The organism is Sulfitobacter litoralis (genome assembly GCF_900103185.1).
Classification (GTDB): Bacteria; Pseudomonadota; Alphaproteobacteria; order Rhodobacterales; family Rhodobacteraceae; genus Sulfitobacter; species Sulfitobacter litoralis.
Window position 1 is genome coordinate 1 of sequence record NZ_FNJD01000012.1, and the last position, 113,317, is coordinate 113,317.

Annotated in this window: 106 protein-coding genes, 1 tRNA gene and 1 pseudogene; 46 read left to right on the forward strand and 62 right to left on the reverse strand. The window is 59.4% G+C overall.

Annotated elements, in window-relative coordinates; all coding sequences use genetic code 11:
• Positions 1-274 (forward strand): integrase core domain-containing protein (locus BLQ98_RS10775; RefSeq protein WP_141135319.1); only part of this gene is annotated, 274 nt, incomplete at its 5' end.
• A gap of 314 nt (positions 275-588) precedes the next feature.
• On the opposite strand, the gene BLQ98_RS18085 is transcribed toward BLQ98_RS10775, so the two are convergent.
• The 9 genes and pseudogenes from BLQ98_RS18085 to BLQ98_RS10815 all read right to left on the reverse strand — a co-directional run bounded on the left by BLQ98_RS18085 (position 589) and on the right by BLQ98_RS10815 (position 5,021).
• Positions 589-822 carry a hypothetical protein gene (locus BLQ98_RS18085; RefSeq protein WP_141135320.1) on the reverse strand — a complete coding sequence of 78 codons (234 nt, stop codon included), beginning with the start codon at positions 820-822 and terminating at the stop codon, positions 589-591.
• Between the two features lie 162 nt (positions 823-984).
• On the reverse strand, positions 985-1,206 hold the full coding sequence (locus BLQ98_RS10780; RefSeq protein ID WP_093733328.1) for a hypothetical protein: 222 nt from the start codon (positions 1,204-1,206) through the stop codon (positions 985-987).
• Between the two features lie 2 nt (positions 1,207-1,208).
• Positions 1,209-1,685 (reverse strand): annotated as a pseudogene (locus BLQ98_RS10785) (IS66 family transposase); the annotation flags it as partial.
• Between the two features lie 137 nt (positions 1,686-1,822).
• A tRNA-Phe gene (locus tag BLQ98_RS10790) sits at positions 1,823-1,897 on the reverse strand.
• A 102-nt stretch (positions 1,898-1,999) separates the two neighbouring features.
• Positions 2,000-2,191, reverse strand: a complete 192-nt coding sequence (locus BLQ98_RS10795; protein WP_093733329.1) for a DNA gyrase inhibitor YacG — start codon at positions 2,189-2,191, stop codon at positions 2,000-2,002.
• A complete protein-coding gene (locus BLQ98_RS10800; protein WP_093733330.1) occupies positions 2,188-3,210 on the reverse strand; it encodes a ribonuclease E/G in 1,023 nt (340 codons plus the stop codon). Before BLQ98_RS10800 ends, BLQ98_RS10795 begins: the two co-directional genes overlap by 4 nt.
• Positions 3,207-3,785 carry a Maf family protein gene (locus BLQ98_RS10805; RefSeq protein WP_093733331.1) on the reverse strand — a complete coding sequence of 193 codons (579 nt, stop codon included), beginning with the start codon at positions 3,783-3,785 and terminating at the stop codon, positions 3,207-3,209. The genes BLQ98_RS10800 and BLQ98_RS10805 overlap by 4 nt, the downstream gene beginning before the upstream one ends.
• A gap of 54 nt (positions 3,786-3,839) precedes the next feature.
• Positions 3,840-4,058 (reverse strand): translation initiation factor IF-1, encoded by a 219-nt coding sequence (infA, locus tag BLQ98_RS10810; RefSeq protein ID WP_005851736.1) that lies wholly within the window; start codon positions 4,056-4,058, stop codon positions 3,840-3,842.
• Positions 4,059-4,139: 81 nt separating this feature from the next.
• The gene (locus tag BLQ98_RS10815) at positions 4,140-5,021 is read right to left on the reverse strand and encodes a carbon-nitrogen hydrolase family protein (protein WP_093733332.1); all 882 of its coding nucleotides are present in this window, start codon (positions 5,019-5,021) and stop codon (positions 4,140-4,142) included.
• 180 nt (positions 5,022-5,201) lie between these two features.
• Here BLQ98_RS10815 and BLQ98_RS10820 point away from each other — a divergent pair, with 180 nt between their 5' ends.
• Positions 5,202-6,167 carry a LysR family transcriptional regulator gene (locus BLQ98_RS10820; protein ID WP_093733333.1) on the forward strand — a complete coding sequence of 322 codons (966 nt, stop codon included), beginning with the start codon at positions 5,202-5,204 and terminating at the stop codon, positions 6,165-6,167.
• Positions 6,168-6,224: 57 nt separating this feature from the next.
• Positions 6,225-6,938: an NAD-dependent deacylase gene (locus BLQ98_RS10825; protein WP_093733334.1), complete on the forward strand. Its 714-nt coding sequence runs from the start codon at positions 6,225-6,227 to the stop codon at positions 6,936-6,938.
• 39 nt (positions 6,939-6,977) lie between these two features.
• On the opposite strand, the gene BLQ98_RS10830 is transcribed toward BLQ98_RS10825, so the two are convergent.
• From BLQ98_RS10830 to rpmB, 3 genes are all read right to left on the reverse strand, one after another.
• Positions 6,978-7,487, reverse strand: a complete 510-nt coding sequence (locus BLQ98_RS10830; protein WP_093733335.1) for a copper chaperone PCu(A)C — start codon at positions 7,485-7,487, stop codon at positions 6,978-6,980.
• Between the two features lie 46 nt (positions 7,488-7,533).
• A complete protein-coding gene (locus BLQ98_RS10835; RefSeq protein WP_093733336.1) occupies positions 7,534-7,878 on the reverse strand; it encodes a hypothetical protein in 345 nt (114 codons plus the stop codon).
• Between the two features lie 99 nt (positions 7,879-7,977).
• A complete protein-coding gene (gene rpmB, locus BLQ98_RS10840) occupies positions 7,978-8,277 on the reverse strand; it encodes a 50S ribosomal protein L28 (protein ID WP_093733337.1) in 300 nt (99 codons plus the stop codon).
• 189 nt (positions 8,278-8,466) lie between these two features.
• Here rpmB and BLQ98_RS10845 point away from each other — a divergent pair, with 189 nt between their 5' ends.
• On the forward strand, positions 8,467-9,162 hold the full coding sequence (locus BLQ98_RS10845; RefSeq protein ID WP_093733338.1) for a CDP-alcohol phosphatidyltransferase family protein: 696 nt from the start codon (positions 8,467-8,469) through the stop codon (positions 9,160-9,162).
• Positions 9,163-9,205: 43 nt separating this feature from the next.
• Here BLQ98_RS10845 and BLQ98_RS10850 read toward each other — a convergent pair whose 3' ends face one another.
• The 5 genes from BLQ98_RS10850 to BLQ98_RS10870 all read right to left on the reverse strand — a co-directional run bounded on the left by BLQ98_RS10850 (position 9,206) and on the right by BLQ98_RS10870 (position 15,774).
• Positions 9,206-9,664 (reverse strand): methylated-DNA--[protein]-cysteine S-methyltransferase, encoded by a 459-nt coding sequence (locus BLQ98_RS10850; protein ID WP_093733339.1) that lies wholly within the window; start codon positions 9,662-9,664, stop codon positions 9,206-9,208.
• A gap of 33 nt (positions 9,665-9,697) precedes the next feature.
• On the reverse strand, positions 9,698-12,712 hold the full coding sequence (ileS, locus tag BLQ98_RS10855) for an isoleucine--tRNA ligase (RefSeq protein ID WP_093733340.1): 3,015 nt from the start codon (positions 12,710-12,712) through the stop codon (positions 9,698-9,700).
• 196 nt (positions 12,713-12,908) lie between these two features.
• Positions 12,909-13,910 carry a YcjF family protein gene (locus BLQ98_RS10860; RefSeq protein WP_093733341.1) on the reverse strand — a complete coding sequence of 334 codons (1,002 nt, stop codon included), beginning with the start codon at positions 13,908-13,910 and terminating at the stop codon, positions 12,909-12,911.
• Positions 13,910-14,365 (reverse strand): GNAT family N-acetyltransferase, encoded by a 456-nt coding sequence (locus BLQ98_RS10865; RefSeq protein WP_093733342.1) that lies wholly within the window; start codon positions 14,363-14,365, stop codon positions 13,910-13,912. Before BLQ98_RS10865 ends, BLQ98_RS10860 begins: the two co-directional genes overlap by 1 nt.
• The gene (locus BLQ98_RS10870; protein WP_093733343.1) at positions 14,362-15,774 is read right to left on the reverse strand and encodes a YcjX family GTP-binding protein; all 1,413 of its coding nucleotides are present in this window, start codon (positions 15,772-15,774) and stop codon (positions 14,362-14,364) included. Before BLQ98_RS10870 ends, BLQ98_RS10865 begins: the two co-directional genes overlap by 4 nt.
• Positions 15,775-15,866: 92 nt before the next feature.
• On the opposite strand from BLQ98_RS10870, the gene truA reads away from it, so the two are divergent.
• Complete coding sequence (truA, locus tag BLQ98_RS10875; RefSeq protein WP_093733419.1) at positions 15,867-16,655, forward strand: tRNA pseudouridine(38-40) synthase TruA; 789 nt, start codon at positions 15,867-15,869, stop codon at positions 16,653-16,655.
• 10 nt (positions 16,656-16,665) lie between these two features.
• Here truA and gndA read toward each other — a convergent pair whose 3' ends face one another.
• Entirely contained in the window at positions 16,666-18,093 is a 1,428-nt protein-coding gene (gene gndA / locus BLQ98_RS10880) for an NADP-dependent phosphogluconate dehydrogenase (protein ID WP_093733344.1), read from the reverse strand.
• Between the two features lie 157 nt (positions 18,094-18,250).
• Between gndA and BLQ98_RS10885 the strand changes: the two genes are divergently transcribed.
• On the forward strand, positions 18,251-18,709 hold the full coding sequence (locus BLQ98_RS10885; RefSeq protein ID WP_093733345.1) for an NUDIX hydrolase: 459 nt from the start codon (positions 18,251-18,253) through the stop codon (positions 18,707-18,709).
• 69 nt (positions 18,710-18,778) lie between these two features.
• Complete coding sequence (locus BLQ98_RS10890; RefSeq protein ID WP_093733346.1) at positions 18,779-20,260, forward strand: inorganic phosphate transporter; 1,482 nt, start codon at positions 18,779-18,781, stop codon at positions 20,258-20,260.
• Between the two features lie 26 nt (positions 20,261-20,286).
• Here the strand turns inward: BLQ98_RS10890 and BLQ98_RS10895 are convergent, their stop codons facing one another.
• The 3 genes from BLQ98_RS10895 to BLQ98_RS10905 form a co-directional block, all read right to left on the reverse strand.
• Positions 20,287-21,285: a 2-dehydropantoate 2-reductase gene (locus BLQ98_RS10895; RefSeq protein WP_093733347.1), complete on the reverse strand. Its 999-nt coding sequence runs from the start codon at positions 21,283-21,285 to the stop codon at positions 20,287-20,289.
• Positions 21,282-22,187 carry an ornithine carbamoyltransferase gene (gene argF, locus BLQ98_RS10900; protein ID WP_093733348.1) on the reverse strand — a complete coding sequence of 302 codons (906 nt, stop codon included), beginning with the start codon at positions 22,185-22,187 and terminating at the stop codon, positions 21,282-21,284. The genes BLQ98_RS10895 and argF overlap by 4 nt, the downstream gene beginning before the upstream one ends.
• A 77-nt stretch (positions 22,188-22,264) precedes the next feature.
• Positions 22,265-23,440, reverse strand: a complete 1,176-nt coding sequence (locus BLQ98_RS10905; RefSeq protein WP_093733349.1) for an aspartate aminotransferase family protein — start codon at positions 23,438-23,440, stop codon at positions 22,265-22,267.
• A 430-nt stretch (positions 23,441-23,870) separates the two neighbouring features.
• Between BLQ98_RS10905 and BLQ98_RS10910 the strand changes: the two genes are divergently transcribed.
• Entirely contained in the window at positions 23,871-24,467 is a 597-nt protein-coding gene (locus BLQ98_RS10910) for a GcrA family cell cycle regulator (RefSeq protein ID WP_093733350.1), read from the forward strand.
• 70 nt (positions 24,468-24,537) lie between these two features.
• On the opposite strand, the gene BLQ98_RS10915 is transcribed toward BLQ98_RS10910, so the two are convergent.
• The 10 genes from BLQ98_RS10915 to coxB form a co-directional block, all read right to left on the reverse strand.
• On the reverse strand, positions 24,538-24,975 hold the full coding sequence (locus BLQ98_RS10915) for a VOC family protein (RefSeq protein ID WP_093733351.1): 438 nt from the start codon (positions 24,973-24,975) through the stop codon (positions 24,538-24,540).
• Positions 24,976-24,981: 6 nt separating this feature from the next.
• Positions 24,982-25,566, reverse strand: coding sequence for a GNAT family N-acetyltransferase (locus tag BLQ98_RS10920; protein WP_093733352.1), 585 nt, complete (start codon positions 25,564-25,566; stop codon positions 24,982-24,984).
• The gene (locus BLQ98_RS10925; RefSeq protein ID WP_093733353.1) at positions 25,566-26,828 is read right to left on the reverse strand and encodes a M16 family metallopeptidase; all 1,263 of its coding nucleotides are present in this window, start codon (positions 26,826-26,828) and stop codon (positions 25,566-25,568) included. The genes BLQ98_RS10920 and BLQ98_RS10925 overlap by 1 nt, the downstream gene beginning before the upstream one ends.
• A complete protein-coding gene (gene thrC, locus BLQ98_RS10930) occupies positions 26,825-28,213 on the reverse strand; it encodes a threonine synthase (protein WP_093733354.1) in 1,389 nt (462 codons plus the stop codon). Before thrC ends, BLQ98_RS10925 begins: the two co-directional genes overlap by 4 nt.
• An 8-nt stretch (positions 28,214-28,221) precedes the next feature.
• A complete protein-coding gene (locus BLQ98_RS10935; protein WP_093733355.1) occupies positions 28,222-28,902 on the reverse strand; it encodes an SURF1 family protein in 681 nt (226 codons plus the stop codon).
• 120 nt (positions 28,903-29,022) lie between these two features.
• A complete protein-coding gene (locus tag BLQ98_RS10940; protein WP_093733356.1) occupies positions 29,023-29,826 on the reverse strand; it encodes a cytochrome c oxidase subunit 3 in 804 nt (267 codons plus the stop codon).
• Positions 29,827-29,849: 23 nt separating this feature from the next.
• Positions 29,850-30,425 (reverse strand): cytochrome c oxidase assembly protein, encoded by a 576-nt coding sequence (locus BLQ98_RS10945; RefSeq protein ID WP_093733357.1) that lies wholly within the window; start codon positions 30,423-30,425, stop codon positions 29,850-29,852.
• The gene (locus tag BLQ98_RS10950; RefSeq protein WP_093733358.1) at positions 30,425-30,601 is read right to left on the reverse strand and encodes a cytochrome c oxidase system small membrane protein; all 177 of its coding nucleotides are present in this window, start codon (positions 30,599-30,601) and stop codon (positions 30,425-30,427) included. Before BLQ98_RS10950 ends, BLQ98_RS10945 begins: the two co-directional genes overlap by 1 nt.
• Positions 30,601-31,536: a heme o synthase gene (cyoE, locus tag BLQ98_RS10955; protein WP_093733359.1), complete on the reverse strand. Its 936-nt coding sequence runs from the start codon at positions 31,534-31,536 to the stop codon at positions 30,601-30,603. Before cyoE ends, BLQ98_RS10950 begins: the two co-directional genes overlap by 1 nt.
• Positions 31,537-31,601: 65 nt before the next feature.
• A complete protein-coding gene (coxB, locus tag BLQ98_RS10960) occupies positions 31,602-32,498 on the reverse strand; it encodes a cytochrome c oxidase subunit II (protein WP_093733360.1) in 897 nt (298 codons plus the stop codon).
• 179 nt (positions 32,499-32,677) lie between these two features.
• On the opposite strand from coxB, the gene tldD reads away from it, so the two are divergent.
• The 6 genes from tldD (at position 32,678) to BLQ98_RS10990 (ending at position 40,564) form a co-directional block, all read left to right on the forward strand.
• The gene (gene tldD, locus BLQ98_RS10965) at positions 32,678-34,102 is read left to right on the forward strand and encodes a metalloprotease TldD (RefSeq protein ID WP_093733361.1); all 1,425 of its coding nucleotides are present in this window, start codon (positions 32,678-32,680) and stop codon (positions 34,100-34,102) included.
• A 195-nt stretch (positions 34,103-34,297) separates the two neighbouring features.
• Complete coding sequence (dprA, locus tag BLQ98_RS10970; protein WP_167354536.1) at positions 34,298-35,437, forward strand: DNA-processing protein DprA; 1,140 nt, start codon at positions 34,298-34,300, stop codon at positions 35,435-35,437.
• Positions 35,438-35,686: 249 nt separating this feature from the next.
• The gene (topA, locus tag BLQ98_RS10975) at positions 35,687-38,368 is read left to right on the forward strand and encodes a type I DNA topoisomerase (protein WP_093733363.1); all 2,682 of its coding nucleotides are present in this window, start codon (positions 35,687-35,689) and stop codon (positions 38,366-38,368) included.
• A 102-nt stretch (positions 38,369-38,470) separates the two neighbouring features.
• Positions 38,471-39,043 carry a L,D-transpeptidase gene (locus tag BLQ98_RS10980; RefSeq protein WP_093733364.1) on the forward strand — a complete coding sequence of 191 codons (573 nt, stop codon included), beginning with the start codon at positions 38,471-38,473 and terminating at the stop codon, positions 39,041-39,043.
• 199 nt (positions 39,044-39,242) lie between these two features.
• Positions 39,243-39,938, forward strand: a complete 696-nt coding sequence (locus tag BLQ98_RS10985) for a CoA transferase subunit A (RefSeq protein WP_005851680.1) — start codon at positions 39,243-39,245, stop codon at positions 39,936-39,938.
• Positions 39,938-40,564, forward strand: a complete 627-nt coding sequence (locus tag BLQ98_RS10990; RefSeq protein ID WP_093733365.1) for a 3-oxoacid CoA-transferase subunit B — start codon at positions 39,938-39,940, stop codon at positions 40,562-40,564. The genes BLQ98_RS10985 and BLQ98_RS10990 overlap by 1 nt, the downstream gene beginning before the upstream one ends.
• Before the next feature lie 79 nt (positions 40,565-40,643).
• Here the strand turns inward: BLQ98_RS10990 and BLQ98_RS10995 are convergent, their stop codons facing one another.
• Positions 40,644-41,435 (reverse strand): lytic transglycosylase domain-containing protein, encoded by a 792-nt coding sequence (locus tag BLQ98_RS10995; protein ID WP_093733420.1) that lies wholly within the window; start codon positions 41,433-41,435, stop codon positions 40,644-40,646.
• Positions 41,436-41,811: 376 nt separating this feature from the next.
• On the opposite strand from BLQ98_RS10995, the gene BLQ98_RS11000 reads away from it, so the two are divergent.
• The 16 genes from BLQ98_RS11000 to BLQ98_RS11070 all read left to right on the forward strand — a co-directional run bounded on the left by BLQ98_RS11000 (position 41,812) and on the right by BLQ98_RS11070 (position 57,851).
• Complete coding sequence (locus tag BLQ98_RS11000; protein ID WP_093733366.1) at positions 41,812-42,009, forward strand: hypothetical protein; 198 nt, start codon at positions 41,812-41,814, stop codon at positions 42,007-42,009.
• 86 nt (positions 42,010-42,095) lie between these two features.
• Positions 42,096-42,269 (forward strand): hypothetical protein, encoded by a 174-nt coding sequence (locus BLQ98_RS18280; protein WP_167354537.1) that lies wholly within the window; start codon positions 42,096-42,098, stop codon positions 42,267-42,269.
• Between the two features lie 128 nt (positions 42,270-42,397).
• Positions 42,398-43,261, forward strand: a complete 864-nt coding sequence (gene cpaB / locus BLQ98_RS11005; protein WP_093733367.1) for a Flp pilus assembly protein CpaB — start codon at positions 42,398-42,400, stop codon at positions 43,259-43,261.
• A gap of 211 nt (positions 43,262-43,472) precedes the next feature.
• The gene (locus BLQ98_RS11010; protein ID WP_093733368.1) at positions 43,473-44,912 is read left to right on the forward strand and encodes a type II and III secretion system protein family protein; all 1,440 of its coding nucleotides are present in this window, start codon (positions 43,473-43,475) and stop codon (positions 44,910-44,912) included.
• A complete protein-coding gene (locus tag BLQ98_RS11015) occupies positions 44,899-45,603 on the forward strand; it encodes an OmpA family protein (RefSeq protein ID WP_093733369.1) in 705 nt (234 codons plus the stop codon). The genes BLQ98_RS11010 and BLQ98_RS11015 overlap by 14 nt, the downstream gene beginning before the upstream one ends.
• A 270-nt stretch (positions 45,604-45,873) precedes the next feature.
• Complete coding sequence (locus tag BLQ98_RS11020) at positions 45,874-47,112, forward strand: CpaE/TadZ family protein (RefSeq protein WP_093733370.1); 1,239 nt, start codon at positions 45,874-45,876, stop codon at positions 47,110-47,112.
• 39 nt (positions 47,113-47,151) lie between these two features.
• Positions 47,152-48,597 carry a TadA family conjugal transfer-associated ATPase gene (locus BLQ98_RS11025; RefSeq protein WP_093733371.1) on the forward strand — a complete coding sequence of 482 codons (1,446 nt, stop codon included), beginning with the start codon at positions 47,152-47,154 and terminating at the stop codon, positions 48,595-48,597.
• A 12-nt stretch (positions 48,598-48,609) separates the two neighbouring features.
• The gene (locus tag BLQ98_RS11030) at positions 48,610-49,572 is read left to right on the forward strand and encodes a type II secretion system F family protein (protein WP_093733372.1); all 963 of its coding nucleotides are present in this window, start codon (positions 48,610-48,612) and stop codon (positions 49,570-49,572) included.
• Between the two features lie 12 nt (positions 49,573-49,584).
• Positions 49,585-50,541 carry a type II secretion system F family protein gene (locus tag BLQ98_RS11035; protein WP_237272263.1) on the forward strand — a complete coding sequence of 319 codons (957 nt, stop codon included), beginning with the start codon at positions 49,585-49,587 and terminating at the stop codon, positions 50,539-50,541.
• A 56-nt stretch (positions 50,542-50,597) separates the two neighbouring features.
• Positions 50,598-51,152, forward strand: coding sequence for a tetratricopeptide repeat protein (locus BLQ98_RS11040; protein WP_093733422.1), 555 nt, complete (start codon positions 50,598-50,600; stop codon positions 51,150-51,152).
• A 28-nt stretch (positions 51,153-51,180) separates the two neighbouring features.
• On the forward strand, positions 51,181-52,035 hold the full coding sequence (locus BLQ98_RS11045) for a tetratricopeptide repeat protein (protein ID WP_093733373.1): 855 nt from the start codon (positions 51,181-51,183) through the stop codon (positions 52,033-52,035).
• A gap of 5 nt (positions 52,036-52,040) precedes the next feature.
• Positions 52,041-52,535: a prepilin peptidase gene (locus BLQ98_RS11050; protein WP_093733374.1), complete on the forward strand. Its 495-nt coding sequence runs from the start codon at positions 52,041-52,043 to the stop codon at positions 52,533-52,535.
• A gap of 62 nt (positions 52,536-52,597) precedes the next feature.
• Entirely contained in the window at positions 52,598-53,905 is a 1,308-nt protein-coding gene (locus BLQ98_RS11055; protein WP_093733375.1) for a DUF8689 domain-containing protein, read from the forward strand.
• Between the two features lie 102 nt (positions 53,906-54,007).
• Positions 54,008-56,452: a ligase-associated DNA damage response DEXH box helicase gene (locus BLQ98_RS11060; protein WP_093733423.1), complete on the forward strand. Its 2,445-nt coding sequence runs from the start codon at positions 54,008-54,010 to the stop codon at positions 56,450-56,452.
• A gap of 263 nt (positions 56,453-56,715) precedes the next feature.
• Positions 56,716-57,381, forward strand: a complete 666-nt coding sequence (gene pdeM, locus BLQ98_RS11065; protein WP_093733376.1) for a ligase-associated DNA damage response endonuclease PdeM — start codon at positions 56,716-56,718, stop codon at positions 57,379-57,381.
• Between the two features lie 41 nt (positions 57,382-57,422).
• On the forward strand, positions 57,423-57,851 hold the full coding sequence (locus tag BLQ98_RS11070) for a PaaI family thioesterase (protein ID WP_093733377.1): 429 nt from the start codon (positions 57,423-57,425) through the stop codon (positions 57,849-57,851).
• On the opposite strand, the gene folD is transcribed toward BLQ98_RS11070, so the two are convergent.
• From folD to ruvC, 16 genes are all read right to left on the reverse strand, one after another.
• Positions 57,848-58,750, reverse strand: a complete 903-nt coding sequence (folD, locus tag BLQ98_RS11075) for a bifunctional methylenetetrahydrofolate dehydrogenase/methenyltetrahydrofolate cyclohydrolase FolD (RefSeq protein ID WP_093733378.1) — start codon at positions 58,748-58,750, stop codon at positions 57,848-57,850. The genes BLQ98_RS11070 and folD overlap by 4 nt on opposite strands.
• Before the next feature lie 94 nt (positions 58,751-58,844).
• Positions 58,845-60,521, reverse strand: a complete 1,677-nt coding sequence (locus BLQ98_RS11080; protein ID WP_093733379.1) for a formate--tetrahydrofolate ligase — start codon at positions 60,519-60,521, stop codon at positions 58,845-58,847.
• A gap of 171 nt (positions 60,522-60,692) precedes the next feature.
• A complete protein-coding gene (locus BLQ98_RS11085) occupies positions 60,693-61,274 on the reverse strand; it encodes an MOSC domain-containing protein (RefSeq protein ID WP_093733380.1) in 582 nt (193 codons plus the stop codon).
• Between the two features lie 114 nt (positions 61,275-61,388).
• Positions 61,389-63,305: an ATP-dependent zinc metalloprotease FtsH gene (ftsH, locus tag BLQ98_RS11090; protein ID WP_093733381.1), complete on the reverse strand. Its 1,917-nt coding sequence runs from the start codon at positions 63,303-63,305 to the stop codon at positions 61,389-61,391.
• Positions 63,306-63,383: 78 nt separating this feature from the next.
• Positions 63,384-64,643, reverse strand: coding sequence for a tRNA lysidine(34) synthetase TilS (gene tilS / locus BLQ98_RS11095; protein ID WP_093733424.1), 1,260 nt, complete (start codon positions 64,641-64,643; stop codon positions 63,384-63,386).
• A gap of 4 nt (positions 64,644-64,647) precedes the next feature.
• Positions 64,648-65,499, reverse strand: a complete 852-nt coding sequence (gene ybgF, locus BLQ98_RS11100) for a tol-pal system protein YbgF (protein WP_093733382.1) — start codon at positions 65,497-65,499, stop codon at positions 64,648-64,650.
• 28 nt (positions 65,500-65,527) lie between these two features.
• Positions 65,528-66,052, reverse strand: a complete 525-nt coding sequence (pal, locus tag BLQ98_RS11105) for a peptidoglycan-associated lipoprotein Pal (RefSeq protein ID WP_093733383.1) — start codon at positions 66,050-66,052, stop codon at positions 65,528-65,530.
• A 99-nt stretch (positions 66,053-66,151) separates the two neighbouring features.
• The gene (gene tolB, locus BLQ98_RS11110) at positions 66,152-67,474 is read right to left on the reverse strand and encodes a Tol-Pal system beta propeller repeat protein TolB (RefSeq protein ID WP_093733384.1); all 1,323 of its coding nucleotides are present in this window, start codon (positions 67,472-67,474) and stop codon (positions 66,152-66,154) included.
• The gene (locus tag BLQ98_RS11115) at positions 67,471-68,616 is read right to left on the reverse strand and encodes an energy transducer TonB (RefSeq protein ID WP_093733385.1); all 1,146 of its coding nucleotides are present in this window, start codon (positions 68,614-68,616) and stop codon (positions 67,471-67,473) included. Before BLQ98_RS11115 ends, tolB begins: the two co-directional genes overlap by 4 nt.
• 2 nt (positions 68,617-68,618) lie before the next feature.
• Positions 68,619-69,098: a protein TolR gene (gene tolR / locus BLQ98_RS11120; protein ID WP_093733386.1), complete on the reverse strand. Its 480-nt coding sequence runs from the start codon at positions 69,096-69,098 to the stop codon at positions 68,619-68,621.
• A 3-nt stretch (positions 69,099-69,101) separates the two neighbouring features.
• The gene (gene tolQ, locus BLQ98_RS11125; protein WP_093733387.1) at positions 69,102-69,797 is read right to left on the reverse strand and encodes a protein TolQ; all 696 of its coding nucleotides are present in this window, start codon (positions 69,795-69,797) and stop codon (positions 69,102-69,104) included.
• A gap of 132 nt (positions 69,798-69,929) precedes the next feature.
• Complete coding sequence (ybgC, locus tag BLQ98_RS11130) at positions 69,930-70,316, reverse strand: tol-pal system-associated acyl-CoA thioesterase (protein WP_093733388.1); 387 nt, start codon at positions 70,314-70,316, stop codon at positions 69,930-69,932.
• Positions 70,313-70,936, reverse strand: a complete 624-nt coding sequence (locus BLQ98_RS11135; protein ID WP_093733389.1) for a hypothetical protein — start codon at positions 70,934-70,936, stop codon at positions 70,313-70,315. The genes ybgC and BLQ98_RS11135 overlap by 4 nt, the downstream gene beginning before the upstream one ends.
• A gap of 47 nt (positions 70,937-70,983) precedes the next feature.
• Positions 70,984-72,003 carry a Holliday junction branch migration DNA helicase RuvB gene (gene ruvB, locus BLQ98_RS11140; RefSeq protein WP_093733425.1) on the reverse strand — a complete coding sequence of 340 codons (1,020 nt, stop codon included), beginning with the start codon at positions 72,001-72,003 and terminating at the stop codon, positions 70,984-70,986.
• Positions 72,004-72,052: 49 nt separating this feature from the next.
• Complete coding sequence (gene ruvA / locus BLQ98_RS11145) at positions 72,053-72,718, reverse strand: Holliday junction branch migration protein RuvA (RefSeq protein ID WP_093733390.1); 666 nt, start codon at positions 72,716-72,718, stop codon at positions 72,053-72,055.
• The gene (gene ruvC / locus BLQ98_RS11150; RefSeq protein ID WP_093733391.1) at positions 72,715-73,221 is read right to left on the reverse strand and encodes a crossover junction endodeoxyribonuclease RuvC; all 507 of its coding nucleotides are present in this window, start codon (positions 73,219-73,221) and stop codon (positions 72,715-72,717) included. The genes ruvA and ruvC overlap by 4 nt, the downstream gene beginning before the upstream one ends.
• A gap of 329 nt (positions 73,222-73,550) precedes the next feature.
• On the opposite strand from ruvC, the gene BLQ98_RS11155 reads away from it, so the two are divergent.
• Entirely contained in the window at positions 73,551-73,769 is a 219-nt protein-coding gene (locus BLQ98_RS11155) for a DUF1127 domain-containing protein (RefSeq protein WP_093733392.1), read from the forward strand.
• A gap of 133 nt (positions 73,770-73,902) precedes the next feature.
• Here the strand turns inward: BLQ98_RS11155 and BLQ98_RS11160 are convergent, their stop codons facing one another.
• The 4 genes from BLQ98_RS11160 to BLQ98_RS11175 form a co-directional block, all read right to left on the reverse strand.
• On the reverse strand, positions 73,903-74,250 hold the full coding sequence (locus BLQ98_RS11160; RefSeq protein WP_093733393.1) for a hypothetical protein: 348 nt from the start codon (positions 74,248-74,250) through the stop codon (positions 73,903-73,905).
• Between the two features lie 109 nt (positions 74,251-74,359).
• Positions 74,360-75,232 (reverse strand): 50S ribosomal protein L11 methyltransferase, encoded by an 873-nt coding sequence (locus BLQ98_RS11165; protein WP_093733394.1) that lies wholly within the window; start codon positions 75,230-75,232, stop codon positions 74,360-74,362.
• Positions 75,233-75,291: 59 nt separating this feature from the next.
• Complete coding sequence (locus tag BLQ98_RS11170) at positions 75,292-76,524, reverse strand: MFS transporter (RefSeq protein WP_093733395.1); 1,233 nt, start codon at positions 76,522-76,524, stop codon at positions 75,292-75,294.
• A gap of 143 nt (positions 76,525-76,667) precedes the next feature.
• Positions 76,668-78,863 carry a primosomal protein N' gene (locus BLQ98_RS11175; protein WP_093733396.1) on the reverse strand — a complete coding sequence of 732 codons (2,196 nt, stop codon included), beginning with the start codon at positions 78,861-78,863 and terminating at the stop codon, positions 76,668-76,670.
• A gap of 118 nt (positions 78,864-78,981) precedes the next feature.
• Here BLQ98_RS11175 and fsa point away from each other — a divergent pair, with 118 nt between their 5' ends.
• From fsa to BLQ98_RS11190, 3 genes are all read left to right on the forward strand, one after another.
• Complete coding sequence (gene fsa, locus BLQ98_RS11180) at positions 78,982-79,635, forward strand: fructose-6-phosphate aldolase (protein ID WP_037943306.1); 654 nt, start codon at positions 78,982-78,984, stop codon at positions 79,633-79,635.
• A 250-nt stretch (positions 79,636-79,885) separates the two neighbouring features.
• A complete protein-coding gene (locus tag BLQ98_RS11185) occupies positions 79,886-80,593 on the forward strand; it encodes a DUF484 family protein (protein WP_093733397.1) in 708 nt (235 codons plus the stop codon).
• Positions 80,590-81,537, forward strand: coding sequence for a tyrosine recombinase XerC (locus BLQ98_RS11190; protein ID WP_093733398.1), 948 nt, complete (start codon positions 80,590-80,592; stop codon positions 81,535-81,537). The genes BLQ98_RS11185 and BLQ98_RS11190 overlap by 4 nt, the downstream gene beginning before the upstream one ends.
• Here the strand turns inward: BLQ98_RS11190 and meaB are convergent.
• Positions 81,534-82,505 carry a methylmalonyl Co-A mutase-associated GTPase MeaB gene (meaB, locus tag BLQ98_RS11195; RefSeq protein WP_093733426.1) on the reverse strand — a complete coding sequence of 324 codons (972 nt, stop codon included), beginning with the start codon at positions 82,503-82,505 and terminating at the stop codon, positions 81,534-81,536. The two genes, BLQ98_RS11190 and meaB, sit on opposite strands and share 4 nt — an antisense overlap.
• A gap of 112 nt (positions 82,506-82,617) precedes the next feature.
• Here meaB and hrpB point away from each other — a divergent pair, with 112 nt between their 5' ends.
• Positions 82,618-85,032 carry an ATP-dependent helicase HrpB gene (gene hrpB, locus BLQ98_RS11200; RefSeq protein ID WP_093733399.1) on the forward strand — a complete coding sequence of 805 codons (2,415 nt, stop codon included), beginning with the start codon at positions 82,618-82,620 and terminating at the stop codon, positions 85,030-85,032.
• On the opposite strand, the gene BLQ98_RS11205 is transcribed toward hrpB, so the two are convergent.
• The 4 genes from BLQ98_RS11205 to BLQ98_RS11220 form a co-directional block, all read right to left on the reverse strand.
• Complete coding sequence (locus BLQ98_RS11205; protein ID WP_093733400.1) at positions 85,029-85,394, reverse strand: DoxX family protein; 366 nt, start codon at positions 85,392-85,394, stop codon at positions 85,029-85,031. The two genes, hrpB and BLQ98_RS11205, sit on opposite strands and share 4 nt — an antisense overlap.
• The gene (msrB, locus tag BLQ98_RS11210) at positions 85,394-85,888 is read right to left on the reverse strand and encodes a peptide-methionine (R)-S-oxide reductase MsrB (protein WP_093733401.1); all 495 of its coding nucleotides are present in this window, start codon (positions 85,886-85,888) and stop codon (positions 85,394-85,396) included. Before msrB ends, BLQ98_RS11205 begins: the two co-directional genes overlap by 1 nt.
• 403 nt (positions 85,889-86,291) lie before the next feature.
• Positions 86,292-86,981, reverse strand: a complete 690-nt coding sequence (locus BLQ98_RS11215) for an anti-sigma factor (RefSeq protein ID WP_093733402.1) — start codon at positions 86,979-86,981, stop codon at positions 86,292-86,294.
• The gene (locus BLQ98_RS11220) at positions 86,978-87,520 is read right to left on the reverse strand and encodes a sigma-70 family RNA polymerase sigma factor (protein WP_093733403.1); all 543 of its coding nucleotides are present in this window, start codon (positions 87,518-87,520) and stop codon (positions 86,978-86,980) included. The genes BLQ98_RS11215 and BLQ98_RS11220 overlap by 4 nt, the downstream gene beginning before the upstream one ends.
• A 284-nt stretch (positions 87,521-87,804) precedes the next feature.
• On the opposite strand from BLQ98_RS11220, the gene BLQ98_RS11225 reads away from it, so the two are divergent.
• From BLQ98_RS11225 to BLQ98_RS11245, 5 genes are all read left to right on the forward strand, one after another.
• The gene (locus BLQ98_RS11225; RefSeq protein ID WP_093733404.1) at positions 87,805-89,007 is read left to right on the forward strand and encodes an NAD(P)/FAD-dependent oxidoreductase; all 1,203 of its coding nucleotides are present in this window, start codon (positions 87,805-87,807) and stop codon (positions 89,005-89,007) included.
• 102 nt (positions 89,008-89,109) lie between these two features.
• A complete protein-coding gene (locus BLQ98_RS11230) occupies positions 89,110-89,946 on the forward strand; it encodes an NAD-dependent epimerase/dehydratase family protein (protein WP_208596054.1) in 837 nt (278 codons plus the stop codon).
• A 185-nt stretch (positions 89,947-90,131) separates the two neighbouring features.
• Complete coding sequence (locus BLQ98_RS11235) at positions 90,132-90,866, forward strand: TetR/AcrR family transcriptional regulator (RefSeq protein WP_093733406.1); 735 nt, start codon at positions 90,132-90,134, stop codon at positions 90,864-90,866.
• A 93-nt stretch (positions 90,867-90,959) separates the two neighbouring features.
• Positions 90,960-92,219, forward strand: a complete 1,260-nt coding sequence (locus tag BLQ98_RS11240; protein WP_093733407.1) for an efflux RND transporter periplasmic adaptor subunit — start codon at positions 90,960-90,962, stop codon at positions 92,217-92,219.
• Positions 92,216-95,332 carry an efflux RND transporter permease subunit gene (locus tag BLQ98_RS11245; RefSeq protein ID WP_093733408.1) on the forward strand — a complete coding sequence of 1,039 codons (3,117 nt, stop codon included), beginning with the start codon at positions 92,216-92,218 and terminating at the stop codon, positions 95,330-95,332. The genes BLQ98_RS11240 and BLQ98_RS11245 overlap by 4 nt, the downstream gene beginning before the upstream one ends.
• Here the strand turns inward: BLQ98_RS11245 and BLQ98_RS11250 are convergent.
• On the reverse strand, positions 95,329-96,921 hold the full coding sequence (locus BLQ98_RS11250; RefSeq protein WP_093733409.1) for an FAD/NAD(P)-binding protein: 1,593 nt from the start codon (positions 96,919-96,921) through the stop codon (positions 95,329-95,331). The genes BLQ98_RS11245 and BLQ98_RS11250 overlap by 4 nt on opposite strands.
• A 202-nt stretch (positions 96,922-97,123) precedes the next feature.
• Between BLQ98_RS11250 and BLQ98_RS11255 the strand changes: the two genes are divergently transcribed.
• On the forward strand, positions 97,124-98,455 hold the full coding sequence (locus BLQ98_RS11255; protein WP_093733427.1) for an aspartate aminotransferase family protein: 1,332 nt from the start codon (positions 97,124-97,126) through the stop codon (positions 98,453-98,455).
• Between the two features lie 87 nt (positions 98,456-98,542).
• Here the strand turns inward: BLQ98_RS11255 and BLQ98_RS11260 are convergent, their stop codons facing one another.
• Positions 98,543-99,451, reverse strand: coding sequence for a LysR substrate-binding domain-containing protein (locus tag BLQ98_RS11260; protein ID WP_093733410.1), 909 nt, complete (start codon positions 99,449-99,451; stop codon positions 98,543-98,545).
• Positions 99,452-99,596: 145 nt separating this feature from the next.
• Here BLQ98_RS11260 and BLQ98_RS11265 point away from each other — a divergent pair, with 145 nt between their 5' ends.
• The 4 genes from BLQ98_RS11265 (at position 99,597) to BLQ98_RS11280 (ending at position 104,499) form a co-directional block, all read left to right on the forward strand.
• The gene (locus BLQ98_RS11265; protein ID WP_093733411.1) at positions 99,597-100,865 is read left to right on the forward strand and encodes an aromatic ring-hydroxylating oxygenase subunit alpha; all 1,269 of its coding nucleotides are present in this window, start codon (positions 99,597-99,599) and stop codon (positions 100,863-100,865) included.
• Complete coding sequence (locus BLQ98_RS11270; protein ID WP_093733412.1) at positions 100,862-101,914, forward strand: flavin reductase family protein; 1,053 nt, start codon at positions 100,862-100,864, stop codon at positions 101,912-101,914. Before BLQ98_RS11265 ends, BLQ98_RS11270 begins: the two co-directional genes overlap by 4 nt.
• A 13-nt stretch (positions 101,915-101,927) precedes the next feature.
• Positions 101,928-103,982: an NADH:flavin oxidoreductase gene (locus BLQ98_RS11275; protein WP_093733413.1), complete on the forward strand. Its 2,055-nt coding sequence runs from the start codon at positions 101,928-101,930 to the stop codon at positions 103,980-103,982.
• Positions 103,983-104,184: 202 nt separating this feature from the next.
• The gene (locus BLQ98_RS11280; protein WP_244148422.1) at positions 104,185-104,499 is read left to right on the forward strand and encodes a hypothetical protein; all 315 of its coding nucleotides are present in this window, start codon (positions 104,185-104,187) and stop codon (positions 104,497-104,499) included.
• A gap of 454 nt (positions 104,500-104,953) precedes the next feature.
• Here the strand turns inward: BLQ98_RS11280 and BLQ98_RS11285 are convergent, their stop codons facing one another.
• The 3 genes from BLQ98_RS11285 to BLQ98_RS11295 are packed head-to-tail and all read right to left on the reverse strand — an operon-like array spanning position 104,954 to position 112,283.
• Complete coding sequence (locus BLQ98_RS11285) at positions 104,954-105,835, reverse strand: HNH endonuclease (RefSeq protein ID WP_093733415.1); 882 nt, start codon at positions 105,833-105,835, stop codon at positions 104,954-104,956.
• Positions 105,832-107,391 carry an AAA family ATPase gene (locus BLQ98_RS11290; protein WP_093733416.1) on the reverse strand — a complete coding sequence of 520 codons (1,560 nt, stop codon included), beginning with the start codon at positions 107,389-107,391 and terminating at the stop codon, positions 105,832-105,834. Before BLQ98_RS11290 ends, BLQ98_RS11285 begins: the two co-directional genes overlap by 4 nt.
• Complete coding sequence (locus tag BLQ98_RS11295) at positions 107,391-112,283, reverse strand: DEAD/DEAH box helicase (protein ID WP_093733417.1); 4,893 nt, start codon at positions 112,281-112,283, stop codon at positions 107,391-107,393. Before BLQ98_RS11295 ends, BLQ98_RS11290 begins: the two co-directional genes overlap by 1 nt.
• Before the next feature lie 421 nt (positions 112,284-112,704).
• On the opposite strand from BLQ98_RS11295, the gene BLQ98_RS11300 reads away from it, so the two are divergent.
• Positions 112,705-113,247: a recombinase family protein gene (locus tag BLQ98_RS11300; protein WP_093733418.1), complete on the forward strand. Its 543-nt coding sequence runs from the start codon at positions 112,705-112,707 to the stop codon at positions 113,245-113,247.
• Positions 113,248-113,317 lie beyond the last annotated feature (70 nt).

Sequence of the window (113,317 nt, forward strand, 5' to 3'; positions counted from 1 at the left end):
CCACCCACAAACCCAAGGCAAAATCGAACGCTGGCACCAGACCATGAAGAACCGGGTTCTGCTGGAAAACTACTACCTGCCAGGCGATCTTGAGCGTCAGATCGGGGCCTTCGTCGAATACTACAACAACCAGCGCTACCACGAGAGCCTGAACAACGTCACGCCAGCCGACGTCTACTTTGGCCGCGACAAAGCCATTCTGAGGGAAAGGGAAAAGATCAAGAAGCAGACAATCCGCCAACGTCGCTTGCAACACCAAAAACAAGCCGCATAATCAACTACACATACGAGCCAGAGCCTCCAATGCTCAAACCGCTCTGATGCCCCATTTTATATGACGACGGACACTCTTGGCGATGTTGAAGGCCTCGCCGCGTAATCTTGGTGCCATGGCATTGAGCACAAAAATGCAGCTGTCTCTGCCAGTGAATTCCTGAAATCCTTCCCAAGGTATAAATACTTGGAGCAGGTTGTAGTCTGAGATGCCACGGTAGAAAACTGTGTCAGCTCCTTGTGCGCCACCAGTCCGTAGGCATTGGTCATTTCCTCTTCTTCCTCTTGGTTCGCAGTTTTACGCGCACCGCTGCGCTAGGCGCGCTTAGCCACCGTCGACTTCAAGGTACGGCTCCTGACCGAGCAGTCAGAGATGATCTTGTCGAGGAAGGCGTTCTTTGCTTGCATCAACATCGAGGCACCTGCGCCGCGCTTCTCCTGCGTATCCAGCGGGATACCCATAGGGTAGGTTTTAGCCAGCTCGCAGCGCATTGCCGATCTTCTGGATCGTCGCCAAAATACATCGGCGCAATCCACCAATGCTGACATCGGCCATTTCACTTTTGAGACATTTAGTTTTGTCAGTTTTGTCAGTTTTGCCTGCCGCTAAGAAGAGAGTTTAGAATTTTCAGTCCAACCGCACGGCGTGAAGTGTAACTACACAACTGGCCGCAGTCTTTTTGTAAGCATCCGGCGTAGGCCACAGCGCGGTCAACGCGCGGGGTCAGGGTCCATTTCGATCAGGTCTCGCAGGTTTTCGATGCCGAACGGAGTGAAGGCGATGACGCTGTCGTCGGCGGGGCCATAGACCCAGATCACGCCATCTTCGGTATCCATACAGATGGCGAGATCGAAGATCCGATCGACGGTTTCGCCCAGTTCGGCAGCAACGCGGTCGATGGTCTTGACGGAATGCACCTTGTTTAGCTCCATGATTATGCCGCCTCAGCAAGGGGCCGGGTCTTCCAGTGCCAGGGCAGAAGCTCACGTATGCGCGAGACGGGCATGTCGGGGAGCCGGGCGAGGACATCTGCGAGCCAGGCCTGTGGGTCGATGTCGTTCATTTTGGCCGTGACAATCAGGGTATGCATGGCGGCGGCTCGCACACCGCCGCGCTCGGAACCCGCGAAGAGCCATGACTTTCTACCCAGGGCCTCCCCGCGAAGGGCGCGTTCGGCCGCATTATTCGTCAGGCAGATGCGCCCGTCATGGAGGAATGCCGTGAAGGCCTGCCAACGGCCCGCTTTCTCGAACATGTAGTTGATCGCCTTAGCCACCTTGTTGTGTCTGGACAGTTTTGCGCGCTCTTCCTGCAGCCAGTCATGGAGGCTATTCACCAAGGGACGGGAGAGGTCCTGGCGGGCGGCAAGGCGAGTAACTTTAAACATTACGATGCTCTCAATACCGAATAGTCGCGCGAATGCCATGCAAGACCAAATGGCACTGCCCCTAGAAAATCGACTTGGAACCAAAAGGTGGATATTTGGGTGTATAAATCAAATTCTAAAATACATTATACATTTAAATTCAGCTACTTAGCTGAATTTAATGGTGCCCAGGGGCGGAATCGAACCACCGACACGAGGATTTTCAATCCACTGCTCTACCCCTGAGCTACCCGGGCACCGGAGACCACCGTAGTGGTCGGGTGTGCGCGTTCTAGGATTTTGCGGCGGGGGTGTCCAGAGGCTTTCGCCATGTTTGGCAAAGGTTTTTTCGGAAAGTTCTAATGTGGCTTGTCCGGAGCGTTCAAAGCGGCCTTGCTGGCCTCGATTGCGGCCTCGACATCCTCGGGATCGCGGCTTGGCGTGGCGTAGCTGCCGTTTAGCCACTTTGCCAAATCCACGTCCGCGCAGCGCCCCGAACAGAAGGGACGATACTTGAGGGAGGTTTCGCCGTTACAGATCGGGCAGGTCACTTTAGCACCTCTGCCAGGGGCATACGGGCGCGTTTGCGCTGCAGCTCATAGTGCCCAAGCGGTGTCCAACCCACCAAAGTGGTTTCCACATCATCAGCGCGAAACGCCTGACGCAAGGCGGTCTCGAACGGGCGGCGGTCTTTCTTGGGCATGGGTGCAAGATCCAGCGTGATCTGCCCCCCCAGACCGCGCAGACGCAAGGCACGGGGCAAGGCGCGGGCGCAGGCCATGTTGGCCTTGATACCAGCGGCGAGCGACACATCCGCACCGGTGTTCACGTCAACGGCGACCAAGGCGCGTGTGGGTTCAACGAACATGGAGGCACCGCCGTCAAGAGCGACGCGCGGCTGCGAAAGACTATCGACGGTATCCAAAACGCCATGGGTCTCGAACCCGCCGGGATCGGTCACAATGTCTGCCGGCTCTACCCAGTCGCGCCACGCTAAAATGTGTGGGCCGTCGCCTTCGGACAACAACTCCATCTCGGTGGACGGGTCATCAAGCACCTTGTCAGCCAGCGTCAGCATCGCGTCGATATCATCAGCGATGTCGTCCGCATCGGCACCAGCGCAAGAGGACCGCAGAATCAGCCCGTGCGTGGCCCCGTCTGCGGCCTCATGGGCGATCTCGAGCAGCCGGTCACGTTCTTCCTCGTCCCGAATGCTGCGCGAGATATTGGTGCCGGGCGCGCCGGGGGTCACGATAGCATAGCGGCTTTTGAACAATAGCTTTTGTGTCACCGGAATGGCTTTTCCCGGTTCGGCATAGCCCGAAACCTGCACGAGAATTGGCTGTCCGGGTGCCAACCCCTTGATCTGGCGCAAGAACGCAGAGCCATCAGGCGTCTTGAGGAACATCCCCCCCTGCCCTTTGACCGGGCGGTCCGCAATGGCGCGGTAGATCGTGCCGGGGCGCGGCCCGTCACTGTCGATCAAAAGATCATCCAGCTTGCCGTCCACGATCAGCGCGGCGGCTTCGGTGTCGCCAAAATGGTCCAGAACGATCGTACGGCCCTTCATGAGGTCTCTCCTGCGAAAACATATCCTGCAGCACGCAGCAGGTTTGCGGTTTCGGCCAATGGCAGGCCGACGATGCCGGTGAACGATCCGCTGATCCAGGGGATCAATGCGCCAGCCGGTCCTTGGATGCCATAGCCGCCGGCCTTACCCTGCCAGTCTCCTGTTGCCAGATAAGCCGAGATTTCAACATCTGACAGGCGTTTCATGCGGACGGTGCTGACTACATCACGCTGCCATAGCTTGTCACCGCGCTTGACCGCGACTGCCGTGATAACTTTGTGACGACGCCCCGACATGAGACGTAAAAAGCGGATCGCCTCGGCCTCGTCTTCGGGTTTGCCTAAGATACGGCGGCCGACAGCGACGGTTGTATCGGCACAGAGCACGATATCATCCCCCCCGGCCTGCACAGCGGCGGCCTTTTCACTGGCCATGCGCGCGCAATAGGGGCGCGGCAGTTCGGCAGCCAGCGGGGTTTCGTCTATATCGGGAGCGCGAATATCGTCTGGGACAACGCCAATTTGCGCCAGCAATTCCTTGCGGCGCGGGCTTCCTGATCCGAGGATAAAACTCATATGGGATCCTAGATCGCTGCCCGAAAACCACGAGGTGATTTTCGGATAAGCGTTTTATTTAAAGCGGTAATTGATCCGGCCTTTGCTCAGATCATAGGGGGTCATTTCCACCTGTACCTTATCGCCAGCCAGAACACGGATGCGGTTCTTACGCATCTTGCCTGCCGTATGCGCGATGATCTCATGGCCGTTTTCAAGCTCGACCCGGAACGTCGCGTTCGGCAGAAGTTCTTTCACGATACCGGGGAATTCGAGCGTGTCTTCCTTGGCCATGGTCTCTCCTTGAACACTTTGTCCTGCAATTTCAGGACGCAGGCTTAAATGGGCGCAATTTTCCCTTTTTTCAAGGGGTATTCACATCAAAGGCACGTTTATGGCCGTTGCGTCACGCCCGAACTGGTCCTCCCAGTGGTTTCGGTTCAAAACCACCCCATCTGCACGCACACGGCTGATCTGTGCGATGTCGACCTCGGCAAAGGTCCAGCCGGGCACGTTGATCTCTGCGGCGGCAAGGACGCCGGTGGACGGAAAGCCCACATCCGGCGGACAGAATATGCCGCCTGCCCCATAAGAATCACCAAGCGCGTCGGACCAATCCGCAGGCCCGACGCAGGATGACATGGCCGTAACGCATTGATTCTCCAGCGCGCGCGCCATGGATCCAATGCGGACGCGCCAGTAGCCTGCCAAGGCTTCGGTCACACTAGGGACGGCGATGATGTCGCAATCTGCCAAGGCGCGACCCAGCAAAGGGAATTCGCTATCATAGCAGATCAGGATGCTGATCTTGCCCAATGCCGTCTCGAAGATGCGCAAAGGCTCTCCACCGACCACGCCCCAGACCTCGCGTTCGAATCGGGTCATGATCTGTTTGTCCTGCACCCCGATTTGCCCCGAAGGCGTGATCAGGCGGGCGCGATTTACCGGACGGGGGGCTGCATCGGTGACCGCAGGTCCGGACGCTGCGACGATATGCACGCCATATTCAGCTGCAAGTTTCTGATGTGTCGCATCTGCATCCGCCAGCCGGTCAGATACAGCGAACAGCGACGCCTCCAGGTTGCCAGCTACATCCAGCCCCGCGAGCGTGGCCAGTTCCATCGCGCCATATTCGGGGAATACCAGCAGCTCTGCCCCACTGGCCGCCGCAGTTGCGACCCAGCCTGCCAATTTATCTTCGTAATGTGCCCAGCTGGACAAAACGTCCAGCGGGTATGCGGCTGTTGCGATTTTCATGAAAGCCTCCGGTGCGTGATGAGCCATATGGTGCGCTGCGCACGGGGCAGCTTCAAGGGGAACGCGTGTTTTCCGCAGTTCATTTCAGTTTTGTGAAACCAATGCTTAGAAATACGCACGAACCTTGCCAAAATATTGGTCATGCTTCACTAAATCCGAAAGGACCAAGGGCGGGACATCATGATCAAAAAGGGCATCACCCTACGCGGCATAGAAGTGTTCGAGGCATTGGCCAGCCGTGGGTCTGTGGCGCAGGCCGCTGCGTTGACAGGGCTAAGCCAACCCGCCGTCAGTCAACAGATCAGCAACCTCGAAGCCGCTATGGGCGCAGCGCTTGTCGATCACAGTACGCGCCCGATGAAACTGACCGCTGCGGGCGAAAGCTTTCTGCGTCACAGCGGTGCAGCGCTTGCCCATATCCGCTTGGCGCAATCCGAACTGACGGTGATGGACCTTGCAAACCTCAGCGACCTGAGCCTCGGGGTGATCGACGATTTTGACAATGACCTGACCCCCCGCCTCGCAACGCTTCTGGCCGACAGCATGGCAGGCTGCCGCTTCCGGATGGTCACCGACGGCAGCAAGGGGTTGATCCAGGCGGTTCAGGACAAATCCCTTCACATTGCTATCGCCGCCACCAGCGGGGATGCCAAAAGCGGGCTCATCGAAATTCCGCTGGCACGCGACCCATTCGTAATCGTGACCCCTGCCGGTTTTGAGGGCAACAGCGCGGACCTGATGGCGGGGCGATCGACTTTGCCGTTCGTGAAATACGCCACCGACCAACTGATTGCCGACCAGATCACCAACCACCTCACGCGCAGTAATATCACGCTGCATTCGCAGTTCGAAATCGGCAGCCACCTTGCCTTGATGGCGATGGTGGCACGGGGCATCGGTTGGGCCATCACGACGCCCTTCGGCTATTGCCGCGCAGAGCGGTTCCACCAACAGCTCGCGGTGCATCCCCTGCCCGTACCGGGGCTGTCGCGTCAGATTTCCCTGTTCGCAGGGTCGGATTGGACGGGACCGGTGCCGCAGAATATCGCTGATACGATGCGCCAACTGCTCCGGTCGCATATGATCGCGCCGACGGTCGCGCAATTGCCGTGGCTCGCCCCCAGTTTCGAGACGCTCGCGGGCTGACCGCTTGCGCAAGACGTGCGGGACTGTTTCACTCGGGCGCAAGAAAGAGGGGCTGACATGAGCAAGATCGTTATTCTGACAGGCGCAGGCATTTCTGCGGAAAGCGGCATTGAAACCTTCCGTGCCGAAGACGGGCTATGGGCGCAACACCGCGTCGAGGACGTCGCCACACCCGAAGGCTTTGCCCGTGATCCTCAACTGGTCGTCGATTTCTATAACGGTCGTCGCAAGCAGGCGGCAGAGGTATCGCCAAATGCCGCGCACCAGGCGCTGGCCAAGCTGCAGCAGCACTATGCGGGTCAGGTCGTCATCGTGACCCAAAACGTCGATGACTTGCATGAACAGGGCGGTGCGCGGGTGATCCATATGCACGGCGCGCTGAACTCGGCGCTTTGCGCCAGCTGCGATCACCGTTGGCCCGCGGATATGGCGATGGCTGTCGGCGATCCCTGCCCCGCCTGCCAAGCCCCCGCCGCGCGACCTGACATCGTGTGGTTCGGCGAAATGCCCTATGACATGGATGCGATTTTTGATCATTTGGCCGAGGCCGATATTTTCGCGGCCATCGGTACATCGGGCAACGTCTACCCCGCCGCCGGTTTCGTCGCAGAGGCCCGCCGCAACGGGGCCCACACGGTAGAGATGAACCTCGAACGCTCTGCCGTCGGAAACCAGTTTGCCGAACACCGCACCGGTCCGGCGACACGTGTGGTCACCGATTGGGTGGAGGAATTGCTGGGCACCCCCGGAGAACAGCGGCCCACGTTCTAACAAACGCCGGGCCGCCGCCATTCGTGTGCAGAAAAGACGTTAGTCTTTCGGCATCTCGTGACCGGTGTGATCCATATCGCCGTGGTCGTGCTTCATCTTGCCGTGGTTCGGCTTGCGGTCCTGATCGACCATCACCTCGATCTCGACCGCACCGGCTTTTTCGAACTCCAGCGTGACGGGCACCATCGCCCCTTCTACAAGCGACTCTTTCAGCCCCATGAACATTAGGTGATCGCCGCCGCGTTTAAAGGCGTGCATTTCATCCGCGGCAATGGCCACGCCGCCTTCGATCTCGCCCATGCGCATGATGCCATTATCGTCAGAACGGTGCGAATGCAGCTCGACCTTATCGGCCACGTCGGAAGACGCACCGATCAAACGGTCATCCGCACTGGAGTGGTTCATCACCACCATAAATGCCGCACCGGAGGTAGATTTCGCGGTCGAGCTGCGGATGTAGGCGTCATCCACCATGATACCTTCGGCAGCGAGGGGGGCAGAAAAGAGAAACAGTGCGCAAACGGCGCGGGTCAGCAAAGCAGGTGTCATTGATATATCCTGTCGTCATATTCAAAATGTCTGTGAAAGTCGTACGTCAGGCAGCGACAGGCGGTGCTCTAGGGTCGTGGCGCATTTTGCGGCGCGGCACATCAGCTGTCGGGAAATACAACAATGGTGCAACTAAAACCACGATCCGCATCGGTGTAGCAACCAGAGCCACGGCATCTGACATGGCAACGTTGAGCGCCGAATCGGGACATATATGCGGGGCCGACGTGGGCTTGCCCTGTGCATCTACATAGATCGCCACAGGGCCTGCACCGGTACACAGCACCATCTGACCCATCGCAGCAGACGCGCCACGTGCAACGGCCATGCTTTGCCCTGTCAGGGCAAGCATCAACGCAAGTACCAAAGCTGATAGAGAACGCAGGGTCATAGGCCGCACCCTAGCCAAAGCTGGTGACAATGCACCTGCCCAAAACGACGCAGCCCCGGCCAAGGGCCAGGGCTGCAACATCGTAACGATTGGAAAGCCTTACGACAGCGCTTCGGCTGTAGCGCTGGACTTTGCAATTGCTTTCTTAACTTTCAACGCGCTGACGGACAGCTCGGTGTCCTTTGCCTTCGCCATGAACTTGTCCAAACCACCGCGGTGGTCAACAGTGCGCAGAGCAGCTGCCGAGATGCGGAACTTGAAACCACGGCCCAGTGCTTCGGACTGCAGGGTAACATCGTTCAGGTTTGGCAAGAACCGGCGACGTGTGCGGTTCTTGGCGTGGCTTACGTTGTTGCCCGTCATCGGGCCTTTTCCGGTCAATTCGCAAACGCGCGACATGGGTCTATCCTTTTGCTGCGGGGCATTTTCCGGCGATCCGGAGCAATACCCATATGGGCCGCGCTACGGCAAACCCTGAAATTGGTTTGCTGGCTTTAGGCGGAATCGAGAGCGGGGTCAACCCAAGCCTGCACGCCATCGCACGCTTTTCCTTTTGCATCCGTCGAAAAGATTTGCCATCTGTCGCGCATGAACATTCATTCCCGCGCCCTTCTTGTCCATCTGTTTACTGCAACGGGTGCGATTTTCGCCATGCTCGCCATGCTCGCCGCCGCCGAAGAACGTTGGGACATGATGTTCCTCTGGCTGGTGGTGGCTTTTTTCGTAGACGGGATCGACGGGCCACTGGCGCGTAAATATAATGTAAAGACCAACGCGCCCGAGTTTGATGGCGTCCTGCTTGATCTGATCATTGACTACCTGACCTATGTTTTTATTCCCGCCTTTGCGTTGTTCCAATCCGGCCTCATGGACGGGTGGAGCGGTTGGGTCATGATCATCATCGTCACCTTTGCCAGCGCCATGTACTTCTGCGATACACGTATGAAAACAAAGGATAATTCCTTTTGGGGCTTTCCGGGGTGCTGGAACATGCTGGTGTTGGTGCTATTTGCCCTGTCGCCGCCGTGGTGGGTATCGCTGGTGCTGGTGACGGTTCTGGCAGTGACCATGTTCGCCCCGCTCAAGTTCGTGCACCCTGTTCGGACAGAGCGTTGGCGCGCGGTTACATTGCCGATGGCGCTGGCCTGGACCTTCTTTGCAGGATGGGCCGCTTGGGTCGATTTCCACCCGCAAAGCTGGGCACATTGGGGTCTGGTCATCACCAGTCTATACCTAATGTTTGCCGGCGTGGCGCAGCAATACCTGTACGATCGCAAGGCCTGAACCGACGCCCCGCGATCAACATTACCGCACATAACTTTAAAATCTAGATCAGCAGCCCTGCGGCCCCTTCATGGCGCAGCAGGGCGACTTTCGTTTCTACGCCGCCGTCCCCCGAATATCCGGTCAGCCCCTTTGCCCCCATCACGCGATGGCACGGCACAATGACGGGAATCGGATTGTGCCCGCACGCCTGTCCCACGACCTGCGCGGGGATCGCCAACTTGGTCGCGATGTCGCCATAGGTCACCGTATCGCCAAAAGGGATCGCCGACATCTCGGCGCAGACCGCCTGCAGCGTGGCACTTCCGCCAATTCGCAACGGCAGGGTGAACTGCGTCAGCCGCCCCGCATCATAGGCACGCAGCTGCGCCTCTGCGTCATCCAGCACGCGGCCAGCGTCATCATGTAAGGAACCCTGCCCCCACTGCAGGTGGGTGATCGCGCCTGCATCCTCGGCTACGACCAAGGTACCAAACCGCGTGGGGATACTGCGCCGCTTCACCCGAAACTCCGGATAAAGCGGCGCTGCGTCATTTTAGGACACGGCTTCGTCACAACGGGCGCAAACGCCCGCGTGATCATGGGTGCCAACGTCAGGCAGCACCTTCCAGCAGCGTGCGCATTTCTCGCCCGAAGCTTTCTCGAACACCACGGCAACGCCGTCGGTCTCTGGCATGCGGAATGCCTCTGCCGGAGCGTCATCGCCGGTGATCGCAATGGCTGACGTGATGCAGACATCCTCGAACGCGACACTCTCAAGCGCCGCACGCTGCGCATCATCTGCGACAAACACCATTGGCGCTGCCTCGAGCGAGGCACCGATGACCTTCTCGACCCGCTGCACTTCCAACGCAGACGTCACGACCCGCCGTGCGGCACGCACTTTGGCCCACTTCGCCGCCAGATCAGCATCCAGCCACGCTTTGGGCGTTTCAGGGATGTCCGTCAGGTGGACCGAGCTTTCATCGCCGGGGAACCGTTCAAGCCAGACTTCTTCCATGGTGAACACCAGCACAGGGGCCAGCCATGTCGTCAGACGGTGGAACAGGATATCGAGCACAGTGCGCGCAGCACGGCGGCGTAGCGTGTCGCCGTCGCAATACAGCGCATCCTTACGCACGTCGAAATAGAACGCGGACAGATCAACCGTGGCAAAGGTGAACACCGCCTGGAACACGCCTTGGAAGTCGTAGCGCGCATAGCCTTCGCGCACGACCTGATCCAGCTCTGCCACACGGTGCAGCACCCAGCGTTCAAGCTCTGGCATCTCCGCGGGTTCGGTCCGGTCGGCATCGGTAAAGTCAGACAACGCCCCCAGCATATAGCGCATGGTGTTGCGCAAACGGCGGTAGCTGTCGGCGGTCCCTTTCAGGATTTCCGGCCCGATCCGCTGGTCCGCGGTATAGTCCGTCTGTGCAACCCAAAGCCGCAGAATATCCGCGCCATATTGTTGGACAATCTTTTCGGGCACGATGGTGTTGCCGATGGATTTGGACATCTTCATGCCCTTCTCATCCAATGTGAACCCATGCGTCACCACGTTGCGGTAAGGCGCGCGGCCAGTGGTGCCTACGGATTGCAGCAGCGACGAATGGAACCAACCGCGGTGTTGGTCGGTGCCTTCCATATAAACGTCTGCGATACCGTCCTCAGAGCCGTCTTCACGGTCGCGCAGCACGAACGCATGGGTTGAACCGGAATCGAACCAAACGTCCAGAATGTCGAAGACTTGGGTATAGTCGTCGGGGTTCACAATCCCACCCAGGAAACGCTCTTTTGCGCCATCTTCGTACCAGACATCCGCACCGTCAGCTTCGAACGCGTCGACCACACGCTGGTTGACTTCGGGGTTGCGCAGCAAGAAGTCTTCATCCGTTGGCAGCGCGCCGTTTTTGGTAAAGCAGGTCAGCGGCACGCCCCATGCACGTTGACGCGACAGCACCCAGTCGGGGCGTGCCTCCATCATCGAATGCAGACGGTTGCGGCCCTTTTTGGGCACCCAGTTGACGTTGTCGATCTCGGTCAGGGCGCGTTCACGGATGGTCTTGCCGAATGTGTCCTGACCGTCGCCAACGGGCCGGTCGATCGCGGCAAACCACTGTGGCGTGTTGCGATAGATGACCGGTGCCTTGGAGCGCCAGGAATGCGGATAGCTGTGCTTGATCTTGCCCCGCGCCAGCAGCCCGCCAACCTCGACCAGCTTGTTGATCACGGCGGTGTTGGCGTCGCCTTCCTTGCCGTTGGGTTTGAGGATCTTCTTCCCACCAAAGAACGGCATATCCGCGCGGAAGGACCCGTCTTCGACCACGTTATAGGTGATCACCTGATCCAGCATCCCCAGCCCGCGGTAGAGCTCATATTCCTCAAGACCATGGGACGGCGCGCAATGCACAAAGCCCGTGCCTTCGGTGTCGGTCACAAAATCGGCGGCGCGGAAGTCGCGCAGATCATCCCATTCGCCATTGCTGCCTTCGGCCCCCGCCAGCGGGTGCTGCAACGAGATATTTGCCAGCTCGTCCTGCGTCACATCCCGCAGACGGCGCACCATGGTTTCGTCCAGACGCGCACGCCCGAACACATCCATCGCCATGCTGTCCGACAGCAGATAACGGTCGCCGATGGTGACCCAGGATTCCTCGGGGCGGCCGATGACTTCATACAGACCGTAAGAGATATCCTCGCCATAGACGACAGCCTTGTTGGACGGCATGGTCCAGGGCGTCGTGGTCCAGATCACGACGTTTGCGCCGTCAAGAGATTTCACATTTTCGATGTATTCTTCAGTTCGCTCCGGAGAAGCTAGATCAATAATTTGTTGATCATTTAGCGCCCCCAAATAATCAGAGTTTGGACCTTTGTTTCCGCCGCTCTCCACAACCTTAAACTTTACCCAGATCGTAAAGCTTTCCTTGTCGTGGTATTCCACCTCGGCCTCGGCCAGCGCGGTCTTTTCAACCGGCGACCACATCACGGGTTTGGACCCTTGATACAATGTGCCGTTCATCAGGAACTTCATGAATTCTTCGGCGATCACACGTTCCGCGTGGAAATCCATCGTCAGATAGGGGTCTGCCCAGTTGCCGGTGATGCCCAGACGTTTGAATTCCTCGCGCTGCACATCAACCCAGCCGGCGGCGAACTTGCGGCATTCGGCGCGGAAATCATTGATCGGCACATCGTCCTTGTCGCGGCCCTTCTGGCGGTACTGCTCTTCGATCTTCCATTCGATGGGCAGGCCGTGGCAATCCCAACCGGGGATATAGCGCGCGTCAAAACCCATCATCTGGTGCGACCGCACGATCATGTCCTTGATCGTCTTGTTCAATGCGTGGCCGATGTGCAGATTGCCGTTCGCATAGGGGGGGCCATCGTGCAGCGTAAAGGGGGTGCGCCCCTGCTTTTCACGCAGGCGATCATAGACGCCGATCTTTGCCCACCGCTCCAGCCATTCGGGTTCGCGTTTGGGCAGGCCCGCACGCATCGGGAAATCGGTTTTCGGCAGGTTCAGCGTGGATTTATAGTCAAGCGTTTCGGGGGTGTCGGCGCACATGGCGGGCGTCCTTTGGCAACGGAATTTCGGAATGGTGAATGTTCGGATACGGTGCGAAGAACTCAAGCACCTCTGCCCGGCGTCTCGTCAATCAGAGCGCCGGGAAAATAATTCGTATAATGATCGCGGAGTTCCGGGTCATATTCAGCCTTATAGGCCGCAGCAGATCGACCGACAAGCCCCCTCGCCCGGGCACTTAGCTGGTCTTGGAAAACAGCCCCGACAGGGCCCGTTTGATGATGCTGCGCACCTTAGGCCGGCGCGCCGCAGAGAACGGCATGGGGCGGCAGACCTCCATGGCGGCGACACCGACGCGGGCGGTCAGCGCGCCGTTCACCAGCCCCTCGCCAAAGCGGCGCGACAGTTTCGCCAGCATCGTCCCGCCCAAGATAGGTTCCAGCATGTCGTCGCCCACGGCCACAGCCCCCGTCGCCACCAGATGCGACAGCACCACCCGCGTCAGACGCCACGACCCGAAAAAGCCCGACCGCCCACCATAGACTTCGGCCACACGGCGGATCATGCGCAGGTTGCTGGTCATCGCCGCGACCACATCGGCCAACGCCAAAGGCACCAGCGCCGTCACCGTTGCAACCTGACGGGCGGCGGCTTCGACCTCGCGGCTGGCGGCAATATCCAACGGCCCCAGCAGCTCTGCCTCGGTCAAGGCCAGCAACGCCTGTGCATCCAGTTGATCGCCGCGCAGCTCTGCCAGACGGTCGCGTCCCCATCGGGTATCCTCGCGGCCCTGATACAGCCCAACCAGCCGATCAGTGACTGCCCGAGCGGACTTGAGGTCATTCTGCGCCAGCGCCTCGCCCACATCGTGATGCAAGCCGTCAAGCCGCGCCAGACGGCTAAAGGCCGCCAATTCACGCAGACACAGCAACACCAGAACCAGCAGCACCGCACCAATCAGGACGGTCATCACCATCCCCAACAACGGGTAGCTCGCCAGCAGCCCCATGACGAAATTCCACGCCGCAATCGACACCAGCGCGCCGATCAGCGTGGTCAGCAACCACCAGAACAGCCGCAGCAGCTTTGACGGCTTGCGCGCTGCCAGCCGTGCCGCGATCTGCATTGCCTGCCCCTGCGGTGCGGGTGCCCCGACATCCGGCACCGGCGGCGCATCCGAGACAGAGGGCCGCGTGGCCGCGTCTTCTTCGAGATCAAATAAAACCGGACCCTTGGCCATCACGCTGCCCCTTTCACCCATTCGAACCGCACATCCGGCAGCCCGAAATCATTGCCTGCGCCGTCGCTACGCGTCACCTCGACAAAGCCTGCAGCGCGGTAAAACCGTGTGGCACGCAAGTTCGCCTCAAAACTCCAGAGCGCAAGACGGTCGCTTTGCGCCTTGGCCCCGTCCAACAGCCGCTGTGCAATGCCTTGGCCTTGGGCTTTCGGGTGCAAATACAGCCCGTGAATCTCCGCCGCGCGACGTGCCAAAAAGCCCACGACATGCCCCTCAGTCCGCGCGACCTGCACCCAGCCGACGTCGATCATATCACCCAAGGTGCCGATCTCTTCTGCGCGACTGTGGGCTTGGGGTAGCCAATCGTGGTCTGCATTGGCGCAGGCCATCACCTCTGACAGACGGCCGGCATCCAGCACCCGTGCGGGCGCAATGGTCACGGCATCAACGGTCACAGACGGTCCCCGATCAGGAATTCCGCAGCACGGTCCAGTCGGATATGGGGCGGGCCGTCACCGGGGCGCAGGTTCAGCCGCGCCGGCGCAAAGCGCATGATCTGATAGTCCTGATCCAGCCATTTAGCGGCCCCCGCCCGCGCGGGGCTTAAAAGATGCGCGGGGTCTTTTGGCAATTCGCCGGGATAGAACGCCGCCTCTTTGCCCGTGTCCAGCAAGCTGCCGCGCACGACATCCAGCGTCTCTCCGTCGTGGGTCATCGTGGCCTCGGTCGTGGCCCGCAACGATGCCAGCGACATTGCCGATGTCCCCGCACCGGCAAAGCGGGCGCGGTCGCGGGCATCACGGGTCAATGCCTCCATGATGGCGGTCAGACTGGCATGCTGGCTGTGGTGCAGATGGTCGGCCTTAGTCGCCGCGAACAGGATTTTCTCGACACGTTTGCCACGCAGTAGCTGGGTCATAAATCCGTTGCGCCCGGGTTTGAAGCTGCCAAGAATATCGCTCATCGCAGCGCGCAAATCCTCGACGGCGCGGGGGCCTTGATTGATCGCGCCAAGCGCGTCTACCAGCACGACCTGACGATCGATCCGTGCAAAGTGATCGCGGAAAAAGGGTTTCACCACCCGCCGTTTATAGGCCTCGAACCGCCGCGCCATTTCCCGCAAAAGCGACCCGCGCGGCCCCTCGCCGCCGGGCAAGGGCGCAAAAGTCAGCACCGGCGATCCGGCCAGATCTCCCGGCAGCAGGAACCGCCCTGGCGTGCAGTCGGAATAGCCATTTGCACGGGCGGTCTGCAGGTAATCGGCAAAGCTGGCCGCCAACGCTTGGGCGACGGGTTCGTCCAGCGGTCCGTCGGCGTCAGTCCCCGCCACCAGCGCGCGGTAGCCCGCTGCTTCTTCACGGTCGGCGATCCGCGCCAGCACCTGCGCCGACCATGTGGCATAACCCACATCCATCAAAGCCAGATCCAGCAGCCATTCGCCGGGGTAATCCACGATATCCAGATGCACCGTGCGCGGCCCCTGAAATCCGGCCAACAGGCCATTGGGCCGCACCCGCAAAGACAGACGCAGCTCTGATATGGCGCGGGTGCTTTCGGGCCAGTGCGGCGTGGGACCGGTCAGCGCGGCAAGGTGGTTTTCATATTCGAACCGCGGCACGGTATCGTCGGGCTGGGGTTGCAGGAACGCCGCCTCGATCCGGCCTTCGGATGCGGCCAGAAGCCCCGGCATCCGGCCCCGGTCCAGCAGGTTCGCCACAAGCGAGGTGATGAATACGGTTTTGCCGGACCGCGCCAGTCCCGTAACACCCAAACGGATCACGGGTTCGAAAAACGTCTCGGAGACACCGTCCTGAACATTTTCAACCTGCCGCCAAATTCCATCGGCAATTCTTGAGAGTACCAAAGCCCGTGCCCGCCTTAACTTTTCGTTAAGGCTTAACATAGGTGCGCGGGTCAGGGATTGCCAGATCAGCCGCCCCCATGTAAATGCCCGCCATGCAACGCTATGCCCTTAAAATCGAATACCACGGCGCGCCCTTTGTCGGTTGGCAACGCCAGATCGGCCTTGCCTCTGTGCAAGGGGCGATCGAAGACGCCTTGGCCAAGATCGAACCCCGCGTTCATAATATCGCCGCCGCAGGGCGCACCGATGCAGGTGTTCACGGGCTCGCGCAGGTCGCCCACTGCGATATGGAGCGGGACTGGACCCCGTTCCGCCTGTCCGAAGCGATCAACTATCACCTGAAGCCCCTGCCGGTTGCGATCGTCGATTGTGTGGCTGTGGATGACGACTTTCACGCCCGTTTTTCCGCCCAAGAGCGCCGGTATCTCTTTCGCGTGCTGGTGCGCCGTGCGCCGGCCACCCATCAGGCGGGTCTGGTCTGGCAGGTCAAAAAGCCGCTTAATATAGACCTCATGCGGGAAGGCGCATCCCATTTGATCGGCGAGCACGATTTTACCACCTTCCGTTCTACCATCTGTCAGGCACAGACGCCGGTCAAAACGCTTGACCGTCTTGAGATGAAAGAGGTGCCGGTGAGCGGCGGCGTAGAGGTGCATTTCGACGTGCGTGCGCGGTCTTTCCTGCACAATCAGGTGCGCAGCATCGTCGGCACGTTAGAACGTGTCGGCGCGGGGTCTTTTGCGCCCGATGATGTCAGAAAGATTCGCGATGCCCGTGAACGCACCGCCTGCGGGCCGGTGTCACCGCCGCACGGGCTTTACCTGTCGCATGTGACCTACAAGACCGACCCTTTTGCGCAGTCAACACTGGGGCAGCAATAACCCCGCGCCATCAGTCTCGAAAAATCGCGTTCCACGTCCCGTGATGTGCCCCCGCAATATCGCCCCGTTCAAATCCGTGCGCCCCGAAAAAGTCGCGCTGCGCCTGTATCAGATTGGCCGATCCGCGTGCCGTGCGGATCGTATCGTACCATGCAAGTGACGCGCTGAGCGCAGGCATCGGAATACCCAAAGACACCCCTGCCGCCACCGTCTTGCGCAGCCCCGCCAGATGATCGCCGAGCATCTCGCGCAGTGCTGGCGCGAGGATCAAGGCCCCCTCTGGCAACCCCACGTGAAAGGCGTCGGCCAGATCATCCAGCAAGGCAGAGCGGATGATACATCCCGCGCGCCAGATCTCTGCGATGCGGGCCATATCAAGGTGCCAGTTGAATTCATCGGACGCGGCAGCAAGCACGCGAAACCCTTGGGCGTGGCCCAGAATACGCGCGGCCAGCAGGGCGGAATGCAAGTCCGCGTCTGAAGGTAGATCGCCGCCAATCACCGCATCCGGCAACAAGGGGGCCGCCGCAACCCGCAGCGCCTTTTCGCTGGACCAGCCCCGTGCGCCGACTGCCGCCTCGATCGCGCTGGCGGATTGACCGAGCTTCAGCGCCTCTATCAAGGTCCAGCGGCCGGTGCCCTTCTGCCCCGCCTTATCAAGGATCAGGTCCACCATCGGGGTACCGCTGTCTGCATCGACGGTTTGCAATGCCGCGGCAGAAACCTCGATCAGATACGAGCCGAGAGGCCCGTTCTGCCAGCGCTCGAACAGGGCTCCGATCTGCGGCGCGCTTTGCCCGCCCGCATCCCGCAGCAGCCCGTAAACTTCGGCGATCATCTGCATGTCGGCATATTCGATCCCGTTGTGCACAGTCTTGACGAAATGCCCTGCCCCGTCCGGCCCCAGATGATCGACGCAGGGCGCGCCCTGAAACTTTGCCGCAATCGCGCTAAGCATGGGGCGCAGCTGGGTCCAGCTGTGATCCGTCCCGCCCACCATCATCGATGGGCCGTGCCGCGCACCTTCTTCGCCGCCCGAAACCCCCATACCGACGAAATGCCGGCCCGTGCCGTTGAACGCGGCCGACCGACGGCGTGTATCGTGGAAATCGGCGTTGCCACCGTCGATGATCGTGTCGCCCTCGTCCAGCAATGGCATCACGGCGTCGATCATCGCATCCATCGGTGCCCCCGACGGGATCATGAACAAGATACTGCGCGGCAGCGCGATGCTATCGACGAACTCCTCTAGCGTCTCGTGGCCCGTCAGGTTTGCAGCCAAGGTGCCGGCTTCGTCGATAAACGGCGCAATCCAGTCTGCCTCGCGGTTGCTGACCGCCACACGAAACCCCTGCTCTGCCAGATTAAGCGCCAGCGCACTGCCCATTGTGCCCAGACCATACACGCCAATATCAGCGGCCTTTATATCTGCGTCCATCGGCTTATCTCCTGTGGGTGAAGGGTTCATCAAACTTAGGGATGCGCACCGGTGCTGCACAAGGGTGCGGGGCGGCGAAATTGATTATCGTATCCTTTTCAGTTAAGATCTCCGGATAAAAGCAAGAACAACATATTTACAGGTTAACGGTATAGAAATGCTACAAGAACTAAAACGCGCTTGGGAGGGCATGATCCTCCCCATCTGGCGCCGCCCGAAACGTATTCAGGTCGCCGCATTGTGCTACCGCGAAACACCCGATGGCAAAGAGGTGCTGATGATCACAAGTCGGGATACCGGCCGCTGGATCGTGCCGAAAGGCTGGCCGATCGATGGGCTGGACGGCGCTGGCGCTGCCCTGCGCGAAGCGTGGGAAGAAGCCGGCGTATCCAAGGCCGATATCGAGTCCGAGCCGATGGGGTATTACGATTACGACAAAGGCCTGTCCGAGGGTCTCACCACGCCCGTGATCGCTCAGGTCTATCTGACGCGTGTGCGCCACATCGAGGATGAATACCCCGAGGTCGACGTCCGCACGCGCCGCTGGATGCCCCCGAAAGAAGCAGCAGAACTGGTTGCAGAACCCGATCTTCGGGAAATCCTTCTGAAACTATAGCCGCTCTGCGGCCTTGCGTAACCTTTTTCGCTGTGCCACGAGCGCATGGTTCAAGAGAATGAGGCAGCAATGACCGACGGACCCAAAGGCCAACAGTGGAAAACACTGGATTCTGACCTGAACCGCATCTCGCGGGTGGAACAAGCAACGACGTATGTCGCGCGGCCTATGGTCGGACTTGGCATTGCGCTTGCCTTTATCGTCTTGGCGGCACTGGTCGCCGGCCTCTTCCTCGGTGCGCAGCCGTCGAACTTTGTGGTGATCGCCGCGGCGGCCTTCGGGGCCTATATGGCTGTGAACATCGGTGCCAATGATGTGGCCAACAACATGGGCCCCGCCGTCGGTGCCAAAGCGCTAAGCATGGGCGGTGCGATTGTCATCGCTGCGATCTGCGAAAGCGCGGGTGCATTGCTGGCGGGCGGCGACGTTGTATCGACCATCTCGAAGGGGATCATCGATCCCGCGTCGGTCGCAGATTCTCAAGTGTTCATCTGGGCGATGATGGCCGCGCTGATTTCATCCGCGCTTTGGGTCAACCTGGCGACATGGGTGGGCGCGCCTGTATCGACCACACACTCTGTCGTGGGGGGGGTTATGGGCGCGGGCATCGCGGCTGCGGGGATGGCAGCCGTCAACTGGCCTTCCATGAGCATGATCGCCGCCAGCTGGATCATCTCGCCCGTGCTAGGTGGCGCTGTCGCGGCGATGTTCCTCGCGCTGATCAAGTCGCAAATCCTATACCAAGAAGACAAGATCGCCGCGTCGCGCCGGTGGGTGCCGATCCTGATCGGGGTCATGTCCGGCGTTTTCGCCACTTATCTGGCCCTCAAAGGCCTTAAGAAGATCATCGAGATCAATATGGGCTCTGCCCTGCTGATCGGTCTGGCCTGCGGTGTTCTGGCCTATGCCATTTCCTACCCCGCGATCCGCCGCGCCTCCGAGGGGATGGAGAACCGCAACAAATCCGTCAAAGTGTTGTTCGGCCTGCCGCTGGTGTTCTCTGCCGCGCTGCTGAGCTTTGCGCATGGGGCCAATGATGTGGCCAACGCGGTCGGGCCACTTGCCGCGATCGTTCACGCCTCTGAATTTGGCGGCTTCGAGGCGAAGGTCTCTATCCCGATGTGGGTGATGGTGATCGGGGCCTTCGGGATTTCCTTTGGTCTGTTCCTGTTCGGACCCAAGCTGATCCGCATGGTAGGCAGCCAGATCACCAAGCTGAACCCGATGCGCGCCTATTGCGTAGCACTATCCGCAGCAATCACCGTGATCATCGCCTCGTGGTTGGGTCTGCCCGTCAGCTCTACCCATATCGCAGTGGGTGGCGTTTTTGGTGTGGGCTTCTACCGCGAATGGCATATGGAACGCCGCCTGCGTCGCCCCGGCGCCAAAGCGGGTGAGGTGAAACGCATCGCCGTAGAGGAACGCCGCCGCCGCAAATTGGTGCGCCGGTCCCACTTTATGACCATCGTAGCCGCATGGGTTATTACCGTGCCTGCCGCGGCGACCATGTCAGCGATGATCTTTCTGGGGCTGAACGCGCTGGTGAACTAAGTCCCCGTGCGACGTCGCCTTGGCGGCTAGCGCAGATCGGACGGGGTAAGGTTTGGCAGCCCCGACCCGTGCGCCTGCGCCTCTTTCACCAGATCGCGCACGCGCTGGCATAGCGGCGTGGCGACGCCTTCCTGCGCCCCCATCGCGATGATCCGCCCCTGCAGCGCGTCGATTTCGGTCGGTTTGCCCGCCTCAAGGTCATACGACATCGACGTCCGCGCCATCGGGTCAATCGTCAGCATCCTGGCCGCGACGCGCGAAAACAGGGGTGTGGGCAAGCGGAGCACCCGAGGGATCAACCGTGCAGGCAGCGGCGTCGAGGACGCGGGGTAGATACCGTGGGCTTTCAAGACAGCAAGCGCCTCGGCCATCTGCGCGGCCATGACGCGGCGCCAGCGCCGGTCAAGCAGTTGTTCTTGCAACGTCAACCCAGACAGGGCGTTCAGACCATTGTTCAGGTTCAGCAGCAGCTTGCCCCATTGTACACCATTAATCGCCCCCGTTCCGATCATGCGCAGTCCCGGCACCGACAGGTACCCCGACAGCGGCATCCGGCCTGTCTGGACAACAATATCGCCGCTTGTCGCACGGTGATACCGCCCGTCCCCATGGGGCACGACGTTGAACGGGACCATGCCAGCGCGCACATCATGCAGCGGCAGGGCCTCGCGCAGGATCTCTGCCGCGTCGAGACCGTTTTGCAGGCTCAGCACGGTGGACAGCGCAGGGGTGTGCTGAGCGATCAAACGGGCCATGCCCGCCGTATCGTCAGTCTTGACCGTGACCAGCACAATGCCCGCCCCCGCCAGACAGGCAGGGTCTTGGGACAGGGTCAGCTTTGACGCCGGCACATGTTCATCCAGCCCGTCGAAGCCCGTCAGACGCAGGCCATGCTTGCGGATCTGACCGGAAACGAGCGGGCGTACCAGCAGCGTTACGTCGTGCCCGTGGGCGGCCAGCATGCCACCTACAAAGCAACCAATCGCCCCCGCACCTGCGACAACGATCGGCCGCCGGTCGGTCATTTCCCCAAGCACCAGCGCATGACGGATTTCTGCGCGTGCAGACGGTTTTCAGCCTCGTCAAAGATAACCGAGCTCGGGCCGTCCATGACAGAGCTTGTGACCTCGTCATCGCGGTGCGCTGGCAGACAGTGCATGAACAGCGCGTCGGGCTTTGCTTTGGCCATCAGCGCGTCATTCACCTGATAGCCGCGCAGCTGGTTGTGTCGACGTTCGCGCGCCGATTGCGGGTCATGCATCGACACCCATGTGTCTGTCACGACCAGATCCGCGCCCTCTACCGCTTTGTTCGGGTCACGCTCGGTGGTGTAAAGGCCATTCAGCGCGCCCTCGGGGTCCAGCGTCTGCGGGCCGGTAAACACAAGTTCGAAATCAAAGGCTTTGGCCGCATGGGCGAAGCTGGCAAAAACGTTATTGCCGTCACCGGACCAGACCACCTTTTTGCCCTTGATCGGGCCGTTATGCTCTTCGAAGGTCATAATATCGGCCATGATCTGGCACGGATGCGTGCGGTTGGTCAGACCGTTGATCACCGGCACAGAGGCGTATTCCGCCATTTCCAGCAGGGTCGCCTCTTCAAAGGTGCGAATCATGATCAGATCAACATAGCGGCTGAGCACGCGTGCCGTATCGGCGATGGTCTCGCCGTGGCCCAGCTGCATATCCGCGCCGGATAGCACCATCGTCTGCCCGCCCATCTGACGCACGCCCACGTCAAAGCTGACCCGTGTCCGTGTCGAGGGTTTTTCGAAGATCAACGCGACCATGTGATCCTTGAGCGGCTGGTCATCATCCGGTGCACCGCGCGGACGACCCAGGCGGGACGCTTTCATCGTGGCGGCGTTGTCGATGATGCTGCGCAGATCAGCCGGGTCGGTTTGGTGAATGTCGAGAAAATGTTTCATAGGTATTCTTTAATTTTTTGGGAAGTTAGGGGGGCCAGCCCCCCCGGCCCCCCGGAGTTTAAAAGGCAAAATGAAGGTTAGCCGGCAGCAAGGCTGCTGGCGGCCTGATCAAGGCGGGAGACGGCCTCTGCGATGTCTTCATCGGTGATATTGAGAGGGGGCAGTAAGCGGATCACGTTGTCCGCCGCCGGTACAGTGATGACTTCGTGGCGGTAGCCCGCCGCGACAACGTCGCTGTTGGTGGCGATGCATTTCAGGCCCAGCATCAGCCCGCTCCCGCGCACGCTTTCGAAAACATCGGGATGGCTGGCGACCAACCCTTCAAGCTTTTGCCGCATCAGGCCGGCCTTGCGGTTCACATCGTCAAGAAAGGCGTCTGTGCCGATGATGTTGACCACCGCATTGCCCACGGCACAGCCCAGCGGGTTGCCACCATAGGTCGACCCGTGGGTGCCCGCCGTCATGCCAGAGGCTGCGGTTTCTGTGGCCAGCACCGCGCCCAGAGGGAAGCCGCCGCCGATGCCTTTGGCGACCATCATGATGTCGGGTGTGACCCCTGCCCATTCGTGAGCGAACATCTTGCCAGTCCGGCCCACGCCGCATTGTACCTCATCAAAGATCAGCAACAGACCGTTTGCTTCGCACAGCGCGCGCATCTGCTTGAGATCAGCATCGGGAACCGGACGGATACCGCCCTCGCCCTGAACCGGTTCGATCATTATGGCGGCTGTGGTATCGGTGATCGCCGCGCCAAGCGCCTCCATATCCCCAAATTCGATATGTTTGAAACCGGGGAGCAGCGGGCCGAAGCCTTTGGTCATTTTCTCGGATCCTGCCGCCGCGATCCCGGCAGATGACCGCCCGTGGAACGCGCCCGAGAAGGTGATGATCTCGGTGCGTTCAGGCTGGTCCTTGTCGTAGAAATACTTGCGCGCCATCTTGACCGCCAGCTCGCAGGCCTCGGTGCCGGAGTTGGTGAAAAACACCGTATCGGCAAAGCTGAGCGCGACCAGCCGGTCGGCCAGTTCCTGTTGCTGGGGGATCTCGTAGAGGTTCGAGGTATGCCAAAGCTGCCCCGCCTGTTCGGTCAGCGCCGCCACCAGCGCGGGGTGCGCATGGCCAAGCGCGTTCACCGCGATGCCTGCGCCCAGATCCAGAAATCGGCGACCGTCCTGTTCAATCAACCACGAGCCTTCGCCTTTGACAAAGCTCAGGGGGGCACGGGAATAGGTCGGCAGAACAGATGGGAACATCAGGATCATCCTTATAGGTTGGCCGCATCAAAGGCACAAAAGGCCATGAGTGACGGAGAGGGTCAATATGATTTGAAGGGGAGCGACGCACTTTATGTCGCAAATGATCAAAGCCGCGCCCCGTGTCGGGGGCCGGTGCCGCCAATTAGCCTTGGCGTCGTCGTAAAGAAGATGTTGAACGGTTGATCATGTCATTTGCATAGGCAGATTTTTACATCTTGCAAAGCAAAAACATGCCCGTGATGGCCGCAAACCGTGGCGCGGGCTGTGCTGCAGGTCTTTTGCTGTGGTTTTAAAGGAGCGTTTGCCGCCGCTGCCGCCCCAATTGCCCGTTCCCGCCTTGCACCCAAGCTGTCAGTGATTAGTATAGGGACTTGAGATTTTTCCAAGGCGGTCCTGAGAAGGGCCGCTTGTTAGCTAAGGACGCCAAATGTCTTGGACCGATGACCGCGTAGAGATCCTGAAGAAAATGTGGGGCGAGGGCCAATCCGCAAGCCAGATTGCAAAGGAGTTGGGCGGCGTGACCCGCAATGCCGTAATCGGCAAGGTGCATCGTTTGGGCCTGTCTAACCGGACCGCAACCGCTGCGCCCGCGGCCGCCCCTGCTACCGCCGCAAAGCCCGAAGCCAAGGCCAAGCCAGCAGCCAAACCTGCTGCCGCTAAGCCAAAGGCAGAACCTGCCCCTGAAGCGGCAGAGCCCGAAGCAGTAGAGGCCGTTCCAGCAGTCCGCCCCAACCTGCCCGCGCGTGCCAAGATCATTCCCGCAGGCCAGCCCTTGCCGCCGCAGCCTTCCGCGAACGAGATCAGCCCCGAAGCGCTTGCCAAAGTAAGCGAGGTCGAGAAAAAGTCGAAGAAGATCGGCCTGATGGACCTGACGGAGCGGACCTGCAAATGGCCCGTCGGCGACCCTGCAACGGATGATTTCTGGTTCTGCGGCCTGCCTGTGCAGCAAGGCAAGCCCTATTGCGAGGCCCACGTCGGCGTGGCCTTCCAACCGATGAGCGCACGGCGCGACCGCCGCCGCTAAGCCGCCAGTAAGCCGCCGCGGACAAGCAGAGCAACGGAAGGCCAGACAGCGATGTCTGGCCTTTTTCGCATCAACGCGTCGGCGCAGTGGGCGGATCATCCCTGCCCGGCTCTGCCGGATTATCAGAGAACAACGCGATTTTGTTGCCTTGGGGGTCACGCAGGTAGCTGACGTAGAAGCGCGGACCATAGGTGGCGCGAAACCCCGGCTGGCCCTCATCGCTGCCGCCAGCGGCCAGCGCTGCGGCGTGTAACACGCGCACCTGCGCCTGGCTGGTTGCTTCGAACGCGATCATGGACCCGTTGCCAGCAGAAGCCGGCGCGCCATTATAGGTCGGTTTGACGTAGAAATCTGGCATGGCCGCGGGCTGCCCCGCAGCCTGCGACAGCACAAAGCTCAAGCCCTCGGGACCTTCGGTCAGCGCATAGCCCAAGGCTGGCAGGAAAGCGGTATAGAAGCGTTTGGCATGTGCTAGGTCGTCGGCCCCGACGGTGACATAAGCGATCATAGCCCCCTACCCCGCTGCGGTCTTGCCCCGACGGTCCCCGCGCAGCTGCGCATAAAGCACATGGGTCCGCCAGCGCCCGTCGATTTGCAGATAGCTTTGCGCGACACCTTCGTATTTAAAACCGGTCTTTTCCAGCAACCCGCGCGAGGCGATGTTCTCGGGCAGGCAGGCGGCCTCGACCCGGCTGATGTCCAGACGGGTGAACGCGTGATGCACGGACGCCTCTATAGCTTCGCGCATATAGCCACGGCGGGCGAATTGTTCGCCGGTCCAATACCCCAATGTCCCCGCCTGCGCCGGACCCCGGCGAATGTTATCAAGCGTGATCGCACCGATCAGCATGTTGTCTTTGCGCCGGATCAGGAACAACGGCAGCGCCGTGCCCGCAGAGACAGACCGGTTGGCCCAGTACACACGATTGGTAAACGCCTTGCGCGACAGGTGGTCTGGTGCCCAAGACGGCTCCCACGGTGAAAGATAGGTGCTGCTGTCCGACCGCAAGGTTGCCCAAGGGCGGAAGTCAGCATGCACCGGCGGGCGCAACGTCAGCCTTTCGGTTTCAATGGCCAGCTTTCGTTTCAGCAGTTGCATCAGGCAGCGCGACGCTCCTGCAGCTCTTCCAAAGTGGGGGCCCCATCCACCGGACCATAAAGCGCCAGAGCGGCAGGTGCGCTTGCAGCCATGTTCTGGGCAAAATCACGCACGTCACCGGTGGTCACGGCATCAATCTGTGCGATGGTTTCTTCCAGCGGAGGCACGCGGTCCCAAATCTGGATCAGGCGCGCCAGTCGTTCGGCACGGTTTGACGGGCTTTCCAGCCCCATCAGCAGCCCTGCTTTCATCTGTGCCCGTGCCCGCGCGACCTCGGCTGGGGACATGTCAGAGGCAGCACGCTTCATCTCGTCAATGGTGATGCCGGCCAGTTCGGGTAGCTGTTCGCCACTTGTGCCGGCATAGACCGTCATCATGCCTGTATCGGCATAGGCCCCTGCCTGCGCAAAAATCGTATAGCATAGCCCGCGATTCTCGCGGACCTCTTGGAACAGGCGGCTCGACATGCCGCCCCCGAGCGCGGAGGCATAGATTTGCGCGACATAGATATCATCAGCGCGGTAGCCGGGGGCCTCGAAACCGAGGGCGAAATGCGCTTGCTCTAGCGGTTTCAACTGGCGCACTTCGCCGCCGCTGAACTTGGCCGCGTCGACGTCGAACAAGGGTTTGGGTGGCATATCACCAAACAGCTGTTCGGCCAGACGCACGATCTCATCATGATCGACGGCACCGGCTGCGGCGAGGATCATCTGGTCGGGACCGTAGTGCTGGCTGATAAAGCCTGACAGGTCCTCGCGGGTGAAGTTCGACACGCGCTCGGACGGGCCAAGAATGGTGCGTCCGATGGGCTGGTTGGGATAGGCCTTTTCCTGCAACCAATCGAAAATCACGTCGTCCGGCGTGTCTAGCGCTTGGCCGATCTCTTGCAGGATCACGCCGCGCTCTACCTCTATCTCACCGTTATCAAGCACCGGATTGCGCAGGATATCCGCGATCACATCCAGCCCCAGCGACACGTCGTTTTCCAGCACGCGCACGTAGTACGCCGTCACTTCACGCGAGGTATAGGCGTTGATATAGCCGCCCACATCCTCGATCGCTTCGGCGATCTGCAACGACGTTCGCTTGGCCGTGCCTTTGAATGCCATATGCTCAAGAAAATGCGCGATCCCGTTTTGCGTGGCCGTTTCATGCCGCGCACCCGCCGAGACCCAAACCCCGATAGACGCCGACGCGAGCCCCGGCATATGTTCGGTTACAATGCGAAAGCCGTTGGACAGGCGGTGTTGTTGCAAGCTCACTGAGCAATGCCCCCTTTGATAATGTCTTTGAGCGCCTCAAGATCGTTCGGCACGCGGGTTACGCGTTCTTCGCGGTCAAACAGATCAGCCATGTGTTCCGGCAGCGGCGGGCGCACCCCAGTGGCGGCTTCGACGGCATCGGGGAACTTGGCCGGATGCGCAGTGGCCAGCGTGATCATCGGCGTCGCGGGATCGCGCAATGCGGCCCCCACGCGCACACCGATGGCGGAATGCGGACACAGCAGCTCGTTTGTGTCGGCGTACAAAGCCTTGATCGTTTCGCTGGTTTCGTCTTCGGAAACGCGGCCCGATTTATAGGTGTTCTGTAGATCGCGCAGGGCGTTGTCGCCGACGTCAAACCCGCCCTTGGCCAGATCGTCCATCAGGGTGTTGATTGCGTCACTGTCCTGCCCATAGGCAAAATACAACGCGCGCTCAAAGTTTGAGCTCACCTGAATATCCATCGACGGGCTGATCGAGGCATGAACCTCGCCCTTCTGGTATCCACCCGTGGTCAGGCAGCGGTGCAGAATATCGTTCTGGTTTGTGGCGACAACCAGATCAGCAATCGGCAGGCCCATTTCACGCGCGATATAGCCCGCGAAGATATCGCCAAAGTTGCCCGTAGGCACGGTAAAGCTGACTTTGCGGTCCAGCGCGCCCATGGCGAGACCTGCAGTAAAGTAATAGACAACCTGCGCCAGCACGCGGCCCCAGTTGATGCTGTTGACCCCTGCCAGTTGCACCCCGTCGCGGAAGGTGTGGTCGTTGAACATATCCTTCAGGCGCGCCTGACAATCGTCGAAGTCCCCATCCAGCGCCAGCGCGTGAACGTTGCTTTCTGAAGGCGTGGTCATCTGGCGCCGCTGCACTTCGGACACCCGGCCATGGGGGAAGAGGATAAATACATCGACGTTGTCCAGCCCGCGAAACGCCTCGATTGCGGCCGATCCGGTATCGCCGGACGTCGCACCGACGATGGTCACCCGTTCGCCCTTGCGAGATAGCACGGCCTGGAACATGTGGCCGATCAGCTGCATGGCGAAATCCTTGAACGCCAGCGTGGGGCCGTGGAACAGCTCTAGCAAGAAGTGGCCCTGTTCAAGCTGTACCAATGGGGCGCGAACGGTGTGGTTGAACCCGGCATAGGCCTTGGTGATCAGCGCCTTGAATTCCTCGTCACTGAACGTGTCACCAACAAAGGGTTTCATCACGCGAAAGGCGACATCCTCGTAGGACATCGTGGCCATCTCGCGCAGGTCATCGGTGCTGAGTGTCGGGATCGTTTCGGGCACATACAGACCGCCGTCGCGGGCAAGGCCGGTCAGCAGCGCCTCTTCGAACGACAAAACGGGGGCGGAACCACGGGTAGAGACATAACGCATAGGGTTGGTCAGCTTTCGGTTTTGGGTGCGCGGCGGCGGCGCAGGAAGAAAAGGCTCATCCCAAGCCAGATCGCGGCAAGAGAGAACCAAGTGATCGCATATTGCAAGTGATCGTTGGGAATTCGGGCGGTATCGACGGGCAACGGGCTGATCCCCGCTGCCGGCGGGGTGCTGCTGCGTGTGACCAGCAGCACAGGCTGCGTCCCAAGTGTTCGGGCCATGGCTGGCACATCGCGGGCAAACCAGATATTGCCTTTCAGGTCGGCCTCGGGCGTGAAGCTATCGGTTTCCTGCGGCCATTGCAGATTGCCCGTGACGGTTGCGGGGCCATCGGAGCGGGCGACGTTCTTGGCGCTGGCCACCGCGAAACCGCGATCCACCATGATCCGGCGACCATCCTCAAGCACGAAGGGTGTGATGATCCGGTAGCCTGCACCGACGTCCTTTTGGGACACGAGCACATGCACCTCGCCCTGTTCGAACGTGCCCGACACGGTAACGGGCAGATAGGCGTCAAGGTCGCGGTTCACCGACGCAGGCAAGTCGACCGGTGCGGCAGCAATGCGGGTGTTGATGTCGGCGATTATCGCTTCTTTCCAGGCTAGCCGCTGAATCTGCCAAACGCCCAGCCATATCAGGATAGCAGCCCCGCCAAGGCCGACAATCAGCAGGAATAGCGTGCGACGCATAAAGCTCTCTTGAGGTTGGCACCCGTGGACAGGTGGCGGCAATGCAAAGGCGCGCAAGGTCCCCCTCGCGCGCCTGTTGCTTTTAGTGATTGCGGCCCGATTTGCAAGCCGACTGCGGGCTTAGATGCCCCACATGTAGACGGCGAAGAAAAGGAACAGCCAGACCACATCCACAAAGTGCCAGTACCAGGCTGCGGCCTCAAAGCCGACGTGCTGCTCTTGGGTAAAGTGCCCTTTGATCGCGCGGACCAGACAAACCGCCAAGAAGATCGTACCGATTGCAACGTGGAAACCGTGGAAACCCGTCGCCATAAAGAAGCTGGAGAAGAACAGGTCGCCCCCGAAAGTCCAATCGTCGTGGACCAGCAGTTCGTAATACTCATAGGCTTGGAACGCGGTGAACAGCATGCCCAAAACGATCGCGATGGACAGGCCGGCGATCAGGTCTTTGCGGTTGTTCTCGTGGACCAGCGCGTGGTGCGCCCAAGTCACGGCACAGCCCGACAGCAGCAGGATCAGCGTGTTGATCAGCGGCAAGTGGAAGGCGTCAACGGGAATGATATCCGGCTGCACATAGGTGGAGCCTGGGAATTCATCCATCGGGTAGAGGGCTTCTTTGAAGAAGGTCCAGAACCACGCGACAAAGAACATTACTTCGGACATGATAAACAGGATGAAACCATAGCGCAGACCGATGCGCACAACGTTGGTGTGATCACCGACGTGGCTTTCAGCAACAACCTCGGACCACCATCCGAACATGCAATACAGCACGGCAACCAGACCACCCAAGAAGACGAAGGGGGTTACATCGTGCATCCAGAAAACACCACCAACCAGCATGACGCAGCCGGCAATGGAGCTGAGCAGTGGCCATGTGGACGGCGGCAGAATGTGGTAATCATGGTTCTTTTCATGGGCCATTGGTTCAGTCCCTCACCTTTTTCTTAATTCAGGTTTATCGCGCTGTCCTGATCGGGGGCTTCATAGTCCTCGGGCAGGTCAATTTCATAGAACGTATAAGACAGTGTGATCGTATGTACATACTTGCCATCACGGTCTTCGACGATTTCGGGGTCAACAAAGAAGCTGACGGGCATTTGAACACGCTCACCGGGGGCGAGCACCTGTTCAGTAAAGCAGAAGCATTCGATCTTTTCAAAAAACGCCCCGGCGGCATAGGGCGTAACATTATAAGACGCCTGCCCCGCAACCGGGTGATCGGTGGGGTTATAAGCCTCGTAGAACGCTAGCCCTGTTTCGCCGATGCGCAGCGTCATCTCGGTTGCAACAGGTTTGAATTCCCACGGCATATTGTCGTTCAGGCTACCGTCAAAGCGTACGGTGATCGTCTGGTCAAGAACGCCACCTTCTGCGCTTGCAACCTGCCCCGGCGTCCCGCCAAAGCCGGTGACGCGGCAGAACCAGTCGTAAAACGGAACAGACGCCCACGCGAGGCCGCCCATCAGAACCACAACAGTGACGGTCTGCATGACAGTCTTGGCGGGTCCGGACAAAGCCATCAGTTGCTCTCCTGCGTTTGGATGTCCCCACCCGGCAGATCGTTGAAATCGATGTTGGTGATTTTAACGAAAGTCAGCGCCATGACCAGTACAACAAAGCCAGCCAAAAGCAGACCAACGCCCAGATTGCGCCCGCGACGACGGGTGTGAATTTCGTGTTCTGCGCGAATGCCCATTACCAGCCTCCCATGCCATAGCCGCGCAGGGTCGCCTCTGCGAGAATGGCCCCGAAGTGCAGGAAAAGATACCACAGGGACAGACGGAAGAACTTGCGCTCTACGCGGAAATCATCAGCTTCGCTGTCATCTTCGTCACGCTTCCAGATACGGAACGCGCCAATCAGGAACAGCAGGTTCAAAACGCCGGCGGTGACCAGATAGATCGGCCCACCGATCGAGGTGAAGCCGGTGCCGACAGCCAGAATGACCAACAAAACAGTGTACGCCAGAATGTGACGACGGGTAGAGCGACGCCCGTGCGTCACGGTCAGCATCGGCACTTTTGCATCGTCATAGTCATTGCGCATGAACAGCGCCAAAGCCCAGAAGTGCGGCGGCGTCCACATGAAGATCAGCGCGAACATCAGCCATGCTTCGACAGAGAAGCTGCCGGTAGCGATGATCCAGCCGATCACAGGCGGGAACGCACCCGCAGCGCCGCCGATAACGATGTTCTGCGGTGTCGCGCGCTTGAGCCACATGGAATAGAAAACAGCGTAGAAGAGGATCGTGAACAGCAGCATGCCTGCGGCCAGCAGGTTTGCGGCCAACCCGAGCATCACAACCGACATCCCCGACAGCGCGACACCAATCGCCAGCGCTTCGCCCGGCTGGACGCGGCCCGACGGGATCGGGCGCCCTTGGGTCCGACGCATGATCGCGTCGATGTCAGCGTCCCACCACATGTTCAGCGCACCAGAGGCCCCTGCCCCGATAGCGACGAACAAGATCGATGCAAAGCCAACCACCGGATGAACAGAATTCGGCGCGGCCAACATGCCGACAAGCGCGGTGAAAACCACCAACTGCATGACGCGCGGCTTCATCAGGGCAAAGTAATCCCCGAACTGCGCTTCGTACTCGCCCGCAGGTGTCGTGCTGGTATCAGTCATGCGATCTCTCATACAAAAGGAACCCGGGGCGCGCACGTCGCGCACCCCGCATCAGCAATTGTGCCTTACTTGGACGCAACGGTCAGAGCTTGCGGAATGCCCGCATACTCTTCTTTCGCGTTACCCAGCCACTGTGCGTAAACCTCTTCCGAGACGACTTTCACAGTGATCGGCATATAGGCGTGGGCGTTGCCGCACAATTCGGAGCACTGGCCAAAGTACACGCCTTCTTTCTCGGCGGTGAACCATGTTTCCGCCAGACGGCCAGGTACAGCGTCTTGCTTTACGCCGAAGGCAGGCATTGCCCACGAATGGATCACGTCGGAGCCGGTGACCTGAACCACGATCGTTTTGCCCACGGGGATCACGACAGCGGTATCGGTCGCCAGCAGGAACTGCCGCTCGGTATAGCCGGCGGCTTCGAGCTGGGCGATGACCTCGGGTGTTTTGCGGTTTTCACCACCAACAGCAGGCGCACCGATCATGTAGCTGTCAAAGCCAAAGCCTTCGTCGACATAATCATAGGACCAGTACCACTGGTTGCCCGTCGCCTTGATCGTCAGATCAGCTTGGGGAATTTCCTGTTGGCGGAACAGGATTGGCAGCGAATAGGCCCCGATCAGTACCAGAATCAGGATAGGTGCAACGGTCCAAAGGATCTCGACCGGCGTGTGGTGCGTAAAGGAAGCGGCAACAGGGTTGCGCTTCTTATTGTAGCGGAACGCCACCCAAAGGATCAAACCGGTGACGAAGATGGTGATCAAGGTGATGATGATCAGGATAAGATAGTCCAGATCGTGGATGTCTTGCGCCACGCGGGTGACGGCTGGCTGAAAGCCCATCTTGCCGTCAATCGGCTCACCAATGATTTCCAGCCCGTCGATGCGAAGGTTTTCCTGCGCCATTGCTGGCACGGCGGAAAAAGCGGCCATGAGACCCGAAAAAGAGAGAAGATGTTTCATATGTCGTCCTGATCTTGTGACCATTGATAAGCGAATCCCAGCACCACCCCGCAAATGGAGTCAGCTGTCCCGTTGTAATCTTTACGCTTACAATCATATTCTAACTTCAAGATAAAGACTTCTGCTTGCGTCAAACGGACGCGAAGCGATTTTTATGACACGATTCAAGGAACATTTTTATGAGCCAGCCGCCTTTCAACCCCTTTGAGGCGCAGCTTGACCGTGACGCCGCACTGTCCATCCTGCGTGACGCTGTTGCAGGTGCCGATGACGGGGAACTGTTTTTCGAGCGCCGCCGCTCCGAAGGGTTGGTGTTTGACGACGGACGCCTGAAAACAGCGAGCTACGACGCTTCCGAAGGGTTCGGGCTGCGCGCCGTGCGCGGTGATGTGTCTGGGTACGCCCACTCGACCGAGATCACAGAGGCCGCTTTGCGCCGCGCAAGCGAGACGGCGCGGCTGGCCGTGGGTGCGGGCGGTGGCACTTGGGCGGATGCGCCTGCTGCGACCAATCAAAAGCTTTATACCGACGAAGATCCGATCGCTGGCGCGGCCTTCCCCGTCAAGGTCGACACCCTGCGCGAGATCGATGATTTCGCCCGCAGTCTGGATTCCCGTGTCGTGCAGGTCTCTGCCTCGATCTCTGCCTCCATTCAAGAAGTCGAGATACTGCGCCCCGAAGGAACATCCGTCCGCGATGTGCGCCCCATGACGCGGGTCAACGTGTCGGTGATCGTAGAACAAGACGGACGCCGCGAAAGCGGAACCGCGGGCGGCGGTGGCCGTGTTGGGCTGGACGGGCTGCTGGACCCCGTCGACTGGCAAGCCAAAATCCGCGAGGCTTTGCGCATCGCCTGCGTGAACCTGCGCGCCGTGCCTGCTCCTGCGGGGATGATGGATGTGGTGCTTGGCCCCGGCTGGCCCGGTATCTTGCTGCACGAGGCCATTGGTCACGGGCTGGAAGGCGACTTTAACCGCAAGGGATCAAGCGCGTTTGCAGGCCTCATGGGGCAGCGCATCGCGGCCAAAGGTGTGACGGTGCTGGATGACGGCACGCTGCCTGATCGGCGCGGGTCTATCTCTATTGATGACGAAGGCACGCCCTCGGCCAAGAATGTGCTGATCGAGGACGGCGTGCTGGTCGGCTATATGCAGGACCGGCAGAACGCGCGCCTGATGGGCGTTGCCCCGACCGGCAATGGCCGTCGCGAATCCTATGCACACGCTCCGATGCCGCGCATGACCAATACCTATATGCTGGGTGGCGACGTAGCCCCCGGTGATATCGTCGCCGATCTGAAGGACGGCATCTATGCGGTCGGCTTCGGCGGCGGGCAGGTGGATATCACCAATGGCAAGTTCGTGTTCTCCTGCACCGAAGCCTACCGTGTGCGCAACGGGGTGGTGGGCGATCCGGTCAAAGGGGCCACTCTGATCGGCGACGGGGCCACCGCGCTGCAACAGATCCGCGCCATCGGCAATGATCCCGCGCTGGATCCCGGCATGGGCAATTGCGGCAAAGCGGGCCAATGGGTGCCCGTTGGTGTTGGACAGCCGACATTAATGATCGGCGGGTTGACCGTCGGCGGTGCCGCCGCCGCATAATGGGCTAAGGGGCAACCGGATGGGCGGGGGTGACGCGCTCCATCCGGTTGATCCAACATGGCCGTGAAATCAGCGGCGTGAGATCAGGGGCGTGAAGGTCCACAAACTCTATTCAAGTCAAATTAGTTCGACGCCGTTCATACTCTGTTAAGCTGCTTTCCCTAAAGCTGGTGGAGCAACGGACGGAGATACGGGATGACTGACAGGAACAACGCTCCTTCCTCTTCCACGCCCCCCATGGTCCCAGCCACCTTGGAAGACGACAGCTTTGCCCAGCTTCGTCTGTTGCGCTCGCGCCGCGTCGGCGTCGTGACATATTACCGGATGCTGCGTGAATACGGCACAGCCCGCGCCGCGCTGGAGGCTCTGCCCGAGGTTGCACGCGCCGCAGGCGTGAAAGACTATCGCATCTGCCCCGAGAACATCGTGCAGGCAGAGTTGCGCGCGGCCAAAGGCGCTGGCGCGCGGCTGGTCACCCACGACAGCGTAGCCTACCCCCCTCATTTAGCAGAACTCGACGACGCCCCCCCCTTTCTATGGGCCATCGGAGATATCGACCTGCTGCACCGCCCCTTGGTGTCGATTGTGGGCGCGCGGAATGCCTCCTCCCTCGGGACGCGCATGACACGCGCCTTGGCGCGCGGCTTGGGAGAGGCGGGGTTTGCTGTCGTTTCAGGGCTAGCGCGGGGCATCGACGCCGCGGCGCATCAGGCCGCGCTGGAGACAGGCACCATCGCCGTTCAGGCGGGTGGCGTCGACGTGCTCTATCCGGTCGAGAATACCGATCTTGCCCACGATATTGCCACCCAAGGCCTGCGCCTTTCGGAACAGCCCATGGGCTTGCAACCGATGGCGCGGCATTTTCCCAGCCGCAACAGGATCATCGCAGGGCTGGCCCGCGCAACCGTCGTGGTCGAGGCGGCGGCGAAGTCAGGCAGCCTGATCACCGCCCGCGATGCGCTGGACCAGGGGCGCGATGTGCTGGCGGTGCCCGGCCACCCGTTTGATGCACGTGCCGCGGGCTGCAACATGTTGATCCGTGACGGGGCCACGCTGGTGCGCAATGCCGCAGATGTGATCGCGCTTTTGGGCCCGACTCGGCAAGAGCAGCCCGTTGCGCCACCCCTCCACAGCCCACCACTGTCATCCGACCGTGACACTGAATCCCTGCACATCGAGATCTTGTCCCGCCTCGGCCCCAGCCCCGTCGCCGAAGATCAACTGTTGCGCGATTTGGCCGTGGCACCGGCTATTGCCACCCCTGTTATGGTAGAACTTGAGCTGAACGGCCGCATTTTGCGCCATGCGGGCGGGCTCGTGTCCCGAGCGGGCTGAACACCGCGCAGCCGCCGCTTGGGGGCCAGCCCCCGCTTTGGACTTCATCCAAAGCCCCCCCCCGGGATTTAGGCCCATTTGGAATGGCCGCACAGCGGCGTGTTCGGGTCGTCAAATCGGTGCCATGAGCTGCTTCAAACCCCGTATTTCAAAGGGGTCGCGCTGTTCTGCGGATTGACAAACTTCGCTTCACGCCACATGTCACAGCATAAGCCACGCGAATTAATTTGATCCAAGGTGCCGAATTTTATGCCAGTTGTCGTCGTCGAATCACCTGCCAAAGCCAAAACGATCAACTCGTATCTCGGCAGTGATTACACCGTGCTTGCGTCCTACGGCCACGTCCGCGACCTGCCCCCAAAGGACGGATCGGTCGATCCCGACAACGGGTTTGACATGACTTGGGAAGTCGCCGCAGCGAGCAAAAAACACGTCAAAGCCATCGCTGATGCGCTGAAAGACGACAATGCATTGATCCTCGCGACTGACCCCGACCGCGAAGGCGAAGCGATCAGCTGGCACCTGCAAGAGGCGCTGACCAAACGCAAATCGATCAAGAAAGACACGCCGGTCAGCCGCGTGGTGTTTAACCAGATCACTAAAAAGGCCGTGACAGAAGCGATGGCGAACCCGCGTCAGGTGGATATGCCGCTGGTCGAGGCCTATCTGGCACGACGTGCGCTGGATTATCTGGTGGGGTTCAACCTGTCGCCTGTTCTTTGGCGCAAACTGCCCGGCGCAAAGTCGGCGGGGCGCGTGCAATCGGTCACGCTGCGGCTGATTGTCGAGCGCGAGATGGAAATCGAAGCCTTTCGCAACCGCGAATACTGGAGCGTGAAAGCGCTGGTCGCCACGCCACGCGGACAGGAATTCGAGGCGCGGCTTGTGACAATGGCCGGCAAGAAGCTGGACCGATTTGATCTGGCCAACGAAACGCAGGCCGAAATGGCTGTGCAAGCCATAACCAGCCGCGATCTGACCGTCACCAGCGTCGAAGCGAAACCCGCCAGCCGCAACCCCTCGGCCCCGTTCATGACCTCGACCTTGCAACAAGAAGCCAGCCGCAAGTTCGGCATGGGTGCCCGCCAAACCATGAGCACGGCGCAGCGCCTGTATGAAGCCGGTCACATTACTTATATGCGGACCGACGGCATCGACATGGCCCCCGAGGCGATCACGATGGCGCGGGATGCAATCGCGGACCGGTTTGGCGCGGAGTACGTTCCATCGGAGCCACGTATCTACAAGAACAAAGCAAAGAACGCCCAAGAGGCGCACGAATGTGTGCGCCCGACCGACATGACCAAAGATGCCGCCGCGTTGAAACTGACCGAACCGGATCAACGCAAGCTCTACGACTTGATCTGGAAACGCACGCTGGCCTGCCAGATGGAAAGTGCCCGTCTGGAACGCACCACGGTCGAAATCGGTAGCAAGGACGAACAGGTTGGCCTACGCGCCACCGGTCAGGTTGTGAAATTCGACGGTTTCTTGCGCGTCTATGAAGAAGGTCGCGATGACGTTGTGGACGAAGACGACAAGCGTCTGCCGCAGATCACGCAAGGCGACAAAATGGACAAGCGCGCTGTCACGCCAGAGCAGCACTTCACCCAGCCGCCCCCCCGCTATACCGAAGCGACATTGGTCAAACGGATGGAAGAGCTTGGTATCGGGCGCCCGTCGACCTACGCCAGCGTTGTCACCACTATTCAGGACCGCGAATACGTCCGCAAGGAAGGCAACCGTCTGTTCCCCGAGGACAAGGGCCGTTTGGTCACCGCATTCCTCGAAAATTACTTCCGCAAATACGTGGGCTATGATTTTACCGCCGATCTGGAAGACCAACTGGATAAGGTGAGCGCTGCAGACGCCGACTATAAAGATGTGCTGAGCCGCTTTTGGCAGGATTTCTCGGCTGCGATTGCCGAAACGGCGGATCTGCGTATCACCGAGGTGCTGGAAAAGATCAACGAGGTACTCGAGCCGCATCTGTTCCCGCAAAACGAAGACGGCAGCGACCCGCGTTTGTGCCCCAATTGTGAAATCGGGCGCCTGTCGATGCGCACAGCTCGGTCCGGCGGCGCGTTTATCGGGTGCTCTAACTACCCTGAATGCCGCTATACCCGACCCTTCGGCCCGCCCGACCCCGAGGCAGAAGCCTCGGCTATTCCGCCCGATGGCAAGCTGTTAGGCGAGGATATGGGCGAGGAGATTCGTGTGTTCAAAGGGCGCTTTGGCCCTTATGTGCAGCGCGGCCCCGTCACGGAAGAAAACAAGAAGCCGCCGCGTCAATCGGTGCCCAAGGACTGGCCCGCCGAAGAGCTGGAACTGGAACGCGCTGTTATGCTGCTATCGCTGCCGCGTGAAATCGGGCCGCACCCCGAGGATGGCGTCATGGTCTGGGCGAATATCGGGCGCTACGGCCCCTACATCAAGCACGCCGACAGCACGTCGAACCGTGGCGGGACCAACGCCAACCTTGAAGGTCTAGACGAGGTGTTCACTGTCGGCATGAACCGTGCCGTACAGTTGCTGGCTGAAAAAGTCGCCAGCCGTGGTGGCCGTGGCAAAGCAGCCCTTCCGATCCGCGAGATGGGGGAACACCCTGATTTGGGCGGCGAGGTGAACATCATGGAAGGCAAGTACGGGCCGTACGTGAAATGGGAGAAGGTCAACGCCACCATCCCCAAAGAGGTAGAGCCTGCTGATCTGACCATGGAACGCGCCGTTGAGCTGATCGAGGAAAAGCTGGCGAAATCCCCCGCCAAGCGTAAAGCCGCGACAAAAAAACCGGCGGCCAAGAAAACTGCCGCAAAGAAACCGGCTGCGAAGAAGGCGGCACCTAAGAAAGCAGCGGCAAAGAAGGCTCCGGCCAAAAAGGCGACCGCCTCTAAAACTGCGCCCAAAGCGGCCTCGACTCCAGACGCGTAAGAGTGCAACTCACATATATGTCATTTGATGAATATGTGAGTTGCCACACCCTGCCCGCGATGCTTTTACCATTGGCAATCGCCACGGTAGAAGGAGATCAAGATGGCAGAGCAGACATTTTCACGACGCGGGTTGATCCTGACGGCAGGTGCGGCGCTCTTTACGCCCGCCGTGTTGCGCGCGCAGACGCCGACACCTGAAGTCATCGACGTGGTACGCCACAACACAAACGGGTTCTCCAGCCAGAACTGGCAGGACCACTTTGACACCCTGGGCAAGGCCGCCATTGTCGCCGATACCTCTTCCCGCGCGCTGCATTATTGGGGCGGCGATGGTGACACCTACAAAATCTACCCGACGTCAGTCCCGCGCAGCGATGAGCTGACCAAACGTGGCTACACTAGTATCGTGCGCAAACGTGTTGGCCCGGACTGGACGCCGACCCCCAGCATGATCGAACGCGATCCGGACCTGAAATACATGCCTCCGGGGCCGGACAATCCGCTTGGGACCCACGCGATGTACCTCAGCTGGCCTGCCTATTTGATCCACGGTACACATGATACGCGCAAGATCGGGCGGCAAAGCTCTGACGGGTGCATCGGTCTTTACAACCACATGATCGAGGCCCTGTACCAGATTGCCCCCATCGGGACGCAGGTCCGTATCGTCTGACACGGTCACTCCCCCCCCCTTTGAATAGAGGTGCCTGCCCTACGCTGGGGCGGGCCACCGAGATTTAGCAAAATACCAGCAGGCTCCGCTGGTAGCGCTGACAACCGGTGCGCCGGTTTGACACGTTCGTTACGCCACGTCATAGAAGTCGTATAAATATAAACGACAGGGCCGTGAGCCTCTCGTGAAAGGAGCCGGAATGAAAAAAATCTATGGAAGCGCTGCCGAGGCGCTGGAGGGCGTGTTGCACGACGGCATGCTGATCGCAGCGGGGGGCTTTGGCCTTTGTGGTATCCCTGAATTGCTGCTGAATGCGATCCGCGACGCGGGCACCAAGGATTTGACCTTTGCCTCGAACAACGCCGGCGTCGACGACTTCGGCATCGGTATCCTTTTGCAGACTAAGCAGGTCAAGAAAATGATCAGCTCTTATGTCGGCGAGAACAAAGAATTCATGCGCCAGTATCTGGGCGGCGAGCTTGAGCTGGAATTCAATCCCCAAGGCACATTGGCTGAACGCATGCGCGCCGGTGGTGCGGGCATCCCCGGCTTTTATACCAAGACAGGCGTCGGCACAGTGATTGCCGAAGGCAAGGAGCACAAGGATTTCGACGGCGAGACCTATATCCTTGAACGCGGTATCGTTGCGGATCTGGCGATCGTCAAAGCGTGGAAAGCGGATGACACCGGCAACCTCGTGTTTCGCAAGACGGCGCGCAACTTCAACCCGCCTGCGGCCATGTGCGGCAAGATCTGCATCGCGGAAGTCGAAGAGATCGTGCCACGCGGCAGCCTTGGCGGCGACGCGATCCACTTGCCCGGCATCTATGTGCACCGCATCATTCAGGGTGATCACGAAAAACGCATCGAACAGCGCACAGTGAGGACTGCATAATGGCTTGGGATCGCAATCAAATGGCGGCACGTGCCGCGCAAGAACTGCAAGACGGTTGGTATGTGAACCTTGGCATCGGGATTCCGACGCTTGTGTCCAACTACATCCCCGATGGCATGGACGTGACGCTGCAATCGGAAAACGGCATGCTTGGCATGGGTGCTTTTCCGATCGACGGCGAAGAGGACGCCGATCTGATCAACGCCGGCAAGCAAACCATCACCGAGCTGGATCGCACCTCGTACTTTGACAGCTCGACCTCTTTCGGGATGATCCGCGGCGGCAAGATCGCCATGGCCATTCTGGGCGCGATGGAAGTGGCCGAGAACGGCGACCTTGCCAACTGGATGATCCCCGGGAAGCTGGTTAAAGGCATGGGCGGTGCGATGGATCTGGTGGCGGGTGTTGGCCGAGTTGTGGTGGTCATGGACCACGCCAGCAAGCATGGCGACAGCAAAGTGTTGAACGAATGCACGCTGCCGTTGACCGGCAAAGCTGTCGTCGACCGCATTATCACCAACCTTGGTGTGCTGGATGTCGTTGAAGGCGGGCTGAAGATCGTTGAATGCGCCGATGGCGTCACGGAAGACGAACTGCGCGCCGCGACCGAGGCGACAATCGTCTAATCCACTGACACGATGAACGACAAGGGGCGCCGTCAGCGATGGCCGCGCCCCTTTTTTTACATTCGGCCCCGAACTGGGGTCAGTTCATCGCCGCAAAGACGCATCCGTCCGAGATCAGCTCGGGCGGGGTCTGGCACAGGCCCTTGGCGACCTGAAAAGCGGCCAGCACCTTGGGCACATAGTCACGGGTTTCGGCGAAAGGCGGCACGCCCGCGTGTTTGCGCACCGATCCTTCGCCCGCGTTATACCCGGCCAGCACCAGTATCGGGTCGCGGTCAAATTCGCCCATTAGCCAATCAAGGTATTTCACCCCACCCGCGATGTTCTGCATCGGGGCCATGCTGTCAATCACGCCAAAGCGCGTCGCCGTATCCGGCATCAACTGCATCAACCCCTGCGCCCCTGCCCCACTGATGGCATCAGCACGCCCGGCGGATTCCACAGTGATCACCGCCAGCACCAAAGCGGGCGAGACCTGCGTGCCGATGGTAGAGCGAAGAATGTCGATACCGTTTGCTTTCGCGATCTCTTGCATCTGTTGCATGCGCGGCGCGGGGATTTTGCTGCTGGCCGTGGCAAGCGTCACCATTGCGGTCTCTAGCCGACCCGGGCCGGATTTCTCGACCGCCGGAGACACCCGATCCCAGAACCAGTCATATTGCCCCGGTGAGGCCGGCACGATCGCCCCGGATGCGGTTGCCACGACCTCGGGCACATCAGCGGCCTTGGGTTCGATAAAGACGTTGATGCGATTGGTGCTGCCCGCCTTGGGCGGCTTCACCCGCTTGGCCTCGAATTTGGGAAACGGTTTGGGCACGTCTGCCCAAGTAGCCGAGGCCGCCAGCATCCCCACCATCAAAGATACGGTCAATCGTCGAAACATCACTGCCTGCACTGGTTTTTTGATTGCTCTTTTTCAGCAACCTCGCATGGAATCTGCTGTCAGACCAACCAAACATGGCAAGGAACATGGCGATTTCGCCTTAATTGATGCAATCCTGCCCCGCTTTGAGACTAGGCAAACAAAAAATGAAGGAGGAGAATCCTTTCAGATCAGTCGCCTAAGTGAATTTTTTTGGAAAGTGACGGCAATAGGCGAAAAGTCACATTTGCCGCCAAATTCGTGCCCCAATCGCAGGGCTATATAGGCTCATACCAAGTCAGCCAGATGCGGAATTGAGAGAGAAGCATCGAAACGGACGACACGGTTGAGATTGAAAACTTTATGATCCTTGGAGGGACATACCATGATGAACTTTATCAAGAACTTCAAAAATGACGAATCCGGCGCCGTGACTGTTGACTGGGTTGTTTTGACCGCCGCCGTTGTTGGCCTGGCCGTCGCAGCCTACACGTCGATCGAAAGCGGTGCGGCCGACCTGACAGCGGACACCAAGACCTACATGAGCACACAAGCCCCCGGTTATACGGCACCGTCTGAATAACTTACCGCGTCGAAGACTTTGGCCGCATTCTGCCTCACAGGATGCGGCCAGCTTTATTCCAGCCCTTCATCTCGCAAGGCAACACAATGCTTTCGAAGCTCATCACATTCTGTAAAAGCCCAAGCGGCGCAGTCACGGTTGACTGGGTTGTTCTATGTGCCGCCGTCGTGTCGCTGGCCGTATTGATGGTCGTTACTATGACCACGGGAACCGTCGAACTGGCTGATAAGCTGATGACCCAGACGCCGGGCGACATCTAACCCAAGTCTCTATAATGACGCAGCTTGGTCGCGCATTGTTCATAGTCTGAACACAATCACCGCCTATCCATCGGCATACGTTTTACGCCGTGTCCCGGACCGGCACCCACTCAAGAGAGGTAAGTAACATGCGGATGGTTTTTGGACTGGTCTTGCTCGCCGGTATCGCCTTGGCAGGTGGTGCTGTGTATCTGGCAAAGGGCCGTATCGGTGAATATCAAATGGCGCACCAGCAGGCACAAGAAGCTCTGGCGCAAATCGTGCCAACCGTGGGCGTCTATGTCGCCACCGGACCGCTGAAATACGGGCAGCGTCTGACCCGCGAGGATGTGCGTCAGGTAAGCTGGCCTGAAAACGCGATTCCCGAAGGCTCCTTTATCGAAGAAGCCGCGCTATTCCCTGAAAATAACGATGACCTGCGGGTCGTGCTGCGCGCCATGGAAAAAGACGAAGCCATCATGGCCGTGAAAGTAACCGAGCCCGGTGCGGACGCCGGTCTCACCTCTAAGCTGGCACGCGGCAGCCGCGCGTTTGCCATCCGCGTCGATGTATCCAGTGGCGTGTCGGGCTTCCTGCGCCCTGGTGACCGCGTCGATGTTTATTGGACGGGCCGGATCAACCGGGGCGGCAACGACCGTGGCGACACGGGTGACGTCACCAAGCTGATCGAGGCAGGCGTCAAGATTATCGCCATCGACCAAAGCTCCAATGGCCAACGTAGTGAAGCCGCGATCGCCAATACCGTGACTGTGGCAGTTCAGCCCTACCAGGTTGCAGCATTGGCACAGGCGCAATCCACCGGCAATCTGTCCCTGTCGCTTGTCGGGGCAGAGGATGACACGGTTGCCGCAGAGATCGAAGTCGACCAACGTAGGCTTCTCGGTATCGCCAAAGAAACTGTAAAGGTCGAGACAACGACACAGAAAGTCTGCACGATCCGGACACGCCGTGGTGCCGAAGTGCTCGAAATTCCGATCCCCTGCACCAACTGATGCGCTCTTGAACAGGGCCTTCCAAAATTATGTCCGCGCCGCGCAGCCCTCTGTGCGGCGTTTGGCATTGCGCGGGCATGTTGCCACGAATCCACAGGTAACTGCGGCCTGACGTCATTGATTCTTGCAAAAAAGCGAAAAGAACCGCAGAGTGTCGCAAACGGCGGGCGCAAAGACCCTATTTTGAGGCGTGATCACAAAGGCAGGTCACATGAAAATTGATAAATTTATCAAAGCAGTCCTATTGGGACTGACGATTGGCGCGATGCCGATTGCATTGACCGCCCCGCTTGACGCTCAGGCAAACACGCTGCGCGTGGTCAAAAAAGGCACCAACCGCGTGTTGGAAGTCCCGATGAACCGCGCCGTGGTGGTTGAAAGCGACATTCCCTTTGCCGAGCTGAGCATTGCCAACCCCAGTATCGCAGATATTTCGTCGCTCTCGGATCGCACGATTTATGTTCTGGGCAAATCCCCCGGACTTACAACGCTGACGCTGCTTGATGCCGCGGGGCAACTGATCACGAACGTTGATGTGCGCGTCGCAGCGGATGTCTCCGAGTTCAAGGAACGCCTGCGCCAGATCCTGCCCGGTGAAAAGATCGAAGTCCGCACGGCGAACGACGGTATCGTGCTGTCGGGCATCGTGTCCTCGACCCAACGCTTGCAGCGGGCCCTTGATCTGGCCGAACGCTACGCCCCTGAACGCGTGTCCAACCTGATGAGCGTCGGTGGCATCCAGCAGGTGATGTTGAAAGTCCGTTTTGCCGAGATGAGCCGATCCGTCTCTAAGTCCCTAAGCGCATCACTGGCGCTAAACGGCCTTGTGGGCAGCGATCTGGCATTGAATGGCGGCACCAATTCGACGAACACATCCGGCGCAATCGCCAATTCGCTTGGCGGGTCGACCCCGGCATCGAATGGCAACGCAGGGGCCGTTTTGTTTGGCTTCAACGCCGGATCGACGCAGGTCGGTCTGCTGCTTGAGGCGCTGGAGCAGAAAGGCGCGGTGCGGTTTCTGGCTGAGCCGAACCTCGTGGCGCTGTCGGGGCAAGAAGCGACCTTCCTCGCGGGGGGCGAATATCCTGTTCCCGTGGCGCAAACCGGCGACCAGATTTCGGTTCAGTATAAACCTTTCGGCGTAGAGATGAGCTTTATTCCCCGCGTCGTGGACAAAGACCTGATCAACCTCGAACTCAAAGCGGCCGTATCGGCGATTGATGCCAGCAACAGCGTGTCCTTGGGCAACGGATTTGATATTTCCGCATTTACCCGCCGCGAGACATCGACCACGGTTGAAATGCGCGACGGCGAAAGCTTTGCGATCGCTGGTCTGCTGACCGATGATTTCACCGACACTTCCACACAATTGCCCTGGATCGGCGACGTGCCTGTATTGGGCGCGTTGTTCCGCAGCGCAAACTACCAGCGCAGCCAAACCGAGCTGGTGATTATTATTACCGCACACCTTGTGACCCCGACCCGTGGCGAGGCCTTGGCCCTGCCGACCGACCGGATCAAGCCGCCCACTGAAAGCGAATTGTTCCTGTCTGGGCGTACGTCCAAAGGCAGCACAGCCCCCACCAAAGGGGCCGCTGGCGAAGTTGCCAAGCAGGACTTTAGCGGGTCGTATGGCTATGTATTGGATTGATCAGATGACTTCAGCGATCGCTTCGACAGGCAAAATCACCGGGTTGTGCGTCGCCTTGGCCATGACTGTTACAGGCTGTGTCAGCAGCCCTGATCCGGTCTTTACCCAGTTCCACCGCGAAGCAGGGTCGCTGACCGATTTGGGCACCTTTGGAAACGCTACCCTGAACAACCGCTTGGTGATGACCGGTGAGCGCCAGTATACATTCGATCTGGCCAACCGCTTTGCCGGCGAAGTCGAATCGACCGTCACCTTTGCTTTCAACTCTTCACAGTTGGACGGGGTCGCGCAGTCGGTTCTGCGACGTCAGGCCGGATGGATCCGCCAGTTCCCCGAAGTCCGCTTTCGCGTCTATGGCCATACAGATGCCGTCGGATCGAACAGCTATAACAAAACACTGGGCCTGCGCCGCGCGCAATCCGTTGTGGCCTTCTTGTCCACACAAGGTATCAGCCGCAGCCGCCTAGAAGCCGTTGTTTCCTTTGGCGAAACACAGCCCCTGATCGTGACCCAAGGTCGCGCACGTGCAAACCGCCGGACTGTGACCGAAGTTAGCGGTTTTGTCGGGCGTCATCCGACTGTGCTGGACGGGAAATATGCCCAGATTATCTATCGCGACTATGTCGCCAGCGCCGTGCCGCCGACCCTACTGACAGGCGGTGCCGCACCCACCGGTGCTGTGGGAGAATAACCGCTTTTTAAACTTTTCGAGTGGGCCTGATCGTCGCTGACGGTCGGGCCCTTTTCGTTTCAATCCGCCTAAACGGTGCGGATCGTTTCAAAAGACCAAACAATAGAAACTATTTGGCCCCAATCTTGCCCCAGTTAGCAGGGATATTCACTGCAATACGACAGTTGCGTCCGGCCATTGTGGTCTGGATGCAGGGGACCGCAGGGCAACAAAGGGTAACACCCGATCAGCCCTAGCCAGCGCCCGCATAGAAGAAGGGGAAGTTTAGGTATGAGCAGCCATATACCACAGATTGACGCGCCACAGATCGTTGCGTGCACCGTCAGCCGGGATGTGCAGAACTTTGACCTGCTGATCGAAGATATGGAATCGGCTTTGGGCGAAGCCTGGGGCGACCTGGGCTTTTCTGAAAGTCTTGCATTTTTCAGCCAACCCGAGGCGGCGACGCTTGAACTTATCGCGCTGGCGCTCGATTCCGAAGATGAAGACAACCTGCCAATGATGACCGAGATCATCGCGCAGGCAAAAGCACGTCATATCAAAGTGATCTTGATCGCCGAAGACATGTCCCCCGCCTCGCTCCATTCGTTGTTGCGTCAGGGCGCGAATGAATTTGTCCCCTACCCTCTGCCCGAAGGTGAACTGGCCTCGACCATAATCCGTCTGCGCGCCTCACCCGAACCAATAGTGGCACCCGCAGAGACAGGCCCCAAGCTGAAACCCGGCACCCAGAAGGATGGTGCTGTGATCGTGGTGCACGGACTGGCCGGCGGCACCGGTGCCACCAGCCTTGCGGTGAATTTGGCATGGGAACTGGCGACCTCTGACAAAAAGAACCCGCCCAAAGTGTGCTTGCTTGATCTTGACCTGCAGTTCGGGGCCGTGGCGACCTATCTGGACCTGCCCCGTCGCGAAGTGGTCTATGATATGCTGATCGAGACCGATGCGATGGACGAGGAAAGCTTTGGCCAGGCTCTGCTGACCTACGAAGAGAAGCTCCAGGTTCTGACCGCCCCTGCCGACATGCTGCCACTTGATTTGATCACCTCGGAAGATGTGACACGGATCCTGGATATGGCGCGCAATCAGTTCGATTATGTGGTCGTCGACATGCCTTCGACACTGGTGCAATGGACCGAAACCGTGCTGACCAACGCACATGTCTATTTTGCCATGCTCGAACTGGATATGCGCTGCGCCCAAAATGCCCTGCGTTTCAAACGCGCCCTGCAATCCGAAGATCTTCCTATCGAAAAGCTGCGCTATGTCATGAACCGCGCGCCGAAGTTCACCGATCTGAACGGCAAAGCGCGGGTCAAACGGATGGCAGAGAGCCTCGGGATTTCGATCGATGTGCAACTGCCCGATGGCGGCAAACAGGTAACCCAAGCCAACGACCACGGTCTGCCGCTGGCCAACACCGCCGCGAAAAACCCGCTGCGTCGCGAGATCGCCAAGCTCGCTAGTTCGATCCACAACCTCAAGGCTGACGAAGCCAAAGCCGCCTGATCCGGCCCAAGCGCCAGATAATTTAGAAAGAGTAATCAGATGTTCTCGAAGTATAAAAAGCCAGGTGACGTTGCCGCAGCCACAGCCGTTCCCATGTCGAAGGCCCCCGCGCCCCAGCACCAGCCAGAGGCCGCAGTCGCCCCCAAGCCCGTCAGCATGCGCCGCGTGGCACAAGCCGCAGCGGTCGCGCCACAGGACCGCGACGTAAAGCGCAAACAACGCATGAGCGAGATCAAGCTTGAACTGCACCGCGCTCTGCTTGAGAACCTGAACCTCGCGGCTCTTGAACATGCGTCTGAACAGGATCTACGCAGCGAGATCAACGAAATCTCGGCTGAAATTCTAGCCGAGAAATCCATCGTCCTGAACCGTGAAGACCGGATTCAGTTGAACTCCGAACTCTATGACGAGGTGACTGGCCTTGGCCCACTGGAAACGCTGCTGAAAGACGATAGCATCAACGATATTCTGGTGAACGGGCCTCAACAGATCTTCGTTGAACGCGACGGCAAACTGCAGCTGACGGACGTGACCTTTAAGGATGAAAAGCACCTGCTGCGCATCATCGATAAAATCGTATCGGCCGTGGGCCGTCGGGTCGACGAAAGCAATCCTTACGTCGATGCGCGCTTGAAAGACGGCTCGCGTTTCAACGCTATGGTGCCGCCGATTGCCGTCGACGGCAGCCTGGTGTCTATTCGTAAGTTCAAAAAAGATAAGCTGGGCATCGATGATCTGGTGAGCTTTGGGGCCTTCTCGGAAGAGATGGCCGCCTATCTTCAAGCCGCCGTGGCCACCCGCCTGAACATCATCGTATCGGGTGGTACAGGGTCCGGCAAAACGACCACGCTGAACGCGCTGTCCTCTTTCATTGCGAACGACGAACGCATCCTGACCATCGAAGACACCGCCGAACTTCAACTGCAACAGACCCACGTGGGCCGCATGGAAAGCCGCCCGCCCAATGTCGAAGGCAAAGGCGAAGTATCGCCGCGCGATTGTCTCAAGAACGCTCTGCGGATGCGCCCGGACCGGATCATCGTCGGCGAGACACGTGGCGAGGAAGTCATCGACATGCTGCAGGCCATGAACACCGGCCACGACGGGTCGATGACCACGATCCACGCCAACTCTGCCCGCGACGGTGTGAGCCGTCTGGAAAACATGATTGCAATGGCCGGGATCGAAATGCCGTTGAAAGCGGTGCGCAGCCAGATTTCATCGGCTGTAAACCTGATTGTTCAAGCGTCGCGCTTGCAAGACGGCTCGCGTCGTATGACGTCGATCACCGAAATTACGGGCATGGAAGGTGATGTCATCTCGATGCAGGAAATCTTTCGGTACCAACGCGTCGGCCTGACACCCGAGAACAAGATCATCGGCCATTTCACCGGCACCGGCGTGCGCAGCCACTTCTCTGAACGCTTCAAAATGTGGGGCTATGACCTGCCGTCGTCCATCTACGAACCCGTTGTGGTCAAGTAAGGATTATCAATCATGAGCGCAGAACCCATTATTTATGGCCTGATCTTTATCGGTGTCCTCGTGCTGGTCGAAGGGCTGTACCTGGTCGCCTTCGGTAAATCCATCAGCCTCAACAGCAAGGTCAACCGCCGGCTGGAAATGTTGGAAAAAGGAGCCGGCCGCGAAGAGGTTCTGGACAAGCTGCGCAAGGAAATGCAGCAGCATATGGATAACAAATCCATTCCCATCTATTCGATGCTCGCCGCGAAAGCGCAGAAAGCCGCGATTGCCTTTGCGCCGAAACAGCTGATCATGATTATGGCCGGGCTGTCCGTTGTCGCCTTTCTGGGCCTGACCATCGGGACCAGCACCGAAGTTCCCGTGCGTATCCTGATCTCTGTGGGGATCGGGGTCGGGGCGGTCTATTTCTGGATCTCGTCCAAAGCTAAAAAACGCATGGACCTGATCGAAGAACAATTGCCTGATGCGGTCGAACTGATGGTGCGGTCGCTGCGTGTCGGCCACCCGTTCACAAGTGCCATCTCTATTGTCTCCAAGGAAATCCAGGACCCGCTTGCGTCGGAGTTCGGGGTGATCGCGGATGAAACCGCCTATGGCCGCGACATTGGAGAGGCGCTCAAGGATATGGCCGAACGACTTGATATGCAGGATTTGCGCTTCCTTGCGGTTGCGGTGACCATCCAACAGCAATCCGGTGGTAACCTCGCCGAAATTCTTGCGGGGCTGGCCAAGGTGATCCGCGCCCGTTTCCGCCTGTTCCGCCGCGTGCGTGCCATCACAGCCGAAGCGAAATGGTCGGGCAAGTTCCTGTCGGCCTTCCCCGTTGTTGCGCTGATCGTGATCAAACTTGGTGACCCGCATTACTATGACGAAGTCATGACCCACCCGCTGTTCATCCCCGGCTGCATTGCCGTGGTCGTGTTCCTGTCGCTTAACCTCATCGTCATGCGCAAGCTGACCGATATCAAAGTCTAAGGGGGCTTCATTGTGAATTTCCTGACCACTCTCGACACCACACTTGGTCCCATCGGCTGGATCGCCATTCTAGGTGCACTTGGCCTGACCATGGTCGGTGCCACGCTTATCATGATCCTGCGCCAGCCCGAGGATCCGCTGGCCAAGCTGAAACGCAGCCAATCCGAATCCTTCGACGGAGGCAAACAGCAGCGCTTGCGCCAGTCAGACCGCAACGAACAGCTGCAAAAATTCGCCAAGTTCCTTGAACCCGAAAACATGGAAGAGCTCAGTGCCAAGGCACTTCTTCTCCGGCAGGCCGGCTATGGCTCGCGCGATGCGGTGCGGTTTTTCCACTTTGCGCAAATGGCTCTTGGTATTGCAGGTTTGGTAATCGGCACCGTTTACGTCAACTTTCTTGGCGGTGGCGAAGGCCTGAGCACCAATAAGATGATGCTCTATACCGTCGGCCCCGGTGCGATCGGGTATTTCCTGCCCCGCTATTGGGTGACCCGACGCGTCGAGGAACGCAAAGAAGAAATCACCCGTGGTTTCCCCGATGCGCTGGATATGATGCTGGTTTGCGTCGAGGCAGGACAATCGCTGGACCAATGCATCGTCCGTGTCGCTGCCGAATTGCGCGCCTCTTATCCTGCTTTGGCTGAAGAATTCGAAATCGTCGCCCAAGAGATGAAGGCCGGCAAGGACAAGGTCAGCGTATTGAACGCCATGGGCGAACGCTGCGGCGTGCAAGACGTATCGTCGTTTGTCACGGTGCTGGTGCAATCGGCGGCCTTCGGGACATCCATCGCCGACGCCCTGCGGGTCTATGCCGACGAGATGCGCGACAAACGTGTTATGCGCGCCGAAGAGGCCGCAAACAAGTTGCCAACCAAGATGACACTTGCCACAATGATGCTGACCGTTCCACCGCTGCTGATCATTCTGGTCGCACCCTCGGTGATGAACATTACCAAACTAGGTCAGTAAGGCCCCGCATGTTCCACAGCTTCAAGCGCGCGTACCCCGCTAAGCTCGCGCTTTGTATGACCCTGATCGCCGGATTGGCCGCTTGCTCTGCAGGCGGTCTTTCCGCGTTGGGGGGCAAACGCACCACATCTGACAGCCCCTTTGCCCCCGGCGTAAACACCCGCAAAGACGCCGAAGACGGGGTAGAGGTCGCCCACCGTTTGATGCACGCCGGGGAATACGAACTCGCCATCCGCGCCTTTAACCGTGCCGCGTTGGCTTCTGAACTCAACGCCGAAATCCTGTCGGGTCTGGGCAGCGCCAATCTGGGACTGGGGCGTTTGGGCCAGGCCGAAAGCCTGCTGCGCGATGCCGTCAAAAAGGATGAAACCCACCCCGAGGTCTGGAATAATCTTGGCGTTGTGCTGATGGAAAGCGGCAAACTCGCCGAAGCCCAACTGACCTTCCGCAAGGCCTATGCGCTCGACAATGGCGAAAGTGACGCAATCCGTGACAATTTACGCTTAGCACTCGCAAAATCGGAAAATTCTGTTACGATCCCAGATCAAGAAGACAGTTATAAATTGGTGCGGCGCGGCTCGGGGGACTATCTGGTTCGGCCAGCATCATGACGAGGCAGAGCAGTAAAAGGACGCAAAAATGCGCCACCCTATCCTATCGGCCGTCTGCATCGCAGGCGTCGTCGCACTAGCAGGCTGCGGCAAAAAATCCGGCGAGGACACCGTGACTCGCGCGTTCCAAGACGTAAATGTCGTGGATGAAAGCAACCTGAATGATGTGATGTTGACTGTCGCGGACCCGAACGAGGCCGTGAGCTACTTCACCCGCACCGCACAGGAAAAGCCCGATCGCATCGACATACAGCGCAGCCTTGGCAAGTCGCTGATCCGCGCCAAGCGCAACCAGGAAGCAGCCGTTGTTTGGGGCAAGGTCGCGGGCGCAAAAGATGCCACCGCCGATGACAAGATCGATTACGCCGATGCGCTGATCCGTGCAGGCGATTGGGCCAAGGCCGAAAAGACACTGGATTCTGTCCCGCCAACCCATGAAACCTATAATCGCTACCGGCTCGAGGCGATCGTCGCCGACAGCAAGCAGGAATGGGACAAGGCCGACAGCTTTTATGAAATCGCCATCGGACTGACCACCAAACCCGGTTCGGTCATGAACAACTGGGGCTATTCCAAGCTCACTCGCGGCGATTATCAGGCGGCAGAACGTCTGTTTGGCGAAGCCGTCAAACAGGATCCGACCCTTTTTACCGCCAAGAACAACCTGATCCTCGCCCGTGGCGCGCAGCGCGAGTACAGCCTGCCGCCGATTGAGATGGACCAGACCGAACGTGCGCAGTTGCTGCATACGCTTGCTTTGTCCGCAATCAAAAAGGGTGATGTTGAAACGGGCAAAGGCTTGCTGCGCGACGCCATCAGCACCCACCCGCAACACTTCGAAGCCGCTGTCCGGTCCCTGCGCGCACTCGAAAACGCAGCCTAGCCCCGGTGGAGATCACCAGCTATGCCGCGCTTTGGTTTTTGCCCTTCGCGCTGCCGCTTTGCGCCTATACGATCTATACCGATCTCGCCTTTATGCGGATTACCAACGTCACGGTGATCGCGCTGGCGGCCGTGTTTGTCATCATCGGCCCCATCGTCCTACCGTTTGACAGCTATCTTTGGCACCTGCTGGCGATGGTTGCGGCCCTCGTTGTGGGCATCTTTATGAACGCAGGTGGGCTGATGGGTGCAGGCGATGCGAAATTCATTGCTGCGGCCACCCCGTTCTTCGCGCTCGGGGATCTGCAGTTTCTGATGGCGCTTTTCATGACCACGCTGATCGCGGCCTATATCATTCATCGCGCTGCCAAATATTCACCCCTACGCAAGCTCGCGCCGCAGTGGGTCAGCTGGCACGAAGCCAAGAAATTCCCCATGGGTCTCGCGCTTGGCACCGTGCTAGGCGCATATTTAATGCTCGGTGCCTACTTCGGGGCCTGAATTTGCCATATTCGGCCGCTAAGACGTGGGGCAGCCCTGTACCTCCATGAAAGTAGCCCTTCGTGAATATGCAAAAGAGCGCCGTCATGGCCCCTCCTCCGCCACGCACCATCCAAGAGATGAAGCTGCCCGTGGTGATGATGCGCGACATCATGATCAAGACGATGTTTCGCAAGAACGTCACTATGGTCAGCGAGATGGCCAAGGCCATATGCCTGCCTTTGCAGGTCACGCAGGAATTGGTGGACCTGTCGCGCGAACAACGTCTTCTCGAAGCGACGGGCACGCTCAACGCGAATAGCGGCAATGAAATGGGCTATCAGCTGACCGATCTGGGGAAGAACCGCGCGCTGGATGCATTGGCGCAATCAGAATATTTCGGTCCGATGCCAGTGCCGCTTGAGGTGTACCGCGAACAGGTCAAACGCCAGTCGATACGCAACATGCAGATCACCCGCGCCCGCCTCGAAGCCGCGATGGGCCATCTGGTGCTTCCTCCGGAATTGATTGGCAATCTGGGCCCGGCTGTTACGGCAGGCCGATCCATCCTGATGTACGGCCCTCCCGGCAACGGCAAGTCCAGTATTTCAAACGGTATCCGCGATGCGCTTGGCGACAAGATCTACGTCCCGCGGGCGATCGAATATGCCGGACAGGTGATCACCGTCTACGACCCAATCGTCCACTCCGCTGCGATCGAGGAAGAACAAGACCCGACATCGTTGCGCCGCGTGACCCGCTTTGACACCCGCTATGTCAAATGCGAACGCCCCACCGTGATCACTGGCGGCGAGCTGACGCTTGATATGCTCGATCTGGTCTATAATCCCACCGCACGCACCTATCAGGCACCGCTGCAGCTGAAATCCACGGGCGGCATCTTTATCGTCGACGACCTTGGCCGCCAGTCCGAACCACCGCAGGCACTGGTCAACCGCTGGATCGTGCCGCTGGAAGAAAACAAAGACATCCTGGCCCTGCAATCCGGCGAGAAATTCGAAGTGCCCTTTGATACGCTGGTTGTGTTTTCGACCAACTTTCACCCCAATGAAATCTTTGACCAAGCCGCCCTGCGCCGGATCTTTTTCAAGATCAAGATCGATGGCCCCAATCAGGAAATCTTTCTCAAGATTTTTGCCATGGTCGCCAAAAAGCGGAACATCAAGCTCGACGAGGCGTCACTGATCCACCTGCTAAAAACCAAATACCCCACCATCGACAACACCTTCGCCAACTATCAACCGATTTTCCTGATTGACCAGATGATCGCGATTTGCGACTTCGAAGGCATCCCCCACCAGATGCGCCCCGATCTAGTTGACCGCGCATGGGCCAATATGTTCGTCGTGGATGAAACCATCGTAAGGTAACACGGCGCGAAAAACCGGCGCGGGAATGGGCTTCATTTTGCCCGATAAACTCCGGGGGTGCGGGGGCTGGCCCCCGCGGGCAAACACCCTATCTTGCACCCCATGCAAACCCTGCCCCCCAAATTCACTGACTGGTTCGCCACCAAAGGCTGGACCATTCACCCGCACCAGCAGGATATGCTGGACCGCGCCGACGCGCCCGCGTTGCTGCTGATCGCCCCCACGGGCGGCGGCAAGACGCTGTCAGGCTTTTTGCCCACGTTGGTTGATTTAGCAGAGGGCGAGCATGACGGGATGCACACGCTTTATATCTCACCGCTCAAGGCGCTGGCGGCGGATATCAAACGCAATCTCACCACCCCTGTGACCGAGATGGGGCTTCCCATCCGGATCGAGGACCGCACCGGCGACACCTCGCAGACCCGCAAACGGCGGCAACGCGCGGATCCGCCTCACATCTTGCTGACCACCCCCGAAAGCCTCGCGCTTCTGACCTCCTACGAGGACGCGCCCCGCATGTTCAAAGGGCTCAAACGCGTGGTGATCGACGAGATCCACGCGCTCGCCGACAGCAAACGCGGCGACCAGCTGATGCTGGCGCTGGCACGGCTGCAACGCTTATGTCCGGGCCTGAAACGGGTGGGTCTATCGGCCACGGTCGAAGACCCTGCGGCCATCGCCCACTTTATGGCACGCCACCCCGATCCCTGCCCGATCCTGATGGCCGACCCCGGACCGCCGCCTGATATCCAAATGCTGCACACAGACGCAGCCCCGCCGTGGTCCGGCAACGGTGCCGCCTATGCGATCCCAGCGGTGCTCGAACAGGTACGCCAGCATAAAACCACCCTGATCTTCCACAACACCCGCGCCCAAGCCGAGATTTTCTTTCACAACCTCTGGCTCGCCAACGAAGACAGCCTGCCCATTGGTATCCACCACGGCTCTCTTGACCGTCAGCAACGCGAACGGGTCGAAGCCACGATGGTGCGCGGCGACCTGCGGGCCATTGTCTGCACCGGCAGCCTCGATCTTGGGATCGACTGGGGCGACGTCGATCTTGTGATCCAGATCGGTGCCCCGAAGAATGTGAAACGTCTGGTGCAACGCATCGGGCGCGCCAACCACCGCTACAATGCTCCATCCAAGGCGCTGCTGGTGCCCGCGAACCGGTTCGAAGTCGTTGAATGCGTGGCCGCGCTCGACGCCGTATTGGCCGGAGATCTTGACGGCGACCCGCGCGGACCCGGCCCACGAGACGTCTTGTGCCAGCATATCCTGATCACCGCCTGCGCCGGTCCCTTCGACGCCGATGCGCTATATGCCGAGGTGACCTCGGCCGGTGCCTACGCGGGCCTTACCCGCGCCGCGTTCGACGCCTGCCTCGATTTCTGCGCCACGGGTGGCTACGCGCTGCGGGCCTATGACAGGTGGCAACGGCTGCTATATACGGACGGTAAATGGCACCTGCGCGACCCCCGCAGCAGCCAGCGCATCCGCATGAACATCGGCACCATCCAAGATACCGATACGCTCAAGGTACGGATGAAACGCAATCGCGGCGGCAAACCACTGGGCGAGATCGAAGAGGGCTTTGCAGCCACGCTGAGCGCGGGCGACACATTTCTAATTGGCGGGCAGATTGTCAAATACGAAGGCCTGCGAGAAATGACCGTCGAGGTCAGCCGCTCTGCCGCCAAGAAACCACGCGTTGCCACCTTCATGGGCACGAAATTCGCCACCTCCACCCAGCTTTCGGCCCGGGTGCAACGCATGTTCACCCAAGACAGCTGGCCCGACCTGCCGCGTCACACTGCCGAATGGCTTGCGCTACAGCGCGACGTCAGCCAGCTCCCGCAACCGGGGCGCTTGCTGATCGAAAGCTTCCCCCACGATGGCCGCGCCCAAACGGTGATCTACGGCTTTGCCGGTCGCAACGCACAACAGACCCTCGGCTTGCTGCTGACCAAACGGATGGAAGAGCTTGGCCTCAACCCCTTGGGTTTTGTAGCCACTGACTATGCCACGCTGATCTGGGGCCTTGATCCCGTCGATGATCCGACCCCGCTGGTTGATGCCGCGGCGCTTCACGACGGGCTTGACCTTTGGCTGGCAGGCAACGCCGTGATGAAACGCACCTTTCGCGCTGCCGCCACGATCGCTGGGTTGATTGAACGCAACACTCCACAGGCGCACAAGTCGGGCCGTCAGGCGACCTTCAGCTCGGATATTCTCTACGATACACTGCTGAAATACGAACCAGATCACCTGCTTCTCGACATCACCCGCGAAGAGGCGCTACGCGGCTTGGTGGACTTTGGCCGCATCGAAGAGATGCTGCACCGGATCAAAGGCCGTATCGATCACCGCACCCTCGACCGTGTCAGCCCGCTGTCAGCGCCACTGTTTCTGGAAATGGGACGTGTGCCGGTCAAGGGGCAAGCTGAAGAGCGACTGCTGGCCGAGGAATCCGCCCAGCTGATGGAGGCCTCCGGTCTGGCACAGATCACCCCTGCACCTGACAATATCCCTCTCAAGCGACGCTAAACCCGGCAACCGTCCGGCATATGAGTATTTTTAAAAGGGTGAATTAACCTTGGATAAAGGTATCTCTGGCAAACATACCTCGCGGTACAGGCTGGAGAGCCGATGACCGTAAAGGGTGAAGATGCCCCCGACCCGCTGCCTCTAGGCGTGTCGAGGGTGTCTTCCGCTTCACCCTTTTACAAATACTCCTGCGCCCCTGCGTCGCACCAAAACTTCGGCCCGCGCCCCTTGCGCCTGCAGGTAAACTTGGTGATGAACGCATCATGAACACCGGGTATTCTTTTGACATTTGCGGCGCGCGGCTCACCGCGCTTGGGTCTGGCGCACTCTGGTGGGCCGATCATGGATTGCTCTGTGTCTCTGATTTGCATCTGGGCAAGGCAGAACGGGTCGCGCGGCGCGGCGGGTCTGCGCTGCCGCCATACGAGACAACCGATACGCTGATCCGCCTTGCAGCAGAGCTTGATCGTTTACCGGTGCGCGTCGTGATGTGTTTGGGCGACAGTTTCGACGATCTGCAGGCGGCCCATGCGTTGCCCGAAGCAGCGCGGCTGACGTTGACCCAGCTTCAAGCAGGGCGGCAGTGGTTGTGGATCGAGGGCAACCATGATCCCGGACCTGTCGCATTGGGCGGAGAACATCTGGCCGAGGTCACCATCGGCCCCCTGCGGTTTCGCCATATTGCGCAGCCGGATACGCAGGCCGAAGTTTCGGGGCATTACCACCCCAAGGCACGGCTGCGCCTGCGTGGGCGGGCGGTGACGCGACCGGCGTTCCTGTATGACGACCAGCGGCTGATCATGCCTGCCTTTGGTACCTATACCGGCGGGCTGTTCAGCGACGCGCCGGTGCTACAAGCATTGATGGGTCCACAGGCCTGCGCCATACTGACCGGACCGCAGCCCACCGCGATCCCAATGCCGCGCTAGTCGCAGTCACGGGGCCGGATATCGACGTTGAAAGAGGCCCCATGACACCGCAAGAAATCGCCCGCATCCGCGACAGCTTTGCCGCACAGACCATGATGCAGACCCTCGGCGCTGAGCTCAGCGATGTGTCGAAGGGGCTGATCCGGATCGAAGCCCCGATCCTCCCCGGCACGCGGCAGCAGCAAGGGTTCGGGCATGCGGGGCTGACGTTCTCTATCGGGGACAGCGCTGCGGGCTATGCCGCGTTGACAACGCTGCCCTTGGATACCGAGGTCGTCACCGCCGAAATCAAGATCAACCTGCTGGCCCCCGCACGCGGAGATCGGCTGATCGCGATTGGCAAGGTGGTCAAACCGGGCAAGCGGCTTTGTGTGGTCACGGCGGAAGTCTTTGCGCAAAGCGGCGACCAGCAGGTGCTGATCGCCTTGTTGCAGGGCACGATGGTGCCGGTGCCAGCGACGGTGGACTAGGCCGTCAGCCCTTCGGGTTCAGGCAGATCATGGGCGCGGCAGCAGGCGGTGACCGTATTGGCCAGCAGGCAAGCGATGGTCATCGGACCTACGCCGCCCGGCACCGGGGTGATCGCACCGGCCACCGCGACGCAGCTGTCAAAGTCGACATCCCCCACCAGACGGGTCTTGCCTTCGCCCCGCTCTGGCGCGTCCAAGCGGTTGATGCCTACGTCGATGACGGTCGCGCCCGGTTTGATCCAGTCGCCGGGCACCATCTCGGGTCGGCCCACGGCCGCAATCACGATGTCAGCGCGGCGCACGACGGCGGCGAGGTCCTTGGTCCGTGAATGGGCAATGGTGACGGTGCAGCTGTCGTTCAGCAGAAGCTGTGCCATCGGCTTACCGACGATATTGCTGCGCCCGATCACGACCGCATCCATCCCTGACAGGCTGCCGTGGTGGTCGCGCAGCATCATCAGACAGCCAAGCGGCGTGCAGGGCACCATGGACTTCTGTCCTGTACCCAAAAACCCTACATTCGAGATATGAAACCCGTCGACATCTTTGGCCGGATCAATCGCGCTGATCACAAGGTCTTCGTTCAGGTGATCGGGCAAGGGCAGCTGAACGAGAATGCCGTGGATCGTATCATCGTTGTTCAGGGCGTCGATCAGGGACAGCAGTTCCGCCTCTGATGTTGTGTCCTCAAGCCGGTGTTCGACCGACTTCATGCCCACTTCCTTGGTCATCTTGCCCTTGGATTTGACATAGACCTCTGAGGCGGGATCGGCACCGACCAACACCACAGCCAGCCCCGGCGTGATCCCATGATCGTCCTTCAGCCGCGTGACATGCTGGGCGACCTGCCCCCGCACCTGTGCTGCAAATGCCTTGCCGTCGATGATCGTCGCTGTCATAGGGACCGTCCTTTGTCTGTAGGGGCGCTGGTATCACCTGCCACAGCAGATGACGGCGCGAAGGGGCGACCCTCCGCGCCCTGTTCATACGCGCTTAGAACAGACCTTCAACATCGCCGATGTCATTAAGGCGAATATTTTCAGCAGAAGGCACCCGTGGCAGGCCCGGCATGGTCATGATCTCGCCGCAGATCGCCACGACAAAGCCGGCACCCGCGGACAGACGGACTTCGCGCACGGGGATGGTAAAGCCGGTTGGCGCACCGCGGGCTTCGGGGTCGGTGGTGAAACTGTATTGCGTCTTGGCCATACAGACCGGCAGATCGCCATAGCCCTGCTCTTCCCAGTCCTTCAGCTGATTGAGGATTTTCTGGTCCATGACCGCCGCGTCGGCACGGTAGATCTTTGTGGCGATCGTGTTGATCTTTTCGGCCAGCGGCATCGCGTCGGGATACAGCGTGGTGAAATTCGATTGCCCCTTCTCGATCGTCTCGACGACCTTTTGCGCCAGATCAGCGGACCCTGCGCTGCCCAATTCCCAATGGCGTGACAGCACGGCCTCGGAGCCTTGCGAAGCGACGTAGTCCTTGACCGCTTGCACCTCCGCCTCAGTATCCGTGACGAAATGGTTGATCGCGACAACGACGGGCACGCCAAAGGATTTCAGGTTCTCGATATGGCGGCCAAGGTTAGGGCAGCCGGCCTGCACCGCGTCGACGTTTTCAGCGCCCAGATCGGCCTTGGCCACGCCGCCGTTCATCTTCATCGCGCGCACGGTGGCCACGACCACGACACAGGACGGTGCAAGCCCCGCCTTGCGGCATTTGATGTTCAGGAATTTTTCAGCCCCCAGATCGGCCCCAAATCCGGCTTCGGTCACCACGTAATCTGCCAGTTTCAGCGCGGTGGTCGTCGCAATGACAGAGTTGCAGCCGTGGGCGATATTCGCAAAGGGACCGCCGTGCACAAAGGCTGGGTTGTTTTCCAGCGTCTGCACAAGGTTCGGCTGCATCGCGTCTTTCAGCAGCACGGTCATCGCGCCGTCCGCCTTGAGATCGCTCGCATAGATGGGTTTACGCTCGCGGGTGTAGGCTACGATCATATCGCCAAGACGCTTTTGCAGATCGCTCAGGTCTTTGGCCAGACAAAGGATCGCCATGACCTCGGATGCGACAGTAATGTCGAAGCCCGTTTCGCGTGGGAACCCGTTAGAGACACCGCCCAGCGATGCCGTGATCTGACGCAGGGCGCGGTCATTCATGTCGACGACGCGCCGCCAGACGACACGACGCAGATCGATCTCAAGCGCGTTGCCCCAGTAGATGTGGTTGTCGATCATCGCGCTCAGCAGATTGTGCGCCGAAGTGATCGCGTGGAAGTCGCCCGTAAAGTGCAGGTTCATTTCTTCCATCGGAACGATTTGCGCATACCCGCCCCCCGCAGCACCGCCCTTCATGCCAAAGTTCGGCCCAAGCGATGCCTCGCGGATGCAGACAGCAGCATTCTTGCCGATGCGGTTCAGCCCGTCACCCAGACCAACAGTCGTGGTCGTCTTGCCCTCGCCCGCGGGGGTGGGGTTAATCGCTGTCACCAAGATCAGCTTGCCATCTGGCCGTTCCTGCACCGAGTTGATGAACTTCTGCGATACCTTTGCCTTGTCGTGGCCGTAGGGCAGCAGATCATCGCTGCTGATCCCCAGCTTTTGTCCGATCTCTTGGATGGGGCGTTTGCTGGCTTCGCGTGCGATTTGGATGTCGGATTTAAATGTCATATATGCTCCCTGATGCGCCGTCGGCATTCTGTGTTTGTTATTGCCTCAATATGCCTGTGGGGCCATGGTCAGAGGGCGCAATTCCGACATATCCGGCTCTTGATGCGGCGAGACGGTCGGACGGGCTGCCGCTTTGCCCGCTGAGGGCGCGATGATACGCCGCAAACGGGCTTAGCCGTGCTGCCAGGCGGGTTGATCGGGGATGAACAGGCGCAACGTATCCCCGACCCTCAGCAGCCCCTCGCGTTCGATCCAGGCGGTCACGCCCCGCCGGTTAGCAGCGGCAGTCTTGAACTTGGGGCCATGGCCTGGGCTGTCTTTTTCGATCTCGCGACCGGGCAACACGCAGGGGCGGTTTTCCGTATCGACGGTAATCGTCGCACCAGAGGTCGCTTGCAGCCGCGCATTGGGCGGCACATGGGTGAAATCGGGTATGCCCTTGATGACCATCGACGTGCCTAGGTGCACGGGGTCCAGTGCCTCCATCCCCATATCTGCGGCGATCAGGGCCATTTCTTCAGCAGACAGGATAGACAACTGGCGCACGTTCCGGATCTCGGTGCCCTTGGGATAGAGGTTCGTGACCCGCACGCAGGACGCGCGGGTCAGCCCTGCGTGCACGTCATCCTCGAAACCAGCGTAGCTGGCAAAGGCCGCGTCGACGGGTTCTGCGCGGCGACCCTTGGCGAGTTTCGGCACCACGCCAAGCCACGTAATCGTAGCGGTAAATTTCGTTTCTTTCATCGTGGGCATTGCGCACGTCCTTTGTGATGCGTTGTCGGCAATCTGCGCAAAGCTGCACAAAAAGAAAAGGCCCCGCGGGTGCGGGGCCTTTCGTTTCGTTCAAACTAACTCAGCGCGAAAGTGTCAAACGCTTGGCTCAGGCTCCATCCCGCTTGGCGGAGGCGTCTTCTTGCCTTTGGCCTTGGGGATCGCGGTCAGGCTTGGCTTGTCCATGCCGCTGGTGTCGTCGCCGTCGGGGTCTTGCGGCGGTTTGCCTTCCATGACGCGTTTGATCTCTTCGCCGGTAAGGGTTTCGTATTCCAGCAAGCCTTGTGCCAGACGTTCGAATTCTTCCTCATGGTCAGTGATCATTTTAAAGGCACGGTCGTAACCTTCGTCGATGATGCGCTTCACTTCGGATTCGATCAGTTCCTTGGTGGCCGCAGAAACGCTGAACCCACCTGCGCCGCCATTGGCCTGATAACCGGCTGCTGCTTCGGAATAGTCGATGTTCCCGACCTTGTCCGACATGCCCATACGCATCACCATGCCGCGTGCCAGTTGGCTGGCCTGCATGATATCGCCCATCGGGCCGGAGGAGACAGTCTCAGCGCCGTACTTGAAGATTTCTGCCGCTTTGCCCGCCATGGTCATGGCGATCTTTTGTTCGGCTTCGTCCTTGAACATCTGTAGCTTGTCCATTTCGGGAAGGCTCATCACCATGCCCAAAGCACCGCCACGCGGAATGATCGTGGCCTTATAGACAGGGTCACATTTCGGCAGCTTGATCCCGACGATGGCGTGACCGGCTTCGTGGTAGGCGGTCTTTTCCTTCTGGTCCTGCGTCAGGACCATAGAGCGGCGTTCCGCCCCCATCATGATCTTGTCTTTGGCGGATTCGAAATCCATCATCGCGACAAAGCGACGACCCACGCGTGCCGCGGTCAGGGCGGCCTCGTTCACAAGGTTCGCCAGATCGGCACCAGAGAAGCCGGGCGTGCCGCGTGCGATAATGCGCAGGTCCACATCAGGCCCCAGCGGGGTTTTGCGAGCGTGCACCCCAAGAATCTTTTCGCGACCCTTGATGTCAGGGTTGCCCACGGTGACCTGACGGTCAAAGCGTCCCGGACGCAGCAAGGCAGGGTCCAGCACGTCTTTGCGGTTGGTCGCGGCGATGATGATCACGCCTTCGTTCGCCTCAAAGCCGTCCATTTCAACCAGCAGCTGGTTCAATGTCTGTTCGCGCTCGTCGTTGCCACCACCGTAGCCCGCGCCACGGGACCGGCCCACGGCATCGATTTCGTCGATGAAAACGATACACGGTGCGTTTTTCTTGGCCTGTTCGAACATGTCGCGCACGCGGGAGGCACCGACACCGACGAACATCTCGACAAAGTCAGAACCAGAGATGGTGAAGAACGGCACACCCGCCTCACCCGCAATCGCGCGTGCCAGCAGTGTTTTACCGGTACCGGGAGGGCCCTCGAGCAAGGCACCTTTGGGGATCTTGCCGCCCAAACGGCTGAACTTTTGCGGGTTGCGCAGGAATTCAACGATCTCTTCCAGCTCTTCTTTGGCTTCGTCGATGCCCGCAACGTCGTCAAAGGTCACGCGACCATGCTTTTCGGTCAGCATCTTGGCCTTGGACTTGCCAAAGCCCATCGCCCCACCTTTGCCGCCGCCTTGCATGCGGTTCATGAAATAGATCCATACACCGATCAGCAGAAGGATCGGCAACAGCGACATCAGGAATGTCTGGAAACCGGACTGTTGCTGGGGTTCGGCGCGCACGGGAATGTCCTTGGACATCAGCAGGCTGGTGACTTCGGCGTCTTCGGGCCGGATCGTGACATAGTCACTGCCATCGGCACGGCGGAAACGAACTTGTTCGCCATCTAGCGTGACGTTGCGCACATCGCCTGCCTCTACAGCGGTCACAAATTCAGAATAGCTGATTTCGCGGCTTTGCATCCCGCCAGTCGAACCGCTGAACAGGTTGAACAGCGCCAAAACCAAAAGCATCAATACAACCCAAAAGGCGAGATTGCGCATATTACCCAAAGGAAAGTCTCCTACATCCGGGGGACGGCACCAAACACAGCGCCCTATGTCTGTAAGATAGACACGATCGGCACATGTTCAATGCGTCATATGTGCGGCGAAAAAAGCATCTTCACCGCGTTCGAGCACTGCTTGCCAGTTTTGCGACCCACCGACAAGGGGGGCAGCGACCAGTTCCACGCCCTGCCACACCGCCGGAGAGGACAATAGCACCCCTCGCGGCACCGCCAGATCGCGCCAATTCGCAAAGTGGTGCAACCCTTCTGCACCTAAGGGCCTAATGATGGTCTGGTCCGTAGGGGATGACATGCCCGTGCAAGGCTTCATGCGCCAGCGCCCATCCCAAAGCGTATTAGCAGGGCAACTGAGCGCACGCACAACCTGCAACTCTCTGAAAATCCAAAGTTTATCGCCCTTTAAGCGCAATTCGCAGCCCTGTACCGTCGCCGCCCCTGCTGCCAAAAGCGCTGCCATCACGTCGGCCAAGGCGCTGCTGCGGGGGGCGTAGGGTGCCCCGTTGACCCAAGCGATAGCATGCGTGACCAGACGGCGGCGGGTCTCTGTTGGAAGGTCGCGCAAACCCTGCCATTCGATTGCCACCGCGCCACACTCTATTGTGGCAAGGGCACGTGCAGCGGCGCACATCTGCACATCAAGCGCCCTGCGGGCATCCGAAAGGTTACCCGAGACATCAGCGAGTGCTGCAGAATCAACGCCCAATTCGGTTAATACGGCAAGCGCCTTGCGGATGCGGACCCGCGCGTAACTGTCGTCTTCATTGCTTGGGTCTTCAGCCCACGCGATCCCGCGCTGCCTGAGAAAATCGCGCAAATCATCCCGCCGTGCGTCCAAAAGGGGCCTGTGCCAGCGCATGCCGTGGCGGTCAAAGACGGCAGGCATCCCCGACAACCCGTCGACCCCTGCACGTCGGCCCAAACGCATCACGAATGTCTCGGCCTGATCGTCAGCCGTGTGGCCGATGCAAACGGCACCGATACCATGCCCACGCGCCCAATCAGCCAGCAGCTGGTACCGAGCTTTGCGGGCTTCGTTCTGGAGATTTCCGCTGCCGTCCCAATCTGACCACCGCAGTGTTTCATGGGAAACGCCAAGCGCGTCGCATTGATCGGCAACCATCGCGGCCTCTGCGGCGGCTTCGGGGCGCAGGCCGTGGTCGACAGTGGCCGCGAAAAGGGGAATGCCCCGCGGGGCAGCATAGTCATGCAACAGATGCAAAAGCGCAATTGAATCGCCGCCCCCCGACACCGCCACACCAAGGGCGGCGGGCGGCGCGGGATCAAAGCTGGCGGCGATCCTTTCCGCCAACCCGACAGTCATAAGATCACTGGCAGGCAAGCACGCTGCGTTCGGATTGGGCTTGGGCGACGAAGGGGCTCGTTGGGAAACGGGACGCGACTTCGCCAAGCGTAACACAGGCTTCTTGGGTTTGACCCAATGCGCCAAGGGAACTGCCAAGCTGGTACAGCGCCTCTGCCGCGACGGGGCCGTTTGGATCGGTGCTAAAGCTCGCAAGATAGGCCCGAGCAGCTTCGCGCGTGTCGCCTAACCCGTCCAAAGCATCGCCGCGCCGCAGATCGGCCTCGGGGCCTAGCGGCCCGCCTGGGTAGGTCTGATTAAAGGCCGCAAACTGGTCCGCGGCGGTGCGAAAGTCACCGTCAGCGAGCGCCGCCTTCGCCCGCTCAAAGTCTGTTTTCTCACCGACAGCAAGTTCCGCGGTGTTGGTTGTGGTAGAGTTGGAGGTCAAAGGATCAACCGGTGCCGGCACGGGCGTGGCCGGTGCCATAGTCGCAGGCATCTCGCCCCCGCCAAGGGTAGAGGTCTGACCAAGGTTCCCGACGTCACCGCCTTCTAGTTCGACGAGCCGGAATTCCAGATCACCGATCCGGTTGGTCCCATCTGTGACCACCCGGTTAATCTGGTTTTCCAGCTCTTCTGTTTTAGAGGTCAGGCGTTGCAGTTCGCTTTCCATTGCGTTGACACGCTCAAGCACCGATCCACCCGTAACCGCAACGCTTGCGCTGCCACTAGTAGAAAGTTCCCGGCGCAGTTTTTGCACCTCGACGTTCAGCACAGTCAGTTCCTGACGCACATCCGCCAAAGTCTGCGCGTCCTGCGCTTGCGCTGTCACCGGCCCAAAGGCCAGCCCAAGCGCGACAATCAAAGCAAACCGCATATTAAATTCCTAACCTAACGTAGACGACTTAGCTGGTCAGACCGCCCGCAAGTACGGTCACGGCCCGACGGTTCTTGGCATAGCAGGCCTCGTTCGAACAAATCTCGATCGGACGTTCCTTACCATAGCTTACAACGCGCAGACGGCTGGCTGCGATCCCGCGAGAGAGCAAATATTCGCGCGCAGCATTGGCCCGGCGTGCCCCAAGCGCAAGGTTGTATTCCCGCGTGCCCTGCTCGTCCGCGTGACCTTCGATCACGGCCTGATAGTCGGTGTTGGTGTTCAACCAAGCGGCCTGACCGTCCAGCGTCGCCTGTCCTTCGGGGGTCAGGGTAGATTGGTCGATCAAGAACAAGACGCGGTCACCGATGGCTTGTTGGAAATATGCGGTGGACGCAGGGTCGTTCACGCTGCCAGGAACGATGCCCCCGTTGAGGCCCGCGCCGTTCGCGGCCCCGTTGTTCATGCCGTCCGCACCAAAGCGGTCAGGGTTGGTACAGGCCGAAACGGCCAGGGCTGCGATCAATAGAGTTGCGGTAAGAATGCGGTTCATGGACTTTGCCTTTTTGACGATAGCATTTTGTGTGTCAGTTGTGACGGTGGTACCACAGCGCCTTGGCATTGGGAAACACCAAGGCACTATGGCTCATTTTTACTTCTGAAGCGGCGACCAAGATGGATCGGAGCCGCCCTCTTGGGTGCGCACAGGCTTGAGGTTCCGGCCAGAGATATCGACCGAATACAGCGACGACGCTCCGCCTGCCCCTTGGGTTTCGCGCGCAAACATAATGACCCGTCCGTTTGGTGCCCATGTCGGGCCCTCATCCAGGAAGGACGCGGTCAGCAGACGTTCCTCGGACCCGTCCAAACGCATCACACCAATGTGGAACCGGCCCTTGTTCTGCTTGGTAAAGGCCACCAGATCGCCGCGCGGCGACCAGACCGGCGTGCCATACCGCCCTTCGCCGAACGAGATCCGCGTCGCCTCCCCGCCTGACGCAGGCATGACGTAAAGCTGCTGCGACCCGGAACGATCGCTCTCGAACACAATCCGGCTGCCGTCGGGCGAATAGCTGGGTGCGGTTTCAATCGCGGGCGTATTGGTCAGACGGGTCGATTGGCCGGTGCCGATATCCATCGTAAAGATATCCGTGTTCCCGCCTTGGGTCAGCGAATAGACCACGGTATTCCCGGACGGAGAGAACCGCGGCGCAAAGCTCATGGTGCCTTCGGCGCTTTCCAGCACGCGGCGCTGCACCGATCCGATGTCCAACACATAGATCCGCGGAAAGCCGCTTTCATAGCTGGTGTACAAAATACGATCCCCCGACGGCGAGAACCGCGGTGCCAGCACGATGGACGAGCTGTCCGTCAGATAGCGCACATTGGCCCCATCATAATCCATTACAGCCAGACGTTTCGCGCGGTCATCCTTGGGGCCCGTTTCCGAGACATAGACGACGCGGCTGTCGAAATAGCCGCCCTCGCCGGTGATGCGCGAATAGACAGCGTCCGCCACCTTATGCGCCATCCTGCGCCAGCCATCGACAGTCCCCGCAAATTGCAGACCCGATCCCAGTTCGGCACCGGAAAACACATCATACAAACGGAACTTCACGTTCAGCGTATTGCCCGACACGCTGACGGCACCGGTGATCAGCGCTTGCGCGTTGATCGCCTTCCAGTCGGCGTATTGGATTGGCGCGTTAAAATCGCTCACGGTCGAAATATAGGCGCTGGCTGGCACTTCGCGGAACAGACCGGAGCCAACAAGATCCTCGGACACGACACGCGCCAGATCGACCGCCATCTGCCCTGCGTCACCGCTTTCGGGCTGAAAGCTGGGCACGGCAAAGGGCAAGGGTTCAATGACACCTTCGGTAATCTCGATCCGCAAAGGTCCGTCCTGCGCCTGCGCAACCGAGGCAACACCGCCGATAAGCGCGAGACATATGCTCAGAATTCGTACAATCATTTGATGCGCATCCTTTCAGGATTAAAGGTCATCTCAATATTCTGCCATTGACCGAATTTTTCTACAGGAAGCTGGTAGCCGCGCGCACCACAGCGGATAATCGCCCGCCGTGCAGCTTCGAATGCCTGATCGGCGGCCCCCTGCGCCCCGCCTGAACTGCTGGTCAGCTTGATCGAATTGGTCTGTGGCGTGCCATCCTGATTCATGGCGACGCTTACCACAACAGTAGTGCGCAATGCCTCCGAGGAAAGCGAACCGACGTTCCAGCACGAAGATACCGCCACGCGCAGCGATTCCTTCTCGCCCGCAGACAAGGGCGGACCGGATGGGGCCGACGGCGCGGGTGACGCGTCAGGTGTGCCCATGGCTTCTGCGAGCGCTGCCGCCACGGCGTCTTTGTCCGTTGTCGGCTCGGGCTTGGGGGCCTCGGGCTTAGGCGTTTCCGGTTTTGGGGTTGCAGGCTTGGGCGTTTCTGGCTTCGGCGTCTCGACAGGTTTCTCCGCCACCTGCGGCGCGGGTGGTGTCGGGCGACGTGCGGGTGGGCGGGCCGATTGATTCGGCGACGCTTTAGGTGCTTCCGCGGCTTCGGTCACGATCTGTGTCGTCGCCTCCTCGGGAGCGGTGGCTTCTTGCGCTTCTTCCACGACCTTCTCTGCCGGTGCGTCCGGTGTCGCCGCTTCGCGCAGAACTTCATCGGTGCGTGCCTCGGGATCCGGAGCCTCGACGGGTTCAGGGGCCACACGCTCTACGGGGCGCGGCACGGCGACGGGGGCCTCTTCAGGTGCGAGAACGGCGACATCTGCCGGCGGCTCGGGCAGTTCCGGTGCCTGCTCGCTCACCTCTTCAGAGGGCGGCGGCGCGACGGGTTCCGGCACGGGCTCTGGTTCGGGCGCAGGCTCCGGCTCGGGTTCAGGGGTGGGTTCCGGCTCGGGTGCAGGTTCGGGTTCGGGCGCAGGCTTCGCTGCTGCCTCTGCCTGCGCAGACTGCGCTGCAGCGACCATCTCGTCATATTGCGCGGCCGAAATGACCGAAACTTCCGGCATCTCCACAGGTTCGGTGCGCGAGGTAAAAATATTACCCAGCAACAGCCAGCCAATGAGCCCCAGGTGACCCGCGCCAGAGATGTAATGCCCCTTGTGCATACTTACCCGCCTGACGCGCCTGTGCCGTCCAACTTTGGTCCGCCGGTTTCAGTGACCAGACCAATGTTGCTAAAGCCACCTGCGTTCAACGCGCCCATGACTTCCATGATCGACGCATAAGGCACAGTCCCGTCAGCCCGCAGAAACACGCGGTCGCTGGCACGCTCTGCCGAAATGGCACGCAGCTTGGACACCAGATCATCGCGGCCGGTTTCGGTCTTCTGTATCTGCACAGAGCCGTCCGCGAGAACGGTCACCGTTAAAGGCTCCTCCTGCTCGGACGGCAGGGCCGTTGCCGCCGTCTTGGGCAGTTCAACCGGCACACCGACCGTCAACAAAGGCGCCGCGACCATAAAGATAATCAAGAGCACCAACATCACGTCAACAAACGGCGTGATGTTAATCTCTGCCATCGGCTGCGCCCGACCGCGACGGCGGCCACGGCCACCCCCGCCTTGTTTTTTCATCACACCACCTGCCATGGCTCAGCTATCCAGCTGACGGCTAAGAATGGTGGCAAATTCATCGGCAAAAGCTTCGTAGCCGCCCAGAATGCGGTCTGAATCCGCGCTCAACTTATTGTAGAAAATAACCGCCGGAATAGCTGCCAAAAGGCCGATCCCCGTGGCCAGCAATGCCTCGGCGATACCGGGGGCGACGACAACAAGACTGGTATTTTGTTGTGCTGCGATCTCGATAAAGGAGTTCATGATCCCGAACACGGTCCCGAACAGACCGATGAACGGCGCAGTGGACCCTGTGGTTGCCAACACGGGCAAGCCTTTTTGCAGACGCTCTGCTTCTTTGGCGATGGCCACGTCCATGCTGCGGTCGATCCGCGCGGTGGCACCGGGGATCAGCCCGCCATCCTCGCGATGCGACCGACGCCATTCCGTCATACCGGCGGCGAAAATCTTTTCGGCAGCCCCATCGGGGTTCGAACCGATTGTGTCATAAAGCCCATCCAAAGGTTCGCCCGACCAGAACGCCTGATCGAACCGTTCGGCTTCGGCTTTGGCATGGCGATACTGGATCATCTTCTGGACAATGATCGACCACGACCAGAAGGACGCAGCGATCAACATGATCATCACGAGTTTTACGGTAATTGTCGCGCGGAGAAATAGGCCCAAGAGCGAGAAATCAATCTCGCTCGCCGCCGCCAGCGTTTCTGCTTCCATCGGTCCTGCTCTTTTCGTTGCGCCCCTTAGGGGCTTCATCTGCCTCAACGGCCCTGTTTTCCAAGGCGCTATTTGGCACAAGCTTAGCCGAAGGCAACATCTATTGCTAGGATTATGGGGGCTATCCGCCGGCTAGACAGGGATTGAGCGAAGTTTCGCTGGCAACCGACAGGGTTTACCGGAGGCCGCGATACAAACGATCGTGACCACCGCCCGAAACAGGACCACATCGCCGCGTTTGACCTCTTGCTGCATGACCATGCGTGCGGGCGTGATCGACGTGGGCCACGTCACGACATTCAGCATGTCATCAAAGACGGCGGGCTGGATATAGTCGCCTTCTACCCGTCGCACAGCAAAGACCACACCTTCGGCCTTCATCGCCAGCTGGTCGATCCCCATCTCGCGCACCCAATCACTGCGCGCCCGTTCTATATAGCGCAGGTAGTTCGCGTAATAGACGATCCCCGCCATGTCGGTATCTTCATAGTAAACGCGAATGGGCAGATGGTGGGTCACTGTGCGGCTCCGATCCGGGCGAACAGGCGCAATGCGTGGGACGGGTCCTGTGCCACAGCAGGCATCACAGGGTCATATGCTGCGCGCAACAGCGCTGCGATCTCGGGCTTCAGGATCGTTGCCCCTTCGTGCAGCGCCAGCGGCGATGCCTCACGAAACGCGGCATCAGACCAAAGCACAAACGATTGCACGATCTGCCCAAGCGCCAGAGCCTGCGCCGGCATCGCGCTCAGCTGGGCATCCATGCGCAGGAAAACGAAACAGGCCTTGATCGCTCCCGCCTCGTCAAATCGGAACAGACGGTATTGATTGGCCCCCGCCGCTTCCAGCTTTTGGACCAAGGGGGTAAGGTCGGGGACCAGCCGGTCAAGATCAGGGACCTCTGTCAGCTCTGACCACTCCTTAAAGAAGAACATCATCAGATTGCTACCAAGCTCCGGATCCGTTTCGGACATGCTATGCCCCGCCAGCTGGCATGTCGCCTCTATCGCGCTTTTGACCACGATCAGCGTCGTATCATCAACGCCAAACACGACAGGCGCCAAGGGGCGGCCCCACCGGGCAAAGGCGTAGGTGTCGTCGCTTCGGGTAAACAGCGCTTCGATCTCTTGTGGTGTCATCTCAACTTCCAAATGGTCTTAAATCCTCGCCGAAGGCATTCCCGCCCTCAGCCAAACAAATCCGCCCGCGGCTTGGGCGGGGCCATCCCCAGATGCGTCCAGGCCTTCTGCGCCAGCATCCGGCCCCGCGGGGTCCGCTGGATCAGGCCTTGCTGAAGCAGAAAGGGCTCGATCACCTCTTCGAGCGCGTCGCGCGATTCAGATAGCGCTGCCGACATCGTCTCGATCCCGACCGGACCGCCCTGATAATTTTCGGCGATCAGGCGCAAATAACGGCGGTCCGCGCCGTCCAGCCCCAGCTGATCGACCCCCAAACGCGTCAGCGCCATATCGGCAAGCTCGCGTGTGACACGACCATCGCCCTCGACCACGGCGAAATCCACGACGCGGCGCAGCAGCCGGCCCGCGATGCGCGGCGTGCCACGGGCGCGTTTGGCAATCTCGCGTGCGCCGCCCTCATCGGCAGGGGCCCCCAGCTTGCGGGCGTTGCGGTCCACGATGATGAACAATTCATCCTCGGTATAGAACTGCAAACGCGTGGGAATGCCGAAACGGTCGCGCAGCGGCGTGGTCAACAGACCCATCCGCGTCGTCGCCCCGACCAGCGTAAAGGGCTGCAGCTCGATCCGCACGGTGCGCGCGGCGGGGCCCTCGCCTATCACTAGGTCTAGTTCAAAGTCTTCCAGCGCGGGGTACAGCACCTCTTCAACGGCTGGGTTCAGACGGTGGATTTCGTCGATGAACAAGACATCGCGGGCCTCGAGATTGGTCAGGATCGCCGCCAGATCGCCCGCCTTGGCCAGCACAGGTCCAGAGGTCATCCGAAAGCCGACCCCCAGCTCGCGCGCCATGATCTGCGCCAACGTCGTCTTGCCCAGACCGGGCGGGCCGTGGAACAGCGTGTGATCCATCGCCTCGCCGCGCTGCTTGGCCGACTGAATGAACACCTTGAGGTTCGCCCGCGCCTCTGCCTGACCGACGAATTCATCCAGCATCTGCGGGCGCAGGGCGCGGTCAAAATCACCGGGCAGCGGGTCCGGCCGCAAAGTTGGGTCACTGTCGATCATCAAATATCCAAGCAAAATTCATCAGGGCGGCCACGCGCCTATGCGCATCCTATCCTTTGGGGGCAAGCAGTTTCAACGCTGCGCGGATCAGCTGCGGCGTCTCGGCCTCTGGCATCTCTCCGGCGGCTTGCGCCACCGCCCCTGCTGCATCCCCCGGCCCATAGCCCAGATTGCCAAGCGCCGACAGCGCCTCTGACTGGGCGGACTGGTTGGGCGGGGCGACCGGGCGACGTTTGGGTGACGCCGGTTCGGTCACCTCGGTCGCCTCTACCTCGCCATGTGCCTCTGCCAGCGTGCCGGTCATCGCCATCACACCGGGGGCCTTGTCCTTGAGATCAAGCACCACGCGCTGCGCGATCTTGGGGCCGACGCCCTTGGCCACTTTGACCGCGTTCCAGTCGCCAAGCGCAATCGCACGGCTGACCCCGTCTGGCCCGAGCGCGCCCAGAATGGCCAAGGACGCTTTCGCCCCCACCCCCTGAACAGAGGTCAGCAGCCGGTGCCATTCTTTTTCCACCAAGGTTTGAAAGCCGAAAAGCTGCATGAGGTCTTCGCGGACCACAAGATCGGTGAACAGGGCTACGACCTCGCCCACGCCGGGCAACGCGGCCATCGTCCGGTCTGAACAATACACCAGATAGCCCACACCGCGCACATCAATCAGCAGATGGTCCGGCGCGCGGTAGTCGATGCGTCCTGTGATCTTGCCAATCATGCGCTTGCCCTTGCGACGGCCTGCGCCAGCGTGCTGGCCCCACCATGATGCGCGTGACAAATCGCAATCGCCAATGCATCCGCCGCGTCCGGTCCCGCGATTTCTGCCCCTGGAAGCTGCATGCGCACCATATGAAGCACCTGCCCCTTATCCGCGTGACCAACCCCAACGACTGTTTTCTTGACCGTGTTCGGCGCATATTCACCCACAGCCAGCCCCGCCTGTGCGGGCACCAGCATCGCGATCCCCCGCGCCTGCCCCAGCTTGAGCGTCCCCGCGCCGTCTTTATTCACAAACGTCTGTTCCACCGCGGCAGAACCGGGACGGTAGGTCACCATGACGCGGGTCAACTGCGCGTGCAGCGACAGCAGGCGCGCGGCAAGCTCAGCCCCTTCGGACTGGCAAATGCCATTTGCAACATGCGTAACCCGGCTTCCGGCGACGTCGATCACGCCCCAGCCCATATTGCGCAACCCCGGATCAATGCCGATTACCCGTATCATGTGCCCATTATCCTCACGTATTTTGTTTTGCCAAGGCAGTAGCACGAAACGCGAACATCCACCAAGGGTTTTGCACATCGCCACACAAAAGTCACAATTGGACCAGAAGCCGCGATTTTGCGGCGGTTAGCGACGCTCGGATCGTCGAAAACGACCTACCTTCGCATGGGCCCAAACCCCTTATCTATAGGCGCGAAACCGCCAAATGCTGCTATGCAGCAAACGCAGGACACACATGCGCCGGTGGGTGTTGTGAAGTGTTTTTATTCTGCCTAATTGCACAGCACACCGCCGGATAATCCGGCTTTCTTTATTCAAGGATGGCTCTCATGGCTGTTTACTATAATACCCCAACCACCTACGGCACCGCCGCTGCTGTAAATCGATTTTTCGCGCGTCTTGGTGATGTTGCTGGCAACCTGACCAAATGGAACGATGCCCGTGTGACACGCAATGCTTTGTCCGCTCTGTCCGACCGTGAGCTCGACGATATCGGTCTGGTCCGTGGTGACATCGAACGCGTCGCACTGAACCACTTTATCCGCTAAGGTTCGATGACTGATTGCGCCCAAGGGGCTGCCAACCCAAAGCACAAGCCACGCACATCTGAATGATCTGCGTGGCTTTCTATATTTTACGTCACTGAAACACGACGGTGCAGATCACCGTCCCCCAGGGATCCTATCCGCGAAAGACCGGGCCCAGTTTACGCGCCAACGCTTGCGTCACCGGATCGGCCTGCAGAACCCACGCCCCCGCCTGTTCGACAATTGTGCCCTGCGCCAATGTCGCCAGACGCACATCATAGGTCGTGGGGCCGATGGCCGCCAAAACAAACCCTTTGAAGCAGACGAAAAGTACCACCAGCCCAACCAGCAGTTTGGTCGGCACCCGAAGGCCGCGCCGCGCCGGATGCGCGACCACCAGCCCGTCGGCACGAATGGTGGTGTAATAGCCCTGAGCGAGCCTGATTTTCTTACTCTCTAAACTCTTTACGCGTGATCCAAATTGTTGACGAGCATCAACCATGGCAGCCTCTATTTGCTAAAGGCCCCCACCTCTCGCAGGATCACAATAAAGCAAGAATGTGTCAAATTCTCTGCATTTCGACCTTGTTCGTGGCGAAAATTGACAACGATTATGGCATTTTCTGGACAGTCAGCGTGGTCCAGTCGCCAATCACCTCGCGGTTGACCAGATTGATGCCGGATTGTGCATAAACCTCGACTACGTCGTCAGCCTGTTCATTTAAAATGCCAGATAGAATCGCATAGCCCTCGGGGGCCAGCGCCTCGGCCATATCGGGGGCCAGTGCTACCAGCGGCCCTTTTAGGATATTGGCGAACACCAGATCGAAGGGCGCGCGTGAGGCCAGTTCGGGATGGTCAAACCCCGCCGCCTCGACGCAGATCAGACGGTCGGTCAGATTATTCGCGGCAGCGTTGGCGCGGGCCACGTCCACTGCGACCTCATCAATATCGCTGGCCAACACCGGGTTCGGCCAGATGCGTGCCGCCGCCATGGCCAGAACCGCCGTCCCGCAGCCGATATCCGCCACGTTCCGCCCGACCATGCCGCCGTTCGCCAGCCGGTCCAACGCCCGCAAACAGCCCAACGTCGTGCCGTGGTGCCCGGTGCCAAACGCCATCGCCGCTTCGATCAACAGCGGCTCGCAACCTTCGGGCACCTTGTCCGCGTCATGGCTGCCGTAAACAAAGAACCGCCCCGCCTCGACCGGCGACAGCTCGCGGCGCACATGGGCGACCCAGTCGGTTTCCGGCAGCTCTGACACGACAAATTCCTTCGCCCCCATAGAGGCCGCCAGCACCGCCAGCGCTGTCTCATCCGGGCTTTCCTCGAAATAGCCACCGACTTCCCACAGGCCCGAGCCGTCTTCCATCTCGAAAACGCCGACACCGGTGGGTTCCGGCACCAGCCGTTCCATCGCATCGCCCAATGCATAGGCGGGCTTGCGTCCTTCAAGGGTCGTCAAAGCTGTGAATGTTGGCATGGGAAACTCCGTCAGGATCGCCGATATCGCCGCGCGACGTCCGGCTATGTCAGGGGATGCTACTCGGCCGGGGCCGGCAGCGGATTGGAAAAGATCGTCTCGTGGCCCGGCACGGGATGGCGCGGGATCATCAGCGACAGCAACAGCGACACCAGCGCCATCCCCGCCGCAAGGAAAAACACCGCCGCGGGCGAGATCAGCCACAGCAACCCCAGCCCCACAGGCAGGAACACCGCCGCGATATGGTTGATGGTAAAGGCCACCGCCGCCGTAGGCGCGATATCGGCAGGGTCGGCAATCTTCTGAAAATAGGTCTTGAGCGCCAGCGCCAGTGCAAAGAACATGTGATCCAGCACATAAAGGGTCGCAGCCACCACCACGCCCCACCCCAGATAATAGACACCACCATAAGCCAAAAACACCATGATCAGCCCGATGTATTCAAAGCTCAGCGTGCGGCGCTCGCCAAAGAAACCGACCGCACGGCCCATCAGCGGGGCAAAAATCATATTGGCGATCAGGTTGATCAGATACAGCATGGTGATCTCGTGCACATCAAACCCGAACCGTTCGACCATCATGAAACCCGCAAAAACGACAAAGATCTGTCGCCGCGCGCCCGACATGAATTGCAGCGCATAATAAAGCCAGTACCGTTTGCGCAGCACCATCTTCTTGATCTGCGGTGTCGGGGCCTCGAACTGAGGATAAGCCACCAGCGCCACCAGCGCGATCACCGCCGTCACGCCGCCGCCGATCAGATAGACGATGTTATAAGACAGCGACAACGTCTCCCACAGGCCCATGATCGCCAGATAGGCCACAAGCGTCGCCGCCGATCCCGCCGCCATCAGCCAGCCGATCATCCGCGGCGCATCCTCGATCTTCAGCCATTGTAGCTGCAGCGACTGGTTTACCGTTTCGTAATAGTGAAACCCGATAGAGCTCAGCATCGTGATGGTCAGGATACCGCCCATCGACGGGAACCACGCGGTCAGCGCCGTCGCGACCCCCAGCAGCACCAACGACACCAGCCCCAGAACCTGTTCGCGTACAAAGAGGATGAGCGCAATCACTCCGACCGCCAGAAAGCCCGGAATCTCGCGCACTGTATGCAACAACCCGATGTCCGAGCCATCAAACGCCGCGACTTCGATCACAAAGTTATTCAACAGCGCCGACCACGTATTGAACGCAATTGGCATGGCCAACGCCATGAGGAACAGCAGCGCCACAGGGCGTCGCCAGAACGGCTGATGCTTGGCATCTTCAAGGGTCACATATTGGGTCATGGGCATTTCCTTACCCCTGTTCCCACCCCTTGACGAGATCAAATCACCCAGCCCGGCCGGACGCCGTCAGCAACGGCAGCTTCCAAATGGCCCAAAATCCTCGCCGAAGGCAGTCTTGCCCATCGGGCAAGAAAGAGCCGCGCCTAGTAAAAACTCTGCGGGTCAATGTCGACAGCGATGCGCACGTCGTTCTTCAACCGCAGCTGTGCGACCCATTTCGCCAGCGCCTCTTGCAAGGGGGCGGTCTTCTCGGCTTTGACCAGCAGCCGCACGCGGTGGCGCCCGCGCACCCGTGCAATCGGCGCGGGGGCCGGCCCATAGACCTGCGCCCCGACGGCACGCAGCGGCCCATCTTGCCGCGCCAACTGGTTGCCCGCATCGAACAGCGCCGCGACATCCGGCCCGCTCAGGATAATCCCCGCCATTCGGCCATAGGGCGGCACGCCCGCGTGACGTCGCTCTCCGGCTTCGGCTTTCCAAAAGCCCTCTTCGTCGCCCACAAGGATAGCACGGATCACGGGATGGTCGGGCTGAAACGTCTGCAACAGCGCGGTGCCCGGGGCCTCTGCCCGTCCGGCACGCCCCGCGACCTGCCGCATCAGCTGATAGGTCCGTTCTGCCGCGCGCAGGTCCGACCCCATCAGGCCCAAATCGGCGTCGATCACCCCGACCAGCGTGAGGTTGGGAAAGTTGTGCCCCTTGGCGACCAGCTGCGTGCCGATGATGATATCCGCCGCCCCGTCAGCAATCCCCGCGATCTCGGCCTTCAGCGCGCGGGCCGATCCGTACATATCCGAACTCAACGTCGCGACCCGCGCCTCTGGCCAAAGCGCTGCGGCCTCTTCGCCCAACCGCTCCACCCCCGGACCAACCGCGGCGAGCTTGCCTTCAAGCTCGCACGACGGGCAGGCCTCGGGCATGGATTTGCTTTCGCCGCATTGGTGGCAGACCAGTCGTTTGAGGTAGCGATGTTCGACCATCCGCGCATCGCAATGATCGCAGCCTATTTGATGCCCGCAGGCGCGGCACAGGGTCACCGGCGCATAGCCGCGGCGGTTGATGAACAGCATTGCCTGTTCGCCCCGTTCCAGCCGCTTGTCGACCTCGACCTTCAACGTGGGCGACACCCATTTGTCGCTCGGCAGGCCTTCGCTTCGCATATCAATCGCGCCCATCGTTGGCATCACCGCCGGCCCAAAGCGCGACGTCAGCTCGACCCGCGTATATTTCCCAGCCTCGGCGTTGGCCCAGCTTTCCAACGACGGTGTAGCCGAGGCAAGCACCACCTGCGCCCCGCAGATCGACGCGCGCAGAACGGCCATGTCACGGGCGTTATACAGCACGCCCTCTTCTTGCTTGTACGAGGTGTCATGTTCCTCATCGACAACGATCAGACCAAGGTTCTGGAACGGCAAAAACAGCGCCGAGCGCGCGCCAATCACCACCTGAGCCTGCCCCTGCCCGACCATTTTCCAGATGCGACGCCGCTCTGTCATGGTGGCACCCGAATGCCACTCGGCAGGTTTCGCGCCAAACCGCGCCTGCACACGGTGCAAGAACTGCTCAGTCAGCGCAATTTCCGGCAGCAGCACCAAGGCCTGCCTGCCGGACTTTAGCGCGGCGGCCACGGCCTCCAGATAGACTTCGGTTTTGCCCGATCCAGTCACACCGCGCAGCAAGGTGGTCCCGTATTTGCCCGAGGCCACCCCCGCCGCCAGCAGCGCCGAGGCCGAGGCCTGATCGTCTGTCAGCTCTTTGCTGGGCAAGCTCGGGTCCATGCGCATGAACGGCAAATCGCGCGGGCTGTCCTGTTCCAGCACTGCACCTTGGGTCACCAGGCCCTTGATCACCGACGCCGTTACCCCCGACATCTCGGCCAGTTCCTTTAGCGTGAAGGACAGATCGCCATACTCCGCCAGAGTTTCCAACACGCGACGGCGCGCGTCGGTCATCCGGTCAGGATCCCCCTCGCCGCGCCGGTAAATTTTGCGCATCGATGGCGGGTCACCCAACCCCGGCGCACGCGTCGCCAGCCGCAGCATCGCGGGCATCGGCGTCAGCGTATATGCGGCAGCGCGAGTCAAAAAACTGCGCAGTTCTTCGCGCATGGGGGCCGCATCGAGCACGCGGATCACCGACCGTATTTTGGACAGCTCATAGTCCCCCTGCCCAGCGCCCCAGACAACACCGATCACCTTGCGCGGACCCAGCGGGACCTCGACGAACGCCCCCATATGGCAGCCGCCTTCAGGCGCCTTGTAATCCAGCGCACGGCCCAGTGGCTGGGTGGTCATCACGGCCACCAGCTCGTTTGCATGAAAAAATTCTGGCGGTTTCACCAACTGCTCCGGGCCGGGGTTACGGGAATTAGGGTTCCAGCTTGTCGGATGATGCGCTAAAGCCCTAGGCGACAGACATAGCCATTCCTGCTGCCTATTCCAACCTGAAGGACGTAACATGAAATTCTTCGTAGATACCGCCGAAATCGATGCCATCGCCGAGCTGAACGATCTGGGCATGGTAGACGGGGTAACAACAAACCCGTCGCTGATCCTGAAATCCGGCCGCAACATTCTGGAAGTCACAAAAGAGATCTGTGATCTGGTCGACGGCCCCGTCTCTGCCGAAGTTGTCGCCACCAAAGCGGACGACATGATCGCCGAAGGCCGCAAGTTGGCCGAGATCGCTGAGAACATCACCGTAAAACTGCCCCTGACCTGGGACGGCCTGAAAGCGTGCAAAGTGCTTTCGGACGAGGGTAAGATGGTTAACGTCACGCTCTGCTTCTCGGCAAACCAAGCGTTGATCGCCGCCAAAGCGGGTGCGACATTCATCTCTCCGTTCATCGGGCGTTTGGATGATATCAACCTTGACGGTATGGACCTGATCCAGGACATCCGCACCATCTATGATAACTACGGCTTTGAAACCGAAATCCTTGCCGCGTCGATCCGCACAGTGAACCACGTGCTGGATGCCGCGCGTATCGGTGCCGATGTCATGACCGCCCCGCCAGAAGTGATCAAGAAACTGGCGTCGCACCCGCTGACAGACAAGGGTCTTGAGACCTTTATGGCTGACTGGGCAAAGACAGGTCAGAACATCCTATGATCGCCTGATCAAGCCCAGACAAAGGGGTACGCGCCACACTTCTGCGCGTGCCCACCCCACCCCGCATGTCACGCGGCAGTGCCACATGCGCCCCGGATCAAAGCCGCGCCGACGCTGCCTTGCCTCCGCCCCGCCGTTGCATCGCAAACGGGCGGTTTGACGCCGAAATACCACCCCTATACCAAAAGAAAAAAGCAGATTTAGCCTGACGCGCATGCTATGTCAGTGCCAAATATAAAAAGAGACCCGCATGAGCAGTAACCACAAAATCGAAGATTCCCTTCGGGAAGCGATTATTTCACAGCCCGACGTCATCCTTGACGACAACGACGTGATGCAGGCCCTGATCGCCGCGAATGAACGCGCGATGGGGGGCAATATCGTCGATCTGCGCGGCATCGCCATGGACCGGCTGGAAACCCGTCTGGACCGGCTTGAGGACACACACCGCAACGTGATCGCCGCGGCCTATGAGAACCTTGCGGGGACCAACCAGATTCACCGCGCGATCCTGCGCATGCTTGACCCTGTAGATTTCGAACCCTTCCTCAAGGATCTCGGGGGCGAGGTTGCCGATATCCTGCGAGTCGACGCTGTGCGGCTGGTGCTGGAATCTGCCGAGAATGACGATGATCCCGCGATCAAGCGTTTGGGCGATGTGCTGAACGTCGCCGAACCCGGGTTTGTTGACGACTACCTGTCGCACGGGCGCGGCGGCACGGTGCGTCAGGTTACCTTGCGCGGTGTCCAGCACAGCCCCGAACATATCTACGGCGGATCTGCCGACTGGATCCGGTCCGAAGCCTGCCTCAAGCTGAACTTTGGTGCGGGCCGTTTGCCGGGCCTGCTGATCCTCGGGTCGGAAGACCCCCATATGTTCAGCCCGCAACAAGGCACCGACCTGCTGGGGTTCTTCGCCGGCGTGTTCGAGCGGACAATGCGCCGCTGGCTGTCTTGAGCGGGGCAAACGCGCTTTTGATCAGCCCCGCCGCGCGGGACGCCCTGCAAAACTGGCTGGACCATCAGCGCGCGCTCAAGGGCGCGGCTGAAAATACGATTACTGCCTATCGGGGAGATTTGATCGATTTCCTCGCTTTCATGACCCTGCACAAAGGCGACAGCCAAGGTCTGGGCGCGCTGTCAAAGATCACCATCACAGACATGCGCGCTTGGATGGCGCAGACGCGCAGCGCCGATGTCGGACCGCGGTCGATGGCCCGCAAACTGTCGGCGGTCAAAGCTTTCTACCGCTGGCTGGCAGAGCGTGAGGGGTTCGAGCCCACCGCCGTGCTGTCGACCAGATCACCGAAATTCCCAAAAAAGCTCCCGCGTCCGCTGGCGATTGATGCGGCGCAAGCGATGATCGACAGCGTTGAAATGCAATCGCGCCATGCGTGGGTGGCCGCGCGGGATGTGGCCGTGCTGACGCTGCTGTGGGGCTGCGGGCTGCGCATATCCGAGGCGCTTGGCCTCAGGGGTGCCGACGCGCCCCTGCCCGAGGTACTGCGCATCGTCGGCAAGGGGGGCAAGGAACGGGTGGTGCCTGTCCTGCCCGCAGCACGCGATGCGGTGGACGCCTATCTGCAGGTCTGCCCCTACGGTCGCGAACGCGATGCGCCGTTGTTTCGCGCGGTGCGTGGCGGCCCCTTGGCAGCGCGGGCAATTTCGCAAGTCATGGCCGATGCCCGGATGCAGCTTGGCCTGCCCACCAGCGCCACACCCCATGCGCTGCGCCACAGCTTTGCCACGCATCTGCTGGATGCGGGCGGCGATTTGCGTGCGATCCAAGAGCTTTTGGGCCACGCGTCGCTCTCCACCACCCAAGCCTATACCGCCGTTGATACCGCCCGCTTGATGGATGTCTACAACCGCGCCCACCCCAAGGCGGGCGGCGGCAATTAACGATCCAGCTGGGTGACGAAATCCTGCGCCGCTTTGGTCGGGTCGGCCAGTCCCTGCGCCACACGGTCGCTCAGCTCGGTCAGCGCGGCCTTGGCTTTTGGCTTTTCCAACTGCGCCAACAACGCTTGTTTTACCGCCTGCTCGAACCAATAGCGCGCCTGAGCGGCACGGGCGTGCTGCCAGAACCCCTGGGCACGCCGCCAATCTGTCAGCGTCTCGACCTCTGCCCACGCTTCGTTTAGCCCGTTTTCCTGTAACGCAGAGACCATCATCGCTTTGGGAAATCCCTTGGGATCTTGAGGCCGTTTGCGCAGCAAGCGCAGGGCACCGGCATAATCGGCGCAGGTGCGCGACGCGGCGGGTTTCAGGTCCCCATCGGCTTTGTTGATCACGATGATATCCGCCATCTCCATGATGCCACGCTTGACACCTTGAAGTTCGTCCCCGCCAGCGGGGGCCAGCAACAGCAAGAACACATCTGACATTTCGGCCACAACAGTCTCGGACTGGCCGACGCCGACCGTTTCGATCAGGACCACGTCAAAGCCGGCTGCCTCGCAGAGGGTCACCGCCTCGCGGGTGCGGCGGGCAACGCCGCCCAAATGAGTCTGGCTGGGCGACGGGCGGATGAAAGCATCGCGCTCGCGTGACAAGAGATCCATGCGGGTCTTATCCCCTAATATCGACCCGCCGGACCGCGAAGAGGACGGGTCGATCGCCAGCACAGCCACCTTAAGCCCGCGCCGGATCAGCATCATGCCAAAGCTTTCGATAAAAGTGGATTTCCCCACCCCCGGCGTGCCCGAAAGACCAATCCGCAGCGCCTCGCGTCCTTTTGGCAAAGCTGCGAGCAGTTCCGTTGCCTGTGCGCGGTGATCGTCACGCCCGGATTCGACCAGCGTGATCCCCCGTGCCAACGCACGGCGTTCGCCTGCTGCTATGCCCTTGGTCAAATCATCGATGTTCATAGGTTCTGCCCCCTCGCGCCTCTTGCCCCATGTTTTCAATCCCACAGGCGCAAATGTCCAGACCGCAGGCCGGCCCTTGGCCCCGCCGCGGCTTTCGCCCATAACCACCGATATGGCTTTTACTCTTCCCATAGACCACGTCATGCCACAGGTGATCGACGCGCTGCGCAGCAGTGGCCGCGTTGTGCTGCAAGCGCCCCCCGGTGCGGGCAAGACCACCCGGGTCCCACTGGCAATGCTGGACGCAGGGCTGACCGCTGGCCGCATCCTGATGCTGGAACCGCGCCGCCTTGCCGCGCGTGCAGCCGCCGAACGTATGGCCGCGACCTTGGGCGAAGATCCGGGGCAAACTGTGGGCTTTCGTGTGCGCGGTGCCAGCGCCATCAGCAAGGCCACGCGGATCGAGGTCGTGACCGAGGGCATCCTGACCCGCATGTTGCAAGACGACCCCGACCTACCCGGTGTCGGCGCGGTGATCTTTGACGAATTCCACGAAAGGTCCCTGAACGCGGATCTGGGCCTCGCGCTTTGCCTAGAGGTGGCCGAAGCGCTGCGCGATGACCTGTTGATCGTCGCCATGTCCGCCACGCTGGACGCCGCCCCCGTCGCCGCCCTGATGCAGGCCCCGGTGGTCACCTCCGAAGGGCGCAGCTTTCCGGTCACATCCCATTGGCTGGACCGGCCAGTGGGCAAGCAACGGTTTGAACAGGCCGCTGCCGACCTGGTGCTGCATGCGCTGGACACCGCCCCCGGCTCGGCGCTGGTTTTCCTGCCCGGCGAAGGCGAGATACGGCGGGTTGAGAGCGCGCTGACCGGGCGGCTGCCTGCGGATTGCACGCTTGCTCCGCTCTTCGGCGCGATGGATTTCAAAGCGCAGCGCGCTGCGATTGCCCCCGCCAAAACGGGACGCAAAATTGTGCTGGCGACCTCTATCGCGGAAACCTCCCTGACCATCGAAGGGGTGCAAATCGTGGTGGACGGGGGTCGCGCACGGCGAGCGCAGTTCGATCCGTCTTCGGGCATGTCGCGGCTGGTCACCGACCGCGTGACCCGCGCCGAGGCGACGCAGCGCGCGGGCCGTGCGGGGCGTGTATCCGAAGGGGCCGCGTTCAAGCTTTGGACACGCGGCGAGGAAGGTGCGCTTACCGCCTACCCCCCCGCCGAGATCGAGGCGGGCGATCTATGTGCCTTTGCGTTGGAACTGGCGGTCTGGGGCGCACAGGCCAGCGATCTGAAATTCGTGACCCCGCCCCACGAAGGCCGTCTGGCCGAGGCGCAAAGCGTGTTGCATATGCTTGGCGCGCTGGATGTGACGGGCCGCATCACCGACCATGGCCGCGTTTTGGCCAAGATGCCGTTGCACCCGCGACTGGCCCATATGGTTGCCAAGGGCGGACGCAGCGCCCCGACCCTTGCTGCGATCCTGTCGGAACGTGACCCTTTGCGCGGCGGCTCTGTCGATCTGGGGCTGCGTCTGGATGCGGTCGCGGGCAAACGTGTTCCCGCCGAGGTCAACCACGCCGCCCTTGCCCGCATCAAACAAGACGCCAAACGGCTGGCACGCGGCCAAACTGGCACCGGCCCCGACACGCTGGGGATGCTCGCCGCACTCGCCTATCCCGACAGGATCGCGCTGCGGCGCAAAGGGGACGCGCCGCGGTTTGTAATGTCCGGTGGCAAAGGCGCGATCCTGTCCGAGAGCGATCCGCTGGCGGGGGAACGTTTGCTGGTGGCGACCGACCTTAATGGCGACCCGCGCGAGGCGCGCATTCGCCAAGCCGCGCGCCTGTCCGACAGCGATCTGCGCGATACGTTCCCCGATCAGATTGCATGGCATCAGGTCTGCGTTTGGTCCCGACGCGAGGGCCGTGTGCTGGCGCGGCAGCACGAACGCTTTGGTGCGCTGGTGCTGGACGACAGGGCATGGTCCGACGCCCCCGCCGAAGACATCGCGCAGGCCATGCTCGACGGGGTGCGGCAGCTGGGGCTAATGCCCGGCAAAGCGGCGGCGCTGTTTCTGGCTCGGGCGCGGCTGATGGGCGATGGTTTCCCCGATTTCAGCGACGATCACCTGCTTGGGACCTTGGAGGATTGGTTGCCCGGTCACCTGGCAGGTGTCCGCAGCACCGCCGATTGGAAGGCGTTTGATTTACTGCCCGCCCTGACGGCACGGCTCAGCTGGGACGACCAGCAGGCGCTCGACCGCGCCGCTCCTGCGCATTTCACCACCCCGCTGGGGCGCAAGATCGCGATTGATTATAGCGAAACGCAGCCCCAGATCGCCCTGCGTCTGCAAGAGGTTTTTGGCACCACGCGTCATCCGATGATCGCGGGGCAGCCCTTGCAGATCACGCTTTTGTCGCCGGCCCAGCGTCCAGTGCAGGTCACGACCGATTTGCCAGGCTTCTGGGCGGGGTCCTATGCTGATGTGCGCAAGGATATGCGCGCCCGCTATCCGCGTCATCCCTGGCCGGAAGACCCGACGCAGGCCGACCCGACGCTGCGGGTCAAGCCACGCGGCACCTAAGGAGCTGGTTTTGTCGCGGCGTGGCCAGCAAGGACCAGCAGCCCCCCCGCAATCGCCCAGTTCTTGACAAAGATCGACATCTGCCATGGATCATCGGGGATAAAGTGGAAGACGCTGGTCGCCATACAATACAGCGCCAGCGCAAAGCTCATCGGGGCAAGCCAGAGGCCGAAGAACAGGCTGATCGCCGCCACCCCGTTGAATAGCATCGCGGGCCAGACGAGGAACACGGGCAATCCGCGATCCGACAGTAAACCCTGCGCCGCTGCAGGGTCGACCAGCTTTTGCACAAATCCCGCGACGAAAAGGGCCGCCAAAAGCAGGCGGCCCACGTAAATTACAACAGACGAAACTCGCAGCATCAGGCAGCGGCAGGCGCAAAGGTCATGGCCAGACCGTTAATGCAGTGACGTTTGCCCGTGGGTGCGGGGCCATCATTGAACACATGGCCCAGATGGCCGCCGCAGCGATCGCAATGCACCTCGGTCCGCGTGGTAAAGAACCCCTTGTCCGGCATCGTTTCGACAGCATCGTCCAGCGGGGCGAAGAAGCTGGGCCAGCCGGTGCCGCTTTTGAACTTGGTCTTCGAACTATAAAGCGCCTGATCACATCCCTTGCAGTGGAACACGCCTTTGCGGACCTCGTCATTGAGCGGGCTGGTAAACGCACGCTCGGTATCCCCCTCGCGCAGGACAGCATATGCGTCATCACCCAGTTGCGCGCGCCATTCGGCAGGGGTGCGGCTGACTTCAAAGTCGCCCTGCGCCACGGTCCCGGCCTGCGCCGCCGCGCCTACGCCAAACGGCAAGGCCGGCATAGTCATCGTTGTGCATTTCAGGAAATTCCGGCGTTTCATAATGCCCCCTTAAGGTTGCGGTACTGCGGATAGATTGGATGTCTGTTGAAAGGGCCGCCGGATGTTGCGCAGGGCGCAGACATCCGGCGGTACTCGTTACCTGACACAAAGGTGCCGTTACTGGATAAACCCGTTGGCGGAACACAAGGTTCCGCGACAACAAACTTGTTACCAAACCACGCCAAACAAAAACGGCGCGGACCCTCAGCGACATGGGCGCGTTGCCTGTGTCGACCTGAGTTGATGAGATACACGGAAGACGGAAATAAGAAGTTTCGCTGCGAAGGTAAAAAATCGCAGCTTTTAGTAAACTTTCTTGAAAACCGTTTAGAAACAGAAGTTTCGCCCGCTCAAAAGCGCGCGAAACCCGAATACATACAGTGGTTAGCCCGTTAAATGCGGGTCAAAGCTCAGACATGGCACCTGCGGCCAGCACAGCGCCGGTAGGTGCACCTGTAGGCGAGCCGCCGACGGGTTCATCCGAAATCGCCAGCGTGATCTGTGCCGCCTGGCTGCGTAGCTCTGACGGTACAAGAATCCGCGTCGTCTCGCTGTCAGGCAGAACGCCCAAGGAAACCGGGGCCTGATCGGGCAGGATCGCCCAAAGCTCTAGCACACGACCCTCGTTCGCGGTGCCCGCGACGCGGCGCAGCGCGATCTCGTGCTTGACGGGTTCGACCACGGCCAACACCTGCAACGGGCTGCTCTCACTGACCAGCTGCGCCGCCAGAACGGTCGGCTGACCACCAGGTTGTGTTTTGACCTCAAGCAGTTGCACCCCTAGGTAGCCTGCAAAAAGCAGCGATGCCATCGCCACACCTTGCCACAGCCACAGGCGTTGCAGGATCGTAACCCGCTGTTTCGGGAAGACCTGTGCCATCAGCTTTTTCTTGATCCGCGCAGGCGGCGCGACAGGGTCAATCCCGTCAGTCATCGCGGTCATGCGTTCCTGCCAGAACACAACGCGGTCAGCGAAATCGCGTTCGGTTCCGATGCGGCGGCGGGCAGCGATCATATCATCGTCAGAGGACAGACCCAGCACCATTTCAGCGGCGAGCAGATCGTCATCGGGTGTTTCAGGTGTCTGGGTCATTGGCTCATACACTCCCGCAGGGCGATTAGGCCACGGCGCAGCCATGTGCGCATCGTGTTCAGCGGGACACCAAAGCGTTCGGCCAGATCGGAATAGGTATCGCCGTCCAGATAGGCCCCGCGAATGGCGCGGCCGCGGTCTTCTTCCAGTGTATCAAGACACCCCGAAAGGCGCGACGCCTCAGAAGAGGCCACAGCATATTGTTCCGGCGTGGGTCCGGGCGACACAAGCTCAAAGCCGGGCGTGTTCACATCCTGATGGCCTTTCTTACGCGCGCGCAGCCGGTCAATCGACGTATTCCGCGCAATCGTAATCAACCACGTCATCGGGCTAAGACCATTGGCGTTGTACTTGTCGGCATTGTTCCAGATTTTGACAAAACTGTCTTGCATGGCGTCCTCTGCTGCGGCGCGTTTGTTCAACACACGCAGACAAACCCCGAAAAGTTTCGAGGAAACGCGATCGTACAGTTGGTCAAACGCTGCGCGATCTTTCAACGCGACACGGGCAATCAAGTTTTCGATCTCTTGTCGGTCCATTTGCACGGGCCATCTCTCCACCAGAACGTGTTTTCAGCGTTACGCCGAAACCTACGGCACTCAGTACATTTGTCCAGCATCACCTTAACACCGGACAGTTTTGTGTACCCCAGCTTCAGCGGATTGGCCAATGCGTAATCGGTACACCGGCGCGAGGCCGCAGAAATGGGTGCCCATGTTCACAAGCTATGGACGCAGCGCAATCTTGCGCGTTTAGTCGGGCCATGGCTGGCCAGCGGCGCATCGCGCCAAGGCTGCTTGCAGGTCACGAAAGGAGCATCGCGATGCCGCACCCGACACACCACACCTACGACGTTGTCATCATTGGTGGCGCGATCTTTGGATCATCGGTCGCATGGTGGCTGACGCAGATGGCCGGTTTTGACGGTAAGGTTCTGGTGGTCGAGCGCGACCCGACCTATGAATTTGCCGCCACCAGCCACACCAACAGCTGTATCCGGCAGCAGTTCAGTTCAGCAATTAACGTGCAGGTGTCGCAGTTCGGGGCCGAGTTCATCAAGAATTTCCGCCGGTTTATGGGCGATGATCCAGAGGTGCCGCATCTGGCGTTGCAGAACTTTGGCTATCTCTACCTCGCGGACACGCCCGAGTTTGCGCAGACGCTGCAACAGAACCAGCAGATACAGGTGGCACTGGGGGCGGGCACCCAGCACATGACCGCCGCCGAGGTCGCTGCCGCCTACCCGTTCTACCAGCTTGATGACATCATCGCCGCCAACCACAACCGTGTGGACGAAGGCTATTTCGACGGCGGCACCATGTTTGACTGGTTCAAGCGCATGGCCCGCCGCAACGGGGTGGAATACCTGCACGACGAAGTGACCGCGATGACCAAAGCCCCCGATGGCAAATCCGTCACCCATGTCACGCTGAAATCCGGCGCGACGGTGGCCTGCGGGACGGTTGTGAACGCCTCTGGTCCGCGGGCGGCCGCGACAGCGGGCATGGTCGGCATCACCCTGCCGGTCGAGCCGCGCAAACGCTACACCTTTGTGTTCGATGCCGCCAAACCGCTGGACCGCGACCTGCCGCTGACGATCGACCCCTCGGGCGTGCATTTCAGAACCGAAGGGAAATACTATATGGCCGGTTGCCCCCCGCGCGAAGATCCTGCGGTCGCCTATGATGACTTTGCCTTTGACCACAGCCTGTGGGAGGACAAGGTTTGGCCCGCCATCGCGACCCGCGTCCCGCAGTTCGATCAGGTCAAGGTGATCAACGAATGGGTCGGGCATTACGATTACAACACGCTGGACCAGAACGCGATTGTCGGTCCGCACAGTGTGGTCGAGAATTTCCTGTGTCTGAACGGCTTCTCGGGTCACGGGCTACAGCAGGCCCCTGCGTTGGGGCGCGGGATCGCTGAATGGATCGCCTATGGCGCATACCGCACGCTGGACCTGAATCCCTATGCCTACCGCCGGATCGAGCAAAACCAATCGCTGATCGAAAAAGCGGTGATTTGATCCGCCTGCCTCAATGACTTACCCATGCCAAGCAACACCCCTTTGCGTCGGCCCATACCATCGCACAGCCGCGCAAAATGACAGTGGAAGGAAGACAACATGATGAAGAAACTGGTTCTGACGGGGGCCGCAGGGCGGCTTGGGTCCTACCTGCGCGAACCCCTGTCCAAGATGTGCCAAGAACTGGTCAGCACCGACATCGTCGATGACATCGGCACGCTCTACGAAGGCGAAAGCTACGCCAAGGCTGATGTCGCCGTCTATGACCAGATCGCGCCGCTGCTGGAGGGTGCCGATATGGTTGTCCACTTCGGTGCCATCGTCGACGAGAAACCGTTCGAGGAACTGCTGGGGCCGAACTTTGTCGGGTCTTACAACGTGTGGGAAGCCGCCTATCAGCACGGGTTGCAACGGGTCGTCTATGCCTCGTCAATCCACGCCGTTGGCATGCACAAGAAATCCGACTTCATCGGCATCGACGCGCCCCACAAACCCGATACGTTCTACGGCCTCGCCAAATGCTTTAGCGAAGACCTTGCGTCGATGTATTGGGACAAACGCGGGCTAGAGGCCGTGTGCCTGCGTATCCTCAGCTGCGCACAGGTCAACAACACCCGCGCTTTGGGGTCTTGGCTGTCCTATGACGATCTGATCCAGCTGGTCACCCGCGCCGTTGATACGCCGTCGGTCGGCTTCAGCGTTGTCTACGGCGTGTCCAACAACGACCGCGCCCCCGTGGACAATGCCAAAGCGTCCTTCCTCGGCTACCGCCCGAAAGACAACGCGGAACAGTTCGCCGCAGAAATCCTTGCCCAAGCACCACCGGTCGATCTGAAAGACCCCGGCCAGATGCACCACGGCGGCCCCTTTGCCGCCGTTGATCTGGGCGAAAGCGGCGTGGCGTCGATGAACATCGTCAACGACAAGAAAACCACCTGAGGCCTTAGAAACGGGGTGGCTGATTGCCTGCTGCCCCGTGCGCCATGCGTCCAGATGCGGTTTGATATGTACCGCGTCGAGAAACGGATCGTGATCCGCCCACATAACGTAAGGGCAAGTGGCATACCACTTGACGGCACGCACCACCGCACCTACATACCGACCGTCGGTTTGTATGATTGATCATGAACACCACTGAGCAAAAGCAGGAATCCAGCGCGCCGAAGCGGCAGCGTATGGCACCGGACGAGCGTCGCGCGCATATTCTGAACGCAGCGCAATCGCTGTTTTTCGCCCATGGTTGGGATAACGTGACCATCGCAGATGTGCTGACACAAGCGGGCATTTCCAAGGGCGGATTTTACCACCACTTCACCGCCAAGGAAGATTTGCTTGACGGTATCGTGCAGCATTTCACCGGCGAGGCTTTGAAAACCGCGCAGGCTGTGCGGGCCGCAGCAAAAGGGGGCGCGCTGGACAGGTTCAACGCGTTTCTAGCCGAGACGAACCGCTGGAAGGTTCAACAAGGCGCGCAGCTCAAGTTCTTTATTGATATGATGCTACGCCCCGGAAACGAGATGCTGTCGCACCGGATCACCGCATCGGTCGATGCAATTGCCCTTCCCGTATTGCACGACATTATTTCCCATGGGGTCGATGAAGGTGCCTTTGACGTGCCTGACATAAACCTCGTCGCTGGCACGATCATCGCCATGTCGCACGACCGGCGCAAGGCGCTTCAAAGCGCGGTGCAGACGGCTCAGGAGGGCGACATTGCAGAGGCCACGACCCGTCTGAATGATCGTATGACTGCCGAAGCTGCGCTTATGGATAGGATGCTCGGCCTGCCGCAGGGCAGTATCCTGCTGTCCAAACCCTCTGATTACCGGCTGATGCTGGAGGCGATCGTGCACGCATAGCACGTCCTCGCGCCCCCATCGCCGCATTACCCCATCGCCGAATGTGACACCCGCCGCGATCACATCAGTCGGCACTGCCTAGGAACGACATAGATGAACGAGACACTTAAAACCGACCGCCAGACGCTTCGCTTTGAAAGCGATGCGGGCTCTAGCCGCTCCCGCTGGGTTGCAGGCGGGCTTGCGGTCGCCATCATCGGGTGGATGGGCAGCGGGTATATCCTGCCGTCCGAAAGTGCAGAGCCCGTCGCCAAGTCCGCGACACCGGTCAAGGCTGTCTCGGTTGCGGTGCGCCAGTCTCGGGCGCAGCAAATCGAACAGGTGTTCGTGGCCGAAGGTCAGGCCCTACCCGACCGCGACACCGCCATCCGCGCCGAGATTTCCGGCCAGATCAAAGAGGTGTTGGTCGCCAAAGGGGCCGATCTTGAGGCCGGCCAAGTCATCGCGCGCTTTGATACGACCACGCGCCAATCCGACCTCACCCGTGCCGAAGAAGAGCTGAACCGCGCGCAACGTGAATTCGACAATGCCCAAGCGTTGCTGAACCGTGGCGTGTCCACTGTGGATCGGGTGGCACAGGCCCAAGCCACGCTAGCCGCCGCCCAAGCAGGTGTTGCCTCTGCGCAGGACGCCATTGAAAACACCGAAATCCGCGCCCCCTTTGCCGGACGCCTAGAGGCGTTGGACATCAACGAGGGCGAGATTGTGCAAACCGCCAGTGACATTGGCCGCATCGTGGACAACACGCCGCTGTCGATCCGCATCCAGATCCCGCAACAATCGCTACAAGATATCAAGGTCGGTCAAACCGCCGAAGTGTCCTTTATCACCGGCATAACCAGCACCGGCACCGTGTCGTTTGTCGGCACCAGTGCCAATGCCGAAACCCGCACCTTTACCGCCGATATCGACGTGCCCAACGCCGACGGCACGATCCCCGCCGGCATCAGCGCGCAGCTGCGCATTCCCACGGGCACCTTGACCGCGCATTTCGTGTCGCCTGCGATCCTGTCGCTGGATACCGACGGGACGCTTGGGATCAAGACGGTGGACGACGCCAATAAGGTCACCTTTCACGAGGTCGCCATCGTGCGCGCACAAACCGATGGCATCTGGATTTCGGGCCTGCCGGAAGCCGCGCAGATCATCACCATCGGTCAGGGCTTCGTGAATGACGGCGAAACCGTTGTCCCCACGATCCAGAACGACGACGCGAAAACGGACGACGCCCCCGCACAGCCGTCCGTTCAAAGCGTGTCAAAGGCTGAGGCCCCCGCCAAGGGCAACGGCCAGATCATCAGCGGTGACGCCGACACAGCGCCAGCCGGTAGCACACAGGAAGCCAAACAATGAACGCTCTGATCCAGGCGGCCTTCAGCCGCTCGCGGGTGGTGGTGATGGCCCTGCTGATGATCCTCACCGTGGGGGCCTATGCCTATATGTCGATCCCCAAGGAAAGCTCTCCGGAGATTCCGATCCCGATCTTCTATGTCTCCACCGGGCTTGATGGCATCTCTCCCCAGGATGCCGAACGGCTGCTGGTTGAACCGCTAGAAACAGAGCTCAGCGCGATCACGGGGCTCAAGCAGATGACCAGCAACGCGGGCGAAGGTTATGCCAGCGTACAGCTTGAATTCGAACCGGGCTTCGATTCCGAAGCGGCGCTGGACAAGGTCAAGGAAGGTGTCGACCGCGCCCAACCGGACCTGCCCGAAGACGCCACCGACCCCACTGTGACCGAAATCAACACGGCGCTTTTCCCGATCCTGACGGTCCTCATGTCCGGCCCTGTGCCCGAACGCACGCTCAACACACTGTCCGAAGACCTTTCGGACCGCATCGAGGGGCTGGAAGGTGTGCTTGAAGTCGATGTTGGCGGGGCCCGCACCGAGCTGCTGGAGGTCCTGATCGACCCCACCGTGTTCGAGACCTATAACATCAGCTTCGAAGAGCTGATCGGCCAGATCAACCGCAACAACCGCCTGATTGCCGCTGGGGCCATCGAAAACGGCGCGGGCCGTATCGTGCTGAAAGTCCCGGGTCTGATCGAGGATGTCAAAGACGTTATGGCCCTGCCCGTCAAAGTGCGCGGTGATACGGTGGTGACCTTTGCCGATGTGGCCACGATCCGGCGCACCTTCGAAGACCCCACCGGCTTTGCCCGCATTGACGGCCAACCCGCGCTGGCGCTTGAGATCAAGAAACGGTCCGGCTCCAACATCATCGAAACGGTTGCAGCCGTGCGCGCGCTGATCGAAGAGACCCGCGCCGACTGGCCCGAAAACGTGACTATCGACTATATGCAGGACGAAAGCGAGCAGGTGGAAACCATGCTCAGCGATCTGGAGGCGAATGTGATCGCCGCCGTCATCCTCGTGATGATCGTGATCGTTTGGGCGCTTGGGATACGGTCTGCGCTGCTGGTGGGTCTTGCGATCCCCGGTGCATTTCTCGCGGGTGTGACCGCGCTGCTGGTCATGGGCTATACAATGAACCTTGTGGTGCTGTTCTCGCTGATCCTCGTGGTGGGGATGCTGGTGGATGGTGCCATCGTGATAACCGAGCTGGCCGACCGGCGGCTGCAAGAAGGTGATACACCCAAGGCCGCCTACCGCTTTGCCGCTGAACGCATGGCATGGCCGATCATCGCGTCCACCGCGACCACGCTATCGGTGTTCTTCCCGCTGCTGTTCTGGACCGGTACCGTTGGCGAATTCATGAAGTTCCTGCCGATCACCGTGATCCTGACCCTAGCCGCGTCGCTGTTCATGGCGCTGATCTTTATCCCCGTTGTTGGCGGATTGATCGGCAAAAAGCCTCCGCAATCGGCGGCGGCGAAACAGGCGCTCCATGCGGCTGAAAACGGGGACCCCCGTACGCTCAAAGGCTTCACTGGCGGCTACGTCCGTGTGCTGCAATTCGCGATCCTGCGTCCTTGGGCGACGTTGATCATGGCGGTGACCTTTCTGCTGGCGAGTTTCGGTGCCTATGGCCAATTCGGCAACGGCATCAGCTTTTTCCCGTCGGTAGAGCCCGACTTTGCCCAAGTACAAGTCCGGGCGCGGGATAACTTTTCGATCTTTGAAAAGGACGCGCTGGTGCGGAAGGTCGAGGAACGGCTGTTCGACTATGATGAAATCGCATCGGTCTACGCGCGGTCGGGCGGGGGCAATCAGGATGCGGCTGACCTCATCGGCACCATCCAGATCGAGTTTACCGAATGGGACACCCGACGCACTGCCGCCGAGATTGGCGAGGATATCCGCACCGATATGGCAAGCATCCCGGGGATCAATGTGCAGGTTCAAACGGCCTCTAGCGGGCCGTCGGCGGGCAAGCCGATCAATCTGCGCGTCCGGTCAAGCGACCCGGACGCGCAGGCCGCAGCGGTCGAGAATATTCGTGTAGCGATGGACAGGATTGGCGGGTTCACCGATGTCACCGACACACGCCCCCTGCCCGGCGTCGAATGGCGGCTGGCCGTCAACCGCTCAGAAGCTGCGCGTTTCGGGGCCGATATCTCTACCTTGGGGCAAGCGGTGCAACTGCTGACCCGCGGCATTACCGTGGCGGATTACCGCCCCGATGATGCTGACGGATCGGTCGATATCAACGTGCGTTTCCCGTCACAGGAACGCACCCTCGAAGAGCTTCAATCCCTGCGCGTGCCCACCTCTGCGGGACTGGTCCCGATCTCGAACTTCGTGACCTTCGAACCAGCCCCGCGCAGTGGCACCATCACCCGCGTGGACCAGCGCCGCGTCATCACGATCGAAGCGAATGTGGCACCGAATGTGTTGGTTAACGATCAGGTGGTCGCACTTCAGGCCGTGATTGACGGAATGGACCTGCCTTCGGGCGTCGAAGCGTCTTTTGCTGGCGAAGCACAGGACCAGCAGGATTCGATGGTCTTCCTCGTCGGGGCCTTTGCGACTGCAATATTCTTGATGTTCGTCATCCTCGTGGTCCAGTTCAACAGCTTCTACCAAGCCTTCGTGGTGATGAGCGCGATCGTCTTTTCGGTAACCGGTGTGCTGTTCGGACTGATCGTCACAGGCCGCCCGTTTGGCGTCGTGATGGGCGGTATCGGGGTGATTGCGCTGGCCGGTATCGTGGTGAACAATAACATCGTTCTGATCGACACCTATAACGACCTCAAGAAGATGGGCCTGTCCCCGCTCGAGGCAGCGCTGCGCACAGGCGCACAGCGTTTGCGGCCTGTGGTGCTGACATCTGTGACCACCGCGCTTGGGCTGCTGCCTATGGTGATCGGCGTGAACCTGAACTTCTTCACCCGAGAGATCGTTTATGGCGCGCCCTCGACGCAGTGGTGGACCGAGCTGAGTTCGGCCATTGCCGGCGGGTTGGTGGTTGCAACGGTGCTGACCCTGATCGTCACCCCCGCCATGTTGATGCTGGGCGAAAAGAAAGCGCAGCGCGCCCAGCCGGCGGGCGGCGCGGCCTAAGCCGCAGCCCCCGCCATCCGGTCGAACATGTCCTGCACCGCGACCTGTGCCAGCTCGGCGCAGTTCGGCAGGCCTTGGGAAAACGGATGCTGCGTCAAGATTTGCGGCATCGCGAGGCAGTAGATTGCGCCGCGATCCTGCGCTGGCACCTCCAGCCGAAACGGGGTTTTCAGATCATCCTTGTCCGACAGCCCCTTGGTCAACGTCGGGAAAGGCAGCTTGCCCAAAGGTGCCGCCGCCTGCCCGCGTGCGTCGATCATCGCGTCAAAGCGTAGCTCGCCGTCCAGCGTTTGCGCGCAGACGCCCCCGTCTTGGGTGTTGCGGAACGTAGATTCCTCGCCCGTTGGCACGATCCGCAGCACACCCGCATCATACAGCGCCAAGACCCGCTTGACCGAAATATGCGGGATCGCGGCATAGCAATCACCAAAGACCGGCATCAGCTTATCATAGAACCGCGCGCGGTCGTCCTGCGTCAGATGTTCAAGGATCAGGTCAAAGTTCTCGTGCCCGCGCAGCAAGACATATCGGTGCGGCTGGGTCTCCTTGTTGCGCATCGTATCCACTGCGCTGTTCAACGTATCGCGCAACGCCCGAAGCCCCCCCATCGTCACACGGTGATCGAAATAGGCGTCGGCAAAGCCGTCAATCGTCTGCCCCTGCGGACCAAGTGCATCGATATACGCGGGGGCATCGGCGTTCAGCTCTGCGATCAGCAGATCAAACACCCGTTGCAGCAGCCCGTCTGACCCTTTCGCAATCTCTGCCTCTACCGCCTCAGCATTGATATGGCGCAGAGGCGCGTAGGGATAGGGGGAGAAGAAATCCGGTTCTGGCATGATGCCTTTATGCGATACCATCGTGATCAGCGGCACGTTGCAATCAGTTTTGGGGAACCAGCGCACATCGTCGCCTTTGTGAATGAAGGTCCCATGGGTTTGACCCAGGGTCACAATCACATCAATCGCCGACAAGGACGACCCGAGAATGCCAATCTCTCCGGCGGGCAGTGCGGTGATGTTGGTATAAGGCCAAGGCGACACAAGATCAGCCTCGCCAATATTCGGTGCCGCGGGCCAGTCATGGCCTGTCGCGATGACGACCTCGTCGAACTCCGCTGCCTGACTGTCACCGGCGGCTGTGAAGTGCAGACGCGCGCCCGTTGCAATCGGTTCGATATCTGTCACCTCGTGACGTGGATAAAGCCGTATGTCATGCCCCGCCGTGCGCCCTGCCTCGCACAGATCAAGAAACGCATCACTAAAGAATGCACCCAGCAACACCCGTGGGTAAAAGTCGCGCGCGTCAATCTCGTCCCGTGTCAGCCCCAAGCCGCGCAGAGCGTCGTCGTCCTGTTCATGCAACCATGTGACCAGACCGCGGGTGATCGGGGGGATCTCGCGGCTGAACGCGTTACAATACATGTAGTCCGCGTTCATGCCCGACCGATACGGCATCCCGCAGCCCATTTCTTGCTCTTTGTCGTAGATCGACAGACACAGCGGTGTTTCGCTCTTGATCAATTCCTTGACCGTATAGATCGCCATCGGCCCCGCCCCGATGATCGCAATGTTCTTGGCGCTTTTCATTGGTTTTCCATCTCTCAAAAGGCAGCCCTCGCGCTATGTCGGGCTGACTGACTATTTAAACCGTCACGGCAGAAAGCAATGTGGTACACGCAAAAGACCTGCTGTCGCGGGATTGGTCGCGCGCCCGTCCCAAGAAAATCTTGAGCATGGTGACAATGCGGCCTATGCAATTTGCAGTTCTCTCCAACCATTGGTCCCCTCCATGAGCAACCTGTTCCACCGTGATCTGAACGCCGATCTGCCCCGTATCGTTTCCGCCCAAGGCAATTATCTGATCGATGACACCGGCAAGCGCTATCTGGATGCCTGTGGCGGGGCTGCGGTGTCCTGCCTTGGCCATGATCACCCCACCGTTCGGGCCGCCATCAAGGCGCAGGTCGACACGCTTGCCTTTGCCCATACAGGGGCCTTTACCAACCAACCTGCCGAAGACCTCGCCAAATTTCTGATCGACCGCGCCCCCGAGGGCACCGGTCAGGGCCGCGTGATGTTTCTGGGCAGCGGGTCCGAAGCGATGGAGGCCGCGCTTAAGCTTGCCCGCCAGTACCACGTGGAACGCGGCGACACCGCGCGCAGCAAGGTTATCGCGCGCAAGCCCAGCTATCACGGGAACACGCTGGCAGCGCTGGCCACAGGGGGGCACGCCGGACGCCGCGCCCCGTTCGCGCCCCTATTGATCGATGTCAGCCATATCGATGCGGCCTATGACTACCGGATGCGCAATGAGGGTGAATCTGAAGAGGATTTCGCCCTACGCATGGCCAATCTGCTGGACGCCGAAATCCGCGCCCTAGGGCCTGAAACCGTGATGGCCTTTGTGGCAGAGCCTATCGTCGGGGCATCGCTCGGCTCACAGCCCGCCCCTGCCGGATATTTCAAACGCATCCGCGAGATATGCGACGCGCATGGTGTGCTTTATATCGCGGACGAAGTGATGTGCGGCATGGGGCGCACCGGCACGCTGTTTGCACTAGAGCAAGAAGGCATTGCCGCCGACATCACCACTACCGCCAAGGGATTGGGGGCAGGCTATCAGCCCATCGCCGCCGTCATTGCCGCACAAAAGGTGACGTCGGTCATCGAACAGGGCAGCGGTAAGCTGTGGAACGGGCACACCTATATGTCGCACGCCATCGCCACCGCCGGCGCGCTGGCTGTGCAGCAGGTCATTGAAAATGATGATCTGCTTGCCCGTGTCTGCGAGCTGGGGGCGCAGCTGTTCGCCGCGCTCAGCGCCCGCTTCAAAGATCACCCTCACGTGGGCGACATCCGAGGCCGCGGCCTGTTCTGGAGCATCGAACTCGTCGCCAACCGCGCCGACAAGGCCCCCTTCCCCGCTGCTGACACCATCGCCCCCCGCATTGGTGCCGCCGCACAGGCACGCGGCATGATGGTCTACCCCTCGCAAGGCTGCGCCGATGGCACAAACGGGGACCACGTGCTCCTCGCGCCCGCCTACACCTCATCCCCACAAGAGATAGATATCATCGTTCAAACCCTCGCAGACGCTGTTGCAGACGTGATCACGCCATAGCGCGTGATGTACGGCAGACCCCGCTTTACTGCGACGGTCAAGGCCGCCTTGCCGGTCAAGACGAAAGGGCTAAAGCGACGGGTAGGCTTAGTGAAACGCGTCCTCACTAAACCAGCGCACAAAGGCGTCGACAGAGGCAGAGGGTCGGCCTCGTTCAGGCACGAGAGCATAGTGGCGCTCTTCCGGTCTTAGGCGGGGCAGCTCTAGTTCAACCAGACGGCCATCCGCAAGGGGGCGGTCCAGAAGGCCGGTCCAACCAAGAAGAACGCCTTGTCCTGCCATGGCCGCATAGGCCGCGTCCGAATAGCTGGTAAAGTTCAACCCTGCTTTGACAGAGGGCTTGGTCACCCCGATCCGCGACAACCATTGCGACCAGTTGAGCCAGCTTGGCTCCGGCGCGTCGCTTTCAATCAGCGCCACATCCCCTTGGAGCATCAGCGCGTCAATCGAGACACCCGCAAGCCGTGCCGCGATCTCGGGGGCGCACACCGGCACAACCGTTTCGCGCAGCGATCCGACGATCGACATGCCGTCAAACGGGGGCCTTCCATACCGGATGGCCATGTCGATCGTCCGATCAAGCGGGGCGCGCCAGTCATCCTCTGAAATGACCCGTACACCGATCTGCGGCGCGGTTGCACGGAAGGAGGACAAGATCGGCAAAAGGCGGAAATGCGCAAACGCGACGGACACGCTGACGGTCAAATCGATGTGGGTTGTGCGCAGTTCGGTAATGGCATCGGCGATCCCGTCGAACCCGCCTTTCACCGCATCATGAAGCGACTTGCCACCGACGGTCAGGCGGACGCGCCGGTTCGCCCGCTCGAACAGCGCGACGCCAAGGTCCGTCTCGAGCGCGGCGATCTGGCGGCTAACGGCGGCCTGGCTCACCCCAAGCTCCGCCGCCGCCTGCGTAAAGCTTTCACGTCGACCTGCCGCTTCGAATGCCACAAGCGCGGTCAGCGATGGTACACTGCGTCGGATGGGATGGGGCATTACACTCTCCGATAGACGACACCTAATCCATAACTTGACCGTATGGATTGGCGTTCATTTGTGCGGTTGTCGGTTTCCCCTGTCAAGCGCAGCATAGCCTGTATGACATCCCGTAACGCGGCGCGCCTGACGCCGAGGAGGCATAATGCTGGATCATGGTTTCCCCCGCCCCCAAGACATCGCCACACTGCTTGCATCCCGTCGTGCGGGCCATAGCCTTCCCGCGGCTCTTTATACGTCGGCAGCGGTTTGGCAGGCGGATTGCGACGCGATATTCGGGCGGCATTGGATTGCCGTGGGCGTGACCTGCGATGTGCCCGAAGCGGGCGATGTCATGGCCGTCGATATCGGGCCTGTATCAATCGTGATCCTGCGCGATGACGACGACATGCTGCGCGCCTTTCACAACGTGTGCGCGCATCGCGGTGCGCGTCTGGTGCCACCGGGCCGGTCGGTGGTTGGCAAGCTCGTCTGCCCCTATCACCAATGGACCTACGATCTTGACGGGGCGCTGGCGCGGGCACCGCATATGGGCATCGACTTCGACCGGTCCCTCCATCACCTCAAGCCCGTCGCTCTGCGTGATATAGGGGGGATTTTGTATGCCTGTCTTTCGGATGATCCCCCCGAAGATATCGCGCAGTTGGCGGCGGTAGTTGAACCGCGTCTGGCAGCCTATGATCTTCGCAACGCCAAGGTCGCCTTTGAACAGGACCTTATCGAGGAAGGGAACTGGAAGCTGACGATGGAGAACAACCGCGAGTGCTATCATTGCGCGTCGAACCATCCCCAGCTCAGCCTGTCGTTCCACGCTGCGGATTTCGGCTATGATCCGGAAGGGCTGACCGAGACCGAAAAGGCCGAGACGAATGCGCTTCTGGACGCCTATGCCAGCTATGAAAAATACTGGCGCGACGAGGATATGCCCTTTGAGGCGGTAGAGCATACCGTGGGCTGGCCCACCAACTTCCGCACGCAGCGCTTGATTATCGCAGGGCTTGGCGAAAGCCAGACACCGGACACCCGCGCCGCCGTGCAGATCCCTTTGGGCCAGGCGCACAGACCGTGGATGGGCGATGTACATCTGTGGGGGATCAATTCCTGGAACCACGTGATGTCTGATCATGCCGTCGTCTTCACGGCCTTCCCGCTCGGGCCAGACAGGACATTGGTGCGCACAAAGTGGCTGGTCCATGCAGACGCCGTCGAGGGCGAGGACTACGACCTTGAAACGCTTACCACGGTCTGGAAAACGACCAATGCCGAAGACGCGCATCTGGTCGGGCTGGCCCATCGGGGTGTCTGTTCGCCCGGGTATCGGCCCGGGCCCTATTCGCCCTACACCGAACGTGCGCTGGACGAATTCGCGGGTTGGTACGTCGCCCGTATGCAGGCAAGCGGGTACGGAATATGACCGAGGTAGATCTCGCAGATTGGGGCGCACGGCGGCGGCGGCGGTTCGCCCCTGACCGCTGGGGCACGCTGGTGTGCCGCGCGGTCTGGGACGAAACAGCGGACATGCGCAGTTTCTTTCTGACGCCGCAGGACGGCAGCCGGATCGAACACGCCTCCGGTCAGTTCATGACGTTTCGCATTGATACGCCAGAGGGTCGAATAGAGCGGTGCTATACCATCGCCTCGTCTGCCGCGCGCGACGGCGGGATAGAGATCACGGTCAAGCGACAGGCAGGCCCGGGCGCCCGCTGGCTTCACGAGATGCTGGTGCCGGGCGCAGAGATAGAAGCCCTCGGTCCGTCCGGCCGCTTTGGGCCGGCCACATGGCACGGGTCAGCCTATGCGCTGATCGCGGCTGGCAGTGGGATCACTCCGATGCTGTCGATCTTGCGCACCGCCGCTGATCGGGGACTGGATCTGGATGTCGTCCTGATGCAGGTCGTGTCGACGCCCCAAGACCTTGTGGCACTGACCGAGCTTGACAGTCTCGCGCGTCGGCTGCCCCGGTTGGTGCATCTCCCCACGATCACCCGCGGCCCCGGCGGCACACGCCCTGATGCCGATTTTCTGACCCGTGTCATGCCGGACCTCGCAACGCGCACAGTGCTCTGTTGCGGGCCACAGCCCTTCATGGAGATGGTGCGCGTCGCTGCACAGGCCGCAGGCGTCCCCGATGACCGCTACGGCGAGGAAAGCTTTGATTTCTCCGCCCCCCCACCCGAGGCTCTTGGCGGGGGTGATACGCCGCGCCGGACCGTGACCTTTGCGCGGACGGGCCACGCGTTCGAATGTGCTGAAACCACCACGATCCTTACCGCACTCAAACAGGCAGGGCTGCCACTGCCGTCTTCTTGCGCACGCGGCATGTGCGGCACCTGCAAAACGTTCAAACACGCGGGCGAGGTCGTCATGGCCCACGAAGGCGGCATCCGCCAGCGCGAGATCGACCGTGGGTTCATCCTTCCCTGTGTCAGCCGCCCGCTCACCGACATCATCCTCGATTGCTAAAGAAAGTCCCGCCATGAAAGACCACGTCACCACCGACCCGCTGCTTCAGCCCTATACGCTCAAGCATCTGACGCTGAAAAATCGGGTGATGACCACAAGCCACGAACCGGCCTACCCCGAGGACGGCATGCCAAAGGCCCGCTATCGCCGCTATCACGAGGAACGGGCGAAGGGCGGGGTGGCCTTGGCAATGACCGCTGGCTCCGCTGCCGTCAGCCGCGACAGCCCGCCGGTCTTTAACAATATCCTTGCCTATCGCGACGAGGTCGTGCCTTGGATCCGCGAACTGACCGATGCCCTGCACGAACACGGCTGCGCGGCGATGATCCAGCTGACGCATCTGGGACGCCGCACCAACTGGAACAAGGGGGATTGGCTGCCTTCGATTTCGGCAGGCCCGGACCGTGAACCCGCACATCGCGCTTTTCCCAAGATGATGGAGGATTGGGATATCGAGCGCGTGATCGAAGACTATGCGACCGCCGCCGAACGAATGCAGGCCGGTGGCATGGACGGGATCGAAATTCAGGCCTACGGCCATCTGATGGACCAGTTCTGGTCCCCGCTGTCGAACAAGCTTAGCGGCCCTTATGGCGCGGATACGATGGAAAACCGGCTTCGCTTTACGACCCATGTACTGGATGCCGTGCGCAAACGTGTCGGGCCGGAATTTATTGTTGGCATCCGCTATACCGCCGACGAGGTTCAGGCGGGCGGCATCACCGCCGAAGAAGGGATCGAAATTTCAAAACTGCTGCGGGATACAGGGCAGGTCGATTTTCTGAATGTCATTCGAGGCCGTATCCATACCGATCCGGCGATGACGGATGTCATCCCGATCCAGGGCATGCCCTCGGCGCCGCATCTGGATTTCGCCGGAGAGGTCCGGCGCGCAACCGGCATGCCGACCTTCCATGCTGCCAAGATCCAGGATGTCGCGACCGCGCGGCACGCCATCGCCTCGGGCTTGCTGGACATGGTGGGCATGACCCGCGCGCATATGGCTGACCCCCATATTGTGCGCAAGATCGAGCAGGGCCGTGAACATGATATCCGCCCTTGCGTCGGGGCGAATTACTGCCTTGATCGGATCTATCAGGGGGGCGAAGCCCTGTGCATCCATAACCCCGCGACAGGCCGGGAGCTTTCCCTGCCCCACATCATCAACCCCGCTGCCAACCGCCGCAGAATCGTTATCGTCGGTGCGGGCCCCGCGGGGTTGGAAGCCGCACGCGTCGCCAGCGCGCGCGGGCATGGGGTTGTTGTGCTCGAGGCTGCCAACCGCGCCGGCGGGCAGGTCCTTTTGACGGCGCGCACAAAGCGACGGGCCGAGATGATGCAGATCATCGACTGGCGCGTAGCACAATGCGAAGCTAGCGGCGTTGACCTGCGCTATAATCTATATGCCGAGGCAGCGGATGTGCTGGCCGAAAGCCCTGACGTCGTGATCATTGCCACCGGCGGCATGGCCAACACCACCCTCTATGAAGGGGACACGCCGGAGCATGTCGTATCGGCCTGGGATATATTATCAGGTGATGTAAAACCGGCCGGATCCCTGTTGATCTACGACGAAGCGGGCGACCACAGCGGGCTGCAAGCCGCCGAGATGGCCGTTGACGCGGGCTGTACCGTCGAAATCATGACCCCAGACCGCACCTTTGCACCCGAAGTCATGGCGATGAATCTTGTGCCCTACATGCGCAATCTGCAACGCGACGAGGTGACTTTCACCGTCACCAAACGGCTGCGCGGGGTTCTCAAAGACGGCAACCGGCTGCGCGCGATCATCGGGACCGATTATTCCGACAAACTGGCGCAGGCTGACTACGACCAGATTGTCGTGAACTATGGCACAATGCCGCTCGATACGCTTTACCACGAGCTGCGGCCCTCCTCGTCCAATGGCGGCTCGATCGATCAAGCGTCCTTTCTGGCGATCCAACCGCAGAAAATGGTCCGCAACCCGCAAGGCGCGTTCCAGCTTTTCCGTATCGGGGATGCCGTCTCTGCCCGTAACACCCACGCGGCGATCTACGACGCGCTTCGTTTGATGACCGCCGTTTAACTCCGAGGGCGACTGGGGACGTTCATTCAGAACCCGGCCTTGGCGAAGAAGGGACCGACCGAGCCTGCGCTATGTTTGCACAGCAGATCAATGCGACGTAGGACTGCGACAGGCTGCGTCCATTGACAGCGGCCTCGGAAATCACGCCCCGTGAAAGGCTCTGATAATGCTACCACAACGTATTAGGGATCACCTGTGCAAGATGGCACAGGACGCGCGTCCCATCACGTATCAGGCACTCGCAAAGACCCTCGAGCTGTCGCCGCCAAATACCATCCACCAACTTACGGTAGCCCTCGAATGTCTGATAGCAGAGGATGTCGCCACCGGTCGCCCCTTGATCGCAGCACTGGTGATCAGCAAAGCAAGAGGTGGATTACCGGCCCCCGGCTTTTTCGAATGCGCCAAGCGCCATGGGCGTTTTGAAGGCGATCCGTCAGGACCCGAAGCATCCGACTTTTATGCGGCTGAATTCAAGGAAGCTATCAGATTTTGGTGCTCATCATCGGCCTATTGAACGGGCTCGTGCGTACCCTACCAAGAGAAAGGCCGCTACGGCGCAGGCTAATGAAAGCAAACGATAAACGGTCGCCCAGCTCGCGTCATTTCCCCCGGACAAAAGCAGCGCAGCTATGCCGGTCAGTCGTGCCAGAGGAATGCGTTTTAGCTATGTATAAAGGGGATTAAGACAGTTCCGGGATGTACCGTCCCTCGGGACAGCGCCACATATATTCGCGATAGAGCGTTGTAGAAATCCAACTCGGGGATGCATCGGCACCCAGCATCCAGCATCCAGGGCACCCAGCATCCAGCCAACCAGTCCCAAGTATCTGAGGTATGTCAAAAATCTGGGTTGGTGGCGGAGACGAAGTCCGCCTCCTAATAGATGCAACAGTTTAATTTTAAGTAAAAAAATCAAACAGAAAATATTTTATACCACATATCATACCCTCCAAGAGCTAAAAAACTTTTCACTGGGCAAAGTCAAAGCGACAAAACCAATCAGACGCAGCGAGACCTTGGTGCAGGGTGCGCTTCCAACCATTGATCGGTAACTTAGTATTCCAAGCAACCGACAACAGCCCAGCGCGAAATGCTTCTGGACTAAGTCCTCGGAATGCAGTTTTCCTTTGATCAATGACGGAGCTGAGATCTGATGCTGACTGTTTTCGATAGCGAGACCGCAATTTACAATCTTTAAAGTGCTGCAAAACTCTAGCTCCGTCTTTTGCGTCCCAATGATCAGGAATCGCAACATCGAAACCCACTACAACAGGAATTTCCTCCGAAACCACCAACGAGGTCCATTTTTCTTCAAAAAAATGTGCAGCATCACAGTATGGATGAAGCGGTTGAAGATTGGGATCGGTCGGAAATTTGCTACCCATGCCGGTATTACACGTAGCGCACGCCGGGATCAGATTGATCGGCAAGATTGAAAAGGCAGGGTATCGCGCCTTCGGCAAGAAGTGATCAAGCGTACCGATCCCTTCGCTCGCAATAAGCTCTCCGCAGCCGCCGCAATATGGGCACTCGTCAAGAGCTGCCAGTTTTAACTGATCATACTTTTTTCTGGCCGCACCTTTCGAACTGACCATGCCCTTATTATAAAGGCTAACCAATTCAGCTTTCGTAAGATTGCCTACAATTTTGTCATCTCCGTGGCCACGCCGTGCCTTCGGTAGGCTCGACCATGTCTGGGTCTGCGAATGAGCATCATACGAAGCGTATACATCTTCAATCCCAGGCTTATGCGCCACAAGACGAGACCTTAGCGCAGCGTTGGAAATCTCTTCAACGCAGTCATCAAATAGATCAGAAGCCGAGAAACTAGGAGCTACCAACTGCTTCATACGAGGTCATCGCCCTCATCCCTGTCCACGACCATCGACTTTAATATACCCCTCGCTTCGAAGCCCAACTTTCCTCCCAATTGATCGATAATTTCATCATAAGTGTAGTAGGTTTCATCTGTCTTTGGGCTTTTGACCAAATCTTCCAACACAGTATGAAAGCCAGAACGCGCAACCTCGAGCTTAAACACCTCCCTGGTTAATGTTCCCACGTTTTCGCCAAAGGTTTCTATGTTTGGCCGCGTCTTCTGAGATGCCAGCCTTTCACGGTATACCTTCCAAACGCACGAACTAGGGATTTCTTGAAGGACTACAGGTGAATGTGTTGCGATAATTGCAACTGCATTTCGACTATGGAGCAATTGGCTTAGGCTTCGCATAAGTGCGGATAGCAAAGGTGGATGCAGGTGAGTTTCGGGCTCATCAAAGAGAACCAGCGTTTTCTCTTCGATCCTCGCAACTAATGAAGTCAGTGTTAGGATAACAATTGTATGCCCAGAACTCATTTTTTCGATTACAAACAGGGCATGCTCTCTTAACTCATCGCCAGCGCGCTCTGCCAAGTCCATTAGATCCATCTCAGAAAAGTTCTGGTCGCTCTGAAGAACAGCCATCGCCTGTTGCCATCGCCTTTTGCGCCCACTCTCAGCTAAGCAAAACTCCAGATTCTTTGCGAACTCTTCATACAGCTCTTTTTTTCCCTTGGTCAAAGTACCCCCTTCATCTGCGATGGAAGTAAGTCCAATGTAAGAGTAGGGTGTTTTCACCTCTGTTCCATCAGGTATTGGTGGGAGATCAAATGGGTCAAATGCGCTGAAAGCGACCGATACTAAAGTGCTAAAATAGTCGTCATCAATTGCTTGTCGGTCAAAAGGAGGATGTTGGATGTAGAACTCTGCATCAGTTTCAACACCAGGAGCGATGGCTCTAACCATGGAATTTAGTAAAGTTGTCTTTCCAACACCATTTCGTCCAATCAGCGCATGCATGTTGGTGCTTGGTTTGGAATTGGCTGTCACAGAAAAACTGAGATCAAATCCTGCAAAAGTATCAGAGGATGGCAATTCAAAACTAAAGTCGAAGTCTGTAAGAAGCACTTCCCCACGCAGTACACTGGTAAACAGGTCTCTCACATCCTCTATCGATGTAGACCGCAAGAGCGACGTTTGAAAAACGTCTTCACCTTGTATTTTATCTAATAGCTCTGGATATCGGACAACGTCGTTAGTACCTCTAAGAAACTCCTCACGACAATTTTCAGAAAGGTCGCTGTACAGCTTCTTGTAAAACCTAACCGTATGGCACAATGAAAAGTAGCGCTCGGAAAGCTGGGTAAATTTGTCATTAATAGCGCCACGGGTTGTTTCAGATGCGGTTTGCCCTGCAAAACCAATCTTAAAACGAGGGAAATCGTGCTCGACGCCATATTCATCGAAAATCGTTAATCCAAACGTCGTTTCGTATCCATAATCGTTCCAGTTATCATTCAAGAGATAGGCAGCATTCTTAGCGCCATCCGATATGGCATTGCTGTTAGGCACGACAAAGAAATCCATCAATCAATCTCCAACGCTGGCAAGCCATCCACGATCCTTATCGTTTCTAGGCTCACTGTGATCACCCGTTGAAACAGCTCCAGCGGATAGGCGGGGTTCCCTACTGTTTCGATGGCGTAGCGGTTAGCGTCGTTAACGATGCCGCTGGCTTTGTCGGTTTTCACGCATTGGCGTTCAATTACCCAGTCAAGGGCGGGTTTGCCGTTGACGACGTAATCGTAGGCCTCAAGCGGGATGCCTTTTATGGTGATGCGCGGGTTGTAGTGGACGACTGTCTTGTCCTTAACCTTGCCCTTGCCGCCGAACTTCATCTTTTCGACGTGGTAGAAGGTTTCGGGGTCTTCGATGTTGGCGAGGCGCAGGTCGCCCTCGGCGATCACCACGGGGTAAGGCTCAACGGTTTCGTAGTTCACATGCAGATCGCCCAGCGCCCTGCCCGCTTTTGAGAACGCCCAGAAATCTACGGCGGTTTTGACGGCGGGGATGCGGGGGAGTTCTTTGGACAGGTTGTTCTTGAACCGCTCGCGATAATCGGCGGAATGCAGCAGGCCATAGATATAATAGAACAGGTCTTCCTTGCTGATCTGCTCGCCCGGATAGGCGGCTTGGAAGTGCTTTAGCCCCGCGTCGCTGATCCCGTCGCGCTCAGAGTAGCCCGCTTCGCCAGTGGCAAAGAGGCCATCCTCGGCGCTCGCAGGTTCGTAGAGCTTGAGGGGGAAACATTGGCTATTATAGTGATACTTGTGCTCAGTTATATTGTTGGCCATCAGCGCGCTAAAGTCCTTTGCTTCGCCAACCCCTGTCACGCAAATAGTTCGATTAAACGCGTCTTGAGCTGGGAACAGTTCATTCATTTGGTAGACGCTGTTATTGAACTGTCGGTCAAAATAGAACCACTGCCGCTGAAAAGGTCTGTAGTTCGCCAACATGATCTTCTCCTCAGAGAACTCTCCCCGTTTTAACTTCTTCAAATCGCTCTTGAGGGTTCCATCCCAACTAATCAGTTTGGCATCAAGGGACTCCCTGAAACCCTTAAGATCATCGCCCTGAAGCTTCACTTGGTCATTGTAGAAGTTAACCATTCGCTCCATGTTTTTGGAAACATCAGACTTCGAATAGTTGAAGCACCAAAAGTCTCGATTGGTCTTGGCTCCACTTGAGTAGTTCGAAAATATCGTTCCTTTGGCACCCGCAACTTTGCTACCAATCGAAATGCTGTTTTCAAAGCTGGGGTCGCGCTGGTTCAACCAATCGTTTTCGTCATTGGGCTGTATAACTTTCCATTTTTCAATCTCTGAGATTCCGGCGATTGAACGACGGGATCGCACCAACTGAAGCTTTTCCTTTTGAGTGAGATAATCATCGACTGTACAAAAGTTGATCTTTGCCGGAGCTGTATTGTCACCTTTCTTGACAAGAACCGAAATAGCGATAGGCGAGCGACTACCAGACAGGAAAACCTTTCCGCCTTCTTTCCTTGATGTCTCGCCTGAGGTTCTTTGGTTACCTCTAAGATGGAATATGTATAAGTCAGAAAACTCTTCAGTCAGGCATTTCCGCATACCATCCATAGCATTGCCGTCGATCCAGCCCGCATCTGTAACAAAAGCTACAACGCCAACATCAGTTAATCGATCAGAGGCCCAGCGGATTGACCGAATATAGCTGTTTTTGAGCGATGTCTTAAGTCGTGCTCTAGACTTGGCGGCGTAGGTTTGGTGGATTTTCTCGTCTAAGTTAAAATAGTCGATATTTGCCGCATCATCGTTTTCGTCGCGTTGTCCTCCCGAATAAGGTGGATTGCCTACAATCACCCGAATATCCCGCTCTTTCTGGGCCGTGCGTCGCTCTGAGTTATCCGGCAAGAGGTCCGCGATCATATCCTTGTCCTGCTCGTAAAGCTGAAAGGTGTCTGTCAACACGATCCCGTCGAAGGGCGCATAGGGCATGTCTTCGCCACTGTTGCCCAGCGCAACCGCGTTCTCTTTCGCTATGTCGTGATAGACCGCCTCGATATTGATCGCGGCGATGTAGTAGGCCAGCAAGACAATCTCGTTCGCGTGGATTTCATGTTTGTATTTATGCTCCAGCTCTTCGGGTTTGATCAGCCCCGATTGCAGCAGGCGGGTGATGAACGTGCCCGTCCCTGTGAAGGGGTCAAGGATATGCACGCCCTTACTGCCCAGCGTCTGCCCGAACTCGGATTGCAGCACGTCGTTGACGGAATGGATGATGAAATCTACCACCTCGACGGGGGTATACACGATCCCCAGCTTTTGCGTCATCGCGGGGAAGGCAGAGCGGAAAAACTGGTCATAGAGGCGCACGACAAGCGCTTGGCGGCCTGAGGCGGTCTTGATGCCCTCTGACTGCCTGCGGACGCTATCATAGAAGCCTTGGAGCGTCTCAGCCTCCTTGCCAATGTTGTGGTGGTGAAGTTGGCCTAAGACGATCTCCATCGCTTTGGACACGGGGTTGTTCGCGGTGAAATGGTTGTCGCGGAAGAGCGTATCAAAGACGGGTTTGGTGATCAGGTGTTGGGCCAGCATTTCGATGGCGTCTTGTTCGCTAATTTCAGGGTTCAGGTCGTCCCGAATTTCATCAAGGAAGGCGACAAAGGCGTCACGTTCCGCGCCGAGGTGGGCGACGATCGTGGTGATCCGTGTGATGTGGGTTTCAGCGATCTTCGCAATGTCTTTGGCCCATTTGTCCCAATGCTCACGCGTGCCGCATTTTTCGACGATCTTGGCGCGCAGGGCTTGGGTCAGTTCATCAAAGACAAAACCTAGCTGTTGTTCTGGCCCCTCGATGACGATCTCATCATCTGAGCTATCACCCGAACCGCCGCCAATATCGCTGCGCTTGGATGCTTTGGTCTTGTTCACATCGATGTCTTCGACAACGGCGGTGGTTGCCATCATCTCTTTGGTGACGCCGATGATCTGGATTTTGTCAGAGACATCTTCGCCAATGCCGATCTGGTTGATCTTGCCGTCTAGGCGTTCATCGTGCGACCGGAGTGCGTTGAGGATTTGCCAAACCACCTGATAGCGTTCGTTGTCATTGAGCGCGTCTTCGGCTGCTGTCCCATGGGGGATTGCGACAGGTAGGATCACGTAGCCCATTTCCTTGCCCGGTGCCTTGCGCATTACGCGGCCAATGGATTGCACCACGTCGATCTGGCTTTTGCGGGGATGCATGAAGATAATTGCATCCAAAGCCGGTACGTCGACGCCTTCGGACAGGCAGCGCGCATTGGTCAGAATACGGCAAGTTTCGTCGTCAGTTTCCGCCTTGAGCCAATCAAGACAGTCTTCGCGCTGTTTGGCGTTATAGGTACCGTCGACATGGCGGGTTTGGACGTCCAAGGAGGGGCCGCTAAGATCGCCGATGTCGTCATTGTTACGATATTCATCGACCACGGCAGCAAACTCTTCTGTGACCATTTTGGATACAGCAATGTTTTTGCAAAATGCCAAGGCGCATTTCATCGGGGCTGGGTCTTCCGTGTCTTCGCCGATCAGCTCGCGCTTTATCAGTGCCTTATAGCAACCAATGATCTTAGTCGCGTCGTCCAGTTTCATTTCGCTGGATTCAGCCAAGCGATTTTGTACGCCTGCGCTGATCAAGCCTTCATCGACGGCCAACACGATAACTTTGTAATCTGACAGGAGATCGTTTTCGACGGCCCATGAGAACCCCCTGTAGAACAGAAGTTCACCAAACATGTCGGGATCGTCCATAGAAGCCAACGCGACATCGTGCTGCGCGGCTTTGGACTTGGCATTCTCCCCATAAATCTTGGGGGTTGCGGTCATGTAGACGCGTTTCTTGCCCGCGACGTTGTCGTTAGAGTGGATTTTGACGAAGTTGCTCTCGTCAGTGCCGATGGTTTCACCTGTGGTCCGATGTGCTTCGTCGCAAATGATCCAGTCGAACTCAGGCAAGCAATAGGTCTTTTGCGCATCAGTCAGCACTTGGATAGACTGATAGGTCGAGAACACCACGATCATCTTTTCGCGGTCGCTGTCAGCCACCTGTTGCGCAATTTTGCTAGCGTCGGTCGTAGCTGGAAAAGCAAGGTCATGGACCGTGAATTGGATCGCATCCCCATCGCTCTCTCGTTTGCCCACTTTGACATCGGAACAGACAGAGAATGCGAGAAAATCATCCGCGCAGTCGTTTTTCCACTCACGCACTGTTTGGGACATCAAGGCCAATGAGGGCACCATATAGAGAATAAGCTTGCCCTTGCCGCCAAGCTCCTCAGCAATTTTTAGGCCAGTAAAGGTTTTGCCCGTTCCGCAAGCCATGACCAGTTTACCACGGTCAGCCTCAACTAAACCTGCTCTGACAGCCTCTAACGCTTCACGTTGATGATCACGAAGGATCTTTGGCTCAGTGAGTTTGACGGTGTTGTCGCGAAAATAGGCTGACCAGTCGATACGGCTTTTTTCGAGATCGGAAAGCGCTATCCGATGCCAATCTCTATCCAAATTATCCAGCATCGCCGTCAGGTTGGAGCTGAAGTCCTTCAGCGTGGTGTCAACGATGATGAGGCTGACAAAATACTTACTGGACGCCGCTGATACGAAGGAATCCATGTGCTTTTTGCTGATACTGCTATCAGCCGCGTAGAACTTGCACTGGATAGCGCAAAATCCTGCCCCATCAGCATGACGTGCGACAAGATCGATGCCTGTATCGTTTGAAGGTAAGTCATGTTCCGACGCCCAGTCCTTAAACAACCAAACCTTATCGTAAGTTTGGCCTTGCAAGGCGTCATTCTCTAGAAAGACTTTGACCAGCTTCTCAAAATACTCGCCTTTTTCAAACTGTGACTGCGAGCGCAGACGCATCTGCTCCAATATGTTGGCCAACGAATTTTCCATGGAAACCCTTCCTAGTTGTAGAAGCGTTCCCACCGCGGGGAACTGCTGTCAACGATGGATTGCTAGTTCGCGTAAGTGAAGGAGTTTGAGGGGCTCAGATCAGGGTCCAAGAACCGCACACACTGACTATCGAACTCAAATACGCATCGTAACTTTCTTGAATGCTCAGCAGCGCAAAGTGATCTAACGAACTGTAGCTGGAAAATTACAAGCAGGTTCAAGGTGCCTGAGGACATCTCGTGATCCAAACGGACTGATGAACATGCTGCCGTTTCTGCGAAGACTTATCTAGCCAAAGGCTTCCGTACACAAAGGTCCACCCTGAGGAGACACAGCAAATCTAAGCCAGAGGTGCACATTTAGACTTGATTTAGAGTTAGTAGACAGTATTCTGAAAAGGTCTAGCACCATAGGAGACATCATGTCGATTGTTGGTTATCGCCGTGTCAGTACCGTAGAACAAAATTTCGACCGCCAGGATTTAGGAGCTGTTGATAAGCTCTTTGAAGAAAAGCTCTCTGGCAAAAGTGCCAAAGACCGCCCAGCGCTCAACGCTATGCTGGAATGGGTGCGAGAAGACGACACTGTGATTGTCCATAGCATCGATCGCTTGGCCAGAGACCTCCGCGACCTGCAATCGATAATACAAAAACTGAATGACAAAGGCGTTTCAATTACCTTCAAAACCGAAAGCCTTACGTTTTCAGCCAAATCGGACGATGCCTTCGCCACACTTCAGTTGCAGATGATGGGAGCTTTTGCTGAATTTGAAAGAAACATCATTCGCAAACGCCAGGCTGAGGGGATCGCGAAAGCAAAGGCCAAAGGCCTTTACAAGGGCCGCCCGAAGGTTGTCGATGACACTAAGGTCAAAGAATTACGTCAATCAGGCATGGGAGCGACCGCAATTGCCAAGCACCTTGGGATCGGGAGGGCAACGGTCTACAAATCTTTGAGATCGTAAACTGAGCAGCCCCAAAATTATGCTTGCCTTGGTTCAGTATCTTAGACTTATGGGAACGTTTTACTCCCGG

Coding starts and splice junctions, on each gene's coding strand:
- tilS (WP_093733424.1), bottom strand. CDS start 64,643: ATGACTGTCGGGTTGGCGGAAAGGATCGCCGCCAGCTTTGATCCCGCG.
- BLQ98_RS10935 (WP_093733355.1), bottom strand. CDS start 28,902: ATGCGTCGCACGCTATTCCTGCTGATTGTCGGCCTTGGCGGGGCTGCT.
- BLQ98_RS10835 (WP_093733336.1), bottom strand. CDS start 7,878: ATGACCCTGCGTTCTCTATCAGCTTTGGTACTTGCGTTGATGCTTGCC.
- tolQ (WP_093733387.1), bottom strand. CDS start 69,797: ATGGAAGCAGAAACGCTGGCGGCGGCGAGCGAGATTGATTTCTCGCTC.
- BLQ98_RS11205 (WP_093733400.1), bottom strand. CDS start 85,394: ATGCTGCGAGTTTCGTCTGTTGTAATTTACGTGGGCCGCCTGCTTTTG.
- BLQ98_RS10920 (WP_093733352.1), bottom strand. CDS start 25,566: ATGCAACTGCTGAAACGAAAGCTGGCCATTGAAACCGAAAGGCTGACG.
- cyoE (WP_093733359.1), bottom strand. CDS start 31,536: ATGACTGATACCAGCACGACACCTGCGGGCGAGTACGAAGCGCAGTTC.
- ybgF (WP_093733382.1), bottom strand. CDS start 65,499: ATGCGGTTTGCTTTGATTGTCGCGCTTGGGCTGGCCTTTGGGCCGGTG.
- BLQ98_RS11300 (WP_093733418.1), top strand. CDS start 112,705: ATGTCGATTGTTGGTTATCGCCGTGTCAGTACCGTAGAACAAAATTTC.
- infA (WP_005851736.1), bottom strand. CDS start 4,058: ATGGCCAAGGAAGACACGCTCGAATTCCCCGGTATCGTGAAAGAACTT.
- BLQ98_RS11225 (WP_093733404.1), top strand. CDS start 87,805: ATGCCGCACCCGACACACCACACCTACGACGTTGTCATCATTGGTGGC.
- BLQ98_RS10915 (WP_093733351.1), bottom strand. CDS start 24,975: ATGATCGCTTATGTCACCGTCGGGGCCGACGACCTAGCACATGCCAAA.
- pdeM (WP_093733376.1), top strand. CDS start 56,716: ATGAACACCGGGTATTCTTTTGACATTTGCGGCGCGCGGCTCACCGCG.
- BLQ98_RS10905 (WP_093733349.1), bottom strand. CDS start 23,440: ATGTTCCCATCTGTTCTGCCGACCTATTCCCGTGCCCCCCTGAGCTTT.
- BLQ98_RS10890 (WP_093733346.1), top strand. CDS start 18,779: ATGACCGACGGACCCAAAGGCCAACAGTGGAAAACACTGGATTCTGAC.
- BLQ98_RS11245 (WP_093733408.1), top strand. CDS start 92,216: ATGAACGCTCTGATCCAGGCGGCCTTCAGCCGCTCGCGGGTGGTGGTG.
- BLQ98_RS11045 (WP_093733373.1), top strand. CDS start 51,181: ATGCGCCACCCTATCCTATCGGCCGTCTGCATCGCAGGCGTCGTCGCA.
- folD (WP_093733378.1), bottom strand. CDS start 58,750: ATGACAGCGACGATCATCGACGGCAAGGCATTTGCAGCACAGGTGCGG.
- hrpB (WP_093733399.1), top strand. CDS start 82,618: ATGGCTTTTACTCTTCCCATAGACCACGTCATGCCACAGGTGATCGAC.
- rpmB (WP_093733337.1), bottom strand. CDS start 8,277: ATGTCGCGCGTTTGCGAATTGACCGGAAAAGGCCCGATGACGGGCAAC.
- ileS (WP_093733340.1), bottom strand. CDS start 12,712: ATGTGCGCCGACACCCCCGAAACGCTTGACTATAAATCCACGCTGAAC.
- BLQ98_RS10820 (WP_093733333.1), top strand. CDS start 5,202: ATGATCAAAAAGGGCATCACCCTACGCGGCATAGAAGTGTTCGAGGCA.
- coxB (WP_093733360.1), bottom strand. CDS start 32,498: ATGAAACATCTTCTCTCTTTTTCGGGTCTCATGGCCGCTTTTTCCGCC.
- ruvA (WP_093733390.1), bottom strand. CDS start 72,718: ATGATTGGCAAGATCACAGGACGCATCGACTACCGCGCGCCGGACCAT.
- BLQ98_RS18085 (WP_141135320.1), bottom strand. CDS start 822: ATGTCAGCATTGGTGGATTGCGCCGATGTATTTTGGCGACGATCCAGA.
- BLQ98_RS11010 (WP_093733368.1), top strand. CDS start 43,473: ATGAAAATTGATAAATTTATCAAAGCAGTCCTATTGGGACTGACGATT.
- BLQ98_RS10800 (WP_093733330.1), bottom strand. CDS start 3,210: ATGAAGGGCCGTACGATCGTTCTGGACCATTTTGGCGACACCGAAGCC.
- ruvB (WP_093733425.1), bottom strand. CDS start 72,003: ATGATCGACAGTGACCCAACTTTGCGGCCGGACCCGCTGCCCGGTGAT.
- BLQ98_RS11060 (WP_093733423.1), top strand. CDS start 54,008: ATGCAAACCCTGCCCCCCAAATTCACTGACTGGTTCGCCACCAAAGGC.
- BLQ98_RS11285 (WP_093733415.1), bottom strand. CDS start 105,835: ATGAAGCAGTTGGTAGCTCCTAGTTTCTCGGCTTCTGATCTATTTGAT.
- BLQ98_RS11085 (WP_093733380.1), bottom strand. CDS start 61,274: ATGCCCACGATGAAAGAAACGAAATTTACCGCTACGATTACGTGGCTT.
- BLQ98_RS11160 (WP_093733393.1), bottom strand. CDS start 74,250: ATGGTTGATGCTCGTCAACAATTTGGATCACGCGTAAAGAGTTTAGAG.
- gndA (WP_093733344.1), bottom strand. CDS start 18,093: ATGGACGCAGATATAAAGGCCGCTGATATTGGCGTGTATGGTCTGGGC.
- BLQ98_RS11215 (WP_093733402.1), bottom strand. CDS start 86,981: ATGACCCAGACACCTGAAACACCCGATGACGATCTGCTCGCCGCTGAA.
- BLQ98_RS11040 (WP_093733422.1), top strand. CDS start 50,598: ATGACCCTGATCGCCGGATTGGCCGCTTGCTCTGCAGGCGGTCTTTCC.
- BLQ98_RS11230 (WP_208596054.1), top strand. CDS start 89,110: ATGAAGAAACTGGTTCTGACGGGGGCCGCAGGGCGGCTTGGGTCCTAC.
- thrC (WP_093733354.1), bottom strand. CDS start 28,213: ATGCGTTATGTCTCTACCCGTGGTTCCGCCCCCGTTTTGTCGTTCGAA.
- ruvC (WP_093733391.1), bottom strand. CDS start 73,221: ATGATACGGGTAATCGGCATTGATCCGGGGTTGCGCAATATGGGCTGG.
- BLQ98_RS10950 (WP_093733358.1), bottom strand. CDS start 30,601: ATGGGCATTCGCGCAGAACACGAAATTCACACCCGTCGTCGCGGGCGC.
- msrB (WP_093733401.1), bottom strand. CDS start 85,888: ATGAAACGCCGGAATTTCCTGAAATGCACAACGATGACTATGCCGGCC.
- BLQ98_RS11265 (WP_093733411.1), top strand. CDS start 99,597: ATGCTGGATCATGGTTTCCCCCGCCCCCAAGACATCGCCACACTGCTT.
- BLQ98_RS10845 (WP_093733338.1), top strand. CDS start 8,467: ATGAACATTCATTCCCGCGCCCTTCTTGTCCATCTGTTTACTGCAACG.
- BLQ98_RS11115 (WP_093733385.1), bottom strand. CDS start 68,616: ATGCACAAGGGGCATTACATCTCTGGCGCGGGTCACCTGGGGCTCATT.
- tolB (WP_093733384.1), bottom strand. CDS start 67,474: ATGATTGTACGAATTCTGAGCATATGTCTCGCGCTTATCGGCGGTGTT.
- BLQ98_RS10990 (WP_093733365.1), top strand. CDS start 39,938: ATGGCTTGGGATCGCAATCAAATGGCGGCACGTGCCGCGCAAGAACTG.
- BLQ98_RS10805 (WP_093733331.1), bottom strand. CDS start 3,785: ATGAGTTTTATCCTCGGATCAGGAAGCCCGCGCCGCAAGGAATTGCTG.
- BLQ98_RS11155 (WP_093733392.1), top strand. CDS start 73,551: ATGGCTGTTTACTATAATACCCCAACCACCTACGGCACCGCCGCTGCT.
- BLQ98_RS11260 (WP_093733410.1), bottom strand. CDS start 99,451: ATGCCCCATCCCATCCGACGCAGTGTACCATCGCTGACCGCGCTTGTG.
- cpaB (WP_093733367.1), top strand. CDS start 42,398: ATGCGGATGGTTTTTGGACTGGTCTTGCTCGCCGGTATCGCCTTGGCA.
- dprA (WP_167354536.1), top strand. CDS start 34,298: ATGACTGACAGGAACAACGCTCCTTCCTCTTCCACGCCCCCCATGGTC.
- BLQ98_RS11295 (WP_093733417.1), bottom strand. CDS start 112,283: ATGGAAAATTCGTTGGCCAACATATTGGAGCAGATGCGTCTGCGCTCG.
- BLQ98_RS10885 (WP_093733345.1), top strand. CDS start 18,251: ATGCTACAAGAACTAAAACGCGCTTGGGAGGGCATGATCCTCCCCATC.
- tldD (WP_093733361.1), top strand. CDS start 32,678: ATGAGCCAGCCGCCTTTCAACCCCTTTGAGGCGCAGCTTGACCGTGAC.
- BLQ98_RS18280 (WP_167354537.1), top strand. CDS start 42,096: ATGCTTTCGAAGCTCATCACATTCTGTAAAAGCCCAAGCGGCGCAGTC.
- BLQ98_RS11250 (WP_093733409.1), bottom strand. CDS start 96,921: ATGAAAAGCGCCAAGAACATTGCGATCATCGGGGCGGGGCCGATGGCG.
- BLQ98_RS11185 (WP_093733397.1), top strand. CDS start 79,886: ATGAGCAGTAACCACAAAATCGAAGATTCCCTTCGGGAAGCGATTATT.
- truA (WP_093733419.1), top strand. CDS start 15,867: ATGCAACGCTATGCCCTTAAAATCGAATACCACGGCGCGCCCTTTGTC.
- pal (WP_093733383.1), bottom strand. CDS start 66,052: ATGAACCGCATTCTTACCGCAACTCTATTGATCGCAGCCCTGGCCGTT.
- BLQ98_RS11240 (WP_093733407.1), top strand. CDS start 90,960: ATGAACGAGACACTTAAAACCGACCGCCAGACGCTTCGCTTTGAAAGC.
- argF (WP_093733348.1), bottom strand. CDS start 22,187: ATGAAACATTTTCTCGACATTCACCAAACCGACCCGGCTGATCTGCGC.
- BLQ98_RS11015 (WP_093733369.1), top strand. CDS start 44,899: ATGTATTGGATTGATCAGATGACTTCAGCGATCGCTTCGACAGGCAAA.
- BLQ98_RS11025 (WP_093733371.1), top strand. CDS start 47,152: ATGTTCTCGAAGTATAAAAAGCCAGGTGACGTTGCCGCAGCCACAGCC.
- BLQ98_RS11135 (WP_093733389.1), bottom strand. CDS start 70,936: ATGACACCACAAGAGATCGAAGCGCTGTTTACCCGAAGCGACGACACC.
- BLQ98_RS10830 (WP_093733335.1), bottom strand. CDS start 7,487: ATGACACCTGCTTTGCTGACCCGCGCCGTTTGCGCACTGTTTCTCTTT.
- BLQ98_RS10980 (WP_093733364.1), top strand. CDS start 38,471: ATGGCAGAGCAGACATTTTCACGACGCGGGTTGATCCTGACGGCAGGT.
- BLQ98_RS11165 (WP_093733394.1), bottom strand. CDS start 75,232: ATGCCAACATTCACAGCTTTGACGACCCTTGAAGGACGCAAGCCCGCC.
- fsa (WP_037943306.1), top strand. CDS start 78,982: ATGAAATTCTTCGTAGATACCGCCGAAATCGATGCCATCGCCGAGCTG.
- BLQ98_RS10940 (WP_093733356.1), bottom strand. CDS start 29,826: ATGGCCCATGAAAAGAACCATGATTACCACATTCTGCCGCCGTCCACA.
- BLQ98_RS11020 (WP_093733370.1), top strand. CDS start 45,874: ATGAGCAGCCATATACCACAGATTGACGCGCCACAGATCGTTGCGTGC.
- tolR (WP_093733386.1), bottom strand. CDS start 69,098: ATGGCAGGTGGTGTGATGAAAAAACAAGGCGGGGGTGGCCGTGGCCGC.
- BLQ98_RS10895 (WP_093733347.1), bottom strand. CDS start 21,285: ATGACCGACCGGCGGCCGATCGTTGTCGCAGGTGCGGGGGCGATTGGT.
- BLQ98_RS11030 (WP_093733372.1), top strand. CDS start 48,610: ATGAGCGCAGAACCCATTATTTATGGCCTGATCTTTATCGGTGTCCTC.
- BLQ98_RS10910 (WP_093733350.1), top strand. CDS start 23,871: ATGTCTTGGACCGATGACCGCGTAGAGATCCTGAAGAAAATGTGGGGC.
- BLQ98_RS10945 (WP_093733357.1), bottom strand. CDS start 30,425: ATGGCTTTGTCCGGACCCGCCAAGACTGTCATGCAGACCGTCACTGTT.
- BLQ98_RS11170 (WP_093733395.1), bottom strand. CDS start 76,524: ATGACCCAATATGTGACCCTTGAAGATGCCAAGCATCAGCCGTTCTGG.
- meaB (WP_093733426.1), bottom strand. CDS start 82,505: ATGAACATCGATGATTTGACCAAGGGCATAGCAGCAGGCGAACGCCGT.
- BLQ98_RS10860 (WP_093733341.1), bottom strand. CDS start 13,910: ATGGCCAAGGGTCCGGTTTTATTTGATCTCGAAGAAGACGCGGCCACG.
- BLQ98_RS11080 (WP_093733379.1), bottom strand. CDS start 60,521: ATGACATTTAAATCCGACATCCAAATCGCACGCGAAGCCAGCAAACGC.
- BLQ98_RS10780 (WP_093733328.1), bottom strand. CDS start 1,206: ATGGAGCTAAACAAGGTGCATTCCGTCAAGACCATCGACCGCGTTGCT.
- BLQ98_RS11275 (WP_093733413.1), top strand. CDS start 101,928: ATGAAAGACCACGTCACCACCGACCCGCTGCTTCAGCCCTATACGCTC.
- BLQ98_RS11070 (WP_093733377.1), top strand. CDS start 57,423: ATGACACCGCAAGAAATCGCCCGCATCCGCGACAGCTTTGCCGCACAG.
- BLQ98_RS11290 (WP_093733416.1), bottom strand. CDS start 107,391: ATGGATTTCTTTGTCGTGCCTAACAGCAATGCCATATCGGATGGCGCT.
- BLQ98_RS10815 (WP_093733332.1), bottom strand. CDS start 5,021: ATGAAAATCGCAACAGCCGCATACCCGCTGGACGTTTTGTCCAGCTGG.
- BLQ98_RS11270 (WP_093733412.1), top strand. CDS start 100,862: ATGACCGAGGTAGATCTCGCAGATTGGGGCGCACGGCGGCGGCGGCGG.
- BLQ98_RS10985 (WP_005851680.1), top strand. CDS start 39,243: ATGAAAAAAATCTATGGAAGCGCTGCCGAGGCGCTGGAGGGCGTGTTG.
- BLQ98_RS11280 (WP_244148422.1), top strand. CDS start 104,185: ATGGCACAGGACGCGCGTCCCATCACGTATCAGGCACTCGCAAAGACC.
- BLQ98_RS11255 (WP_093733427.1), top strand. CDS start 97,124: ATGAGCAACCTGTTCCACCGTGATCTGAACGCCGATCTGCCCCGTATC.
- topA (WP_093733363.1), top strand. CDS start 35,687: ATGCCAGTTGTCGTCGTCGAATCACCTGCCAAAGCCAAAACGATCAAC.
- BLQ98_RS11220 (WP_093733403.1), bottom strand. CDS start 87,520: ATGGACCGACAAGAGATCGAAAACTTGATTGCCCGTGTCGCGTTGAAA.
- BLQ98_RS11235 (WP_093733406.1), top strand. CDS start 90,132: ATGAACACCACTGAGCAAAAGCAGGAATCCAGCGCGCCGAAGCGGCAG.
- BLQ98_RS11000 (WP_093733366.1), top strand. CDS start 41,812: ATGATGAACTTTATCAAGAACTTCAAAAATGACGAATCCGGCGCCGTG.
- BLQ98_RS10825 (WP_093733334.1), top strand. CDS start 6,225: ATGAGCAAGATCGTTATTCTGACAGGCGCAGGCATTTCTGCGGAAAGC.